Annotated in this window: 91 protein-coding genes and 2 pseudogenes (2 of these 93 cut by a window edge); 52 read left to right on the top strand and 41 right to left on the bottom strand. The window is 60.9% G+C overall.

Annotated elements, in window-relative coordinates:
- Positions 1–35, bottom strand: the beginning of a protein-coding gene (locus tag CAF79_RS14560; protein ID WP_085698337.1) for a carboxymuconolactone decarboxylase family protein. The gene continues 406 nt to the left of window position 1, outside the view; 35 of the gene's 441 nt are visible here — the first part of the coding sequence; the start codon lies at positions 33–35; the stop codon falls past the left edge of the window.
- A gap of 310 nt (positions 36–345) precedes the next feature.
- Between CAF79_RS14560 and CAF79_RS14555 the strand changes: the two genes are divergently transcribed.
- The 4 genes from CAF79_RS14555 to CAF79_RS14540 all read left to right on the top strand — a co-directional run bounded on the left by CAF79_RS14555 (position 346) and on the right by CAF79_RS14540 (position 3,809).
- The gene (locus tag CAF79_RS14555) at positions 346–1,782 is read left to right on the top strand and encodes a PLP-dependent aminotransferase family protein (protein ID WP_085698336.1); all 1,437 of its coding nucleotides are present in this window, start codon (positions 346–348) and stop codon (positions 1,780–1,782) included.
- A gap of 120 nt (positions 1,783–1,902) precedes the next feature.
- Positions 1,903–2,196, top strand: coding sequence for a putative quinol monooxygenase (locus CAF79_RS14550; RefSeq protein WP_085698335.1), 294 nt, complete (start codon positions 1,903–1,905; stop codon positions 2,194–2,196).
- A 238-nt stretch (positions 2,197–2,434) separates the two neighbouring features.
- Positions 2,435–2,854 (top strand): cupin domain-containing protein, encoded by a 420-nt coding sequence (locus tag CAF79_RS14545; protein WP_085698334.1) that lies wholly within the window; start codon positions 2,435–2,437, stop codon positions 2,852–2,854.
- Between the two features lie 241 nt (positions 2,855–3,095).
- Entirely contained in the window at positions 3,096–3,809 is a 714-nt protein-coding gene (locus CAF79_RS14540; RefSeq protein WP_085698333.1) for an ATPase, read from the top strand.
- Positions 3,810–3,925: 116 nt separating this feature from the next.
- Here the strand turns inward: CAF79_RS14540 and CAF79_RS14535 are convergent, their stop codons facing one another.
- Positions 3,926–8,812 carry an NAD-glutamate dehydrogenase gene (locus tag CAF79_RS14535; RefSeq protein ID WP_085698332.1) on the bottom strand — a complete coding sequence of 1,629 codons (4,887 nt, stop codon included), beginning with the start codon at positions 8,810–8,812 and terminating at the stop codon, positions 3,926–3,928.
- A 517-nt stretch (positions 8,813–9,329) separates the two neighbouring features.
- On the opposite strand from CAF79_RS14535, the gene CAF79_RS14530 reads away from it, so the two are divergent.
- From CAF79_RS14530 to CAF79_RS14500, 7 genes are all read left to right on the top strand, one after another.
- Positions 9,330–9,683: a hypothetical protein gene (locus tag CAF79_RS14530; protein WP_085698331.1), complete on the top strand. Its 354-nt coding sequence runs from the start codon at positions 9,330–9,332 to the stop codon at positions 9,681–9,683.
- Positions 9,684–9,962: 279 nt separating this feature from the next.
- Entirely contained in the window at positions 9,963–10,922 is a 960-nt protein-coding gene (locus CAF79_RS14525; RefSeq protein WP_007913915.1) for a MoxR family ATPase, read from the top strand.
- Positions 10,923–10,927: 5 nt separating this feature from the next.
- Positions 10,928–11,872, top strand: a complete 945-nt coding sequence (locus CAF79_RS14520) for a DUF58 domain-containing protein (RefSeq protein ID WP_085698330.1) — start codon at positions 10,928–10,930, stop codon at positions 11,870–11,872.
- Positions 11,869–12,366: a DUF4381 domain-containing protein gene (locus CAF79_RS14515; RefSeq protein ID WP_085698329.1), complete on the top strand. Its 498-nt coding sequence runs from the start codon at positions 11,869–11,871 to the stop codon at positions 12,364–12,366. Before CAF79_RS14520 ends, CAF79_RS14515 begins: the two co-directional genes overlap by 4 nt.
- Positions 12,359–13,438, top strand: coding sequence for a VWA domain-containing protein (locus CAF79_RS14510; RefSeq protein WP_085698328.1), 1,080 nt, complete (start codon positions 12,359–12,361; stop codon positions 13,436–13,438). The genes CAF79_RS14515 and CAF79_RS14510 overlap by 8 nt, the downstream gene beginning before the upstream one ends.
- Positions 13,435–15,168 carry a tetratricopeptide repeat protein gene (locus tag CAF79_RS14505; protein ID WP_085698327.1) on the top strand — a complete coding sequence of 578 codons (1,734 nt, stop codon included), beginning with the start codon at positions 13,435–13,437 and terminating at the stop codon, positions 15,166–15,168. The genes CAF79_RS14510 and CAF79_RS14505 overlap by 4 nt, the downstream gene beginning before the upstream one ends.
- Positions 15,165–16,805: a BatD family protein gene (locus CAF79_RS14500; protein ID WP_085698326.1), complete on the top strand. Its 1,641-nt coding sequence runs from the start codon at positions 15,165–15,167 to the stop codon at positions 16,803–16,805. The genes CAF79_RS14505 and CAF79_RS14500 overlap by 4 nt, the downstream gene beginning before the upstream one ends.
- Before the next feature lie 180 nt (positions 16,806–16,985).
- Here the strand turns inward: CAF79_RS14500 and CAF79_RS14495 are convergent, their stop codons facing one another.
- A complete protein-coding gene (locus CAF79_RS14495; protein ID WP_085698325.1) occupies positions 16,986–17,255 on the bottom strand; it encodes a hypothetical protein in 270 nt (89 codons plus the stop codon).
- Entirely contained in the window at positions 17,236–28,734 is an 11,499-nt protein-coding gene (locus CAF79_RS14490; RefSeq protein WP_085698324.1) for a filamentous hemagglutinin N-terminal domain-containing protein, read from the bottom strand. Before CAF79_RS14490 ends, CAF79_RS14495 begins: the two co-directional genes overlap by 20 nt.
- A gap of 419 nt (positions 28,735–29,153) precedes the next feature.
- On the opposite strand from CAF79_RS14490, the gene CAF79_RS14485 reads away from it, so the two are divergent.
- From CAF79_RS14485 to CAF79_RS14475, 3 genes are read left to right on the top strand one after another with little or no spacing between them, the layout of a single operon-like run.
- A complete protein-coding gene (locus tag CAF79_RS14485; protein ID WP_085698323.1) occupies positions 29,154–30,398 on the top strand; it encodes an exonuclease SbcCD subunit D C-terminal domain-containing protein in 1,245 nt (414 codons plus the stop codon).
- Positions 30,395–34,036 (top strand): AAA family ATPase, encoded by a 3,642-nt coding sequence (locus tag CAF79_RS14480; RefSeq protein WP_085698322.1) that lies wholly within the window; start codon positions 30,395–30,397, stop codon positions 34,034–34,036. The genes CAF79_RS14485 and CAF79_RS14480 overlap by 4 nt, the downstream gene beginning before the upstream one ends.
- Positions 34,033–34,617: a glutathione S-transferase gene (locus tag CAF79_RS14475; RefSeq protein WP_085698321.1), complete on the top strand. Its 585-nt coding sequence runs from the start codon at positions 34,033–34,035 to the stop codon at positions 34,615–34,617. Before CAF79_RS14480 ends, CAF79_RS14475 begins: the two co-directional genes overlap by 4 nt.
- A 5-nt stretch (positions 34,618–34,622) precedes the next feature.
- Here CAF79_RS14475 and CAF79_RS14470 read toward each other — a convergent pair whose 3' ends face one another.
- From CAF79_RS14470 to CAF79_RS14435, 8 genes are all read right to left on the bottom strand, one after another.
- Positions 34,623–34,880, bottom strand: coding sequence for a hypothetical protein (locus CAF79_RS14470; protein WP_085698320.1), 258 nt, complete (start codon positions 34,878–34,880; stop codon positions 34,623–34,625).
- Positions 34,877–35,089, bottom strand: a complete 213-nt coding sequence (locus CAF79_RS14465) for a hypothetical protein (protein ID WP_085690322.1) — start codon at positions 35,087–35,089, stop codon at positions 34,877–34,879. The genes CAF79_RS14470 and CAF79_RS14465 overlap by 4 nt, the downstream gene beginning before the upstream one ends.
- 254 nt (positions 35,090–35,343) lie before the next feature.
- Positions 35,344–35,523 (bottom strand): hypothetical protein, encoded by a 180-nt coding sequence (locus tag CAF79_RS14460; protein WP_085698319.1) that lies wholly within the window; start codon positions 35,521–35,523, stop codon positions 35,344–35,346.
- A gap of 156 nt (positions 35,524–35,679) precedes the next feature.
- Entirely contained in the window at positions 35,680–36,855 is a 1,176-nt protein-coding gene (locus CAF79_RS14455) for a lactonase family protein (protein ID WP_085698318.1), read from the bottom strand.
- The gene (locus tag CAF79_RS14450; RefSeq protein ID WP_085698353.1) at positions 36,852–37,160 is read right to left on the bottom strand and encodes a DUF5629 family protein; all 309 of its coding nucleotides are present in this window, start codon (positions 37,158–37,160) and stop codon (positions 36,852–36,854) included. Before CAF79_RS14450 ends, CAF79_RS14455 begins: the two co-directional genes overlap by 4 nt.
- Positions 37,161–37,326: 166 nt before the next feature.
- On the bottom strand, positions 37,327–38,907 hold the full coding sequence (locus CAF79_RS14445) for an aldehyde dehydrogenase (NADP(+)) (RefSeq protein ID WP_085698317.1): 1,581 nt from the start codon (positions 38,905–38,907) through the stop codon (positions 37,327–37,329).
- 9 nt (positions 38,908–38,916) lie between these two features.
- Positions 38,917–39,909 carry an AraD1 family protein gene (gene araD1 / locus CAF79_RS14440; RefSeq protein ID WP_085698316.1) on the bottom strand — a complete coding sequence of 331 codons (993 nt, stop codon included), beginning with the start codon at positions 39,907–39,909 and terminating at the stop codon, positions 38,917–38,919.
- A 159-nt stretch (positions 39,910–40,068) separates the two neighbouring features.
- Positions 40,069–41,391: an MFS transporter gene (locus tag CAF79_RS14435; protein WP_085698315.1), complete on the bottom strand. Its 1,323-nt coding sequence runs from the start codon at positions 41,389–41,391 to the stop codon at positions 40,069–40,071.
- A gap of 193 nt (positions 41,392–41,584) precedes the next feature.
- Here CAF79_RS14435 and CAF79_RS14430 point away from each other — a divergent pair, with 193 nt between their 5' ends.
- Both CAF79_RS14430 and CAF79_RS14420 read left to right on the top strand, forming a co-directional pair.
- Positions 41,585–43,321: an IlvD/Edd family dehydratase gene (locus CAF79_RS14430; RefSeq protein WP_039766867.1), complete on the top strand. Its 1,737-nt coding sequence runs from the start codon at positions 41,585–41,587 to the stop codon at positions 43,319–43,321.
- A 199-nt stretch (positions 43,322–43,520) separates the two neighbouring features.
- Complete coding sequence (locus CAF79_RS14420; protein ID WP_085698314.1) at positions 43,521–44,240, top strand: FadR/GntR family transcriptional regulator; 720 nt, start codon at positions 43,521–43,523, stop codon at positions 44,238–44,240.
- 117 nt (positions 44,241–44,357) lie between these two features.
- On the opposite strand, the gene CAF79_RS14415 is transcribed toward CAF79_RS14420, so the two are convergent.
- Positions 44,358–46,742 (bottom strand): RND family transporter, encoded by a 2,385-nt coding sequence (locus CAF79_RS14415; protein ID WP_085698313.1) that lies wholly within the window; start codon positions 46,740–46,742, stop codon positions 44,358–44,360.
- Positions 46,743–46,770: 28 nt separating this feature from the next.
- A complete protein-coding gene (locus CAF79_RS14410; RefSeq protein ID WP_085698312.1) occupies positions 46,771–47,799 on the bottom strand; it encodes a YCF48-related protein in 1,029 nt (342 codons plus the stop codon).
- Between the two features lie 325 nt (positions 47,800–48,124).
- On the opposite strand from CAF79_RS14410, the gene CAF79_RS14405 reads away from it, so the two are divergent.
- The 7 genes from CAF79_RS14405 to CAF79_RS14375 all read left to right on the top strand — a co-directional run bounded on the left by CAF79_RS14405 (position 48,125) and on the right by CAF79_RS14375 (position 53,456).
- Complete coding sequence (locus CAF79_RS14405) at positions 48,125–48,715, top strand: amino acid synthesis family protein (RefSeq protein WP_007957412.1); 591 nt, start codon at positions 48,125–48,127, stop codon at positions 48,713–48,715.
- Positions 48,716–48,747: 32 nt separating this feature from the next.
- On the top strand, positions 48,748–49,581 hold the full coding sequence (locus CAF79_RS14400) for an alpha/beta fold hydrolase (RefSeq protein WP_085698311.1): 834 nt from the start codon (positions 48,748–48,750) through the stop codon (positions 49,579–49,581).
- Positions 49,578–51,059 carry an aldehyde dehydrogenase gene (locus tag CAF79_RS14395; RefSeq protein WP_085698310.1) on the top strand — a complete coding sequence of 494 codons (1,482 nt, stop codon included), beginning with the start codon at positions 49,578–49,580 and terminating at the stop codon, positions 51,057–51,059. Before CAF79_RS14400 ends, CAF79_RS14395 begins: the two co-directional genes overlap by 4 nt.
- Positions 51,060–51,071: 12 nt before the next feature.
- Positions 51,072–51,557, top strand: a complete 486-nt coding sequence (locus CAF79_RS14390; RefSeq protein ID WP_064380424.1) for a flavin reductase family protein — start codon at positions 51,072–51,074, stop codon at positions 51,555–51,557.
- Positions 51,558–51,690: 133 nt separating this feature from the next.
- On the top strand, positions 51,691–52,080 hold the full coding sequence (locus CAF79_RS14385; RefSeq protein ID WP_085698352.1) for a carboxymuconolactone decarboxylase family protein: 390 nt from the start codon (positions 51,691–51,693) through the stop codon (positions 52,078–52,080).
- 58 nt (positions 52,081–52,138) lie between these two features.
- On the top strand, positions 52,139–52,891 hold the full coding sequence (locus CAF79_RS14380) for a GntR family transcriptional regulator (RefSeq protein ID WP_085690311.1): 753 nt from the start codon (positions 52,139–52,141) through the stop codon (positions 52,889–52,891).
- Between the two features lies 1 nt (position 52,892).
- Positions 52,893–53,456: an NUDIX hydrolase gene (locus CAF79_RS14375; protein ID WP_085698309.1), complete on the top strand. Its 564-nt coding sequence runs from the start codon at positions 52,893–52,895 to the stop codon at positions 53,454–53,456.
- A gap of 160 nt (positions 53,457–53,616) precedes the next feature.
- Here the strand turns inward: CAF79_RS14375 and CAF79_RS14370 are convergent, their stop codons facing one another.
- A complete protein-coding gene (locus CAF79_RS14370; protein ID WP_085698308.1) occupies positions 53,617–53,913 on the bottom strand; it encodes a DUF1330 domain-containing protein in 297 nt (98 codons plus the stop codon).
- 65 nt (positions 53,914–53,978) lie between these two features.
- Here CAF79_RS14370 and ribBA point away from each other — a divergent pair, with 65 nt between their 5' ends.
- From ribBA to CAF79_RS14345, 5 genes are all read left to right on the top strand, one after another.
- Entirely contained in the window at positions 53,979–55,088 is a 1,110-nt protein-coding gene (ribBA, locus tag CAF79_RS14365) for a bifunctional 3,4-dihydroxy-2-butanone-4-phosphate synthase/GTP cyclohydrolase II (RefSeq protein ID WP_064380429.1), read from the top strand.
- Between the two features lie 166 nt (positions 55,089–55,254).
- Complete coding sequence (locus CAF79_RS14360; RefSeq protein WP_085698307.1) at positions 55,255–56,280, top strand: ABC transporter substrate-binding protein; 1,026 nt, start codon at positions 55,255–55,257, stop codon at positions 56,278–56,280.
- Positions 56,277–57,224, top strand: coding sequence for an ABC transporter permease (locus tag CAF79_RS14355; RefSeq protein ID WP_085698306.1), 948 nt, complete (start codon positions 56,277–56,279; stop codon positions 57,222–57,224). Before CAF79_RS14360 ends, CAF79_RS14355 begins: the two co-directional genes overlap by 4 nt.
- A gap of 6 nt (positions 57,225–57,230) precedes the next feature.
- Entirely contained in the window at positions 57,231–58,040 is an 810-nt protein-coding gene (locus tag CAF79_RS14350; RefSeq protein WP_007957396.1) for an ABC transporter permease, read from the top strand.
- 16 nt (positions 58,041–58,056) lie between these two features.
- The gene (locus CAF79_RS14345; RefSeq protein WP_085698305.1) at positions 58,057–59,211 is read left to right on the top strand and encodes an ABC transporter ATP-binding protein; all 1,155 of its coding nucleotides are present in this window, start codon (positions 58,057–58,059) and stop codon (positions 59,209–59,211) included.
- Between the two features lie 142 nt (positions 59,212–59,353).
- On the opposite strand, the gene map is transcribed toward CAF79_RS14345, so the two are convergent.
- The gene (gene map / locus CAF79_RS14340; RefSeq protein ID WP_085698304.1) at positions 59,354–60,145 is read right to left on the bottom strand and encodes a type I methionyl aminopeptidase; all 792 of its coding nucleotides are present in this window, start codon (positions 60,143–60,145) and stop codon (positions 59,354–59,356) included.
- Entirely contained in the window at positions 60,142–60,402 is a 261-nt protein-coding gene (locus tag CAF79_RS14335) for a ParD-like family protein (protein WP_085698303.1), read from the bottom strand. The genes map and CAF79_RS14335 overlap by 4 nt, the downstream gene beginning before the upstream one ends.
- A 338-nt stretch (positions 60,403–60,740) precedes the next feature.
- Between CAF79_RS14335 and CAF79_RS14330 the strand changes: the two genes are divergently transcribed.
- The 5 genes from CAF79_RS14330 (at position 60,741) to yecR (ending at position 65,436) form a co-directional block, all read left to right on the top strand.
- Entirely contained in the window at positions 60,741–62,117 is a 1,377-nt protein-coding gene (locus CAF79_RS14330; protein WP_085698302.1) for a cystathionine beta-synthase, read from the top strand.
- A complete protein-coding gene (locus CAF79_RS14325) occupies positions 62,114–63,292 on the top strand; it encodes a cystathionine gamma-synthase (RefSeq protein WP_085698301.1) in 1,179 nt (392 codons plus the stop codon). Before CAF79_RS14330 ends, CAF79_RS14325 begins: the two co-directional genes overlap by 4 nt.
- Positions 63,293–63,982: 690 nt before the next feature.
- Positions 63,983–64,534, top strand: coding sequence for a hypothetical protein (locus CAF79_RS29155; protein WP_170929733.1), 552 nt, complete (start codon positions 63,983–63,985; stop codon positions 64,532–64,534).
- A 218-nt stretch (positions 64,535–64,752) separates the two neighbouring features.
- Positions 64,753–65,067 (top strand): hypothetical protein, encoded by a 315-nt coding sequence (locus CAF79_RS14315; RefSeq protein WP_085698300.1) that lies wholly within the window; start codon positions 64,753–64,755, stop codon positions 65,065–65,067.
- A gap of 60 nt (positions 65,068–65,127) precedes the next feature.
- Complete coding sequence (yecR, locus tag CAF79_RS14310; RefSeq protein WP_085698299.1) at positions 65,128–65,436, top strand: YecR family lipoprotein; 309 nt, start codon at positions 65,128–65,130, stop codon at positions 65,434–65,436.
- On the opposite strand, the gene CAF79_RS14305 is transcribed toward yecR, so the two are convergent.
- Positions 65,408–67,045 (bottom strand): hybrid sensor histidine kinase/response regulator, encoded by a 1,638-nt coding sequence (locus CAF79_RS14305; protein ID WP_085698298.1) that lies wholly within the window; start codon positions 67,043–67,045, stop codon positions 65,408–65,410. The genes yecR and CAF79_RS14305 overlap by 29 nt on opposite strands.
- A 114-nt stretch (positions 67,046–67,159) precedes the next feature.
- Between CAF79_RS14305 and CAF79_RS14300 the strand changes: the two genes are divergently transcribed.
- Positions 67,160–67,765: a response regulator transcription factor gene (locus tag CAF79_RS14300; protein WP_085698297.1), complete on the top strand. Its 606-nt coding sequence runs from the start codon at positions 67,160–67,162 to the stop codon at positions 67,763–67,765.
- 15 nt (positions 67,766–67,780) lie between these two features.
- On the opposite strand, the gene CAF79_RS14295 is transcribed toward CAF79_RS14300, so the two are convergent.
- On the bottom strand, positions 67,781–68,779 hold the full coding sequence (locus tag CAF79_RS14295; protein ID WP_085698296.1) for a bile acid:sodium symporter family protein: 999 nt from the start codon (positions 68,777–68,779) through the stop codon (positions 67,781–67,783).
- 84 nt (positions 68,780–68,863) lie between these two features.
- Between CAF79_RS14295 and CAF79_RS14290 the strand changes: the two genes are divergently transcribed.
- Positions 68,864–69,652 carry a helix-turn-helix domain-containing protein gene (locus CAF79_RS14290; protein WP_085698295.1) on the top strand — a complete coding sequence of 263 codons (789 nt, stop codon included), beginning with the start codon at positions 68,864–68,866 and terminating at the stop codon, positions 69,650–69,652.
- A gap of 138 nt (positions 69,653–69,790) precedes the next feature.
- Complete coding sequence (locus CAF79_RS14285) at positions 69,791–71,503, top strand: amidase (protein WP_085698294.1); 1,713 nt, start codon at positions 69,791–69,793, stop codon at positions 71,501–71,503.
- A 36-nt stretch (positions 71,504–71,539) separates the two neighbouring features.
- Here CAF79_RS14285 and CAF79_RS14280 read toward each other — a convergent pair whose 3' ends face one another.
- Complete coding sequence (locus tag CAF79_RS14280) at positions 71,540–72,571, bottom strand: Dyp-type peroxidase (protein WP_371917926.1); 1,032 nt, start codon at positions 72,569–72,571, stop codon at positions 71,540–71,542.
- Positions 72,572–72,680: 109 nt separating this feature from the next.
- Here CAF79_RS14280 and CAF79_RS14275 point away from each other — a divergent pair, with 109 nt between their 5' ends.
- Positions 72,681–73,658, top strand: coding sequence for a TerC family protein (locus tag CAF79_RS14275; protein WP_085698293.1), 978 nt, complete (start codon positions 72,681–72,683; stop codon positions 73,656–73,658).
- A gap of 37 nt (positions 73,659–73,695) precedes the next feature.
- Here the strand turns inward: CAF79_RS14275 and CAF79_RS14270 are convergent, their stop codons facing one another.
- The gene (locus tag CAF79_RS14270; protein WP_085698292.1) at positions 73,696–74,796 is read right to left on the bottom strand and encodes a polyamine ABC transporter substrate-binding protein; all 1,101 of its coding nucleotides are present in this window, start codon (positions 74,794–74,796) and stop codon (positions 73,696–73,698) included.
- Between the two features lie 252 nt (positions 74,797–75,048).
- A complete protein-coding gene (locus CAF79_RS14265; RefSeq protein WP_085698291.1) occupies positions 75,049–76,455 on the bottom strand; it encodes a cytosine permease in 1,407 nt (468 codons plus the stop codon).
- A 325-nt stretch (positions 76,456–76,780) separates the two neighbouring features.
- Here CAF79_RS14265 and CAF79_RS14260 point away from each other — a divergent pair, with 325 nt between their 5' ends.
- Positions 76,781–77,266 carry a flavin reductase family protein gene (locus tag CAF79_RS14260; RefSeq protein ID WP_007950450.1) on the top strand — a complete coding sequence of 162 codons (486 nt, stop codon included), beginning with the start codon at positions 76,781–76,783 and terminating at the stop codon, positions 77,264–77,266.
- Positions 77,267–77,333: 67 nt separating this feature from the next.
- Positions 77,334–78,377, top strand: a complete 1,044-nt coding sequence (locus tag CAF79_RS14255) for an LLM class flavin-dependent oxidoreductase (protein WP_085698290.1) — start codon at positions 77,334–77,336, stop codon at positions 78,375–78,377.
- A gap of 59 nt (positions 78,378–78,436) precedes the next feature.
- Here the strand turns inward: CAF79_RS14255 and CAF79_RS14250 are convergent, their stop codons facing one another.
- The 3 genes from CAF79_RS14250 to CAF79_RS14240 form a co-directional block, all read right to left on the bottom strand.
- Complete coding sequence (locus CAF79_RS14250) at positions 78,437–78,913, bottom strand: hypothetical protein (RefSeq protein WP_085698289.1); 477 nt, start codon at positions 78,911–78,913, stop codon at positions 78,437–78,439.
- A gap of 151 nt (positions 78,914–79,064) precedes the next feature.
- Positions 79,065–80,771, bottom strand: coding sequence for a ShlB/FhaC/HecB family hemolysin secretion/activation protein (locus CAF79_RS14245; protein WP_085698288.1), 1,707 nt, complete (start codon positions 80,769–80,771; stop codon positions 79,065–79,067).
- A 150-nt stretch (positions 80,772–80,921) separates the two neighbouring features.
- Positions 80,922–81,371, bottom strand: coding sequence for a helix-turn-helix domain-containing protein (locus CAF79_RS14240; protein ID WP_085698287.1), 450 nt, complete (start codon positions 81,369–81,371; stop codon positions 80,922–80,924).
- 180 nt (positions 81,372–81,551) lie between these two features.
- Between CAF79_RS14240 and CAF79_RS14235 the strand changes: the two genes are divergently transcribed.
- The 6 genes from CAF79_RS14235 (at position 81,552) to CAF79_RS14210 (ending at position 87,967) form a co-directional block, all read left to right on the top strand.
- Entirely contained in the window at positions 81,552–82,370 is an 819-nt protein-coding gene (locus CAF79_RS14235; protein WP_085698286.1) for an alpha/beta fold hydrolase, read from the top strand.
- Positions 82,371–82,629: 259 nt separating this feature from the next.
- Positions 82,630–83,937, top strand: a complete 1,308-nt coding sequence (locus tag CAF79_RS14230) for an NAD(P)/FAD-dependent oxidoreductase (RefSeq protein WP_085698285.1) — start codon at positions 82,630–82,632, stop codon at positions 83,935–83,937.
- 58 nt (positions 83,938–83,995) lie between these two features.
- Complete coding sequence (locus CAF79_RS14225) at positions 83,996–84,412, top strand: RidA family protein (protein WP_007950460.1); 417 nt, start codon at positions 83,996–83,998, stop codon at positions 84,410–84,412.
- A 27-nt stretch (positions 84,413–84,439) separates the two neighbouring features.
- Complete coding sequence (locus CAF79_RS14220; RefSeq protein ID WP_085698284.1) at positions 84,440–85,117, top strand: DUF1028 domain-containing protein; 678 nt, start codon at positions 84,440–84,442, stop codon at positions 85,115–85,117.
- Positions 85,114–86,262, top strand: a complete 1,149-nt coding sequence (gene argE / locus CAF79_RS14215) for an acetylornithine deacetylase (RefSeq protein ID WP_085698283.1) — start codon at positions 85,114–85,116, stop codon at positions 86,260–86,262. The genes CAF79_RS14220 and argE overlap by 4 nt, the downstream gene beginning before the upstream one ends.
- Positions 86,263–86,551: 289 nt before the next feature.
- The gene (locus CAF79_RS14210) at positions 86,552–87,967 is read left to right on the top strand and encodes a cytosine permease (protein WP_085698282.1); all 1,416 of its coding nucleotides are present in this window, start codon (positions 86,552–86,554) and stop codon (positions 87,965–87,967) included.
- Between the two features lie 70 nt (positions 87,968–88,037).
- Here CAF79_RS14210 and CAF79_RS14205 read toward each other — a convergent pair whose 3' ends face one another.
- Complete coding sequence (locus tag CAF79_RS14205; protein ID WP_085698281.1) at positions 88,038–88,535, bottom strand: helix-turn-helix domain-containing protein; 498 nt, start codon at positions 88,533–88,535, stop codon at positions 88,038–88,040.
- A 99-nt stretch (positions 88,536–88,634) separates the two neighbouring features.
- Here CAF79_RS14205 and CAF79_RS14200 point away from each other — a divergent pair, with 99 nt between their 5' ends.
- Both CAF79_RS14200 and CAF79_RS14195 read left to right on the top strand, forming a co-directional pair.
- Positions 88,635–89,273 carry an isochorismatase family cysteine hydrolase gene (locus CAF79_RS14200; RefSeq protein ID WP_085698280.1) on the top strand — a complete coding sequence of 213 codons (639 nt, stop codon included), beginning with the start codon at positions 88,635–88,637 and terminating at the stop codon, positions 89,271–89,273.
- Entirely contained in the window at positions 89,270–90,835 is a 1,566-nt protein-coding gene (locus tag CAF79_RS14195) for an aldehyde dehydrogenase (NADP(+)) (protein ID WP_085698279.1), read from the top strand. Before CAF79_RS14200 ends, CAF79_RS14195 begins: the two co-directional genes overlap by 4 nt.
- A 46-nt stretch (positions 90,836–90,881) precedes the next feature.
- Here CAF79_RS14195 and CAF79_RS14190 read toward each other — a convergent pair.
- Both CAF79_RS14190 and CAF79_RS14185 read right to left on the bottom strand, forming a co-directional pair.
- Positions 90,882–91,159, bottom strand: a pseudogene (locus CAF79_RS14190) ((Fe-S)-binding protein); the annotation flags it as partial.
- A gap of 10 nt (positions 91,160–91,169) precedes the next feature.
- Complete coding sequence (locus tag CAF79_RS14185) at positions 91,170–92,051, bottom strand: LysR family transcriptional regulator (RefSeq protein WP_039767672.1); 882 nt, start codon at positions 92,049–92,051, stop codon at positions 91,170–91,172.
- A 103-nt stretch (positions 92,052–92,154) separates the two neighbouring features.
- On the opposite strand from CAF79_RS14185, the gene CAF79_RS14180 reads away from it, so the two are divergent.
- Entirely contained in the window at positions 92,155–93,546 is a 1,392-nt protein-coding gene (locus CAF79_RS14180; RefSeq protein WP_085698278.1) for an aldehyde dehydrogenase family protein, read from the top strand.
- A gap of 118 nt (positions 93,547–93,664) precedes the next feature.
- On the opposite strand, the pseudogene CAF79_RS14175 reads toward CAF79_RS14180, so the two are convergent.
- The 3 genes and pseudogenes from CAF79_RS14175 to CAF79_RS14165 all read right to left on the bottom strand — a co-directional run.
- Positions 93,665–93,829: pseudogene (locus CAF79_RS14175) on the bottom strand (short-chain dehydrogenase/reductase); the annotation flags it as partial.
- A gap of 115 nt (positions 93,830–93,944) precedes the next feature.
- A complete protein-coding gene (locus CAF79_RS14170; RefSeq protein ID WP_085698277.1) occupies positions 93,945–95,114 on the bottom strand; it encodes a DUF1624 domain-containing protein in 1,170 nt (389 codons plus the stop codon).
- A 115-nt stretch (positions 95,115–95,229) separates the two neighbouring features.
- Positions 95,230–98,259: an FAD-binding and (Fe-S)-binding domain-containing protein gene (locus tag CAF79_RS14165; RefSeq protein WP_085698276.1), complete on the bottom strand. Its 3,030-nt coding sequence runs from the start codon at positions 98,257–98,259 to the stop codon at positions 95,230–95,232.
- A 159-nt stretch (positions 98,260–98,418) separates the two neighbouring features.
- Here CAF79_RS14165 and CAF79_RS14160 point away from each other — a divergent pair, with 159 nt between their 5' ends.
- On the top strand, positions 98,419–99,303 hold the full coding sequence (locus tag CAF79_RS14160) for a LysR substrate-binding domain-containing protein (RefSeq protein WP_085698275.1): 885 nt from the start codon (positions 98,419–98,421) through the stop codon (positions 99,301–99,303).
- Positions 99,304–99,345: 42 nt separating this feature from the next.
- Here the strand turns inward: CAF79_RS14160 and CAF79_RS14155 are convergent, their stop codons facing one another.
- Complete coding sequence (locus CAF79_RS14155) at positions 99,346–100,620, bottom strand: glucarate dehydratase family protein (RefSeq protein ID WP_085698274.1); 1,275 nt, start codon at positions 100,618–100,620, stop codon at positions 99,346–99,348.
- Positions 100,621–100,643: 23 nt separating this feature from the next.
- Complete coding sequence (locus tag CAF79_RS14150) at positions 100,644–102,011, bottom strand: MFS transporter (protein WP_085698273.1); 1,368 nt, start codon at positions 102,009–102,011, stop codon at positions 100,644–100,646.
- Between the two features lie 126 nt (positions 102,012–102,137).
- On the opposite strand from CAF79_RS14150, the gene CAF79_RS14145 reads away from it, so the two are divergent.
- On the top strand, positions 102,138–103,037 hold the full coding sequence (locus tag CAF79_RS14145) for a LysR substrate-binding domain-containing protein (protein ID WP_085698272.1): 900 nt from the start codon (positions 102,138–102,140) through the stop codon (positions 103,035–103,037).
- Positions 103,038–103,179: 142 nt separating this feature from the next.
- Here CAF79_RS14145 and CAF79_RS14140 read toward each other — a convergent pair whose 3' ends face one another.
- The 6 genes from CAF79_RS14140 to CAF79_RS14115 all read right to left on the bottom strand — a co-directional run bounded on the left by CAF79_RS14140 (position 103,180) and on the right by CAF79_RS14115 (position 110,782).
- Positions 103,180–103,785: a DUF6338 family protein gene (locus CAF79_RS14140; RefSeq protein ID WP_085698271.1), complete on the bottom strand. Its 606-nt coding sequence runs from the start codon at positions 103,783–103,785 to the stop codon at positions 103,180–103,182.
- A gap of 123 nt (positions 103,786–103,908) precedes the next feature.
- Entirely contained in the window at positions 103,909–105,522 is a 1,614-nt protein-coding gene (locus CAF79_RS14135) for a GMC family oxidoreductase (protein WP_085698270.1), read from the bottom strand.
- Positions 105,523–105,696: 174 nt separating this feature from the next.
- A complete protein-coding gene (locus tag CAF79_RS14130) occupies positions 105,697–106,914 on the bottom strand; it encodes a mandelate racemase/muconate lactonizing enzyme family protein (RefSeq protein ID WP_085698269.1) in 1,218 nt (405 codons plus the stop codon).
- 1 nt (position 106,915) lies between these two features.
- On the bottom strand, positions 106,916–108,235 hold the full coding sequence (locus CAF79_RS14125) for a nitrate/nitrite transporter (protein WP_085698268.1): 1,320 nt from the start codon (positions 108,233–108,235) through the stop codon (positions 106,916–106,918).
- 82 nt (positions 108,236–108,317) lie between these two features.
- Positions 108,318–109,742, bottom strand: a complete 1,425-nt coding sequence (gene aldA / locus CAF79_RS14120) for an aldehyde dehydrogenase (RefSeq protein WP_085698350.1) — start codon at positions 109,740–109,742, stop codon at positions 108,318–108,320.
- 107 nt (positions 109,743–109,849) lie between these two features.
- On the bottom strand, positions 109,850–110,782 hold the full coding sequence (locus tag CAF79_RS14115) for a LysR substrate-binding domain-containing protein (RefSeq protein ID WP_085698267.1): 933 nt from the start codon (positions 110,780–110,782) through the stop codon (positions 109,850–109,852).
- A 185-nt stretch (positions 110,783–110,967) separates the two neighbouring features.
- On the opposite strand from CAF79_RS14115, the gene CAF79_RS14110 reads away from it, so the two are divergent.
- Both CAF79_RS14110 and CAF79_RS14105 read left to right on the top strand, forming a co-directional pair.
- The gene (locus CAF79_RS14110; RefSeq protein ID WP_085698266.1) at positions 110,968–112,146 is read left to right on the top strand and encodes a hypothetical protein; all 1,179 of its coding nucleotides are present in this window, start codon (positions 110,968–110,970) and stop codon (positions 112,144–112,146) included.
- A 219-nt stretch (positions 112,147–112,365) separates the two neighbouring features.
- Positions 112,366–113,241 carry a LysR substrate-binding domain-containing protein gene (locus CAF79_RS14105; RefSeq protein WP_085698265.1) on the top strand — a complete coding sequence of 292 codons (876 nt, stop codon included), beginning with the start codon at positions 112,366–112,368 and terminating at the stop codon, positions 113,239–113,241.
- A 10-nt stretch (positions 113,242–113,251) separates the two neighbouring features.
- Here CAF79_RS14105 and CAF79_RS14100 read toward each other — a convergent pair whose 3' ends face one another.
- Together CAF79_RS14100 and CAF79_RS14095 are read right to left on the bottom strand one after the other, a co-directional pair.
- Positions 113,252–114,616 (bottom strand): MFS transporter, encoded by a 1,365-nt coding sequence (locus CAF79_RS14100; RefSeq protein ID WP_085698264.1) that lies wholly within the window; start codon positions 114,614–114,616, stop codon positions 113,252–113,254.
- Positions 114,617–114,774: 158 nt separating this feature from the next.
- Positions 114,775–115,343 carry the 3' end of an NAD-dependent succinate-semialdehyde dehydrogenase gene (locus CAF79_RS14095; RefSeq protein WP_085698263.1) on the bottom strand. 865 nt of this gene lie beyond the right edge of the window, so the window shows 569 of its 1,434 coding nt (coding positions 866–1,434); its start codon lies off the right edge, out of view; its stop codon occupies positions 114,775–114,777.

The following is a 115,343-nucleotide window of genomic DNA, read 5'->3' as shown; positions in this document are numbered from 1 at the left end:
GGTGAAGCGCTGTAGTAATCCAGACGCGGGGACATGGTCGGGCCTCGGGCAGCAGAAGAGTGATTTCACGGTAAGCGCTGATGCGCCAGCGTTACAGCCCCAATTGCACGGAAAACCGGCAGACCACTGATCCAGGCAAAACACGAAACCTGTGGGAGCGAGCTTGCTCGCGATGGGGGCATTACATTCAACATTGATGTCAACTGACACACTGCTTTCGCGAGCAAGCTCGCTCCCACAGGGTTCTGCGCCAATTTCGGAGATTTTCACTACTCAACTTCTGCCCCGCGTGCATTCGGGGGTAATCTGGCCGACACTTCAGTCGCCCCCGGGAGCCCCGTCGGTATGGAACTTCATGTCGTGATCAACGGCCGCAAGGATCTGGCCGGTCAGTTGTACCAGCAACTGCGCGGCGCCATTGAGTCCGGGCGTCTGGCTGCCGGCACGCAACTGCCGCCGAGCCGTTTGCTCGCCGAGCAATTGGGGATCTCGCGCAAGACCATTTCCGACACTTACGCGCAGCTGACTTACGAGAATTTCCTCACTGGCGTCATCGGCAAAGGCACTTACGTCAACGCCCGCTCGACGCCGGTGCAGCGCAAGCAAAGCCATTCCGAGCTGGCCAGTTCCGAGGTGATCGAGAGCTGGCGCAATCTGCCGGTGTTCCTGCGCCATCCGACGCTCGAGGGCTCGCTGCGTTACGACTTTATCGGCGGCGCCACCAGCAAGGGCCAGTTTCCCCAGGATGACTGGCGCCGCTGCGTCTCTCATGCCCTGCGGCAGATGGCCAATTCCAAGGGTTTCTACAGCGTGCCGGAAGGCCTGCCGGCGCTGCGCAATGCGATTGCCCGGCACATCGCGTTTTCCCGTGGCGTGAACTGTCAGGACGAAGACATCGTGGTGTGCAACGGCGCACAACAGGCGCTGGATCTGATCACCCGCGTGTTGATTCGCCCCGGCAGTCTGGTGGCGATGGAAGATCCCGGCTATCCGCCGGCGCGGCTGCTGTTCGGCACTCACGGGGCGACGGTGGTCGGCGTGCCGGTGGATGCCGAAGGCATTCAGGTTGAACGGATTCCCGAGGGCACGCGGTTGATCTACGTGACGCCATCGCACCAGTTCCCGCTGGGCATGCCGATGAGCCAGGCGCGGCGCGAAGCCCTGCTCGAACGGGCCTATGAACTCGGCGCGATCATCATCGAGGACGACTATGACAGCGAGTTCCGCTACGAGGGCCGGCCGACCGACTCGCTACACAACCTCGATCAGCGCGGTATCGTTGCCTACGTCGGCACCTTCTCGAAAACCCTGTTGCCGGAGCTGCGCCTCGGCTACGCCATCCTGCCGCCGGCGATTCTCGAAGCGGTGATCCGCGCCAAGCAACTCACCGATTTGCATGCCTCCACCCTGCCCCAATGGGCGCTGGCCAAGTTCATCGCCGAAGGCTGTCTGCTCAAGCACATCCGCCGCTGCCACACGATTTATGCCCAGCGCCGTGAACGGATTCTCGCGCGCATGGCCACTGACCTGTCGCCGTGGCTGGAGGCCGTGCCGCCCAGTGCAGGATTTCACATGGCGGTGTTCTGCAAGGTGCCGATCGACTTGCCGCTGGTGATCGAACTGGCGAAAAAAGTCGAAGTCGGGCTGTACGCCATCAATGGCTTCTATCACCAGCAACCGGCAAAAAACGGGATGTATTTCGGCTTCGGTGCTATCGAAACGCTGGACATCGACATCGCGCTCGACCGCCTGCGCGACATTCTGCAACAGGTCGTTGGTTAGATTGGACTAAATGATTAACCGCCGATTGGTTATTGGTGATCCGGGGGCGCAGGCCTATTCTGCACAAGCGTTATCCCTCAATGAGCAGGATTCGTCCGGCCTGATTCAGGAGTGTGAGCAATGTCCAACGAAGTGATCAACACCGTACAGGTGCAGGCTGCCGCCGGCCGATCGGAGGAGCTGGGCAAGCAGTTGCAGAAGATCGTCGAAACCCTGCGCGAAACTCCGGGCTGCGATTCCTACCTGGTCGACCGCTGCCCCGAGGACAGCCACCGCTGGACGGTCAGCGCCCGCTGGCAGTCGGAAGCGGCAATGCAGGCGCATTTCAATCGCCCGGAAGCCCAGGGCTTCATCGACCTGATCGACAGTCGTCTGGCCAATAGCGTGGATTTCAACAGTTTCCCTATCGTCTGATCCGACGCCTTCGTCGGAACGCCGCCCGGAGCAAGCCCGCTCCCACAGGGTTTCGTGCAGTTCACTAATAATATGAACGACACAGAACACTGTGGGAGCGAGCTTGCTCGCGATGGCGTATTCGAAAGCGCTGACATCCCCCAGATTGGTCACCCGAACTTCCCGAATATTGGCCGTTTGAATACCCCGGCACGCGGACTACTGTGATGACCGACTCCCCCACTTATCAGGTGATCACATGAAAGTCCTGCACTTGCTTGCCGCCCCGCTCGCCGCTCTGGCCCTCACCATCAGCGCTTCGGCACTGGCCCACGGCACCGATTCCCCTTCCGAGAAAATCTCGGTCCTCCAGGACCAGATGCTGAAAAACGTCCCCGGCAAAAAAGCCATGATGATCGAAGTCGATTACAAACCCGGCCAGTCCTCCATCGCCCACAAACACGACGGCACGGCGATGGCCTATGTGCTCGAAGGCGAAGTGACTTCTCAGGTCAAGGGCGAACAACCGATCACCTACAAGAAGGGCCAGTACTGGTACGAGCCGGCCGGTTCCGAACATCTGGTGTCGAAAAACGCCAGCAAAACCAAACCTGCCAAGTTGCTGGTGTTCATGGTGTTGTCACCAGACGAGCAAGTGCTGATCCCATTGAAAAACTGATGGTTGTTCAAGCAGCCATAAATAAAAGGCGCAAATGATTGATTTGCGCCTTTTTTATTACCCGCGGCAATTAATCAAGAACGCTTACAGCCAATAAAACTATTGCATGACAGTCATTCAGCAAATTGTCAGGTTGTTTTCAGTTTGGCGGGAGTAGTCTGAGGCAACTGTCGCCGGTTGCATTTAATCAACCCCGACATCTCTGACTTTCCGACTGAAGTTGCTTCACGGGAGACTCACCATGAAACTTGCCTTTGCCAGTACCTTGGCGATATCGGTTTTAGCGTTGTCAGCCTGTTCTGTTCCTACCGCCCCGAAAGCGGTTTCCTCCCTCGACACCCTGTTCACCCAACCGGTGGGTCGCAGCAGCGCCAACCAGGTCAAAAGCGGTCCCGGTGTCTCGCTGGGCGTCGTCTACAGCCCGAGCACCCAGACCAACCGCGAATACCTGCGCGACTACCAGGCCAACGCCGGCACCGGTTTTGGTCAGAGTCTGCTGGTGCAGCCGATTCATGACGCCTACGTCGCCACTTCAAAACCGGACATGGCGGTGGATTGGGTGAAAGCCTCGCTGCAACGCCAGTTCGGCTCAGTCACGGTGTACCCGGACATGCAGAGCCTGCGTGCGGCGAATCCGGATGTGGTGGCGATCGTCGATACTCACAGCCAGTTGATTACTTCACGCAGTTCGGACATCAAGGCCGATGTGAGTGCGGATTTCTATGACGGCAAGTTCAACTATATCGGGACGGCGAAAGGCTCCGAGGCGAAAGAGTTAACGCCGATTTGGGCGGACTTCAAGCGTTCGGAGGAGATTGTTGCGGATATTAATCAGCAGCAGGAAGTTCAGGTTCGGGCGTTGCAGAAGTTTGACCAGTCGCTCAGTAATTTACTGACCAGGCCGGCAGATAAAGTATCGATGCTTGATAACAAACAAACACATAACTTGCAGTGAAAAACAGGGCCTAATCGACTTGCCAGCGATGAGGCCGGATCAAACAATACAAATCCAGCCGCCATGAAAAAGCCCCGGCATCTCTCGATGCCGGGGCTTTTTCATTCAACGGCTACTCAAGCAAGCTCAAGCTCCGCAGTCGCCGCAGCAGGCACAACCGCCTGACCGCTCAGCGCCACGTCGTTCAGCTCACGGTTGGCCACCGCGTACATGGCGTAATCGGTGCCGCTGGCGGCACGGATTTCCACCAGCATGGCGCGCCAGCGTTCGATCATGGCGTCGTTCTGCTTCATCCACAGTGCCAGACGGGTTTCCACGTCCGAATCACCGCCGCCGGCTTGCAGAACGGCGATGGTGATCGCGCGTTGCTGCCAGTCGACGTCGTCGCGGAACGCTTCGCGGGCCAGGGCTTGCCAGTTGTTTTCAACCGGCAAGGCGCTGATCTGCGAAATGTACCAGGTGATGTCCAGCGCGCTGCCCACGGCGAAGTACGCCTTGGCCACTTCGGCTGGATCCTGACCGGTCACGTCGGCCGCTTCGATGATCGGCAGCAGCGTGTAGAGGTGGGTCGTACCCGCCACCATACGCGCCAGCAGTTCCGGTACACCGGCAGCCACGTAAGCCTGATAACGCTCTTGCCAGTTCTCGCGGATTTCGCCGCTCAGCAGCTCGTCCAGCTTCAGGCCCAGCTCTTTCAGGTGCGGACCGAAATGCGCGACGTCACGGGCAGCGTTCTGCTCGTTGCGGCGGGCACGCAGGAACCAGCGCGTAGCGCGGCGGCCCAGACGCATCAGCTCGTCCATCAGCTCCAGTTGCACGTCAGCGGAGACCTGATAGTCCAGCGCTTCGATCTGACGGAACCAGTGCGGGAGGTGGAAGATGTCGCGCACGATCACGTAAGCGCCCGCCACGTTCGCCGGGGTCATGCCGGTGGACTCTTTGAGTCGCTGAACGAAGGTGATGCCCATGTGGTTGACCAGATCGTTGGCGATCTGGGTGCTGACGATCTCGCGCTTCAGGCGGTGACGACGCATGGCTTCGGAGAACTTGCTGACCAGGGTCGGCGGGAACGCCGTTTCCATGTCGCGGGTCAAGTAGTCGTCGTCCGGCACCAGGGAGCCCAGCAGCTGCTCCTTGAGGTCGATTTTGCTGTACGAGATCAGTACCGACAGTTCAGGACGGGTCAGACCGTGGCCTTCGGCAACGCGTTCGGCCAGTTGCTCTTCGGTCGGCAGGAACTCGATGGCGCGATCCAGCTTGCCACGGGCTTCCAGGTCGCCCATCAGACGTTTGTACTCGGCGATGCGTGCGTAGGCACGACGGGCCGCCAGGGACAGGGCCTGAGTCTGCTTGTAGTTGTTGCCCAGCACCAGACCACCGACTTCGTCGGTCATGCTCGCCAGCAACTGGTTGCGTTGCTTGTCGGTCATGTCGCCGGCCTGAACCACTTCGTTCAGCAGGATCTTGATGTTGACTTCGTGGTCGGAGCAGTCCACGCCACCGGCGTTGTCGATGAAGTCGGTGTTGGAACCGCCGCCATTGAGACCGAACTCCACACGACCCAGTTGGGTCATGCCGAGGTTACCGCCCTCGCCCACCACTTTGCAGCGCAGTTCGTTGCCGTTCACGCGCAGCGCATCGTTGGCCTTGTCGCCGACATCGGCGTGGCTTTCGGTGCTGGCTTTCACGTAAGTACCGATACCGCCGTTCCACAGCAGATCCACCGGCGCCTTGAGCAAGGCGTTCAGCAGCTCGGTCGGGGTCAGCTTGTCGGCCTGGATGTCGAAGCGCTCTTTCATCTGTGGCGAGATGGCGATGCTCTTCGCGCTGCGCGAGAAGATGCCGCCGCCTTCGGACATGATGCTGGTGTCGTAGTCGGACCAGGCCGAACGCGGCAGGTCGAACATGCGCTTGCGCTCGACGAAGCTGGTGGCCGGGTTCGGGTTCGGGTCGATGAAGATGTGCATGTGGTTGAACGCAGCAACCAGTTGCAACTTGTCGGACATCAACAGGCCGTTACCGAATACGTCACCGGCCATGTCACCCACGCCGACCACAGTGATGCTGTCTTCCTGGACATTGATGCCGCGCTCGCGGAAGTGGCGCTGTACGCCAACCCACGCACCCTTGGCGGTGATGCCCATTTTCTTGTGGTCGTAACCGGCCGAACCACCGGACGCGAACGCGTCACCCAGCCAGAAGCCGTAGTCGATGGCGATGCCGTTGGCGATGTCGGAGAAAGTTGCAGTGCCCTTGTCCGCCGCGACCACCAGGTACGGGTCATCGTCGTCATGACGCACGACGTTGACTGGCGGTACCAGTTTGCCGTCCTTCAGGTTGTCGGTGATGTCCAACAGGCCCGAGATGAAGATGCGGTAGCAGGCGATGCCCTCGGCCGCGATCTCGTCACGGCTGCCGCCCAGTGGCAGGCGACGCGGCAGGAAACCGCCCTTCGCGCCCACCGGCACGATGACCGAGTTCTTCACTTGCTGGGCTTTTACCAGGCCGAGGACTTCGGTACGGAAGTCTTCTTCACGGTCGGACCAGCGTAGGCCGCCGCGAGCAACGTTGCCGAAGCGCAGGTGCACGCCTTCGACGCGTGGCGAGTAAACGAAGATTTCGAACTTCGGAACCGGTTTCGGCAGTTCAGGGATCAAGTGCGGGTTGAACTTGAAGCTGAAGTACGACTTGTTCTGGCCGTTGGCGTCGGTCTGGTAGAAGTTGGTGCGCAGGGTCGCTTTGATCAGGTCAAGGTAACGACGCAGGATGCGGTCTTCGTTGAGGACTTGAACGTCGTCCAGCGCGGTCAGGATGGCCTGTTCCAGACGCTGTTGCTTGTCGTCCAGATCATCGCTGCCCAGCTTGCGGGCCAGATAGAAACGGGTCTTGAACAACCGGGTCAGTTCGCGAGCAATGTCGGTGTGGTTGTTCAGGGTGCTGGCGATGTAGCCGAGGTCGAAGCCCAGGCGGATCTGCTTCAGGTAGCGGGCGTAGGCACGCAGCAGCGCAACGTCGCGCCATGGCAGGCCGGCGGTCAGCACCAGACGGTTGAACGCATCGTTCTCGGCATCGCCACGGACGATGTGGACGAAAGCATCCTGCAGGGTGTCGTTGAGTTGCTGGATGTCCAGGTCCAGACCTTCGGCAGCGGTGAACGCGAAGTCGTGGATCCAGAACTCGCGGCCGTTGTTGTGGCGCAGGCGATACGGGAATTCACCGAGCACGCGCAGGCCGAGGTTTTCCAGAATCGGCAGCACGTCGGACAGTGCCAGCGGAGTATCGGCGTGATACAGCTTGCAGTGCAGCTCACGCGGGCCGGAGGCCAGCGGCTGGTAGAAGCTCATCGCCAGTGGTTTCTTCTCGCTCAGGTTCAGCAGGTGCTGCATGTCGACCACGGCCGAATGCGCAGCGAAACGCTCGCGGTAGCCGGCCGGGAAGCCTTTCGGGAAATCGGCCAGCACGTTGGTGCCGTTGGCTTCGCCGAAGGTTTCGACGGTCAGGGCGGCGTAGTCGTCCTGCCAGCTGCGGCAGGCCTGGATCACTTCGTTTTCCAGTTGCAGCGGGTCGATGTCGATGCGGTTTCTCGGGTCGACGCGCAGGATCAGTTGCACGCGGGCCAGCACGGACTCGGAGAAGAACGTCCAGAATTCGCAGTCGGAGGCTTTCAGACGCTCCATCAGCACTTGCTGGATCTTCTGGCGGACTTCGGTGGAGTAGATGTCGCGCGGCACGTAGGCCAGGCAGTAGCAGAAACGACCGTACGGGTCTTTGCGCAGGAACACACGAATCTTGTTGCGTTCCTGGATCTGCACGATCGACATCACGGTGCTGAACAGTTCGTCGACCGGGGTTTGGAACAGGTCGTCACGCGGCAGCACTTCCAGAACCTGAGCCAGTTCCTTGCCCAGGTGAGCCTTGGCCTGGAAGCCCGAGCGACGTTCGATTTCCTCGACCTTGCGGCGGATGAACGGGATGACACGCACGCTTTCGCCATACACCGACGAGGTGTACAGGCCCATGAAGCGGTGTTCCTTGATCACTTTGCCGTCGGCAACGATTTCGCGAATCGACACGTAGTCCGGGTAGGCCGGACGGTGGACGCGGCTCGGATGCGCGGCCTTGGCGAACGACAGCAGTGTCGGTTCGCGCAGGTATTTCACGGCATAGTCTTCGATGTGGCGGTCTTCGTTGGTCAGACCGGTTCGCAGCAGCTTGGTCAGGCCGAGGAACGAATTCTGGTCGTATTCGATGTGGCCGCCATCGGCCTGATCAACAACGGTGAATTCTTCGTAACCCAGGAAGGTGAAGTGGTTACCCACCAGCCATTCCAGGAAGCTCTTGATTTCGTTCTTTTCGTCGGCATCGACGGCGAATGCGCTGTTATCGAGCTTGGTGAGGATTTCCTGCACCTTGGCCTTCATCGGCTCGAAATCGGCGACCGCGACGCGGACTTCACCCAGGACCTGCTCCAGTTCCTTGGACAGCACATTCAATTCGGCCGCGTTGGCGCAGCGGTCGATTTCCAGGTACATCAGCGACTCGTGCAGCACGCCTTCGCCGGTGGTGCCTTTTGGCAGGATTTCCAGCAATTCGCCCTTGTCGTTGCGACGCACGCTCAGCACGGTGGTCTGCAGGGTGTGGATGCTGTAGCCGCGACGGTTCAGCTCGGTACGCACCGAGTCCACCAGGAACGGCAAGTCATGGTGCAGCACTTCGACCGCGGTGTGGGTCGACTGCCAGCCGTGACGTTCGTAATCGGGGTTGTAGACGCGCACTTGCGGTTGCGCGTGATCGAAGCGCTCAAGCAGGCGCCACGCAGAAAGAGTACAGCCAGCGAGGTCGGAGAGGCGACGTTGGGTCAGCTCGTCCAGGGAAATGATGCCGAAGAATTGTTCAGCGAACAGCGCCACTTGTGGCAGTGCCTGTTCACTGATGTGCTGCGCCAGTGCCGCTTGCAGTTGGTGCTGGAAGTCGGCTTTGCTGGCTGCGGTGAAGAACGCCATCTGTGGTACTCCGCTTGGGCTTGTTATTGATGGAAAGCGTCGCGTACAAAACCCCTTTCGGGGCGTTCCGTCGCCCTGTTCCTGAATCTCGGGCAGAGGAAACAGGGTGACAGGTGGGTGAAGCTGGACGAGACACTCAGGTCACATTCACCTTCCATGAATGAGCATCTGCAAAAACGACTGCCTGGCGCCGCTCGCGGGGCCATGGCAATGCCTTTACGGGTGCTCATCCGTTGCGCAGCTTAATGGGTGCGACAATGTGTCTGCTTGCGGTGCTGCGACATATTCGGTCATTGGCACGTAAACCAAGGCCTGCGCATCGGTAAACACTAGCATTCATGGGGCAGAACGCCGGTCTGAATGCCCGTTTTTACGGTACAGGCGTGCCCGAAATGACCATTGACCTGTGTCGCGTTCACGACACATCCTCTGACACTCTCACATGCAGAAATTCCCGAGGGCTGGCAGAATCGCGCCCAATTGCGACCGACAAGCCCGCCGAGGCAGGAATTCCCCCATGCAAATGACCACCGCCCTTTTGATCGTCAACCCGTGCGACGACGAAGAAGACAACATGGCCATGCTCTGCTGCCACAGCGATAAGGGCGAAATGTTCCTGATGAGCCGCTACCCGGACGAGGACGAACTGGAGATCACGCTGGATGGCGAGCCGTCGACCCTCGACGGGGTCAAGGCCACCCTGAGCAAGACCCAGTTGAAGATCGAAATCGCGGCCGCGGATGCCGATGCGTTGAATGGCGATGATGTGCTTGAAATCACCTTCAACCCGGACATGGTGGACTTGGCTGAAGTCGAGGAAACCCTGAAGAACATTCTTGAGGGTACTGGCACCTTTATCAGCCAGATTTGAGGGTGTCTGCACTGGCCCCTTCGCGAGCAAGCTCGCTCCCACAGTGACCGCGCTCTGCCAGGAGAATATGGTCCATTGTGGGAGCGGGCTTGCCCGCGAAAGGGCCCGAAAGAACACCGCACTTCCCCCGCCCTACAAAATTCCAACAAATCCCCCGATCATTTCCCGCACTTTGCGCAAAATGCCGTTAGTCGCCACCCCTGCGATGGATTAAAGTAACGCCCCCAGCCCCGGCGTTATCCGAACGCCTGTGGCCACCCTTTCCAGGAACAGTCATCGATGGAACATCGTGAAGCGCTGCTGGCGCTGCGAACCTTTCTTTCAACGCAGATTCTCGGCCAGGAAAAACTCATCGAGCGCTTGCTCATCGCCCTGCTCGCCGACGGCCACATGCTGGTCGAGGGCGCTCCGGGTCTGGCCAAGACCAAAGCGATCAAAGAGCTTGCCGAGGGCATCGAAGCCCAGTTCCATCGGATTCAGTTCACCCCCGACCTGCTGCCCGCCGACATCACCGGCACCGAAATCTACCGCCCGGAAACCGGCAGCTTTGTGTTCCAGCAAGGCCCGATCTTCCACAACCTGGTGCTGGCGGACGAAATCAACCGAGCCCCGGCCAAGGTGCAATCGGCGCTGCTCGAAGCCATGGCCGAACGCCAGGTCAGCGTCGGGCGCAGCACTTACGAGCTGTCGCCCCTGTTTCTGGTGATGGCCACGCAGAACCCGATCGAGCAGGAAGGCACCTATCCGCTGCCCGAAGCCCAACTCGACCGGTTCCTGATGCACGTGAAAATCGGTTTCCCGGACGCTGCCGTCGAACGCCGGATTCTGCAACAGGCCCGGGGCGAAGCCCTGAACGGTGAAACCAAGCCCGAGCGCCGGGTCAGCCAGCAGGCGATCTTCGCCGCGCGCAAGGAAATCCTCGGTCTGTACATGGCGGACGCCGTGGAGGAATACCTCGTGCAACTGGTCATGGCCACGCGCAACCCGGCCAAATTCGATCCGGAAATGGCCGAGTGGATCGCCTACGGCGCCAGCCCGCGCGGCTCCATCGCCCTCGACCGCTGCGCTCGCGCCCATGCCTGGCTGGCCGGACGCGACTTCGTCAGCCCGGAAGACATCCAGGCCGTGCTGTTCGACGTGTTGCGTCACCGCATCATTCTGTCGTTCGAGGCGGAAGCCGCCGGCATCGACCAGGATCGGGTGGTGCAACGGATTCTCGACGTCGTAGCCGTCGCTTGACCCCGATGAACGCCACCCTGCCTTCCGAACCGGGCATCCGCATCAGCCTCGCCGAGCTGATCGAGATGCGTCACCGCGTGCGCGAAGTGCAGCTGTTTTCCACGCCGAGCCAGCGCAGCCCGCTGATCGGCCTGCATCACTCGAAATTTCGTGGTCGCGGCGTGGACTTCGATCAGGTGCGGGTCTATCAGGCCGGTGACGACGTGCGCACCATCGACTGGCGCGTGACCGCACGGACTCAGGAGCCACACACCAAGCTGTTTCATGAAGAACGCGAACGGCCGATTTTCATCATGGTCGAGCAAAGCACGCGGCTGTTCTTTGGCTCCGGTCTGATGTTCAAGTCGGTGCTCGCGGCGCAGGCGGCGGCGCTGATCGGCTGGGCGGCGCTGGGTCACAACGATCGGGTTGGCGGGCTGGTGTTCGGCGACAACGAGCATTACGAAATCAAACCGCGCCGCAGCAAGCAGAGCCTGTTGCAGCTGCTCAACCGGCTGGTGAAGGTCAATCAATCGCTGCACAGCGAGCGGGAGCCGGATCGCGATGCGTTCGGCGTGGCGTTGCGCCGGGCCCGCGAAGTGCTGCGACCGGGCAGTCTGGTGATCGTGATCTGCGACGAGCGCGCACTGTCCGACAGCGCCGAGCAGCAATTGAGCCTCTTGTCGCGCCATTGCGACCTGCTGATGCTGCCGCTGTCCGATCCGCTGGATCACGCCCTGCCCGCTGCCGGGCTGCTGAGATTCGCCGAACGCGGCGCGCAGCTGGAACTCGACACCCTGAATTTCGACCTGCGCCAGACCTACCGCGCCCAGGCCGAAGCACGCATCGCCCGTTGGGAATTGCTCGCGCAGAAGCTGCGCGTGCTGTTGATGCCATTGAGCACCCAGAGCGAAATGGTCGAACAGATGCGCGAATTCCTTAACCCGCAACGTCCGGGGAAAGGTCGATGAACGGCCTCGAACAACTGCAACCGCTGATCTCCCCGCCACCGATTGCCTTCTGGCCGCCGGCGCCGGGCTGGTGGCTGCTGCTTTTGCTGGTGCCGGTGATCGGGTTTGCGGTCTGGCGTCTGCGGCGTTTCATTCCGATCAAGAAAAAACCGATCGTGCGCGCCGAGCTGCCGCTCGATCCGGTGCGCATCGCCGCACTCGCCGAACTGGCGCAGATGCCCAAACCCTACGACGGCGCCCCGGCCGGGGCCTGGCTGCAGCAACTCAACGGCCTGCTCAAGCGCCTGTGCCGCAACCACTATCCCTATAGCCAGAGCCACACCCTCAACGGCCGTAAATGGCTGGCGTTTCTCGACAACCGTTGCCCCGCCGCCGGCCTGACCCGCTGGATGGTGCTCGTCGAAGGCGCCTACAAACCCGAGTGCAAACTCGATGACAAAGCCATCGCCGGCCTGACCCAGGCGGTCGAGACCTGGATTCGCAAACATGTTTGAGTTCGCCTGGCCGTGGATATTTTTGCTGTTGCCGCTGCCGTGGCTGATGCGCCTTGTGCTGCCGGTGGCCGACAGCGGCGAGCCGGCGCTCAAAGTGAGTTTCCTGGGCGACCTGGAAGGCCTCGCTCGCCGTCGCGCCCGGGCCAATCTGCCAGCGTGGCGCCAGCAGGCACCGTTCATGTTGCTGTGGTTGTTTCTGCTGATCGCCGCCGCCCGTCCGCAATGGCTCGGCGAACCGCTGCCGATTGCCGCCAGCGGTCGTGATCTGCTGGTGGCAGTGGACGTGTCCGGCTCGATGGATTTCCCGGACATGCAATGGAACGACGAAGACGTCAGTCGCCTGTCGCTGGTTCAACATTTGCTCGGTGATTTTCTGGAAAGCCGCGACGGCGACCGGGTCGGTCTGATCCTGTTCGGCAGCCAGGCCTACCTGCAAGCGCCGCTGACATTTGACCGGCGCACCGTTCGGGTCTGGCTTGATGAAGCGCGGATCGGCATTGCCGGCAAGAACACCGCGATTGGCGACGCCATCGGCCTGGCCCTCAAGCGCCTGCGCATGCGTCCGGCCCAGAGCCGGGTGCTGATTCTGGTCACCGACGGCGCGAACAATGGCGGCGAAATCGACCCGCTGACCGCCGCCAAACTGGCCGCCAGCGAAGGCGTGAAAATCTACCCGATCGGCATCGGCGCCGACCCTGAAGAAAGCGGCGCCACGGCACTGCTCGGCACCAATCCGACCCTTGATCTCGACGAACCGGCGCTCAAGGCCATCGCCGACGTTACTGGCGGCCGCTATTTCCGCGCCCGCGATGGCAAGGAACTGCAAGCGATCAAAGACACTCTCGACCAGCTCGAGCCCGTGACCCAACAGCCGACCCAGGCCCGTCCCACACAGGCGTTGTATCAGTGGCCACTGGCGTTCGCGCTGCTGTTGAGCATTCTGCTGGTTGCCCGCGTACTGTGGCCCGACAACCTGCTGCAGCGTTTTTTCACCAAGGAGTTGTATCTGCAAAGCCCCTTGCCTGACTGGCGCGACCGCCTCAAACGCCTGCGTTTGCGGAGGCGCCGATGATCGCCCTGTGGCCGCACTGGTTCCGTCCCTGGTGGCTGTTGCTGCTGCCGGTGCTCGGCTGGCTGATCTGGCAGCTCTGGCACCGGCAGAAACGCGCCGGTCGCTGGCAAATGATTCTGCCACCGGCCTTCCACGCCACGCTGCTCAGTGGCGGCAGCGGTCGCGACAGCAAGTTGCCGTGGGTCGCCCTGAGCGTGGCCTGGCTGCTGACGATTCTGGCGTTGCTCGGGCCAAGCTGGGAACGGGTCGAACAGACCAGCCAGAAACCCGCCGACCCGTTGGTGGTGGTGCTGGAACTGACCCCGGAAATGCTCGCCACCGACTCGCCGCCAACGCGACTGGAACAGGCCCGGCGCAAGCTGTTCGACCTGTTGCAGGTGCGCAGCGATGCGCAGACTGCCATCGTCGTTTACGCCGGCAGCGCCCATACGCTGGTGCCGCTGTCGGATGACCTGGCGACCAGTCGCAATCTGCTCGACGCGCTCAAGCCTTCGCTGATGCCGGAAAGCGGCCACCGCGCCGATCTGGCGGTGGGCAAGGCATTGGCGCTGCTCAAGCAGGGTGCGTTGGGTCAGGGGCGGATTCTGCTGATTGGTTCTTCGCTTTCCGAAGAAGAACGCCAGGGCATTCGTCATGCGCTGAGCGGCCAATCGGCGCAATTGTTGATGCTCGGTGTCGGCACCGCCGAGGGCGCGCCGATTGCTCAGGAGGACGGCAGTTTCCTCAAGGACGCTCAGGGCGCGATCCGCGTGCCGCAACTCGACAGCCCTGGCCTTGGCGCGTTCCTCAACGCGGTCGGCGGCGAGTACCGCAGCGCACGCCTGGATGAATCGGATCTGGGCGACCTCGGCCTGCTCGACGGCCCGCGCAGCCTGCGCAGCGATGGCCAGACCGTGCGTCTCGACACCTGGGCCGATCAGGGTTACTGGTTGCTGTTGCCGCTGTTGTTGCTCGCCGCGTGCGCCGGACGACGTGGCTGGCTGTTCTGTCTGCCGTTGCTGCTGGCATTGCCGCAACCGAGCTACGCCTTCGACTTCGAAGACCTGTGGCTGCGCCCCGATCAGCAAGGCCTGCATCTGCTCAAACAGAAGCGTCCGGCAGAAGCGGCGAAGCATTTCGAGGATCCGCAATGGCAAGGGGTGGCGTTGTACGAAGCCGGCGACTACAGTGGCGCCGCTCAGCGTTTCGCCGAGGGCAATGACGCCCACGCCCACTACAATCGTGGCAACGCACTGGCCAAAAGCGGCGAGCTAGAAGCGGCGCTGGACGCCTATGAACAGGCTCTGGAACGTCAGCCGGATCTGCGTCCGGCGCTGACCAACAAGGCGCTGGTGGAAAACCTGCTGAAACAGAAAAACGCCCCGCCGCCGGCCGAACCGCAAGACAAACCGGCGCAGCCAAACCTACCGGGCGACGAACCACCACCGACTGCTCCGGCGCCAGCGGTCAAGAGCGAAACCCACAGCGAGCCGCAAACCGGCGAGTCCGCCAACGAGCCTCCGCCGACTACCCCGCCGCTACCGGGCGCCAACGAGTTGCCGGACAGCGAACCGGGCGAGGAACAGAACACACCGCCGCTGCTGCGCCCCAGTGAGGACAACCTCGAAGGCGAACAACAGCAGGCGCTGGAACAATGGCTGGGCAAGATCCCGGATGATCCGGGCGAACTGCTGCGACGCAAATTCTGGTACGAACAGCAACAACATCAGGATCAGGAAAACATTCGATGACCCGTTTCACCGCTCTCTTGCTGCCCCTGCTGATCTGCACGGCCACCGCCCAGGCGGCCGAGCTGACGGCCAGTGTGGATCGCAGTCGCCTGAACTCCGGCGAGACGGTGGAACTCACCCTCGAATCCAACGATGTCACGCAGTTCGGCAAACCGGACCTGAGCCCGCTGGAGCCGCTGTTCGAAGTGCGCGGCACGCGTCAGGTCAACCAATTGAACACGCTCAACGGTGACAACCGCGCCACCACGCGCTGGATCATCACGTTGCTGCCCAAGGAGAACGGCAGCGTTGAAATCCCGCCGCTGAAACTGGGCGACGTCGAGAGCCAGCCGATCACCGTGCAGGTGATCGAGAGTGACAACCGCGAAGAGAACAATGTCCGCGAACCGGTGTTCATCGAGGCCAGTCTCGACCAGACCAGCGTCTACGTGCAGGCTCAGGCCATCCTGACGTTGCGCATCTACCATTCGGTGTCGCTGTACGACGACAGCAGCCTGACACCGTTGCAGATCGCCGACGCGCGCATCGAGCAACTGGGCGACATGCGCACCTACGAAAAAGACATCAACGGTGTGCGCCACGGCGTGATCGAGATGCGCTATGCGATCTATCCGCAGCACAGCGGTTTGCTGAGCATCGCCCCGCAAACGTTCAGCGCCACACTGGTCGATAACCAGCCCTCGCAGGACGCCACGACGCAGGGGCCGAAGCCGGGCAAACTGATGCACATCAGCTCCGCCGCGACTTCGCTGACGGTCAAACCCAAACCGATGACCTACCCCAGCGATGCGCCGTGGCTGCCGGCCCGCAGCCTGAGCCTGAGCGAAAGCTGGAACCCGGAGCCGGAGCACACCCAGGTCGGCGACTCCCTGACCCGCAGCCTGACCCTCAAGGTCGAAGGCCTGGCCAGCTCGCAACTGCCCGCCCTGCCCGCCACCGAAGCCAACGGCCTGCGCCGCTACCCGGATCAACCGGTGCTGAACAACCAGAGCAGCGACCGCGGGCTGATCGGCACCCGCGAAGAACGCGAAGCGCTGGTGCCGAGCCGCAGCGGCTCGATCGAGTTGCCAACGGTGGACGTGGTCTGGTGGAACACCTTCGAAGATCACCTGGAACACACCAGCCTGCCGGCGCGCACCCTGCAGGTGGCGAACAACCCGAGCCTGCAAGTCGACACCCCGGCGGGCAACACACTACCGCTCAGCGCCGCCGACAGCGAAGCCTTGTGGTGGTGGAAACTCAGCACGTTCGTTTTCGCCTGCACCACCCTGCTCGGCTTCGGCCTCTGGTGGCGTGCCCGCTGGCAACCGGCAATCCTGCGCGCCGCACAAACCGGCCCGAGCCCCCGCACCCTGCTCGACGACATCAAACGCGCCAGCCAGGCCAACGACCCCCACGCCACCCGCCAGGCCCTCGACGCCTGGGCCCGTCAGCAGCCGGAAACACTGGCGGACATGGCGGCGCGGTTTGTGCCGCTGTCGGATGCGCTCGATGGTTTGAACGGCGCGTTGTACAGCGAGACCGGGCAGCATTGGCAGGGTGAGGATTTGTGGCGGGCGATTAGGACGATTCCGACGGCGGAACGGATGCAGGATCCGGTTGGGGATATTGGGTTGCCGCCGCTTTATCCGAAGTAGTTCAAGTAATCGTCAGCGTCTGATTACTCACGACAACTGACGATCACCTCTCATGGGTTTGGCCATCAATAGTTGAACTTCGTCCGCACTTGCTCGCCTTAATCCCAAAAGGGGACAATCCCAAAAGGGGACAGATCTATTTAATCAAATAAATCTGTCCCCTTTTTTTCTTTCAATTTTTCACACCTTATAACCTGCCTCTCTCATCTTCCTTAAAAGCGTCTCATCAAGTTGCTGATCAGAAGTACCTCTCATCGACTTGACACTTTTCCAATGCCAAATCACAGAAATAACCTTATCATCCAAACGATCATACTCCTCCAAAAAAGCTTCTGCCAAAACATACTTATCCAGATCATGAACAGTTTCCAGCATCATATTAAACACTGTGCTCGGCAACTCTCCATCCAATATTTTTGCAAATAGACGCCTATTTTCCGAAAGTGACATAAGTGGTGTATCCGTCATCTTCAATTTTCTCGACCTTCGTGAAGCCGTACTTTTGGGATATTTTTCCGGTCCACGTGTTCAAAGCAGCATTTTCTGGTGACATCCCATTGGCGATATTCTGACGATATTGAGCAGTATTCACACTGCCAGCATCCTTCTCCCAAGAGCCACGGATTTTATTGACCTGGACACCTTCACTGCCGATTCGCCGCATCGCGCTAGCGAACATATCCGTACCCGAAGCCTCGAAATAAGGATGGTCCTTCGCCGCGCGAATTTCAAACGCCAGAACTCCTTCGTCATTCACTCGGACAATCAATCCCGCTATTCCATCAGGATTGCCGTATTTCCACGTAGTAATCCCATTGACGGTAGGCAATCTATCAAACGCATTGGTAACATCGATTTTCGGGATGGGTGGCTCAATTTTTTCCACCCCAATGACGCTTTTCGCAAACCCCGAGCTTACCCGACCTATTACGGCAGCCAGCCCTAAAAAGGAGAGCTCGCCAGCCATGAACTGGCCCCACGCTTTGACGAACTCGGTGGCAGGCTGCACACCCTCAAAACCTTGCCCTTCACCGAGTGCTCGTTGTACTTGGGCAATGTCCTCTGCTGATGCCCCTATGCTTTGCATGTACTCCGTCAAGGTCGTTGATGCGTTGGCATACTCCGTCAACCCCGGAGGCATGTGAAAATCATGATTGTAGGTCGTAGCATTCCCGGCAATGCCTGCACCCAGTTGCAGGTCACCACCTACCGCTGCTGCCCCTATCATCCCGGTAAGTTGAGAAAGCATTTGATGCATATCTTTGTTAGTGCCGACGAAGTCAGCCAGAACGTTCATCGCCGCTTCGTTCAGGCCGGCAGCCGCCGCTCCGGTGGCAAAATCTCCGCCCATGGCCTGTGACAGTAAGCCTCCCATCAGCGCATGCGCGACAGTCTTTTCTAGACTGCCCTCTGGAAACTTGATGGTGTCACCAACCCAATTGAACCCGGTTGCCATGGCGACGCTACCCGCCTGCCCCACCAGTGCCGCGCCAAAGTTGTCACCAAAGCTGCCGCCGCCAATGGCGGTCGAAATCCCACTGGTGATGATCGCCCGGCCAGTCGTCCGGATAGCGACGTCGGTAAAGTTGCTGCTCGTCAGGACGTTTGCAGTTTTGCTGGTTCCACCCGCAAACCAGTTTGAGTCCGCATAGTTCAGCACGCCTGCGGTAAACCCGGCGATGGCCGCGCTCTTGAGGCTGTCGGCGCTGAAGGTGTCCTTTAAAGCAGCTCCCAGGTTGCCCTTGTTGCTGATGGTGCTGGTCACAGCAGTGGTGGCCAAAGAGGTGGCAATTGCGCCGCCGAAGCCACCACTGGTCAATGCCAATCCTCCAGGCCCCATGACAAACGACATCATGATCGCGATGGCTATTTGTGCTGCCGGGCCCACACCAGAGTTGTCATATTTGAACGACTCGTGGATTTCCTTGACGCGTCGCCAATCGACGTCTCCACGAGACTCGGCATCTTTCAGCCAGGCCAACTGCGGATCTGCCTTGACCATCGCGTCGATGGTCTGGCTGACGGACTCCTGGTTGACGTCCTTGATATCGATCTTCAGCCCATCAACGGCTTTGATCACCACGTTGCCCTTGGCAATCATCTGGGTCTGACGCAGGGTCTCGTCGGTATTGCCTCGACCTTTGGAAGATACCCACGCTGCGCTGTTGTTGGTCTTGGTATGGCTTTCGTCATGAAAGTCCTTGACCCCTTCAAACGTGATCGCACCACCACTGTCCAGCGTGATGTTGTTTCCGCTTTCCAGTTTGGCAACCTGATAAAGCTGATCGCCCTTGCTGGACAGCGTCAAATCACCGCCCGCCTTGATTTCGGAGCCGACGTGCTTGATGTCGGTCACCTCATCCCGCTTCATCTTCAGGCTGCCGAAACTGCCCTTTTTCTTCTTGTCATAAAGCGAATAATCAGAATCCTGCGCAGCGAGAATGTCGAGGTTGTCACCCGCCACCAGATACGCCTCATCGCCCGCCGTCACACGGCTGGAAACCACACTGAGGTCTTTGCCCGCATCCAGCCTGACGTCGCCGCCAGCCGAAATGCCAGACATTACCTGGCTGACATGATCCTCCTGGACCGTGAGCTTCTTGCTCTTCGACAGTGAGTGTGTTTCGTCCGCCGCCGAAGTGATCAGCAAGTCTCCGGTGGCCTTGATCGATGCATCGCGCTTGGCATCGATCTGGCTCGCAACAACGGCGATATCACGTTTGGCATCGGCCTTGAAGTCGCGCCCCGCGTCGATCTCGGCACCCAGTTGGGTGACGTCGCTGCTGTTGTGGCGGTCGTCCTGGAAAACGCTGTTGTTGACCTGAACGGATGTGACGTTGATGTCGCGCCCGGCATTTAGGACCGTGTCCTGGCCGCTTTTCATCACGCCGCCGGCGATGTTGATGTCTTTGGCCGCTTTGACGGTCAGGTCATTGGCCGCTTCGATCCTTGCCGCGTTGTCGGCGTACTCATGGAGCTGGGTGCCATACCGGGTGCTGTTGTCAGAGGAAGTGATGGTGCGTTCATTGATCACGTCCCCGGTGCGAGTGGTCAGGTTCACATCGCGCCCGGTGATGATGCCGCCGGACTTGTTGACGATATTGTTGGTCGCCAGCAGATCCAGACGGTTACCCGCCTCGATCAGGCCACTGTTGACGATGTCCTTGCTGGCTGTTGCCGACAGGTTGTTCGTCGCCTTCAACGTCCCGACGTTGTCCAGGTTGCCGCCGGCAATCAGCGTCACATCGTTACCGGCAATCAGCGCGCCGGTCGGGCCGAGGCGGCCGTTGGCCTGGGCCAGGTACAGCACCGGCACCAGCACTTTTTCGCCGTTCACTTCGTGCTCTTCGAGCCAGACGATGTCGTGGGTCAGCGCCGCCACTTGTTCGGCCGTGAGGCCCACGCCCACCGACAGGTGGAGCGAGTCCTTGCTGGCGATGGCGTTGTCCATCAGGTAACGGAACATGTCCTCGTTGTTGCTGCGGCCGTCAATGAAGGCCTGGCCGGTGCGGGCAGTCACAGCTTGCTGGACCAGACGCTGTTCGAACAGACCGTCACCGAGGCGTTTGGCGCTCTGATCGGGGTCGTAACCCAGTTTGCCGAGCAGGTAGTCCGAGCTCATGAAAGACTTGAGGTTGGTAAGCGCCGGGTTGGTTTCGATCAGGTATTTGTGGCCGTTGGCCGGGGCCTTGGTGTCCGGCAGGCCAGTCACTCGGGTGACCGGACGGGTGTCGATCGACTCCCGGGCGTCATTGCCGCGGTTGGGCCGGCCTGGACCGGCGGGCGTTACCGGTACGTTCACGTCGAGCGCACTTGCGACTGCCTTGACCAGGGTCGGGTCGCGTCTGAAGGTATCGACGGCACGGGTGCTGTCAGAGACCGGCGCAGGGGTGTCGACCAGCAAGCTGCGCGGGCCACCGCTGCTGCCCGCGACCAGATGCTGCTCGGCGGCCAGCTTCTCGCCGGCCACGGTCCAGCTCGGCGACGGACCTGTTGCGACGACCGGGGCAAGATCACTGGCGCCTTGAGTACTCAGACGGAACAGGCCCTTGTCGCCAGTTGGCAGAGAGAAGCCGGGCAAGGTCAACGGGTTCACTTGCTGTTGCGCCAGCTCCGGAGGCAGTTGGCTGTTGATCCTGATAACCGCTATGCCGTTGTTGCCTACCCGGGTGTCTGCGACTTTGTTGGTACCGCCACTGGAGCCGTAATCCTGGTGGATGACGCTGTTCTCTACATCCTTGGTAGCGGTGATCGATACGTTGCCGCCGGCCTGAATGACAGCATTGCGACTTGTGCCCGTGCTGGCAGCACCCGTGCTGTCTACTGCGACTTCAGTAACGGACTCAGGTTTGTACTGAGTCAACTGAGTGGGCAGTTCGACCAGATTATTCTTGTCATAAAGAGATGGCGTTGTGGATTCAAAGCCATAGTTCAAACCAGGCAGCGCGATGTTATAGCCACGTAACGCACTGACCGTTGCGCCTGTCTCACTGTCCTTGAGACCCACTACGTTGTACCACTCGCCGTCCCGGTTCCCTTCTCTGACACGACCGGATGTCGGAATGGCTTTACGGATAGCACCTGCCGGATCGATGTAATACACATACGGGAAATCAGGATTGTTGCGCTGGTTGTAAGGCATTACGACGCTTTCGAAAAACCGAGGCGTATCGCCCCCTCCCATAGTCAGGACGTAAGTGCTTGTACGTTCGATGGTGCCGCTTTTGGCACCAATGTTCTTGAGGCTGTCAGCCGTGATACTGATATTGCCGCCGGCAGCCACAGTGCTCTTGCTGTTAAGAAAAGTCCCACCCTGGAAAACGAAGTCCTTGCCTACGTTCAATACGGCAGAGGCGCTGGTATCAGTGTCAGTACTTTGATAAAGCTCATGAGCCGACAGCGTGAAAACGAATGTCCCGCCGCGGCAGTCGTTGCAGATATTGGCAATGTAGCCAGAGACCAGTTTGCGGTCACCCGACATCACTGGGCCTTCGGTGCGGTTTTCGAAGACATCGGCATTCATCGTGAATGCGCCGCCGCTCTCCATGGAACCGGAGATGTTGTAGACGCCTGCAGCCCTCGCCGCACCGCCGTAACCACCGACAACCACGTTACCCAGACCGTAGAAATCACCGTGCTGGTTGGTCAGATTGCCGACATTCAGCGTCATGTCGTTGCCGCTGAAAATCAGCCCGCGATCATTGAGTAAACTGCCGGTACTGATGTTCAGGTTCTGCGCCGCACCCAATGTGCCGTAGTTGGCGACACTGGCGGCGTTGACCGTCAGATCTTCACTGGAAGTGATGCGTCCCGAGTTGATGAGTGCCCCGCCGGTACTGATCGTCGACGATGCGCCGCTGGCAATGCTGCCGACGCCGCCGATGTTCAGTTGCGCGGCGGAAAGGTACATACCCCGCTGACTCGACATCCGCCCGTTGCCGCCATAGGCCCCGGTCAGTTGCATGTCGATGTTGCCATCGCTGGCGATCAGACCATCGTTGCTCCAGTTGCCGCCGCGTATCTGCAACAGGTCGGAGGCCAGCAGTTTGCCGCTGGCGCTCTGGCTGAATTGCCGGACATTCACGTTCAGGCGTCCGGCCTGGATCACGCTGGAGTTGTTCCAGGTGTCGGCCGTCAGATCAAGCAGCCCGCCCGTGGTGATGCTGCCACCCGCACCGAGCACATTGGCCGTGGAAATATCGAATCTGCCGCGTCCGACATGGTTGAGCTGGCCACCCTCGTTGAGGAAGCTACCGACAGCCAGCGTCATATCGGTGTTGGCGGTTTCCAGCACGCCATTGCGGTTGTCGAGCAGACCGCCAATCTGGAATTCGGTCTTGCCGTCAGTCCCCAGCGAGCGCAGGCGACCATTCTGGTTATTGACGCTGGCGGCTTTGACGGTCAATTGGCTGTTGCTTTCAATGACACCCGCGCCGTTGCTCAATGCACCGCTCAGACCGAAGTCGATGCGTTGACCGGCGATCTGCCCGGCACCGTTGTCCAGGCTCGAGCCCGTTACGCCGACCAGTCCCTTGGCATAGATCACGCCATTGCGGTTATCGAATGCGGCGGTAGTAATGTTCGCGTCAGTGCCTTGCGCAGAGAGACGCCCGCCGTTGTTGTCGAGGCCGGCCAGTGCCGACAGCTTCAGACTCTGCGCCTGGATCACGCCACCCTGGCGGTTGTTGTTCAGGTCGAAACCGTTGCGCAGTACGCCGACAGTTCGCGCTTCAAGTGCCCCCTTGATGCTGGACAGAATCCCGCCACGGTTGTCGATGTTGGCCGCGCTGACAACCACATTGCCCTCTTGGGCGATGACTTTGCCGCTCTGGTTATCGAGGTCGCCCGCGATATCGAGGGTCAGGCCAGTCTGGCTCTGGATCGAGCCTTTGCCATTGGCGAGGCTTGCGGCCTTGAGCTGCAAGTCGGCGTTCTGACTGTAGATCAGACCGTCACCATCGTTGCGCACTGCTGCGCTGGCGGTGATCTGCAATTGATCCTTTGCAGCAATGGTGCCGGCGCCGCCGTTGTCGAGCGAGCCGGTCAGCAGTTGCAGTGTGCCCTGGCTGGCGAGCTGACCGTTGCGGTTGCTTAAGTCCGTGACGCCTTTGATCACCACCGAGCCTGTGCCGGCCAGTTTGCCGGCGTTGTTGTTCAACTGCCCCGCCAGGTTCAGGGTGATCGCACCGTTGGCAGCGAATTTGCCGGCGCTGTTGTCCAGGCTCGAAGTGCTGGCGTTGATCGCCCCGAGTGCGTTGATGGAGCCACCGGCGTTGGTCAGCGCAGTGCTGGTGATGTCCAGTGCTGCACCGCTGTCGATCAAGCCGCCCTGATGGTTGTCGAGTGCGCCGTTGAGCGTGAGGGTCTGCCCCGCCACACTGCTGAGAATGCCTTTGTTGCTGTTGTCCAGACTGCCGGCCTTCACGCTCAGGCCGCCTTGCGCGACCAGTGCGCCGGCGCCGCTGTTGAGCAGCGCGTCCTTTAGCTCGACGGCCACATCACCGTTGCGACTGGACAGGGTGCCGTTGTCGCGGTTGTCCAGACTGTCACCGTTAACGCTCAGTGCCTGCCAACCCGACATCAGGCCATTCCGGTTGGTCAGCGTGGTGCCGCTGATCCTCAGTTTTTCGCCGCTGATCAACTTGCCGGCACTGTTGTTCAAGACCCGCCCGATGACATCAAAACCCAGGTTGCTGGAGATTTCGCCATCCTGGTTGTTCAGGTCGCGCAGGCCTTTGAGGGTCAGCGGTCCCTTGGCGGTCAGCAAGCCGTTGCGGTTGTCGAGATCGCCATTGGTCAGATCCACGGTTACGGCTTTGTCGCCCAGCAGACGCCCGCCGTTCTGGGTCAGCGAGGTCAGGGTCAGATCGATATCACCGCTGGCGGAGACTTCGCCACCGTTGCTGGAGTCGAGGGTTTTCGCCGTCAGCGACAGGTTGCCCTGACTGCTGATCAGCCCCTTGTCGCGGTTGTTCAGCGCCATGGCATCGAGCGTCAGGGCGCCGCCCTGCAACACACCGCCCTGGTTGTTCAGGTCGGCACTGCGAACGCGCAGCGCCTGCGCCGCACTCGTCAGGCCATCGCTGTCATTGCGCAACAGGCCGTCTACGGTGAGGTCGAGGTCACCCCGACTGATCAGGCTACCGCCACTGTTGTTCAGGCTGGCACTGTGCGCGTCGATGGTGGCGGCGCCGATCAGGCCTTTGACGTTGTCCAGTGCCTGGGCTATGCGCAGGGTAAGACCCTGAGTGCTCAGAACTTTGCCGTTGCTGTTGTCGAGGTTCTGCGCGGTGAGGGTGAAGGCTTCACCGCTGGAAATTTGCCCGCCCTGGTTGTTCACGCCATTGAGTTGCTTGAGCAGCAGACTGCCCGGGCTTTTGATCAGGCCGTTCTGGTTGTTCAACTGTCCGTTGTTCATGTCCAGGATCAGACTGGAATTGCTGAACAGCCTGCCGCCCTGCTGATCGAGCCCGGTGACCGATGCCTTCAACGCACCTTCACTGGCGATCTGGCCGCCATCACGATTGATAACCTGGCCGGCAACAAGATTGAGCGTATCGGCACTGCTGAGTCGACCGGTGCTGTTATCAAATGCCCCCGTGGTAACGGTGACGGCCTTGCTGGCACTCAGGGTGCCGCTCTGGCGGTTGTCGAGGCTGTTGCTGGCGAGGTTCAGCGCCCCATCGGTAACGATCGCACCGCTCTGGTTATCAACCTTGCCGCTGCTGTCGAGCGCCAGGTCCGAGGCACTGGACAGGCTGCCCCTGACGTTGGTCAGTTGCGAGGTTTTGACGGTCAACAGGTTTTCGCTGCTGACTTTGCCCTGGCTGTTGTCGAATGCACCGGTCAACGTCAGGCCCATGGCCTGTTGGCTCACCAGCTCCCCGCCACTGTTGTCCAGCGAACCACCCTGTACACCGAAGGTTGTGCCGGCACTGATCAGACCCTTGTTGCGGTTGATCAACTGTTCGACGGTCAACGTCAACGCCTGGCCGGTAAAGATTTTGCCCGCGTCGCTGTTATCGAGTTTTTTGCCGGTGACCTGCAGATCGCTGTTGGTGCTGATTTCACCGCCACGGTTATCCAGGTCAGCGACATTCAAGGTCAGGGACTTCGTCGAGCCCACCAGTCCGCTCTGGCGGTTGTCGAGCGCTTCGGCATCGATTTTGAGCACGCCTGTAGCGATCAACTGGCCGTGCTGGTTGTCGAGTTTTTTCGCCTGCACCGTCGCATCGGACTTGCCGACGATGTTGCCGGCACGGTTATCCAGAGTCTGATCCGTGGTGAGCGTCAGTTGGCCGTCGCTGCTGATCAAGCCCTCGCGGTTGTCCAGGCTGTCGCTGTGGCTATCCAGCGATGCCGCGGAAATGACACCTTTGGTGTTGTTCAGCGCTTGTGCGATACGCACGACCAGACCTTGCTGGCTCAGCAATTTGCCGTTGCTGTTATCGAGGTCATGGGCAGCGAACGTGAAGGCTTGCTGGCTGGAGATCTCACCACCCTCGTTGTTCACGCCATTGAGTTGCTTGAGCAGCAGTTCGCCGGGGGCGTTGATCAAACCGTTCTGGTTGTTCAACTGACCATTGTTCAGGTCGAGACTCAGACTGGTTTTGCTGAACAGCTCACCACCCTGCTGATCGAGCCCTCGCACCGACGCATTCATCGCCAGTTGACTGGCGATTCGACCTTTCTGGTTGTTGACCTGCGCCGCAGTGAAGTCCAGCGAACCGCCGCTGATAATCCGGCCACCCTGGCTGTTGTCGACGTCACCGGTGACGATCCGGCTGGTGTCCTTGCCGGAGATCAGGCCCTTCTGACTGTTATCGAGGCTGGCACTGTCGAGTGTCAGGGTGCTGTCGGTGCTGATGGCGCCGTTGCTGTTGATGAGCGCGCCGCCACTGGTCAGCGCCAGGGCGCCGGCGCTGCTCAGGCTGCCGGTGCTGTTATCGATCCGCCCGGCATTGATGGTCAGTTTGCCTTCGCTGCTGATCAGGCCTTGCGTGTTGATCAGTGCATCATCGAGTGTAATCAGCAGCCCTTTGAGGCTGTCGAAGGTGCCTCCGCTGTTATCGAGCGATCGGCCACTCAGGGAAGTTGCACCCTTTGCAGCGATCAGGCCTTTGTTCTGGTTGATCAGCCTGGCGACCACGAGCCCCAGATCTGTATCGGTCAGAATCTTGCCGCCATCGCTGTTGTCCAGTCGCTGGCCCTTGATGTTCAACAGCAGGCTGCTGGAGATTTCGCCCGCCCGGTTGTCGACGTCGTCCACCGTAACGGTCAACGCTTTCTTGCTGCCGACAAGCCCGCCATTGCGGTTGTCGAGTGTGCTGCCGGTCAGGCTCAGATTGCCCTGCGCGACCAATGCCCCACCCTGCTGTTGCAGGAGACCGATCGTGGCGATCAAATCGCCTTGGCTGGAAATCCGTCCTGCGGCGTTCTGCACTTCGCCGGCCTTGATTCTGACCCCACCCACCGCGCTGACCAGACCCTTGGTGTTGTCCAGCCGCGTACCTTCATAGGCAATGCCGGCCTTGCCGATGATCAGCCCGTTGTCGCGGTTGTCCAGACGGTCGACCGTCAGCGTCGATGCCCCATCGGCCTGGATCAGCCCGCCACGGTTGTCCGCCGTATCGCTGCGCAACTGCAGCGTACCCTTGCCGGTAACCTTGCCATCACGGTTGTCGAGATGCCCTGCCCGCACATCGATAGCGCCCTTGGCGGTGATTTCACCCTTGTTGCGGTTGTCGAGCAGACCGCCGACACGCACCACAAGCCGCCCGTCACTGACCACCACCCCGGCATCGCGGTTATCGAGACTGCCGGCCTTGAGGTCGAGTGCCAGCGCAGAACCGAGCACACCGTCGCGATTGTCCAATGCGGCGCTCAGATCGATGTTCAGCCCAAGATCGCCCAGAACCTGACCGCCGACGTTATTCAACGCCGTACCGTTGAGTCGCGTGACCCCGGCGCTGGAAAGCTCGCCACTGCTGTTGTTCAACTGACCGATGGTGGCTGTCACGCCACCCTTGCCGTTGATCAAGCCGCGTGTATTGAGCGCCTGATTGGCGGTGACGTTCAGTGCACCACTGCTCAGGACCTGACCGTCATTCTGGTTGTCCAGTGTCCCGGCAACCACATTGAGGTTCTGAGCCGCACTCAGAGTGCCACCCAGGTTGCTCAAGACCTGCGTGGCATTCACCGCAAGATTGCGACTGGCCACGATGCTCTTGCCGTTGTTCACGACAGTTTGCGCACTCAGGCTCACATCACCATTGGCATTGCGACTGCCATCGGCATTTACGCCGGCCTCGATGGCGCCGCCGTTAGTCAGTTGCCCACCGGCGCTGAGGTTGATGCTGTCCCGGGCCGCCAGGGTTTGCTGGTTGTTCAGATTGCCTTGGGTTTGCACGTTCAGTGCCGTACCCGCATAGACCGGACCACGCGTATCGAGGCTGGCCGCCTTGACGTTAACCGCGCCTGCGGCCGCCGACACGTCAACCATGCTCAATTGACCGTTGGCATCGAGCTGGATGTCGCCGCCGCTAGCAATCAGTTTGCCGTCGAGTTTCACCCCGACCCCGGCCTCGGTGCCGACCAGTTTGATCGCCCCGGCGTACATGCCGCCCAGCGCCGAGGAGTCGATGGCCAGTTGCGGTTTGGCGCTGCCGTCGTCGGCGCGGGCCGTAGCGTTCAGGGTTTCAGCGTTGACGTCGTTACGCCCGGCAACGATGGTCAGGTTTTTCGCCTGGATCTCGGCGTTGATCTTCGCCGAGCGAGTGATGATTTCGAAGCGGTCGACATTGGTTGCGTTAAGCCCGGCGCCTTCGATGGCGACGCTGCCCTGATCGACCTGGAAACGGTCGAGGCGACCGCTGCCATCCAGCACCGGTTTGCCGGTGGTGAGGGTGACGCGGGGCGTGTTGATGAAACCGCAACCGTTGCAACTGATGCCGTAAGGGTTGGCGACGATCACCCGCGCCGACTGCCCCGCCACTTCGGTGTAACCGCGCAACTGGCTCGGGCTGCCACCGATGACTTCGTTGAGGATCGCCTGTGCCGAACCACTGTTTTTCAGGTGCGGGTTGTCAATGATGTAGCCGCCCAGCTGGGTGGACGAAGCCTGGTTGGAGCCGTTGTTGAGGATGACGCCCTGCGCCCCGACGTTGTAGTCATGGAACTGGTTGTGCGACAGACCGCTGCCGTTGGGCGTGGCGATGTTGATGATCTGCACGCCGTTGCCGGCGCGATCAAGGGTGGTGCCGGGGTTGGCCACCACAATGCCGTCGGCCTGGGCCCACATCGGTTGCCAGAACATGACGTTGGCCAGCAGAAAAGCGATCCCGCGCTTGGGCATGCCCAGAAAGGTATCGCGGCGTTTTACGGCCGCAGATGGCAGGCGAGCGAGGAAGGCGTACTGGCGAACGTCCATGTTGAAGTCTCTATGCAACAAACATAAATGAGCAGGCAGACCGCAGGCGCAGCACTTCCCGACGGGCATTCACACGACGCCGGTCGACCGAGAAGTGGGTAAGAGGAAAATTGCCGGGGCAACCTGGATATAGCGGGATCGGTCACGGAGCAGGCCGCAACACATCTGCCAGCTCCCTCATAGCAGCACACCGATGTCACAATAGTGGCGCGATATTAGATGGCCACTATTTTGGCGTCAATAAATGTATGAACGGGTGCAGCGTTGCCGACGAACGGTAGCAATACAGTCATACCTTTCTGACGATGGTTTCTAAATTCCCCTTCCGGCCCGCCTCTCGCAATAATCTGTAAACTCTCCCCTCTTTCGCCGCCCTCTCATCCCGGCGGCCATCACCTCTTTATATTGCGGAGTCAGCCTTGCGTCTGTTTCACACCTCCGACTGGCACCTTGGGCAGAACCTGCACGGCCAGGAGCGCGATTTCGAGCACGCCTGTTTTCTCGAGTGGCTGCTGCGCCAATTGAAGCTGGCGCAGCCGGACGTGCTGCTGATTGCCGGCGACATCTTCGACACGGTCAACCCGCCGGTCAAAGCCCAGGAACGCCTCTACGATTTCATCGTCAGCGCCCACGAACAGCAGCCGTCGCTGACCATCGTGATGATCGCTGGCAACCACGATTCCGGTTCGCGGATCGAACTGCCCGCGCCGTTGATGCGGCGTTTGCGCACCCATGCACTGGGCCGCGTGTTGTGGCTGGATGACGGGCAACTGGATGCGGAACGTCTGCTGTTGCCGCTGCCGAATGCGTCCGGCGAGATCGCCGCGTGGTGCCTGGCGTTGCCGTTCCTGCGGCCTGCCGAAGTGACCGGCGCGCATCTGGGCGATAACTATTTGCGCGGCATCGGCCACGTGCATGAATGGCTGATCGAAGCGGCGAACGCCAAGCGCCAGCCGGGCCAGGCGCTGGTCGCCATCAGCCACGCGCACATGGCCGGCGGCTCCGTGTCGGAAGACTCCGAGCGCAGCCTGATTATCGGCAACGCCGAAGCCCTGCCTGCCAGTCTGTTCGGCCCGAGCATCAGCTACGTCGCCCTCGGCCATTTGCACAAGCCGCAGAAGGTCAATGGTGAAGAACGGATTCGCTACAGCGGCTCGCCGATCCCGTTGTCATTTTCGGAAATCAGCTATCAGCACCAGGTGCTCGACGTCGTTCTGGACGGCGAAACCCTGGTCAGCGTCGAGCCAATGCTGATCCCCCGCTCCGTCAATCTGCAACGCCTCGGCCCTGCGCCGTTGGCGGAAATCCTGCTGCAACTGGCGGACCTGCCGAACATCGACCTGCTGGCCGAAACCCAGCGTCAGCCTTGGCTGGAAGTGCGGGTGCGCCTCGACGAGCCACAACCAGACTTGCGCCATCAAGTCGAAAGCGCCCTGCAAGGCAAGGCTGTGCGACTGGTGCGGATCGCCGCCGAATACGCCGGTAACCGTGGCGCTGACGGCGCCGAGGACGGCAGCGCGCTGATCGAACTGGACCAGCTCACACCACAGGAATTGTTCAGTCGCGCCTGGCTCGACAACTACGGCAGCGAGGTCGACGAGCAAACCCTCAAGGACTTCGCCGAGCTGCTGCAAGACGTACAGATGGAGGGCGAGCAGCCATGAAGATTCTCGCCATTCGCTTGAAGAACCTCGCCTCGCTGGCCGGCCCGTTCGAGATCGACTTCACCGCCGAACCGCTAGCCAGCGCCGGTCTGTTCGCAATCACCGGCCCGACCGGCGCCGGCAAAAGCACCCTGCTCGATGCACTGTGCCTGGCACTGTTCGGCGCCGTGCCGCGTCTGAACAACACCGGGCGTGACGCCAAGGTGCCGGACGCCGACGGCGAAATCCTCACTGGCGACCCGCGCACCCTGCTGCGTCGCGGCACCGGTGAAGGCTTTGCCGAAGTGGATTTTGTCGGCGTCGATGGCCGTCGCTATCGCGCGCGCTGGGAAGCCAATCGCGCCCGGGAAAAGGCCGGCGGCAAGTTGCAGGCCAGCCGTCAGAGCCTGCGCGACATCGATCAGGATCAACTGCTCGCCAGCCAGAAAGGTGAGTACAAGACTCAGCTCGAAGCCGCGCTGGGCCTGAACTTCGAACAGTTCACCCGCGCCGTGCTGCTGGCCCAGAGCGAGTTCAGTGCTTTCCTCAAGGCCGACGACAACGACCGCAGCGAACTGCTGGAAAAGCTCACCGACACTGCGCTCTACACCCGCCTCGGCCGGCGCGCGTTCGACAAGACCAAAGAGGCCCGCGAAGCCCACAAGCAATTGCAGGATCAGGCCACCGGCGTGACCCCGCTGGCCCCGGAGGCACGCGCGGAACTCGACGAACGCTTCAACGCCGCCCAACAACAACTCAAGTTGCAGCAGGCGCAGCTCAAGCAGATCGAGCAACAGCACGACTGGCTCAAGGAGCTGCTGCGACTGCAAGACTCGCAACAAGCCGCCGCCGAACAACTGCGCAGCGCCGAGCACGAGCGAGAGTCGCTGGCCGGTGAGCGTCTGAAGCTCACCCGCCTGGAACAACTTGCCCCGCAACGGCACCAGTTCGCCCGCAAAACCGAACTGGATGCACTGCTGACGCCACTGGCGGAACAGATCAGCGCGCACACCCGGCAACATGGCGAGCTGACCGAGCGCCAGGCGCGACTGGAACAGGAGCTCGCCGCCGCGGAGATCGCCCTGACCCAGGCGCAAACGCAGCAAAGCGAAAGCGCACCGCTGTTGCGTCAGGCGTTCGATGAGCAAAGCACCCTCGCCCGCCTCGCCAGGGATGTAGCGTCGGGCAGCGAAGCGAAGCAAGCCGCAGAACAGGCCTGCACTCAGGGCCAAAGCGCGATCCAGACCCTGCTCGATCAGCAAAAACAGGTCGCCGATCGCTTGCAGCGCATTGCCGCCGATCTTGAGCAAAGCGCTCACTTGGCACCGTTGAGCGAAGCGTGGAATGCCTATCGCGACCGCTTGCAGCAACTGATGCTGATCGGCAACCGGTTGAACAAAGGCCAAAGCGAACTGGCGTCTCTCGAGGAAAACGCCACCCGCGCCGCCGAAGCGCTCACCACGCAGAAGCAGCAGCTGGAAGTGCTGTTCAAGGAGGCTGGCGCCGAGCCGGACGCAGTCGCCGAGCAGATCGGCATTCTCGGTACTCTGCTGCAGGACAACCGCAAACAACTGCGCGCCATCGAAGACCTGACGCGGCTGTGGGCCAGCCAGCAGGATCTGGACAAGCGCAGTGCCGAGCTGCAACAGCGTCAGCTCGATGCGCAACAGGAGCGCGAGCGCCTGACCCAGGACGGGGTGAAAACCAAGTCCGAGCTGACTGTCGCCGAACAGACCCTTAACGTCACCCGTGAACTGCTTGAGCGTCAGCGTCTGGCCCGCAGTGCCAGTGTCGAAGAGCTGCGTGCGCAATTGCAGGACGACCAGCCGTGCCCGGTCTGCGGCAGCAACGAACATCCGTATCACCAGCCGGAAGCCCTGTTGCAAAGCCTCGGCCGTCACGATGAAAGCGAGCAGGCCAGCGCGCAGCAAGCCGTCGATCAACTGAAGGAAAAACTCACCGAGCTGCGCGCCGATGTCGGTGGAGTGATTGCCCGGCAAAAGGAACTGCTGCAACAGCAGGAGCAACTGGCCGCTCAGCAACAATCGCTGACGCCGAGCATCGAAGCGCATCCGCTCGCGGCATCGTTGCTGAATCAGGACAGTGACAAGCGCACGGCGTGGCTGACCCGCCAGAACGAACAACTGAATCAAAGCATCACCCAGGACGAACAGCGCCAGTCCGCCCTGCTCACGCTGCAACAGGACGCGGCGCGGCTGACCCAGCAATTGCGGCAGGCCGAGACGGCACACCAGCAAGCGGCGCAACAACTGAGCAATCAGCAACGCGAACTGAGCGCTGACCGCCAGCGGCTGGACGAAGAGCTGGCAGCCTTCGCCACGCTGTTGCCGAGCGACACCCTTGATGCCTTGCGCGCTGAACCGGCCGCGACCTTCATGCAACTTGACCGGCAGATCGCCGAACGTCTGGCGCAAGTCGAACAGCAAAAAGAAGAACTGGCCGAACAGCAACAACGCCAGCAAACGCTCGAGAAGGAACAGGATCGCCAACAGGGCCGTGTCGAGCATTTGCAAAACGCTGAGCAGCAGCTCAACGCGCTGACCGAACAGCAACTCGCCAGCCAGCAGAAGCTGGCGCAATTACTTGGCGATCACACCTGCGCCGAGCATTGGCAGCAGCAACTGGAACAGGCGGTGGAACTGGCGCGCAACGCCGAATCCACCACGACTCAGGCGCTCCAGGAAACGCGTACGCAAAGGGTGCAAATCTCCGCCGAACTCAAAGCGCAGCAAGAGCGTCTGCAAGCGCTGGAAACCGAAGACCGCGATCTGGCCGGCAAAATTGCCGACTGGCGCGCCCGTCATCCGGAGCTGGATGACGGCGGCCTTGAAGACCTGCTGCGGATTGATGACGCCCAGGTCGACGAACTGCGCCAGCGCTTGCAGCGCAACGAAAAAGCCGTTGAACAGGCCACCGTGTTGTTGCAGGAACGTGATCAGCGCCTGCTCGATCATCAGGCCCAACACAATGGCAACCTCGATGCGGAACAACTCGCCAGTGCCCTCGCCGACCTGCAAAACCAGTGCGCGGCCAGCGAACAGCAATGTGCCGAACTGCGCGCCGAGCAGGCCGAAGACCAGCGCCGCCAGAACGCCAATCAGGCTCTGGCGCAGCAGATCGCCGACGCCTACGCCGAGTATCAGCGCTGGGCGCGGCTCAATGCGCTGATCGGCTCGGCCACCGGCGACACGTTCCGCAAGATCGCCCAGGCCTACAACCTCGATCTGCTGGTGCATCACGCCAACGTGCAGCTGCGGCAACTGGTCAAGCGCTATCGCCTCAAGCGCGGCGGCAGCATGCTCGGCCTGCTGGTGATGGACACCGAAATGGGCGACGAACTGCGCTCGGTGCATTCGTTGTCCGGCGGCGAAACCTTCCTGGTTTCGCTGGCGCTTGCACTGGGCCTGGCCTCGATGGCGTCGAGCACGTTGAAGATCGAATCGCTGTTCATCGACGAAGGCTTCGGCAGCCTCGATCCGGAATCCCTGCAACTGGCCATGGACGCTCTCGACGGCTTGCAGGCTCAGGGGCGCAAGGTGGCGGTGATTTCCCACGTGCAGGAAATGCACGAACGGATTCCGGTGCAGATTCAGGTACAGCGCCAGGGCAACGGTCTGAGCACACTGGAGGTGAAATGAACACGCTGTATTCCTTCCGCCGCTGCCCGTACGCGATGCGGGCGCGGATGGCCCTGCGTTATTCGGGTGTGCCGGTGGAGATCGTCGAAATCAGCCTCAAGGCCAAACCGGCGGAGATGCTGGCGATCTCGCCCAAAGGCACGGTGCCGGTGCTGAATGCGGGCGGTCAGGTGATCGATGAAAGCCTGGAGATCATGCGCTGGGCGCTGGCGCAGCATGATCCGGATGACTGGTTGCTGAATGGCGATTCAACGATTGCCGAGTTGATCGAAGCCAACGACCAAGTGTTCAAGGTTCACTTGAATCGCTACAAGTACGCCGAGCGTTATCCGGAACAACCGATGGAGGTTTATCGCGCGGAAGGTGCGTTGTTCTTGCAGCGGCTCGATGAGCTTCTCGAGGATCGCGATTATTTGCTGGCCGGGCATCCGAGCCTGGCCGATATCGCGTTGCTGCCGTTCGTTCGCCAGTTCGCTCACGTTGATCGTGACTGGTTTGCGCAGACGCCTTACGTGCGGTTGCAGGCCTGGTTGCAGCGGTTTCTGGAATCGGAGCTGTTCACCGACATCATGAAAAAGTAAGCGCCTTACGCCAGCACTTCACACATGCCGATCGCCGAGCAATCCACTTCGAACGGGCCGAGAAAACCGCTGGAAGTTTTCACCGGCGGATTGCCGGCCAGCAGCCCCAGCGCATTGGCCCGTTCGATGTTGTGCGCGATGTTGTGGTTGGCCTCTATGGCCCGGGCCAGCCCTCCGACCGAGCCCTGGCCGAATCCCAGAAGCGAGGCGCCGTTGGTCATGAACGCCAGTCCGGCAATGACCCAGAGTCTGTAGCCTTTCATGCTCCGCCGACTCCCGCGAGTTCAGTCGAATCCACCGCCGCGTTTTGCGAGCGGAGTTCGAACTGGATGCCGGGATGTGCAACGTCGATCGGTGCTTCGAAGCTGTGTTGCGACTGCGACGCCAGACTGACAAACAGCACCATGACCAGGTACAGACCGATGGCCACGTAGGCGCCGCGCTTGGCGGAAGTGATGATTGAACTGGCCATGATGTGTACTCCGTGGACAATGTTTTGAGGTCCACAGAATCGATCAAAAAAGCCGGGGTAACCACTCAGCGTTTGCCATAGTAACCATCAGCTTCGTTGATTATTTAGCCGGTCTATTTCTCCGTTTGAAAATAGCTATCGCGGTCGAACCGCAGACAAAAAACTGCCCAAGGCTGCGATCTTTTGATTTTGCTTTTTTAGAAACAAGATCAAAGGATCGCAGCCTTGGGCAGTTCCAGGGCGTGACGGAAATTTCAGTGTTGGGCTTTGTGATCCAGCGCGGCGTAGAAGTTGGCGCTTTGTTGCAGGTATTTCTGGGTGTAGCTCTGGGTGTGGGATCTTTTGCTGCTGATTTCAACGTTGGCACTGGCTGGCAGGGCCACGGTGGCGGAGATGGCGGAAGCGGCAATCACGGAGAAGAGATTGAAGTTCATGGCGGTAACCCTCGTGTTCAGTTGGCTTGCTTGCCCGGTTGGGCCGTGAAGCAAACTTAACGCTCGAGGGTTGATCGCTTGAAATGCTTTGCAACATTACCTGTTATCAGCAGGATTAATACAAAGCGTCAGGCCCCGCAGACCGGGGCCTGCGGCTTATTGACGCACGAGAAACTTGAGGTCGCTCGGGGCGTCCATCGGCAGTTTTTGCACGGTTTTGCCCAGCAGACCGGTCTTGCCGTCGCGCTCGACCACGACAATCTGGTTGCTCTTCTGGTTGGCGATCAGCAGGAATTTACCGCTTGGATCGAGGCTGAACTCACGCGGGTGGTCGCCTTCCACTGAACGTCGTTGCAATTCCTTTAGCTGGCCGCTGGCCGGGTCAATCGCGAATACCAGCAGCTGATTGGCAGTGCCACGGTTACTGACGTAAAGGAATTTGCCGTCGGCGGACGCATGCAGCGCCGCAGCGGCTTTGTCCGACGTCGGCTGGCCGGCCGCCAGATCAACCATTTGCGTCTGGGTCAGCACGCCGTCCTTGTAGTCGAATACCGCGACCTGAGCGCTCATTTCCATGGTCAGCCAGGCATGCTTGCCGTCCGCACTGAACAACAGATGACGCGGCCCACTGCCCGGTGGCAGTTGCACCGAAGCGGTTTTCGCCGGGGTCAGCGGCAGGTCCGGATTGGCTTTCGGGTCGAATTGGTAGATGAAGACCTTGTCCGCACCGAGATCATTGGAGAACACATAACGACCGTCCGGCGAAGAGACCGTCGAGTGCACGTGGTTCGAGGCCTGACGCTCCGGATTGACCCGGCTCGCCGGGTGCGCGCTCATCTGCACCACCGGTTTGAGCTGGCCGTCGCTGCCCACCGGCAATACCGCGAGGGTGCCGCCCGGATCTTCAACCACCGAATAGTTGCTGACAAACAGATGGCTGGCGTCGCCGCTGAGGCTCGAATGGGTCGGCTCGTTGCCCAGGCTCTGGACCTGATTGATCAGGGTCAGGGCGTGGGTCTTGGGATCGATCGAATAACTGCTGACGCGACCGACCGGATCTTTCTGGCCCGGACCGTTTTCGTTGACCACGAACAACCGGTTCTGATCCTTGGACAGGGTCAGCCACGACGGGTTTTCGCTCTTGATCACTTGCAGCGGCTTGGCGGCGATCTGGCCGGTGGCACTGTCGAAGCTCATCCGGTAGATGCCTTCGCTGGGGCCGGCAGTGTAGGAGCCCACCAAAAACTGGAAGCTTTCGGCCGAGGCACTGGAAAGGCCCATCGCGCCGACGCTGCCGGCCATCAGCAATGGCCAGAATTTACGCATGTTCATTCGGTTTCATCCTCGTCATCGGCGCTGCTCAGTACATCGCCGAGGCAGACCAGACGGTGTTCGCCAACGGTTTTGGTGTCGCTGGAAAAACCGACGATCAGCCAGCTCTGCAGATCTTCATCAAACGTCGCCGCTGCAACTTGAGCCGGGGTGAATTCCCAATGCTTGGCGACCCGGCCATCGATGCATTCGATGTGCAGGTTGTCGTCTTCGTCGAGGGCGAATTCGAAAGCGTGCAGGCCGTCGATTTCGACCATACCGCAGTGTTCGAGGGCGTTGAGAAGGGTGTCGGTTACGGCAGTCATGGCAATCATGTCTTTCAGGGGGGAAAGGGCCAATGATAGCTCAAAGCTGTCGCTGGGCTCCTGTGGGAGCGAGCTTGCTCGCGAATACGGAGTGTCAGGCAATCAACAAGTGACTGGACGACCGCCTTCGCGAGCAAGCTCGCTCCCACAGGGATCTCGGGGTGGCTTAGAGGGCTTCGCGCGATGGCTTGCCATCGACCAGCCGCTGAATGCGCAGCGGGTTGGCGTTTTTCAGCGGTTCCGGCAGCAGGCTGTCGGGGTAGTTCTGGAAGCACACCGGACGCAGGAAACGATCGATCGCCAAAGTGCCCACCGAGGTGCCACGGGCATCGGAGGTCGCCGGATACGGCCCGCCGTGGACCATCGAATCACAGACTTCGACACCGGTCGGATAACCGTTGAGCAGGATCCGCCCGACCTTCTGTTCCAACAACGGCGTCAGCTCCGGGAAGCGCTCGAAATCCGCCTGTTCGCCGATGATTGTCGCCGTGAGCTGTCCGTGCAGGCCTTGCAATGCCGCGCTCAACTGCGCCTTGTCGGCCACTTCGACAATTACCGTGGTCGGCCCGAACACTTCTTCCTGCAGCACTTCGTCGCCATCGATCAGCAGGCTGACGTCCGCCTTGAACAACTGCGGCTGCGCCTGATTGCCTTGCTGCGGATTGCCCGCCAGATGCTCGATGCCGGTGTGCGCCAAGAGTTTTTCCAGGCCCTGGCCGTAGCTGCCAAGGGTGCCGGTATTGAGCATGGTTTGCGCCGGTTGATCACCGATCAGCGCCGCCACCTGCTCAACAAACGCACTGAACTGCGGCGAGCGAATACCGATCACCAGACCCGGGTTGGTACAGAACTGACCGCAGCCCTGCACCACCGACGCGGTCAGATCGCGGGCGACGGTTTCCGAACGCACGGCCAGCGCCTGGGGCAGCACGATCACCGGGTTGATGCTCGACATCTCGGCGAACACCGGGATCGGCTGAGGCCGTGCGGCGGCCATGTCACACAGCGCCCTTCCGCCTCGCAGCGAACCGGTGAAACCCACAGCCTGAATGGCCGGATGCTTGACCAACCATTCACCGACGCCCCCACCGTAGATCATGTTGAACACGCCAGCCGGCATCGCGGTTTTTTCTGCTGCACGGATCAGCGCGTCGGCCACAAGTTCAGCGGTGGCCATGTGGCCGCTGTGGGCCTTGAACACCACCGGGCAACCGGCCGCCAACGCCGACGCGGTGTCGCCGCCGGCAGTGGAGAATGCCAGTGGAAAGTTGCTCGCGCCGAACACCGCCACCGGCCCCAGGCCGATGCGGTACTGGCGCAGATCCGGACGCGGTAGCGGCTGACGATCCGGCAACGGCAAGTCGATGCGCGCACCATAGAAATCACCGCGTCGCAGGACTTTGGCGAACAGTCGCATCTGGCCGCTGGTGCGCCCTCTTTCACCCTGAATGCGCCCGGCAGGCAATGCAGTTTCGCGGCAGACCACGGCGACGAAATCATCGCCCAGCGCATCCAGCTCATCGGCAATCGCATCGAGAAACTGCGCGCGGCGTTCAGCGCTGAGGCTGCGATACGCCGGATAGGCCGCCGCAGCGGCCTTGGCGGCGGCGTCCACTTCGGCTTCCGTGGCCTGAATGAAGTCGTGAGGCAGTGCCTCGCCTGTGGTGGCGTCGACGCTTTGCAGCTTGACGTTGCCTGCCGCACTGCGACGGCCGCCGATGTAGTTGTGACCGAGAATCTGAGTCATGGGATCTCCTTAAAGGGTGCCGATGCTGTCCGGTTCGAATACCGCTGCGACCGGAGCGATGCCGTTGACCAGCGGTGCGCCGAATTCAGCCTGGCTGATCTCGAACACATCGCCCGGCTGGGTGCGGATGCCGTCGGCAAACGACAGGGTCGCCGTGCCGAAGAAGTGAATGTGCACATCACCGGGACGCAGGAACTGGCTGTACTTGAAGTGGTGATATTCGAGGTTCGCCAGGCTGTGGCACATGTTGGCCTCGCCGCTGAGGAATTCGTTCTGCCACAGCACTTGGCCGTCACGCAGGATGCGGCTGGTGCCGGCCAGGTGTTGCGGCAACTCACCCACGCGCAGCTCCGGACCATAGCTGCAACTGCGCAGCTTCGAATGGGCCAGGTACAGGTAATTCTTGCGCTCCATGACGTGATCGGAGAATTCGTTGCCCACCGCAAAACCGAGGCGATACGGCTTGCCGTCGTGGCCGATGATGTAGAGACCGGCCATTTCCGGTTCCTCGCCGGCGTCTTCGGCAAACGGCGGCAGCGGGAATGGCTGACCGGGACGCACGACAATGCTGCCGTCGCCCTTGTAGAACCACTCAGGCTGCACGCCTGCCTGCCCCGCCGCCGGTTTGCCGCCCTCCACGCCCCACTTGAAGATGCGCATGGTGTCGGTCATCGCCGCTTCGTCGCCGACCTGCTGGTGCATCTTGTCCCGGGCCGACGCGCTGCCGAGGTGCGTGAGGCCGGTGCCACTGACCAGCAGGTGCGCCGGGTCCGGGTGGTCCAGCGGCGGCAGGATGCGCAGCTCTTTCAGTAACTGCGCGTAATCGTGGCGGGTGCCCAGCCCCAGGGTTTGCACTTGCTGCGCGAGGGTGCTGCCGGCCTCGATCGCGGCCAGGGCCAGATCACGAACGGTGCGCGCATCCTGCACTTCACGCACCAGACCGTTTTCGACCACCCCGACACGGCGCTCGCCGCTACTCAATTCGAATTGAACCAGATGCATAAATCCTCTCCTATTCCCTCAAAAACACCGCCGATCCCCGTGGGAGCGAGCTTGCTCGCGAAGGCGGTGCATCAGTCACCACAAATGTTGAATGAGCCGAACACTTCGTCGGATCGCCGCCCGGAGCAAGCTCGCTCCCACGGGGTCGGTGATAGTCATTCAGGTTCGGGTGGCGCCTCGGGCACTCGCTGCAAACTGCTCGACCGGCAGCACATGTTTGCGCTCCAGCAAGCGATAGACGATGCCCGTCAGAACCAGCCCGCACACCATCACCCCGGACAGGAAGTACAGGCCCGAAGCGAGGTTGCCGGTGTATTCCTTCAGCGCGCCGATCACGAACGGACCGATATAGCCGCCGAGGTTGCCCACCGAGTTGATCAACGCAATCCCGGCCGCCGCACTGGCACCGGCGAAGAAGCGACCCGGCAAAGTCCAGAACACCGCCGTGCAGGAAAACAGCGAGAACGCCACCAGACACAACGCCGCCAGTTGCGCCACCGGCAATGACAGCCAGGCGCTGAGGAACAGACCGATCGCGCCCAGTACATAGAGCACCGCCAGATGGCCGTAACGGTCATTCAAACGGTCGGAACTGCGCGGAATGATCAGCAGGCCGATGATCCCGAAGATGTACGGCACCGATGACACGAAACCGGTCACCAGATCGCTGCCGCCAAACTGTTTGATCAGGGTCGGCAGCCACAGGCCCAGGCCGTAAATGCTCAGGGTCACCGGCAGGTAGAACAGCGCCAGCAGCAACACGCGTTTGTCCTTGAGCGCGTGCAACGGATTGCCGTGACGGGTCTGGCCGTATTCCTGCAGGTCTCTTTTCAGCTCGCCGACCAGCCAGTCTTTCTCGGCCTGATCCATCCATTTCACTTGCTGCGGGCCGTCCGGCAGCCAGCGCAATACCGGCCAGGTCAGCAGGATCGCCGGGGTGCCGATGACGATGAACAGCCACTGCCAGCCGTGCAGGCCGAGGATGCCGTCCATGCCCAGCAGACCGCCGGACACGGGGCCGGTGATCATCATCGCGATGGGTTGGGAAAGGATGAACAGCCCGAGGATCTTGCCGCGATGACGTACCGGGAACCATTGGGTGATGTAGTACAGAACGCCGGGAAAGAACCCCGCCTCCGCCGCGCCGAGCAGAAAGCGCATGACGTAGAAACTGTGCGGGCCCTGGACGAATGCCATGCCGATGGTGATTGCGCCCCAGGTGATCATGATCCGCGCGAACCAGCGCCGCGCACCAAAGCGTTCGAGCATCAGGTTGCTGGGAATCTCTAACAGGAAGTAGCCGATGAAGAACAGCCCGGCACCGAGGCCGTAAGCGGCATCGCCGATACCCACGTCGGCGCCCATGTGCAGCTTGGCGAAGCCGACAGCGGAGCGATCCACATAGGCGATCAGGTACAGCAGGATCAGGAAGGGAATCAGTTTCAGTGTGATGCGCCGGACAAGCCGCAGTTCCTGGCTCATGAGATCGGTCTCCGATTGTTGTTTTTATGGAACCTCGGGGGACGCCTCTCACGCAAAGCCGCCAGGGCCATCCCTCCGTCGAAAACGACTATATAGTAATACTAATTACGCAACAACACTTCCAAACCGTCGATTTTGAGCTTATGTTTAGCCAAAGCTCGCAAACAATAGTCTTACAATAAGAGAATCGATCATGTCTGATAAGAAACCCACCCTGCGCTCCGCCCAATGGTTTGGCACGGCCGACAAAAACGGCTTCATGTACCGCAGCTGGATGAAGAATCAGGGCATCGCCGACCATCAGTTCCACGGCAAGCCGATCATCGGCATCTGTAACACCTGGTCGGAGCTGACCCCGTGCAACGCGCACTTCCGCCAGATCGCGGAGCACGTCAAACGCGGTGTGATCGAGGCCGGCGGCTTCCCGGTGGAATTCCCGGTGTTCTCCAACGGCGAATCGAACCTGCGCCCGACCGCCATGCTGACCCGCAACCTGGCGAGCATGGACGTCGAGGAAGCGATTCGCGGCAACCCGATTGACGGCGTGGTGCTGCTGACCGGTTGCGACAAGACCACCCCGGCGCTGCTGATGGGCGCGGCCAGTTGCGACGTGCCGGCGATCGTCGTCACCGGCGGGCCGATGCTCAACGGCAAGCACAAGGGCAAGGACATCGGCTCCGGCACCGTGGTCTGGCAGCTCAGCGAGCAGGTCAAGGCCGGCACCATCACAATTGACGATTTCCTCGCGGCCGAAGGCGGCATGTCCCGTTCGGCTGGCACCTGCAACACCATGGGCACCGCGTCGACCATGGCCTGCATGGCCGAAGCACTGGGCACGTCGCTGCCGCACAACGCGGCGATTCCGGCGGTGGATGCGCGGCGTTATGTGTTGGCGCACATGTCCGGCATGCGTGCGGTGGAGATGGTTCGTGAAGACCTGAAACTGTCGAAGATCCTGACCAAGGAAGCCTTCGAAAACGCGATCCGGGTCAACGCGGCGATTGGCGGTTCGACCAACGCGGTAATCCACCTCAAAGCCATCGCCGGACGCATCGGCGTCGAGCTGGATCTGGACGACTGGACCCGTATTGGTCGCGGCATGCCGACCATCGTCGACCTGCAACCGTCCGGGCGTTTCCTGATGGAAGAGTTCTACTATGCGGGCGGCTTGCCAGCCGTACTGCGCCGCCTCGGCGAGGCCAATCTGATTCCCAATCCGAACGCGCTGACCGTCAACGGCAAATCCATCGGCGAGAACACCAAGGACGCGCCGATCTACGGCGAAGACGAAGTGATCCGCCCGCTGGACAACCCGATCCGAGCCGACGGCGGGATCTGTGTATTGCGCGGCAACCTGGCGCCACTGGGCGCGGTGCTCAAGCCGTCAGCCGCCACGCCGGAACTGATGCAGCACCGTGGTCGCGCCGTCGTGTTCGAGAACTTCGACATGTACAAGGCGCGAATCAACGACCCGGAACTGGACGTCGATGCGAATTCGATTCTGGTGATGAAAAACTGCGGGCCGAAGGGTTATCCGGGCATGGCCGAAGTCGGCAACATGGGCTTGCCGGCCAAACTGCTGGCGCAGGGCGTGACCGACATGGTGCGCATCTCCGACGCGCGGATGAGCGGCACCGCTTACGGCACGGTTGTGTTGCACGTCGCCCCGGAAGCGGCGGCAGGCGGGCCTCTGGCGGCGGTGAAGGAAGGCGACTGGATCGAGCTGGACTGCGCCAGCGGGCGTTTGCACTTGGATATTCCGGACGCCGAACTGGCGGCGCGCATGGCGGATCTGCAACCGCCGCAACAGCTGTTGGTGGGTGGGTATCGTCAGTTGTATATCGACCATGTGCTGCAGGCGGATCAAGGTTGCGATTTCGACTTCCTGGTAGGTTGCCGAGGTGCCGAGGTTCCGCGTCACTCCCACTGACCTTCCCCACTGATCGTTCCCATGCTCCGCGTGGGAATGCAGCCCGGGACGCTCTGCGTCCAATTCGAGAGCTGGAACGCGGAGCGTCCCTTGAGGCATTCCCACGCAGAGCGTGGGAACGATCATTGCGTAGGTCCAGATTACGCCGTGCCTGCTATGATGCGCGGCATCTCCATCGCTCAGGATCGCGCCGCTCCCCATGGATTACCGCAAACCTTCCGACCGTAAAAGCATGCACTCGCGCATCGTCCAGGAACTGGGCATGCAGATTGTTTCCGGACGCTTTCTGCCCTGCGACAAGCTGCCCGCCGAAGCCTTGCTCTGCGAGGAATACGCGGTCAGCCGGCCGGTGTTGCGCGAAGCCACGCGAGTGCTGGTCGCCAAGGGCCTGGTGTATTCGAAACCACGCGTCGGCACGGTGGTCAAGCCACGCCGCGAATGGCACATGCTCGACCCGGACGTGCTGCACTGGCTGATGCAAAGCAGCCCGCAGAACGAGTTTTTCAATGTCCTGACCAGCGTGCGCAGCATCATCGAACCGGCCGCCGCCGCCCTCGCCGCCCAGCACGCCACCGATGCCGATATCGCATCGATTGCCGAGGCTTACCAGCGCATGGAAGCCGCGCCGAGCCCGGAAGCCTTGCTGCAACCGGATCTGGATTTTCACAGCCGGATTGCCGACGCGACTCACAACGATTTGTTGGCAAACCTGTGCAACATGCTGTCGGTGGCGATTGCCGAGGCGTTGAAGCATTCGAACCAGCGACCGAATCTGCATGAACTGGCGTTGCCTCGGCACAAGGCGATTCTGACGGCGATCGAGAACCGGGATGCGTTAGGCGCGCGGCATGCGACGCTGGTGCAGCTGGATGATGCACGAAGTGCCTTGAGTGTTGTGCTCGGCACCGAACTCTCCTGAACACAACTAAACCCTGTGGGAGCTGGCAAACCAGCTCCCACAGGGTTAATCGTGAACTTCGCGACATAAAAAAGCCGCAACCCCAGGGTTGCGGCTTTTTCGTTTCAGGCTCGCCGATCAGTGAGCAAACAGGGAATTACCCTTCTGCCCCGCCAGCTTCTCCGGCTTGATCAGGAACTTCGCCAGTGCCGGCAGCAGCCACAGCGCACCGAACATGTTCCACAGCAGCATGAAGGTCAGCATCAGGCCCATGTCAGCCTGGAACTTGATCGCCGAGAAGATCCAGGTGCACACGCCGATGGCCAGGCACAGACCGGTGAACAGCACCGCTTTACCGGTGGATTTCAAGGTCTGGTAATAGGCTTCCTGCAAAGGCAGGCCGGCACGCAGGAAGCTTTCCAGACGGCTGTAGATGTAAATGCCATAGTCCACGCCGATTCCCACGCCCAGCGCCACCACCGGCAGTGTCGCTACCTTGACGCCGATGCCCATGAACGCCATCAGCGCGTTGCCCAGCACCGAGGTCAGCACCAGCGGCAGCACAATGCACAAGGTCGCCGCCCAGGAGCGGAAGGTGATCATGCACATGACCGCCACGCAGATGTACACCAGGATCAGGATGGTCAGCTCGGACTTCTTGATCACCTCGTTGGTGGCCGCTTCGATCCCGGCGTTACCGGCAGCGAGGATGAACTCCAGGCCTTCCTTGTTGTTTTCCTTGGCGAACTCCTGCACCGCATGCACCGCGCGATCCAGGGTTTCAGCCTTGTGATCGTTGAGGAACACCAGCACCGGCGCCAGCGAGCAACTGTTGTTGTACAGGCCGTCGGCCCGGGCGATGGAGTTGTTCAGCACGTCCGGGTTGCGCGACAGGGTTTCCCATTTCAGGTTGCCCTCGTTCATGCCCTTGATCATCTGCTTGGACACCGTCACCAGTGAGATCGCCGACTGCACGCCCTCGGTGTTCTGCATCTTCCACATCAGCTCGTCGATCGGCGCCATGGCTTCATAGCGCGAGCAGCCTTCGGACTTGGTCTTGACCATCACTACCAGCACGTCGGAACTGGTGGAGTAGTTGCTGATGATGAAGTTGTTGTCCTTGTTGTAGCGCGAATCCGGACGAAGCTCCGGCGCGCCCTGGTCGAGGTCGCCGATCTTCAGGTTCTGGCTGTACCAGAGACCGCCACCGAAGGCGACCAGCGCCAGGGCGATGGAAATCGGGGCGACTTTAGGGTTGGCGAAGTTCGACAGCAGGCGCCAGAACGGATGTTCGCGGTGCGCATTCTTCTTGCTCTTGGCAATGGCGCGCTTGCTGATGCCGACATAGGAAATCGCCACCGGCAGCAGGATCAGGTTGGTGAACACGATCACCGCCACACCGATGGACGCACCGATGGCCAGTTCGCGAATCACGCCGATGTCGATGATCAGCAGCGTAATGAAGCCGACCGCGTCCGCCAGAATCGCGATCATCCCCGGCAGGAACAGCTGACGGAAGGTCCGCCGTGCCGCCGTCAACGCGTTATCGGCCTCACCGGATTGCAGGGCGATACCGTTGATTTTCTGCACGCCGTGGGAAATGCCGATGGCGAAGATCAGGAACGGTACCAGCATCGAATAAGGGTCGAGGCCGAACCCGAAGAAGTGCATCAGCCCCAGTTGCCAGATCACCGCCACCAGCGTGGTGCTCAATACTGCCACGGTGCTGCGCAGGCAGTTGGTGAACCACAGCAGCAGGATCAGGGTGATGACGAAGGCGATGCCGAAGAACATCACCACCATCACCAGACCATCGATCAGGTCACCGACCTTCTTGGCGAAGCCGACGATGTGAATCTTGACGTTGGGGTTCTGCGCTTCGAACTTGTTGCGGATCTTGTCTTCGAGCTCATGGGAGAACTGGCGATAGTCCAGCGCCAGCAGCTTGCCCTGGTCCTGCGGGTCCGGGTAGGACTCCAGCAGCGGGATGTCGACGATGCTCGACTTGAAGTCGTTGGCCACCAGACGCCCGACCTGGCCGGACTTGAGCACGTTGTTGCGCAGCAGATCGAGGCTGTCCTGGGAGCCGTTGTAGCTTTGCGGGATCACTTCGCCGCCGGCAAAACCTTCCTCGGTCACTTCGGTCCAGCGCACGCTCGGGCTCCACAGCGACTTCAGACCTGAACGGTCGACGCCGGAGATGTAGAACACCTCGTCGTTGATCTGACGCAGGGTCTCCATGTACTCCTTGGAGAAGATGTCGCCATCCTTCGCTTCCACCGAAATGCGCACGGTGTTGCCCAGGTTCGCCAGATCGTTGCGATGCTCCATCATCTTTTCAATGAACGGATGCTTGAGCGGGATCATCTTTTCGAAACTGGTGGACGGGCGGATCAGCGTGGCCTGCCAGAACAGGAAAATGCTGACCAGCAGGCAGATCACGATCACTGCCGGGCGGTTGTTGAAGATCATGCGCTCGAGAAACGTCGCCTTGTCCTGATGATGAGTGCTCAAGGAAGTCATAGCCCCGCCTTCTTATTATTGATTCGGCTCATTTGCCCAGCTCGGCGCCGTTCGCGGTTGTCACCCGAACGCCACCCTGCCCGCTCAAGATCAGATTGCCGTTGCCGGCGGCGGTGACCGACGACAGCGAGATGCGATCCGGACGGTTGAACACGCTGAAGGTTTCGCCGTTGTCACTGCTGCTGACCACCGAGCCGCCGTTGCCGACGATGATGATGGAGCCGTCGTCGAGCAATGTGGCGCCGGACAGGCCGAACTCCAGCGAACCGCGCGCGGCTTTCAGTTCAACCTGCTCCCAAGTGCTGCCGAAATCGGTGGACCGGTAAAGATTGCCGCGCAGACCGTAGGCCAGCAGGGTTTGCGGTTGCGCCGTGCCGATCACGCCGAACAGCGAACCTTCGTACGGGCCTTCGAGTTTTTCCCAGGTCTGGCCCCAGTCGGCGGAGCGGAACATGCTGCCCGACTCGCCGACGATGAACAGGCCGGCGTCTTTTACGGCGCCGATGGCGTTGAGGTGGAACTGGTCTTCGTTGTCGAGGCGATCGCTGACGTCTTCCCAGTGCTTGCCGCCGTCGGTGGTTTCCAGCAGCGCGCCGTAGGCACCCACGGCCAGGCCACTGTTGACGTCCTTGAACCAGACGTCGAGCAGCGGTGATTCGCGTTTGAGGTCTTCGAACTGTTTGGTCCAGGTCAGGCCGCCGTCTTCGCTGGCGAGAATCTGTGCGTCGTGGCCGACGGCCCAGCCATGCTTGTCATCGACGAAATACACGGCGGTCAGCAACTGGCGGCTCGGCACTTTGGCCTGGGTCCAGGTCTTGCCCTGATCGTCGGAATAGAGAATGTGCCCGCGATCCCCGACCGCCACCAGCCGGGTTCCGGCGTGAACGACATCGAGCATCAGGCTTTTCGAGGCCTTGGCCGATTCGGTGGAATAGACCACGTCGGCTGGCGCTTCGGCCGCCAGGACAGGCGCCGACAAGGTGGCAAAGCCCAGCAGAGAGAGTGCTGTGGCCAGCAACGCGGTGTTGCGTAACGCCGGCGGGCGGCAACGACTCATAGACCTTCCCCTGTTTATTATTGTTGGTCATGGACCTTAAAGGGCGCCGCAAGGGTGCTCACGGTGACTGCCTGGTCACAAGCATAGTCCTGAAACCCGCCATCCAGAGCCCCTTCGGAAGCTGGCTCATCCTATCGGGCATTCGAAACGTCTGACAATCGGCGCAACGTTATCTTTTGTTAACCGAAAGGGACTACAGCAGCAGCTGAATGCGCGGGCATTCGTCCGACTGATGGCAGGGATTCTTGCGAGAGGGACTTGCACGATCGGTATTATGGTATACCATCAGACGCACAGACACTCTTTATCCCCTACGGAGCAGCTCATGAGTTTCGAAATTCGCAAGATCGTCAGCTATGTCGAAGAGACCTTCATCGAAGGCGGCAAGGCGTCCGACACCCCGGTGACCATGGTCGGCCTGGCCGTCGTCATGAAGAACCCGTGGGTCGGCAATGGCTTTGTCGAAGACCTCAAGCCGCAGATCCGCGCCAATTGCTCCGACCTCGGCGCGATGATGGTCGAGCGTCTGGTGGGCATCATCGGCGGTGCCGAGAAGATCGAGGCTTACGGCAAAGCGGCTGTGGTCGGCGCCGATGGTGAAATCGAGCACGCGTCGGCGGTGATCCACACCCTGCGCTTCGGCAATCACTACCGCGAAGCGGTCAAGGCCAAGAGTTATCTGAGCTTCACCAACAAGCGTGGCGGTCCGGGCACTTCGATCCAGATCCCGATGATGCACAAGGACGACGAAGGCCTGCGCTCGCACTACATCACTCTGGAAATGCAGATCGAAGACGCCCCGCGCGCCGACGAAATCGTCGTGGTGCTCGGTTGCGCCGACGGTGGTCGCCTGCACCCGCGCATCGGCAACCGTTACATCGATCTGGAAGAACTGGCCGCCGAAAAAGCCCAGTAATCACAATAAAAAAGGCATTGCAGGAGCGCTCCATGATTCGGCTCACCGCTGAACTCACCCCGGCCGGCACCAGTTATCTGGCGACCGGCCAAGGCCAACCCGTGGTGTTGATCCACGGCGTGGGTCTGAATAAAGAAATGTGGGGCGGCCAGATCGTTGGCCTGGCCACGCAATACCGGGTGATCGCCTACGACATGCTCGGCCATGGTGCCAGCCCGCGACCGGCCAGCGGCACTGCCCTGCTCGGCTATGCCGATCAGTTGCTGGAGTTGCTTGACCACCTGCAATTGCCCGAGGCGTCGGTGATCGGCTTTTCCATGGGCGGTCTGGTGGCGCGGGCGTTTGCCCTGCATTACCCCGAACGCCTGAAAAGCCTGGTGGTGCTCAATAGCGTATTCAACCGCAGCGAAGAGCAACGCGCCGGCGTCATCGCCCGTACCGCGCAAGCCGCCAAGCACGGGCCGGACGCGAATGCCGAAGCGGCGCTGTCGCGCTGGTTCAGCCGCGAATATCAGGCGGCCAACCCGGCGCAGATCGCCGCGATTCGCCAGACCCTTGCCGGCAATGATCCGCAAGGCTATCTGACGACCTACGAACTGTTCGCCACCCAGGACATGTACCGCGCCGACGACCTGGGCAGCATTCAGGCGCCGACGCTGATCGCCACCGGCGAACTGGATCCCGGATCGACCCCGGAAATGGCCGAGCAACTGGCCGCGCGCATTCCCGGCGCGAAGGTTGCCGTGCTGCCGGAGCAACGGCATATGATGCCGGTAGAGTCGCCACGGCTGGTGAACCAGACGCTGCTGGAATTTCTCGACACCGCACACGCCCGACAAAACCATATAAAGGGGATCGTTGCATGACGCTCGCACGCTTCCAGATGTGCATCGGCGGAGAATGGGTCGACGCCCTCTCCGGCAAGACTTTCGAAAGCCTCAACCCGGCGCTCGCCGAGCCCTGGGCCGAACTGCCCGACGCCGATGAGGCCGATGTCGAACGCGCCGTGCAAGCAGCACAGACCGCCTTCGACAGCCCGGCATGGCGTGATTTGACCGCCACCGCGCGCGGCAAACTGTTGCGCCGTCTCGGTGATCTGATCGCCGAGAACAAGGAACAACTGGCGCAGCTGGAAAGCCGCGACAACGGCAAGCTGATCCGCGAAACCCGGGGGCAGGTCGGTTATCTGCCGGAGTTCTTCCACTACACCGCCGGCCTTGCGGACAAGCTCGAGGGCGGCACCCTGCCGCTGGATAAGCCCGATCTGTTCGCCTACACCGTGCACGAAGCCATGGGCGTGGTTGCCGCGATCATTCCGTGGAACAGCCCGCTTTATCTGACCGCGATCAAACTGGCGCCAGCGCTGGCAGCGGGTAACACGATTGTGATCAAACCGTCCGAACATGCCTCGGCGACCATTCTGGAGCTGGCGCGCCTGGCCCTCGAAGCCGGTATTCCGCCGGGTGTGGTCAACGTCATCACCGGCTACGGCCCGAGCACCGGCGCCGCCCTCACCCGTCATCCGTTGATCCGCAAAATCGCCTTCACCGGCGGCGCGGCCACGGCCCGGCATGTGGTGCGCAGCAGCGCCGAGAACTTCGCCAAGCTGTCGCTGGAGCTGGGCGGCAAGTCGCCGAATATCATCTTCGCCGACGCCGATCTCGACAGCGCGATCAACGGCGCCATCGCCGGGATCTACGCGGCGTCCGGGCAGAGCTGCGTCTCCGGTTCGCGACTGCTGGTGCAGGATGAAATCTACGACGAATTCGTCAGCCGGCTGGCGGAGCGCGCCCAGCGCATCCGCATCGGCAACCCGCAGGACGACAGCAGCGAAATGGGCCCGATGGCCACCGCGCAGCAACTGGCCGTGGTGGAAGGTCTGGTGGCCGACGCCATCGCTGAAGGCGCGCGTCTGCGTCTGGGCGGCAAGCGTCCGAGTGGCGTGGGCGATGGCTGGTTCTACGAGCCGACGCTGTTCGAGTGCGACCGCAACTCGATGAAGATCATGCAGGAAGAAGTCTTCGGCCCGGTGGCCTCGGTGATCCGCTTCAAGGACGAAGCCGAAGCGCTGGCGATTGCCAACGACTCGCAGTTCGGCCTCGCCGCCGGCATCTGGACTCGCGATCTGGGCCGCGCCCACCGTCTGGCCCGGGACGTGCGCTCGGGGATCATCTGGGTCAATACCTACCGCGCGGTGTCGGCAATGGCGCCGATCGGCGGCTTCAAGAACAGTGGCTATGGACGCGAAAGCGGCATCGATTCGGTGCTGGCCTACACCGAACTGAAAACGGTGTGGATCAACCTCTCCCAGGCGCCGATGCCTGATCCGTTTGTGATGCGTTAGGAGTCCTGCGACATGATCGAACCCGGCATTTACAAAGACGTCATGAGCTCGTTTCCGTCCGGGGTCACGGTGGTCACCACCCTCGACCCGGACGGCGGCATCGTCGGCATCACCGCCAGCGCCTTCAGTGCGCTGTCGATTGATCCGGCGCTGGTGCTGTTCTGCCCCAACTACGCCTCCGACACCTACCCGGTGCTGCGCGACAGCAAGCGTTTCGCGATCCATTTGCTGTCCGCTGACCAGACGGCCGAGGCCTACGCTTTCGCCGGCAAAGGCAAGGACAAGGCCAACGGCATCGAGTGGCATTTGAGCGAGCTGGGTAACCCGATCCTCGCCAAGGCCACGGCGATCATTGAGTGCGAACTGTGGCGCGAATACGATGGTGGCGACCACGCGATCATCGTCGGCGCGGTGAAGAACCTGATCCTGCCGGAGCAACCGGTGACGCCGATGATTTATCACAAGGGCAAGCTCGGCGCGTTGCCGACCTTGGCTTGAGAAAATAACGCGAAACCCTGTGGGAGCGAGCTTGCTCGCGAAGGCGTAGTGTCAGTCGAAATCAATGTTGCAGGTGCTGACGCTATCGCGAGCAAGCTCGCTCCCACAGGGAATGGTGGTGTGAGAGGTAATGATGAACAACGAGAAGTATGAAAAGGGTCTGAAGATCCGCACACAGGTGCTGGGCGAAGCCTATGTGCAGCGCTCGATCGAGAACGCCGACGACTTCACCCGTCCGTTGCAGGAAATGGTCACCGAATACTGCTGGGGCCACGTCTGGGGACGCGACGGCCTGTCGCTCAAGGACCGCAGCATGATCAACTTGGCGATGATCTCGGCGCTCAACCGCCCGCACGAACTGAAACTGCATGTGCGCGGCGCCTTGCGTAACGGCCTGAGTCGTGAGCAAATACGCGAAATTCTGCTTCAGGTCGGTATTTATTGCGGCGTCCCGGCAGCCGTGGACAGTTTCCGGCTCGCCCGTGAAGCCTTCGCCGAAGCCGACGCCGAGGCCTCCAGTTAACCCCTCGGCTGTTTGAATGCCCGTCTGGCATGGACAGCCAACTTAAAGAGCGGACCCCATGAAACGCCTGCCACTCGACGACAGCTTCAAGGTCAATCGCAACCCCGTCACCCTGCGCGAAATCGTGCTGGATAAACTGCGAAGCGCCATCATGAACTTCCAGCTGCTGCCGGGCGATCGCCTGGTGGAGCGCGATCTGTGCGATCGCCTGGGCGTGAGCCGTACGTCGGTGCGTGAAGCCTTGCGTCACCTGGAATCCGAAGGCCTGGTGGAATTCGCCGACGCCAAGGGCCCGCGCGTGGCGATCATCACCCTCGCCGATGCCGTCGACATTTATGAACTGCGTTGCGTGCTTGAAGGCCTGATCGTCCAGCTGTTCACCCTGCGTGCCAAGGCCAAGGACATCAAGGCCCTGGAAAAAGCCCTCGACGAGAACCGCAAGGCGCTCAAGGACGGCGAACTGCAACAGGTGATCGACTCGGTGCAGGGTTTCTACGACGTGCTGCTGGAAGGTTCGGGCAACCATGTGGCGGCCACCCAGTTGCGCCAGTTGCAGGCGCGCATCAGTTACCTGCGGGCGACGTCGGTATCCCAGGAAAACCGTCGCGGCGCCAGTAATCACGAAATGGAAAAAATGGTCGAGGCGATCAAGAGCGGTGACGCACTCGCAGCGCATCAGGCCTGCGTCGATCACGTTCGTGCGGCGGCGGCAGTGGCCCTCGATTACCTGAAGCGCAAACAGGAAGAAACCGGCGCCACACCGGCGATCACCCTGCCCATCGCGCTGAAAGAACCGCGCATAGGTCACTGACATGTTCAGCCCGAGCTTTTGCCCGAAATGCGGTGGCACTGACCTCGGTCAGCAAGTACCGCCGGGCGATACGCACGAGCGCCTGATGTGCCGCGGCTGCGGCTACATCCACTATGTGAACCCGAAAATCATCGCCGGCTGCATCATCGAGCAGGACGGCAAATACCTCCTGTGCCAACGGGCGATTCCCCCGCGCCCCGGCACCTGGACCCTGCCCGCCGGTTTCATGGAAAGCGGCGAAACCACCGAACAGGCCGCCCTGCGCGAGGTCTGGGAAGAAAGCGGCGTACGTGCGGAAATCGTCTCGCCGTATTCGATCTTCAGCGTGCCGAAGATCAGCGAGGTCTACATCATCTTCCGCGCCCTCGCGCTGGAAATCACCGGCCAGTACGGCCCGGAAACCCTCGCCTGCAAATTCTTCGCCCCCGAAGACATTCCGTGGGACCAGATCTACTACCCGGCGATCCGGCAGATCCTCGAACGCTACATTGAGGAACGCCAGGCCGGGGTGTATGGCATGTACATGGGCAATGACGACAGCGGCAAGATTCATTTCATGCGTTGACAGTCACCTTCCTCCTTTTTCTGCTCGTTCCCACGTCGAGGCGTCGAACCGTCCGCGTGGGAATGCCTGTTCGGACGCTCCGCGTTCGGCGGTTCAGGGACGCGGAGCGTCCAGGGCTGCATTCCCACGCAGAGCGTGGGAACGATCAATACCGTGGAGTTCAGAGGTGGCCGATGCCTTCAACGATGACAATCTCCGCCCTAGCCCATTCCTCCCTGTAACTTTTCGCTTCCTGATACGCCGCCGAGCGATAACACGCCACGGCCTGTTCGTAGCTGTCGAATTCGATCACCACGCTGCGCTGCGGTGTCGTCCGCCCTTCCATCGCTTCGCTGCGCCCGCCTCTGGCTAAGAACTTCGCGCCGAACTCCGCAAACGCCTTCGGCGCGCGCTGGGTGTATTGGCTGTAGTGATCGGGATCGGTGATGTCCACGTGAGCAATCCAGTACGCCTTCATAGTGACCTCTTGGTTGATTTTGTATTATGGTATACCACGAATTTCATCCACATCGAGAGTTCAGCATGGCCTTCAACAGCATCGAAGAAATCATCGAAGATTATCGCCTCGGCAAAATGGTGCTGCTGGTCGATGACGAAGACCGGGAAAACGAAGGCGACCTGCTGCTGGCTGCTGATCGTTGCACGCCCGAGGCGATCAGTTTCATGGCCCGCGAAGCTCGAGGGCTGATTTGCCTGACCCTGACCGACGATCATTGTCAGCGCCTGGGACTTGAGCAAATGGTGCCGAGCAATGGCAGCGTGTTCAGTACCGCATTCACGGTTTCCATCGAAGCGGCGGTCGGCGTGACTACCGGGATTTCCGCAGCCGACCGCGCTTGCACGGTGGCTGCTGCGGTGGCGCCGAACGCTCGCGCTGAAGACCTGGTGCAGCCCGGTCATATCTTCCCGCTGCGGGCCAAGGAAGGTGGCGTGCTGACCCGTGCCGGCCACACCGAAGCCGGTTGCGATCTGGCGCGGCTGGCGGGTTTTACGCCGGCCTCGGTGATCGTCGAAGTGATGAACGACGACGGCACCATGGCCCGCCGTCCGGATCTGGAAGTCTTCGCGCGCAAGCACGGGATCAAGATCGGCACCATCGCCGACCTGATCCACTATCGCCTGAGCACCGAACACACCATCGAGCGCATCGGCGAGCGGGAACTGCCGACGGTGCATGGCACGTTCCGTTTGATCACTTTCGAAGATCGTATCGAGGGCGGCGTGCACATGGCGATGGTCATGGGTGAGCTGCGCCGCGAAGAGCCGACGCTGGTGCGGGTGCATGTCATTGATCCGCTGCGGGATCTGGTCGGCGCCGAGTACAGCGGGCCGACGAACTGGACATTGTGGGCGGCGCTGCAACGGGTCGCGGCCGAAGGGCATGGCGTGGTGGTGGTGCTGGCCAATCATGAGTCTTCGCAGGCTTTGCTGGAGCGCATTCCGCAACTGACTCAACCGCCACGGCAGTTCAGTCGTTCGCAATCGCGAATCTATTCCGAGGTGGGCACCGGGGCGCAGATTCTGCAGAACCTGGGCGTCGGCAAGCTGCGCCATCTGGGCCCGCCGCTCAAATATGCCGGTTTGACCGGCTACGATCTGGAAGTGGTCGAGAGCATTCCGTTCACCGAATAATCCCGTTTGCCAGATAGCCGGTAAGGCAAAGTGCTTGCACAAAGTTTGGAATACCATAATATGATATTCCATAGACCGGACGACCTGAAAAACCGTCCAGCTACTGCTCCCGACAGGCGGGCAACAACGCAAGCCCGCTCAAAAACACAACAATGAGGGCGTAAAAATGGTGTTGAACAAAGCTGCAACCGCGATCTTTCTTGCGGGACTGCTGAGCGTGACCGGCCAGGCCGCGATGGCCACCGAGAGTGTGAACTTTGTCAGCTGGGGCGGTAGCACCCAGGATGCGCAGAAACAGGCCTGGGCCGATCCGTTCAGCAAGGCCAGCGGCATCACCGTCGTGCAGGACGGCCCGACCGACTACGGCAAACTCAAGGCCATGGTCGAAAGCGGCAACGTGCAATGGGATGTGGTCGACGTCGAAGCCGATTTTGCCCTGCGTGCTGCGTCCGAAGGCCTGCTCGAGCCCCTCGATTTCAAACAGATCCAGCGCGACAAGATCGACCCGCGTTTCGTCAGCGACTACGGCGTCGGCTCGTTCTTCTTCTCCTTCGTCCTCGGCTATAACGAGGGCAAACTCGGCGCCAACAAGCCACAGGACTGGAGCGCGCTGTTCGACACCAAGACTTTCCCCGGCAAACGCGCCCTGTACAAATGGCCGAGCCCAGGCGTGCTTGAACTGGCTCTGCTCGCCGACGGCGTGCCGGCCGACAAGCTCTACCCGCTGGACCTGGATCGCGCCTTCAAGAAACTCGACACCATCAAGAAAGACATCGTCTGGTGGGGCGGCGGCGCGCAGTCGCAGCAACTGCTGGCTTCCGGTGAAGCGAGCATGGGCCAGTTCTGGAACGGCCGGATTCACGCTCTGCAAGAAGACGGCGCTCCGGTCGGCGTGAGCTGGAAACAGAACCTGGTCATGGCCGACATTCTGGTCGTGCCAAAGGGTTCGAAAAACAAAGACGCGGCGATGAAGTTCCTGGCCAGCGCCAGCAGTGCCAAAGGCCAGGCGGACTTCTCCAACCTGACCGCCTACGCCCCGGTCAACGTCGACAGTGTGCAGCGTCTGGACTCGACGCTGGCCCCGAACCTGCCGACTGCCTACGCTAAGGATCAGATCACTCTTGATTTCGCGTACTGGGCCAAGAACGGTCCGGCCATCGCGACACGGTGGAACGAATGGCTGGTCAAATGAAAATGGCGGCCACCGCGTCCCGTCCCTCCACTGCCACCGGGAGCGCCACGAGCGCTGCCGGCCAGACTGAAGGCAAAAAGGCGAGTGCCATGGCGCAAGCCCTGTCCCTCAAGCAACGCTGGCGCGGCGCCGGTAACCTCGCGCCGGCGCTGTTGTTCCTCGGTCTGTTCTTTCTCGCCCCGCTGATTGGCTTGTTGCTGCGCGGCGTGCTGGAACCGGTGCCGGGCCTTGGCAACTATGAGCAACTGTTTGCCAACTCGGCTTACGCACGAGTGCTGTTCAACACCTTTTCGGTGGCCGGACTGGTGACGGTGTTCAGCCTGCTACTTGGATTCCCGCTGGCCTGGGCAATCACTCTGGTGCCGCGCGGCTGGGGCCGCTGGATTCTCAACATCGTGCTGCTGTCGATGTGGACCAGCCTCCTCGCCCGCACTTATTCGTGGCTTGTGTTGCTGCAGGCTTCTGGCGTGATCAACAAGGCGCTGATGGCGCTGGGCATCATCGATCAGCCGCTGGAAATGGTGCACAACCTGACCGGCGTGGTGATCGGCATGAGCTACATCATGATCCCGTTCATCGTGCTGCCGTTGCAGGCGACCATGCAGGCCATCGACCCGATGATCCTGCAGGCCGGCTCGATCTGCGGCGCCAGTCCATGGACCAACTTCTTCCGGGTGTTCCTGCCGCTGTGCCGGCCGGGCCTGGCGTCCGGCGGGTTGATGGTGTTCGTGATGTCGCTCGGTTACTACGTCACCCCGGCGTTGCTGGGCGGGGCGCAGAACATGATGTTGCCGGAGTTCATCATTCAGCAGGTGCAGTCGTTCCTCAACTGGGGCCTGGCCAGCGCCGGCGCCGCGTTGCTGATCGTCATCACGCTGGTGCTGTTTTACGTCTACCTGAAGCTGCAGCCGGAATCCCCGGTTGGCGCCAGTCACGCGAGGTAAACCGACATGCTCCTGACGCCCAATGCCATGAGTCGCCGGATGCGCTTCGGCCTGTATTTCACCACCGGGCTGATCGGCCTGTTCCTGCTGTTGCCGATAGTGTTCATCGTCCTGCTGTCGTTCGGTTCGTCGCAGTGGCTGGTGTTCCCGCCGCCGGGCTGGACGCTGAAATGGTACGTGCAGTTCTTCTCCAATGCCGACTGGATGAGCGCAGCGCTGGCCAGCCTCAAGGTCGCCGTGCTGACCACGATCTGCGCCGTCGCCCTCGGTTTGCCGACTGCCTTTGCGCTGGTCCGTGGACGCTTCCCCGGCCGGGAAATGCTCTACGGCCTGTTCACCCTGCCGATGATCGTGCCGCTGGTGATCATCGCCGTGGCGGTGTACGCGCTGTTCCTCAAGCTCGGCTACACCGGGACGATGTTCGCCTTCGTCGTCAGCCATGTGATCGTCGCGCTGCCGTTCACCATCATCTCGATCATCAACTCGCTGAAGCTGTTCGATCAGTCGATTGAAGACGCGGCGGTAATCTGCGGCGCGTCACGCCTGCAAGCGGTGTTCAAGGTGACTTTCCCGGCGATTCGTCCGGGCATGGTCGCCGGCGCCCTCTTTGCCTTCCTGGTTTCGTGGGACGAGGTGGTGCTCAGCGTGATGATGGCCAGCCCGACCCTGCAAACCCTTCCCGTGAAAATGTGGACCACCCTGCGCCAGGACCTGACGCCCGTGATCGCCGTCGCCTCGACGCTGCTGATCGGCCTGTCGGTATTGGTCATGGTGATCGCCGCCGCTTTGCGCCGGCGCAACGAAATCAGCGCCTGAGCGCCAGGAGTACGACATGAGTGCCGTGATCAAAGACGCATCCCAGCAGAACGACAAACCCCTGGTCAGCCTGCGCAACCTGAACAAGCACTACGGCGATTTTGCGGCCGTGGACAACATCTCGCTGGACATCAGGGACGGCGAGTTCCTGACCTTCCTCGGCTCCAGCGGCTCGGGCAAAAGCACCACGCTGTCGATGCTCGCCGGCTTCGAAACCCCGAGCAGCGGCGAGATCCTGGTCAACGGCCAGTCGCTGGTGAACGTGCCGCCGCACAAGCGCGACATCGGCATGGTGTTCCAGCGCTATTCGCTGTTCCCGCATCTGTCGGTACGCGACAACATCGCGTTTCCTCTCACGATCCGCAAACTCGCGGCTGCCGAGCGTGACAAGCGCGTCGATGCGATGTTGAAACTGGTACAACTGGAACAATTCGCCCGTCGCCGCCCTTCGCAACTGTCCGGCGGCCAGCAGCAGCGGGTCGCCATTGCACGGGCGCTGGTTTACGAGCCACGTATTCTGTTGATGGACGAACCGCTCGGTGCGCTGGACAAGAAGCTGCGTGAGGACTTGCAGGATGAACTGCGTCAGTTGCACCGTCGCCTCGGCATCACCATCGTTTACGTGACCCACGACCAGGAAGAAGCCATGCGCCTGTCCCAGCGCATCGCAATTTTCAGTCACGGCAAGATTGTCGGGCTCGGCAGCGGTTATGACCTTTATCAGAACCCGCCGAATGCGTTTGTGGCGTCGTTTCTGGGCAACTCGAACTTTCTCAAGCTCAAGGCGCAGGGTAATGCGGCGGCGAGTTTCGAGGGGCAGTCGCTTTCGATTCGCCTGACGGCCGGATTGCAGACCGGGCAGGATGTTTTGCTGATGGTGCGCCCGGAAAAGGCGTTGGCGTTGAGTGTGCAGCAAGCGAATGACGAGCCGCTGGCGGCGGGTTGGAATGAGGTTTCGGCGAAGGTGGTCGAGCTGTTGTTTCTGGGTGAAAGTCAGACTTGCAGCGTGGTCACATCGGGTGGCACGTCCATGACGGTCAAGGCGCTATCGGCAGCCGGGATGCCGTTGAAGGCTGGCGATCCGGTGCGGGTTCGCTGGGCGACGGCGGATGCATGTGTCTACACCGACTGGGCCGAAAGCGACCTCAACAAGGCCGCCGGATCCCACTAAGGTCTTCAGAAAACAACGCAATCCTGTGGGAGCGGCGGTGCGACGATTCGACTTGCCCGCGAATAGGCCGGCACATTCAACATCAATACTGAATATGCTGACGCCTTCGCGAGCAAGCTCGCTCCCACAAGCCTTGCACCAGTCAGTTAATTGGCGGATACCCTTCGATCTGATCGGGCCAGGCTGTCAACACCTCAAACCCGTCTTCCGTCACCGCCACCATGTGCTCCCACTGCGCCGACAACGACTGATCCTTCGTCACCACTGTCCAGCCATCCGCCAGGCTCTTCACATGCCGCTTGCCGGCATTGAGCATCGGCTCGATGGTGAAAATCATCCCCGCCTTCAATTTCAGCCCCTGCTCCGGGTAACCGTAATGCAGCACCTGCGGTTCATCGTGATAAACCTTGCCGATCCCGTGCCCGCAATATTCGCGCACCACGCTGAACCCTTCTTTCTCCGCCAGCGTCTGGATCGCATGACCGATGTCACCCAACGTGGCGCCCGGCCGCACGACGCGGATGCCCGCGCACATGGCGTCGTAAGTGGTCTTGATCAGATGCCGCGCCTCGGGCGTCGGCTCACCGACCACGTACATGCGGCTGGTGTCGCCAAACCAACCGTCCTTGATCACCGCGATGTCGAGGTTGACGATGTCGCCGTCCTTCAACACGCGCTTCGACGGAATGCCGTGGCAGACCACTTCGTTGACTGACGCGCAGACGGTTTTCGGAAAGCCGTGATAACCGACGTTGGCCGGAATCGCCTTCTGCACATTGACGATGTAGTCGTTGCACAACTGGTCGAGCTGATCGGTGGTGACGCCAGCCTTGACGTGCGGCACCAGCATCGCCAGTACTTCAGCAGCCAACTGCGCAGCCACCCGGGATTGGGCGATTTCGGCCTGGGTGTTGATCTTGATCGGGTTTCTCATACCTTGGCCGCCTCTTTGACCGAGGCGTTCTGCGCGGCATCGGCCAATGCACAGACTTGCTGCAGATCCAGACCGCCCGACTGTTCGGCGCGAATCAGCAACCGGCAAATGGCATGGTGATCCAGGTCGGGATACAGCTCGGCGAGCATGCCGATGCGCATCCAGTGTTCAGCCTGCGCGTTGATCGAACGGCTGAGTGCGTTGCTGGAGATGCGCAGATTCTCGTGCATGTCCTCTGAAATCTTTACGATGCCCATGGCAATATCCGATACGAATTGTATATGGATCGTATATTAATCGTGTATCGACCGGGATTGCAAATGTTGGTGTCCGGTCGCGCGCGGTGGTCACCGGCCTGTTGCGCTTGTCTCTGCGTTTGTTGAACGCTGAAGACGCCCTTTCAATACTCGATGACGCCTGCGTATAAACCCTGCAAGTCACTTCCTTCCCCTCGCTGATTTCGTTCTATCGTTAGATCGAAATGGCAGCATTTACGGCCGTTTAAAGGTTGCGACAGCTCAAGTCTGGGCCTATGTTGCACGCGAGCTTTTTCCCCGCGAATGGAACGCGATCAACACCACAAAGAGGTGAAGAGATGTCAAAGGATTCACGCCCTGCCGTACTTGGGCTGATCGGCAATACGCCGCTGGTAAAAGTCACCCGCTTCGATACCGGTCCCTGCACCCTGTTTCTCAAACTCGAATCACAGAACCCCGGCGGCTCGATCAAGGACCGCATCGGCCTGGCCATGATCGACGCCGCTGAACGCGACGGTCGCCTGCAACCCGGCGGCACGATTGTCGAGGCCACCGCCGGTAACACCGGTCTGGGCCTGGCCCTGGTCGGACGCGCCAAAGGCTACCGCGTCGTGCTGGTGGTGCCGGACAAAATGTCCACCGAAAAAGTCCTGCACCTCAAGGCCATGGGCGCCGAAGTGCACATCACCCGCTCCGATGTCGGCAAAGGCCATCCCGAGTATTACCAGGATGTCGCCGCGCGTCTGGCCAAAGACATTCCCGGCGCCTTCTTCGCCGACCAGTTCAACAACCCCGCCAACCCGCTGGCCCACGAGTGCAGCACCGGGCCGGAAATCTGGGCCCAGACCGAGCATGACCTGGACGCCGTCGTGGTCGGTGTCGGTTCGGCCGGCACGCTGACCGGCCTGACCCGTTTCTTCAAACGCGTACAACCTGATCTGGAAATGGTCCTGGCCGACCCGGTCGGTTCGGTGATGGCCGAATACAGCCGCAGCAAGCACTTGGGCACCGCCGGATCCTGGGCGGTGGAAGGCATCGGCGAGGACTTCATTCCGTCGATCACCGATCTGTCGAGCGTGCGCAGCGCCTACTCGATCAGCGACGAAGAAAGCTTCGATCACGCGCGCCAGCTGTTGAAAGCCGAAGGCATTCTCGGCGGCTCGTCCACCGGCACCCTGCTCGCCGCCGCGCTGCGCTACTGCCGCGAACAGACCGAGCCGAAACGCGTGGTCAGCTTCGTTTGCGACACCGGCACCCGCTACCTGTCGAAGGTCTACAACGATCAGTGGATGACCGATCAGGGCCTGTTGCAGCGCAAACGCTACGGCGACCTGCGCGACCTGATTGCCCGTCGCTTCGAAGACGGCAAGGTCGTCAGCGTCGGACCGGACGATACGCTGATGACCGCGTTCCAGCGCATGCGCCTGGCAGACGTTTCGCAACTGCCGGTGTTGGTAGATGGCAAGCAACTGGTCGGCGTGATCGATGAATCGGACATTCTGGTGCGCGTGCACGAAGACGCCTCGCTCTTCAGCAAACCCGTTTCCAGCGCGATGACGGACAAGTTGCAAACCCTCGCCCCCGGCGCCACGCTGGCTGAACTGGAAACCGTGCTCAGCAGTGGTCTGGTGGCCATCATCGCCGACGCTTCAGGCTTCCACGGCCTGATTACCCGCGTCGACATGCTCAATCAATTACGGAGATCCCTGGCATGAGCCAGCACGACAAGAACGCCCGTCAACAAGGCTTCGCCACCCGCGTGATCCACGCTGGGCAAACGCCGGACCCGACCACTGGCGCGCTGATGCCGCCGATCTACGCCAACTCCACCTACCTGCAAGACAGCCCCGGCGTGCACAAGGGTTTCGACTACGGCCGCTCGCACAACCCGACGCGTTTTGCTCTGGAGCGTTGCGTGGCGGACCTGGAGGGTGGCACCCAGGCGTTTGCCTTCGCTTCCGGGCTGGCGACGATTTCCACCGTGCTCGAACTGATCGACGCCGGCTCGCACATCGTCTCCGGCAATGACCTGTATGGCGGCACGTTCCGCCTGTTCGACAAGGTGCGCCAGCGCAGTGCGGGGCATCGTTTCAGCTACGTCGATCTGGCCGATCTGTCGGCGTTCGAAGCCTCGCTGCAGGACGACACGCGCATGGTCATGGTCGAGACCCCGACCAACCCGCTGCTGAGCCTGTCCGACCTCGCCGCCATCGCGCGCATCTGCAAGGCGCGCGGGATCATCTGCGTGGCCGACAACACCTTCGCCAGTCCATGGATCCAGCGTCCGCTGGAACTGGGTTTCGACATCGTGCTGCACTCGACCACCAAATACCTGAACGGTCACTCCGATGTGATCGGCGGAATCGCGGTGGTCGGTGACAATCCTGCGCTGGCCGAACGCCTGGGCTTCCTGCAGAACGCCGTTGGCGCCATCTCCGGCCCGTTCGACGCGTTCCTGACTCTGCGCGGCGTGAAGACCCTGGCACTGCGTATGGAGCGTCATTGCAGCAACGCTCTCGAACTGGCGCGCTGGCTGGAGCAACAGCCGCAGGTCAAACGCGTCTACTACCCGGGCCTGGAATCTCACCCGCAGCATGAACTGGCCAAGCGTCAGATGCGTGGTTTCGGCGGAATGATTTCCCTGGATCTGAACAGTGATCTGGCGGGCGCCCGGCGCTTCCTGGAGAACGTGCAGATCTTTGCGTTGGCCGAAAGCCTTGGCGGCGTGGAAAGCCTGATTGAGCACCCGGCGATCATGACTCACGCGACCATTCCGGCCGAAACCCGTGCCAAGCTTGGCATCGGTGACAGCCTGGTGCGTCTGTCGGTGGGCGTCGAGGATATCGAGGACCTGCGTGCGGATCTGGCGCAGGCGCTGACCAGCATCTAAAGCCCGAAAACGTCAAAGCCCGCACGAGGCGGGCTTTGGTGTTCGAGTAGGCGGCCAGTGCTGGTCTCTGGCTTACGAGGTTTCTCAGGACTCCCACAGTACAGGCAATGTGCTCTGCTGCTTCACACGGCATAAGGGCTGGAACCCAGCGCGGGGTTCTTTCTAACCGTGTACCCTTCGGAACGCGCCCAACGCTTCCTCGCTATCCGCTTGCGCATCAGTCTGCGTCTTCGCCTACATGCTTGAGCCTAGCAAACACGCTGCATTGCGCTACGCGGTTTTTAGACTGATTGTTTTCTAGCGCTGCCCTGCAAGGAAGTTAACCGACTATCGCTTTCACGGCCCGTAAGCCTGCCTCCCGCCAAGGGCGAACTATACTTTTCAGCTGGCTGTCCAGATTTCCTGTAAACCGTCGACACCCGTGCACCCTCCGGTGCCCTGTGCCACTCACCAATCTGGTTGACCCCGGGCCGACGAGCCTTCCGTCAATGATCAAAGATCGAATGACGGATAAAGCTCGGTTGCTGTGTGGCTGATGGGGCGTGGAGAAAATCATGAAGCACACGCTTTGGCCGGGCCTCGTCCTGGCAGTTGCGGCAACGGTGGCAATGCCCAATGGCTGGGCTGCGAAGGCGCAGGCATTGGCGTCGGACGGGGCGGATCATGTGGGTGCGGGAGCGGTGGCTTCCGATGGATCGGATCATGTTGGCGCTGGCGCCGTTGCTTCTGACGGCGCGGATCATGTCGGCGCGGGCGCCGTTGCTTCTGACGGCGCGGATCACGTCGGCGCAGGTGCCGTTGCCTCTGACGGAGCGGATCATGTTGGCGCAGGTGCCGTTGCTTCTGACGGCGCGGATCATGTCGGCGCGGGTGCCGTTGCTTCTGATGGCGCGGATCATGTCGGTGCAGGTGCCGTTGCTTCTGATGGCGCGGATCATGTCGGTGCAGGTGCCGTTGCCTCTGACGGCGCGGACCATGTCGGCGCAGGTGCCGTTGCCTCTGACGGCGCGGACCACGTCGGCGCAGGTGCCGTTGCTTCTGACGGCGCGGATCATGTCGGTGCAGGTGCCGTTGCTTCTGACGGCGCGGATCACGTTGGCGCAGGCGCCGTTGCCTCTGACGGCGCGGATCATGTCGGTGCAGGCGCGCTCGCCGCCGATGGCGCAGACAAGGTCGGTGCCAGCCGACTCGCCTACTCCCGCGCAGGCGTCGGTTCGGACCAGGTGGCTTCCGCCCTCATGAGCGGCAGCTATTCCGACCAGTTCAACAGCCCTCAATAACCGCTATCGGCGCAACCAGCCTGCCGCTGGTTGCGCCGCACTAGCACATTTGTGCTAATCGACCACCCCGTTCCCTGGCGTTATATTCCCTCGCAACCCCCGACACTCCCCAACATTGCCGCTGCGCAGTGCGCGGGATCGTTGTGCCTGGAAAAACAACAACACCAAGGAAGAAACACCATGAAACTACACGCCAGCCTCGCCAGGATCACAGTCCTCGGTGCCCTGCTTCTCGGCGCCAGCGGTTGCCAGACCGCCAAACCCACTGAAGACAGCATGCGCGAACGCGCCCAGACCGTCATCGGCCAACCGGTCACCAGGATCGGCAACATCCGCAACGACAGCACGCTGACCTACTACACCGCCTACACCGCCGCCGGCGAATACAACTGCGAGTTGCCCAGTGGCGCGATCATCGCGGTGGCCAGCATGGGCATCATGACACCTCCGCTGTCCTGCCTGCCCAAAGGTGCGTCGCCGATTCCGTACCAGTAATCCGGCGCAGAAAAACCGTCTTAGTGCCTCCTCTCACCCGGTAAAGGATTCCGCTCGATCATGAAAACACTCATCGCCAGCCTCACCCTCGCGGCCTTAGCGCTCACCGGCTGCGCCACCCCCAAACAATGGGAAGCCACCGGCGGCAGCAAGACCGACGGCGTTGTCCAGGTTTCCTATGAACTGGGCCAGTTCGAAAGCGGGCAAACCTCCGCCGCTCAAGGGTTGGCCGCAGCTGAAGGCCGTTGCAAGGTCTGGGGCTACAAGAGCGCCGAAGTATCAGGCTCGGAGAAAAACATCTGCCGCACCATGGGCCAGTACAACTGCCTGCAAACCACCATCACGCAGGACTATCTGTGTAAGCGCTGACAGCTTCGGTCTGCCGGTCGCGCAGCGCACGCAAGGTCGCGCGCAGCTCGGCCGGGCGTACCGGCTTGGACAGAATGGCGATCTGCCGATCATGCAGGGCCGCCTGGATTTTTTCGATGTCATGCCCGGTGATGATCATGGCCGGTACCGCATGACCCCGCTGACGACGAACCTCATCAATGCACTCGATGCCGGTGCTGTGGGAGCCGAGGTCATAGTCGGCAACGATGATGTCGCAGTCCGTGACCAGCCCATGCCCGCTCAGCTCGGCCTGCACGACGCAGCCCCAACGCTCGAGCAACGCTGAAGTCGCCAGCAGAACGTTGCGATCATCCTCCACCAGACACACCTTCAACCCCGTCAGCAACCCGATTTGCCGAGGCTCCTCTCGATTGACCGGCATCTGCGGCGGCGCCAGCGGCAGCCCATGCAAGGTCACCGCCGTGCCATGCCCCAGCCGTGAGCGGATCGCGACATCGACACCGATCAACTGCCCCAGACGCCGGACAATCGACAGCCCCAGGCCCACGCCTTCAACGTCTTTGTCACGCAGCTGGCGAACCCGATAAAACTCTTCGAACACCTTGGGCAAATGCTCTTCGGCGATCCCGTTGCCGCGGTCATAGATCGAGATGGCCAGTCCCGCGCCGCGCTTGCGCACACCGATCAGCACCGGCCGGTGTGCACCGTATTTGAAGCAGTTGGAGAGCACATTCTGGACCATGGTCGCGAGCAACGCCGGATCGGTACGCACCCAATGTTCACAGCGCCGCAAGCGTAACTCCACACCCGCCCAACGTGCGGCTTCGGCGTTCTGGCGGATCAGATCCGCCAGCCACTCGCCCAGTTCAAGCGTCTGCAGGCGGGGCAGAATCCGCCCGTTATCGAGGGTATAGAGATCGAGAATCGAGCGAAACAGCTGCGACACGTTGAGCAGCGAACGGTCGATGCTGTCCACCAGCCGCCGCTCCTCTTCGCCCAGCCGCGACTCACGCAGACACGCGGTAAACAACCCAATGGAGTGGATCGGCTGACGCAGGTCATGACTGGCCTGGGCCAGGAAACGCGATTTTTCCAGATTGGCAGCCACCGCCTCTTCAGATGCCTTGCGCGTGCGCTCCAGCAGCAGGTGCGCATACACCGGAATCACCGTGCTGGTGATCATCAGCATCAACACCATGAACGGTTGCGCTTGCCAGTACGGCGTCAATCGATAGACCGCCAACAGCGCCACCAACGCCAGCACCGTGGCGATCGCCAGGTAGCGCGAGCCGTAACGCATGCCGTTGCCGAGATTGACCCAGACCATGACGGCGTAGATGGGCAGCGCCGCCTCGCCGCCGACCACCAGCCCGAAACTGGTGCCGGTGTAATCGTGGAGCATGCCGAAAATACGCCGCGCCGGATAATGCCCCGGCCAGCGCACGATGGCCTGGCGCAGCACAACGGATGCCAGCAAAAACAGGGCAATGTAGGTGACCACCGGCAGGTAAGTATCGAAGCGCTGGCCCGGCAGGAAACCGAGCACGGCCATGTAAACCAGCGCGATGCTGGCGATGATGATGCGCAGATTGGCCTGGTCGAGCTCGGTGTTCTTTTCGAACTTCATGGCGGAACGTCCTTGTGCGGCAGTCGTCATAAACAACACGAATCAACAGGCAATACCTTCGCCCGGTGCTAAGGTGCATGCCGTGAGAAATGCTGACCCAGGGAGGGTTTTGCCATGGCGTGCCGAATCATCATAGCCGACGATCACCCGTTGTTTCGCGAAGCGCTGCTGCGCACTGTCCAGCGTTTGCTGCCCGACGCCCTGATCGAAGAAGCCGGCGACCTCGACACCGTGCTCGCCCTGCTGCCGGCCGGCGATGAGCCCGACACCTTGATCCTCGACCTGCGTTTTCCCGGACTGACCTGTGTCAGCCAGCTCGCGGAACTGCGTCGGCGCCTGCCGAGAACCACGCTGATCGTGGTGTCGATGGTCGATGACGAAGTGCTGATCGGCGAAGTCATGGCCGCCGGTATCGATGGTTTTATCGGCAAGAACATCGCCCCGGACGAGATCGGTCAGGCAATCCGGGCGATTCGTGAAGGTGAGGTTCTGGTGAAATTCGCCCCGTCCGGCCTGCTGCCGCTGGACACCGGCACCGCCCTCACCCCGCGTCAGCAAGAGGTATTAAGGCTGATCGCTCAGGGCAAGACCAACAAGGAAATCGCCCGTGAACTGGATATTTCGCCGTTCACGGTGCGGATTCATGTGTCGTCGTTGTTGCGGGTGCTCAACGTGCCGTCGCGGGCAGCGGCGGCAGTCAAGTATTCCGGAACGGGTTAGCGTCAGAAGCCTGGATCAAGGATCGACCTGGGCCATCAGTTCAGGCACCGATTCCTGGCGTTTCGCATAGCGCTGCGCCAGCACCGCACAAACCATCAATTGAATCTGATGGAACAGCATCAGCGGCAGAATCAGCACACCGATCGCACTCCCGGCAAACAACACCTGCGCCATCGGCACACCGGTGGCCAGGCTTTTCTTCGAGCCGCAGAACAGGATGGTGATGCGGTCTTCCAGGTTGAAGCCGAACAGCTTGCCGAGCACCGTCGATGCCAGCAGCACCAGCCCCAGCAGGATGCAGCAGGCCACCACGAGGCCGAGCAGGTCGATGACCGGGATCTGATGCCAGATGCCTTCGTTGACGGCTTCACTGAACGCGCCATAGACCACCAGCAGAATCGAGCCTTGATCGACGAATTTCAGCCAGTTCTTGTTGCGACCGACCCAGGCGCCGATCCAGCGCCGAGCGATCTGACCGGCGATGAACGGCAGCAGCAATTGCACGCTGATTTTCACGATCGCGTCGAGGGTCGAGCCGCCGTCGCCGTGGACGTTGAGCAGCAGCGTCACCAGCAGCGGCGTGAGGAAAATCCCGAACAGACTGGACGCCGCCGCACTGCAGATCGCCGCCGGAATATTACCCCGCGCCAGCGAAGTGAAGGCAATCGCCGACTGCACCGTGGCCGGCAGCGCACACAGGTAAAGCATGCCCATGTACAGCTGATCACCGATCAGCGGTGACAACAGCGGCTTGAGCGCCAGACCCAGTAGCGGGAACAGGACAAAAGTCAGACCGAACACCAGCAAATGCAGGCGCCAGTGGCCGGCGCCGGCGATGATCGATTCCCGCGACAGCTTGGCGCCGTGCAGGAAAAACAGCAGCGCAATCGCAATGTTGGTCAGCCAGCCGAAACCGGTCGCGACCTGGCCGCTGGCGGGCAGGAAGCTGGCCAGCAGCACCACGCCGATCAGGGTCAGGGTGAAGTTGTCGGGCAAAAAGCGTGGGCGCGTCATGGTTTGTTCATCCGGGGGTTGCCAGTACGTGGAAGCGACTCTAACGTGACTGGAAATTACCGACTAACGCCGAAGAACCCACAGATGCCGCCGAAAGGACACGACAAGAGCGTCAGACGCAGCATTCCCGGGTTGCCCAGCCTGCCGCGTCCGCTGTACGGGCGCACTGAATCACTGCCCAATCGCGCGCTGACCCGCCGTCACAGTCATCCGTGGGTGCAGTTGTCCTACGCGATCCAGGGCGTGCTCGAAGTGCAAACCGCCGTCGGTCGTTTCGTCGCACCACCGGAACGGGCGGTGTGGATTCCGGCGGGCGTGCCGCATCGAGTATTCAGTTCGCCGCACACTGAAATGCGCAGCCTTTACATTGATTGCAGTGTCGCCAACTGGGCGCCCGAGCGTTGTCATGTACTCGGCGTCAGTGATCTTTTGCGGGAGCTGATTCGGGCCTTCAGTCAGATACCTGTCGAGTATGACCAGAGCGGCCCGCACGGGCGTTTGGCCCAGGTAATCCTCGATCAACTGGCCGATGCCCCGCCTATCGATCTGATGCTGCCATTGCCGCAGGACAGTCGCTTGCGCCAGATCTATCAAAGTCTGGAGCAACATCCGGAACAGCAGACCACCTTGGCGCACTGGAGCGAAAAATTCGGCGTAACCGAGAAAACTCTGACTCGGCTGTTCCTGCGCGACACCGGTTTGACCTTCCGCACCTGGCGTCAGCGCCTGCGTCTGTTGAGGGCGCTGACGCCGCTGGAACGTGGCGAACGCGTCACCGACGTGGCTTTGGCCTGCGGTTACGACTCGACGTCAGCGTTTATTGCGGCGTTTCGCCAACAGTTCGGTGAAACGCCGGGTGAGTTTTTCCGATGAAATTAACCGATATTTATCGACTTTGTGCATGCCATTGGGCAAATTTCAGAGTAGAGTTTCGCCCATCAAGAATCTTTGACATCTTTCGACGATAACAATGATCAACCACCCTTTAGCGAACCTGTCGGCGGTAACAGCATGATCGAAGTCACTGAAGTTTCCATTGCCCAATTGCGCGCCGCGCTCGAATCCGGCCAGACCACAGCGGTTGAACTGGTGCAGGCCTACCTGGCGCGCATCGACGCCTTTGACGGCCCGGATACCGCCACTGCCCTGAACGCAGTAATCGTGCGTAACCCTGACGCACTGAAAGAAGCGCAGGCCTCGGACGACCGTCGTGCCAAGGGGGAAACCCTCGGTCCGCTGGACGGCATCCCTTATACCGCCAAGGACAGTTATCTGGTCAAAGGCCTGACCGCCGCGTCCGGCAGCCCGGCCTTCGCCGATCTGGTGGCCCAGCGCGACGCGTTCACCATCGAACGCCTGCGTGCGGGTGGCGCGATCTGCCTGGGCAAGACCAACATGCCGCCGATGGCCAATGGCGGGATGCAGCGCGGGGTCTATGGCCGTGCCGAAAGCCCTTACAACGCCGACTACCTGACGGCTCCCTTCGCTTCCGGCTCGTCGAACGGTGCCGGTACCGCCACCGCTGCAAGCTTCTCGGCATTCGGTCTGGCGGAAGAAACCTGGTCGAGCGGTCGCGGCCCGGCATCCAACAATGGCCTGTGCGCCTACACGCCATCGCGCGGGGTGATTTCGGTACGCGGCAACTGGCCGCTGACGCCGACCATGGACGTGGTGGTGCCATACGCCCGCACCATGGCTGACCTGCTGGAAGTGCTCGATGTGGTGGTCGCCGAAGACACCGACACCCGAGGCGATCTGTGGCGCCTGCAACCCTGGGTGCCGATCCCGAGCGTCGCCTCGGTTCGCCCTGCTTCCTATCTCGAACTCGCGGTGAAAAGTAATGCACTGGCCGGCAAACGTCTTGGCGTACCGCGCATGTACATCAACGCCGACCCCGAGGCCGGCACCAGCGAAGCACCGGGCATCGGCGGCCCGACCGGGCAGCGCATCAACACCCGCGCCTCGGTAATCGATCTGTGGAAACAGGCCCGTCAGGCCCTTGAGGCCGCCGGTGCTGAAGTGATCGAAGTGGATTTTCCGCTGGTCTCCAACTGCGAAGGCGATCGTCCGGGCGCACCGACCGTATTCAATCGCGGCATCGTTTCGAAAGAGTTCATGCACCACGAACTGTGGGACCTGTCGGCCTGGGCGTTCGATGATTTCCTGCGCGCCAACGGTGATCCGAAACTCAATCGACTGGCGGACGTCGACGGCCCGAAAATCTTCCCGCACGACCCCGGCACACTGCCCAACCGCGAAGGCGACCTCGCCGCCGGCATGGACGAATACGTGCGCATGGCCGAGCGTGGCATCACGCCGTGGGATCAGATCCCGACCCTGCCGGACGGCCTGCGCGGCCTGGAAAAGACCCGCAAGCTCGACCTCGAAGACTGGATGGATCGCTTGGGCCTCGACGCCGTGCTGTTCCCGACCAACGCCGACGTTGCCCCGGCTGACGCCGACGTCAACCCGGCTTCGGCGGACATCGCCTGGAGCAACGGCATCTGGGTCGCCAACGGCAACCTCGCGATCCGCCACCTCGGCGTACCGACCGTCACGGTACCGATGGGCGTGATGGCAGACATCGGCATGCCGGTCGGCCTGACCTTCGCTGGTCGCGCCTATGATGATTCGACGTTGCTGCGCCTTGCTGCGGCGTTCGAGGCGACCGGTTCGAAACGACGGATACCGCCACGTACGCCAGCACTGGCGACAGGCAAGTAAATGCAAAACGGCGGGATCAATTGATCCCGCCGTTTTTTATCGCTCTGCCAGCTCTTCCAGCAAATCCGCCGAAGGCACGAAGAACAGACTGCCCGTGACGGCCGTGCTGAAGTCCAGCAAGCGGTCGTAATTGCCGGGCGGCTTGCCAACGAACATGCTCTCCAGCATCTGCTCCAGCGGCTCCGGGGAGCGCGCGTACCCGATGAAGTAAGTGCCGAATTCGCCTGCCCCTGGCCGGCCGAACGGCATGTTGTCGCGCAGGATCTTCACCTCTTCGCCATCCTTGGTGATGGTCGTCAACGCACTGTGGGAATTGCTCGGTTTGACTGAGTCGTCCAGTTCGATATCGGACAGTTTGGTACGCCCGATCACCCTCTCCTGCGCCTCCACCGACAATTCGTTCCAGGCCTTCATGTTGTGCAGATACTTCTGCACCAGCACGTAACTGCCGCCACTGAACGGCTGATCTTCATCGCCGACCAGAGTGAAATGCTCGGCTTTGCGGCCGACCGGATTTTCCGTGCCGTCGACGAAACCGATGATGCTGCGCATGTCGAAATAGCGGAAACCCTGCACCTCGTCGGTCACCGTCACGGCGCCGTCCAGCGCCGACATCAACTGCGTCGCCAGTTCGAAACACAGGTCCATCTGATCGGCTCGAACGTGCAACAGCAAGTCGCCAGGCGTGGAAACAGCCCGCCGCCCTTCTACACCGAACTCGCGAAAATCATGCAGGGACGCGGGGCGTGGACTGCCGAACAGTCGATCCCATGCGCTGGAAGAAAATCCGCACACGCAGGACAGATTTCCCGATGGAACGCGCTTGCCGACCGAGCGCGTCAGGCCCGCTATATCGGCGCACCAGCCACGGACTTTTTCAGCGGCCTCGGCCTCGGCGTTGAGAGTGGCCACGATGAATATGGCAGCGCTGGTGATCGGGCTGCAGACGGCTTGAGGATCTGGCGTGTCGATGATCGTGACTCCCGAAGTGGTGAACTGGCTCGACAGCGAGGTTAGCAAAGAAGCGTTGAACGAAGTATTACCCGCGCCTGCCCTGTCGTCCGACATTTCGTTTTTAACGAACAATACCCACGAAATAAACGATTTTTCTTTGTCGGAAGGCTCCTACTAGGATGGCCGCGTCTACCCCGAAAAACATAACGACAGGGAGAACGGCATGCACCCCATCAACATCGGCGAACCCTGGATGTGGGTCGCCTTCATCGTTTTTGTCCTCGCCATGCTGGCCGTCGACCTGTTCGTCTTCGGTGGGCGCAAGGCGCATCGGGTCTCTGTGCGGGAAGCCTCATCCTGGGTGATCGCCTGGTGCATGCTGGCGATGGCCTTCGCCGGGTTGCTCTGGTGGTATCTGAACGGCGAATTCGGTCCCGACATCGCCAAGGTCAAGACCCTGGAATTCCTCACCGGCTATTTGATCGAACAGTCGCTGTCGATCGACAACATGTTCGTGTTCGTGATGATCTTCAGCTACTTCGCCGTGCCGCCGGAGTTGCAGCGCAGGGTGTTACTGTACGGCGTACTGGGAGCGATCGTGATGCGCGCGGCGATGATTTTTGCCGGGGTGTGGCTGGTGTCGCAGTTTACGTGGCTGCTGTACGTGTTCGGTGTGTTCCTGATCATTACCGGGATCAAGATGTTGATGTTCGCCGATCAGCAGCCAGATCTTGAAAAAAATCCGATCGTGCGTTGGGCCCGTGGACATTTACGCATCACCAATAGCTTCCACGGCGAGCGCTTTTTCGTGTTGCAAAACGGCGTGCGCTGGGCCACGCCGATGTTTCTGGTGCTGGTGCTGATCGAGGCCAGTGACCTGATGTTCGCGGTCGACAGCATCCCGGCGATCTTCGCGGTGACCACCGACCCGTTCATCATTTTTACCTCGAATATCTTCGCGATCATGGGCTTGCGGGCGCTGTACTTTCTTTTGGCAGACATGGCCGACCGCTTTCATCTACTCAAATACGGACTGGCGCTGGTGCTCGTGTTTATCGGTGGGAAGATGACGGTTATGCCGTGGTTTCACATGCCGGTGGAGTGGTCGCTGGCGATTGTCGGCGGGGTGATTCTGACATCGGTGTTGCTGAGTCTGATCCTGACGAAGGACAAGTCGCCCGAGGAAAGTCAGGCGAAATAATGGCCGAGGGAGCGAATTCGCTCCCTCGGCTTTTAACCTATTTATCGGATTTGATGCTGGTCCACACCCGGGTCCGCACCCGCTCCAGCTTCTGAGGCAACGGCTGCACCACGTACAGTTTCTTCAGCGCTTCGCTGGTCGGCGTCAGGTTGGGGTTGCCAGTGATTTCCTTGTTGATCAGCGGCAGCGAATCCTTGTTGGCGTTCGGGTAGCCAAGAAAATCACTGATCGAGGCGATGACCTTCGGATCGAGCAAGGTGTTGAGGAATTCGTGGGCTTCTTCAACGTTCTTCGCGCTCTTCGGAATGGCGAAGGTGTCGAACCAGATCGGTGCACCTTCCTTCGGCAAGCGCCAGTCGACCACCACGCCGTTTTTCGCTTCTTTGGCGCGGTTGCCGAACTGGTAGAAGCTGCCGGAATAACCGATGGCCACGCAGATGTCGCCGTTGGCGATGTCGGTCATGTACTTGGCCGAGTTGAAGTAAGTGACGTAAGGGCGAACCTTGAGCATCAGGTCCTTGGCTTTCTCATAGTCGGCCGGGTTCTGGCTGTTCGGATCGAGGCCCAGATAATGCAAGGCCAACGGCAGAATTTCCGATGGGGAATCGAGCATCGCCACGCCACAGGATTTCAGCTTCTCCATGTTCTCCGGTTTGAACACCAGATCCCAACTGTCCACCGGTGCATTCTCGCCGAGCGCAGCCTTGACCTTGGCCGGGTTAAAACCGATCAGCACCGTACCGACCATGTAGGGCACGCCGTACTGGTTACCGGGGTCGTTGGCGTCGAGCAACTTGAGCAACGCCGGATCCTGGTGACTCCAGTTCGGCAGCTTGGACTTGTCGAGTTTCTGGAACACGCCGGCCTTGATCTGGGTCTCGAGGAACTGGTTCGACGGCACCACCAGGTCGTAGCCGGAGTTGCCGGTCAGCAGCTTGGCTTCGAGGGATTCGTTGGTGTCGAAGGTGTCCCAGGTCACTTTGATGTTGCTTTTGGCGGCGAAGTTCTTGGGCACCGACGGCAGAATGTAATCCGCCCAGTTGTACACCCGCAGTTCGCGCTGTTCGGCCTGCACGGCGCCGGCCAGCAGCGTCAGCCCGCAAACAGTGGCGCCCAGAATGCGTTTCATCGTGACCATATTGTGTTTCCCCGAATGCAGCGTGAGTCGATGGTTTTTATGTTCTGTACACGGCAGCGGCTGTCAGATCAGCCAAGGGCAAGGAAGGTGCAGCATTTTGTTGTGGCTTCGATTCTTCCTGACAGCGTAGACGCAGCACAGTAGCCCATTGGCCAAAAGGGGATCGAAATGGCCAATTTGCGTGACCGCCGGGATGCGGAAACAACAATGCCCGACAAAGTGCCGGGCATTGTTTGAGAAGACTGCAGAAGATCAATCAGTAAAACCCAACCGCGCCGCCCTGCTCTGCTGGGTCTGGCCACGGGTCGCCAGGCAGTAATACAGCGGGCAGGTGACGATCAGGCCGACCAGCCACGACAGGTCCGCGCCTTCCACCAGATTGGCGTACGGCCCGACATACAACGATGCATTGGCGAACGGCAGCTGCACGATGATGCCGATGAAGTAGGCAATGATCGCGTGCAGGTTGAAGCGCCCATAAATGCCGCCGTCGGCGCGGAAGATCGAGGCGATGTCGTAACTGCCGCGCTTGATCAGATAGAAGTCGATCAGGTTGATCGACGCCCACGGCACCAACACCAGCAGCAGCGCCAGAATCAGCCCGATGAACTCGGAAATGAAATCCGCCGATGCCCCCAGCGCCACCACACAACAGCCCGCCAGCACCACGCTCGACAAGATCACCCGCACCTTGATGCTTGGCGTCCACTGGCTGGCGAAGGTCTGAATCGAGGTGATGATCGACAGCACCGCGCCATACAGATTCAGCGCGTTGTGGCTGATGATGTTGAGCAGGAACAGCACCATCAGAATCGGCCCCAGCCAACCGGTGGACTGCTTGACCGCCGCCATCGCTTCGGTGCCTTCCGGCGTCGCCAAAACCGCCACTGCGCCGAAGGTGAACGACAGAATCGTGCCCAGGGTGGCGCCCAGATAAGTCGCGATAAAGGGTTTGCCGATCCCGATGTCCGCCGGCAGGTAACGGGAATAGTCGGAGACATAGGGCGAGAAACTGATCTGCCAGATGATCCCCAGCGACACCGTCGCCAGCCAACCGGACAGATTGAAGCTGCCTCGGGTGAAGAAGTCCGCCGGTAACTCATGGGCAAAGATGTAGATGAAACCGGCCAGCAGCGCACTGCCCATCACCCAGGTGCCGATGCGGTTGAGCGTGTGGATGAAGTTGTAGCCGATCACGCCGATGGCGGTAGCACTGAGGGCGCCGATCAGGATGCTCATCGGCGCCGGTACCGACGGCGCAATGCCGACGATGGACTTGCCGGCCAGCACAATGTTGGAAATGAAGAAGCCGATATAGATGATCGCCGCGAAGAACACGATCAACAGCGCACCGTAACGCCCGAACTGGCCCCGACTCTGGACCATCTGCGGAATGCCCATGCGCGGGCCTTGCGCCGACGCCAGGGCGATCACCACGCCGCCGATCATGTGCCCCAGCGCAATCGCCAGCAGCCCCCAGAACAGGTCGAGATGAAACACCTGGACCACCATGGCGCCGGTGACAATGGGCAGTGGCGCAATGTTGGTGCTGAACCAAAGTGTGAAAAGGTCGCGGGCCTTCCCGTGGCGTTCCGCGAGTGGGACGTAGTCGACCGTGTGATTCTCGATCAACGGATCTTGCCGGGACATCTGGGACATAAAAATGAACTCGATTGGGTCTGTTCTTATCGTTGTATGAAGCCAAACCGGGGGTGCTTCTTGGCCGCCCCTCAGATGCAGACCATATTATGGTATTCCAAACTTTTCACAAGACTGATCCGCTGTTTGCGACGGCATCTGATCCGGCATCCTCCCTGATAGCCAGCGTTCACGGCTAGAGCAAAGCCCCGTAAACGCTGAGTTTCCGACGGATGAACCACGTTTATCGTTTCACCAAAAAAGCGCTTGCAATCGATGTGTTACGGTATACCATCAGACCCACAAACGAATAAAAACACGCTTCACCGCACTCGAGGATTGACCAATGATCGATGCTGCCGTCTACAAACAAGTCATGGGCTCGTTCCCGTCCGGCGTTACTGTCATCACCACGCTGGATGACGACGGCCAGATCGTCGGCCTGACCGCCAGCGCCTTCAGTTCGCTGTCGATGGACCCCGCCCTGGTGCTGTTTTGCCCCAACTACAGCTCAGACTCCTATCCCGTCCTGATCAAGAACAAACGCTTTGCCATTCACGTGTTGTCCGGCGGCCAGCAGAGCGAAGCCTATGCCTTCGCCCGCAAAGGCAAGGACAAGGCGCAGGGCATCGAGTGGACGCTGAGTGAACTGGGCAACCCGATCCTGGCCAACGCGACAGCTATCATCGAATGTGAGCTGTGGCGCGAATACGAAGGCGGCGACCACGCGATCATGGTCGGCGCGGTGAAAAACCTCATCGTTCCTCAGCAGGACGCCGGCCCGCTGGTGTATTGCCACGGCAAGATGGGCGCCCTGCCCGCCTTCGCCTGATCCGCACGATTGCACTTAAACAGGCCGGCAAGCGACCGGCCGACCACAAGAGATTCGAGGTAGCGTCATGAAATTTTCCCTGTTCGTACACATGGAACGCTGGGACGAAAGCGTCAGCCACCGTCAACTGTTCGAAGACCTGACCGAACTGACGTTGATGGCCGAGGCCGGCGGTTTCAGCACCGTGTGGATCGGCGAACACCACGCGATGGAATACACCATCTCGCCGAGCCCGATGCCGCTGTTGGCCTACCTCGCGGCCAAGACCACTACCATTCACCTGGGCGCTGGCACCATCATCGCGCCGTTCTGGCATCCGCTGCGGGTCGCCGGTGAATGCGCGTTGCTCGATGTGATCAGCAACGGGCGGATGGAAGTCGGCCTGGCGCGTGGCGCCTATCAGGTGGAATTCGACCGCATGGCTGGCGGCATGCCTGCTTCCAGCGGCGGCCAGGCGTTGCGGGAAATGGTCCCGGTGGTGCGCGCCCTGTGGCGAGGCGATTACGCCCACAACGGCGAGATCTGGAAATTCCCTACTTCCACCAGCGTGCCGAAACCGGTCCAGAAGCCCAACCCGCCAATGTGGATCGCCGCCCGCGACCCGGACTCGCACAACTTCGCCGTGGCCAACGGCTGCAATGTGATGGTCACTCCGCTGATGAAAGGCGATGAAGAAGTCCTCGACCTGAAGAACAAGTTCCAGACGGCGCTGGACAACAACCCGGATGTGCCGCGTCCACAATTGATGGTGCTGCGTCATACCCACGTGCACTCGGTGGATGACCCGGAAGGCTGGAAGGTTGGCGCGAAAGCCATTTCACGTTTCTACCGCACGTTCGATGCGTGGTTTGGCAACAAGGAAACTCCGGTTAATGGCTTCCTCGCCCCGAGCCCGGAAGAGAAATTTGCCGGCCGGCCGGAGTTTGAACTGGAGAGCCTGCACAAGACCGCGATGATCGGCACGCCGGAAGAGATCATTCCGCGTATCAAGTACTACCAGGAACTGGGGGTGGATGAGTTCAGTTTCTGGTGCGACAACAGCCTGCCGCATGCGGAGAAGAAGAAGTCGCTGGAGCTGTTTATCAAGCATGTGGTGCCGGCGTTTAGATAGACCTGCCACCCGACATATGAAAACGCCCCGAGATGTTCGGGGCGTTTTCATTTGGGTTTTCAAGGCAACGATGGCTCTGTTGGATCAGGCAGAAAGAAGCGCGCTGTCAGCCAGCATGTCGCCATCGACGTGAGGAACAGCACGACCATTCCGAACATTTCATCGGAAAAGGTCGCTCCCTTTACATCCGATACAACGGCTAGGACAAACGGTGTCACCCATAAAGTCGCCAACGCGGCGCCCGTCAGTGCAATTACTGAGCAGGCTCGGTTCGTCCGTTTGACCTTCATCAGTGCAATCACCATTGCGAACACCAAAAACGGTACAAGAAATATCACCTCAGCGAGCAAGGGACCGAGGAACGGCATCAACATCAGCTCACCTCCCACAACCTCGCCCATCAGCCGAGGATTCATGGCCAGATGGAAGATCGTTGCAAGGGTCTTGATGATGCTTGCGATAAACCCTGGAACCAATGGACAGAGAAGAAAGGCAAGGAACACTTTCAGACGTGGGTATTTTTTTACTTCGCTCAATTCCTGGATCCTTTGCGCGCAAACCGGGACACACCATGTATCGAATTATCTCTGGGACACCCATAAACCTCGACTTGAGACCGGCTAATGGGTGTCCCCTTTTTTGGCAAGTTGGCGGAGGCTCATATCAGAATCTCGGAAAAGGCAAAAACTAGAGGAAGAAATCCATGCGGAAATAGATCGGGGCTTCGCGCTCGGTCAGCGCAGCTGGTCGTTCCAGGGAATGGGCAAAGGTCACGGTCGCGGCGACGTGTTCACCACGCGCAAACAACTCCAGCGAGTTGCTCGACATGCGTCCGTGCTGGTCGCCGTTGTAGCGGTCATTGCGAATGACGCCCTGATCGTAACCAAGGCTGGTGCCATATTCGGCGAATACCGGACGCAGCCATTCGGCGTTGATCGGGCGCGCCCAGCGCAGGTCGTTGCGCCAGTAACCGCCGCTGTCGCCTGAGAGCGACTGATCCTTGTAGCCACGGACCGATGACAGCCCGCCAAGGCTGGTGCGTTGCGGGCTGAACAGCACGTCTTCGGTGCGCTGGCCGGTCATCAGGCTGCTGAAAGTGAAAGATTCGCCCCACAGCTTGAACGGCTGCAGATAACTCAGGGTCGCGGTGTATTTGCGATAACGTGCGTCCGGTTCGCCGGGGCCAGGATCGTGGCTGCCCTGGGCATCGAACGCGCCGATGCCCTGCTGCATGCCGGCATCGAAGTTGACGAAGGCGCTGCCAATCCGCCGCCCATGGTTGAAGCCGAACTGCGCTTCGCTGATGCGGTTGCTGCTCAGCTTGAGCTTGCTGTCTTCGATGAAGTTGTTGGTGCGCAGATACGACAGGCCGGTGCTGAGGGAGCTCTTGCTCACCGCATCGCGGTGAATCACGCGTTCGGCCCGCAACTGATGGTTTTCGCTGTCGCCGGTCTGCTTGAAGTTGTAGCCGTTGGCGGCGATCTGTGAACGGTATTCACTCTGGCTGTAGGTGTAGCTGAAGTTCCACCAGCCCCACGGCAGGTTGTAGTTGAGCATGGCGTTGTTGGAGGTGTGCTGATGGTCGGTCATCGCATCGTGACCGCCGCGCAGGCTCAACTGATCGGCCAGGCCCAGCGGACTATCCCAGTCGAACGTCGTGCCCCACTGCTGCTCACCGGTGCTGCGCTGGCCGTCGTTGCTGCGCGACAACCCGGCACGCCATGGTTTTTGCGGGGTGTTGGTGACCAGCACCTGACTGCCGCCAACGTTCTGGCCCGGCGAGAGCTCCATCTTGGCCTGATTGGACGGCAGGCGATTGAGCTGATCGACCATCTGCTCGATCTCGCGCAGGTTGACCAGTTCACCGGTCTTGCCGGGAAACGCCATCGACAACTCACGCTCGGAAAGTTTGCTGTTGTCGGCGCCTTTCAAGCCTTCCAGTTTGCCTTCGACCACCAGCACTTTCAGGTGCCCACCAGACAGATCCTGCTGTGGCAGATAAGCCCGGCTGGTCACCCAACCCTTCTCGATGTAGTGATCGGTGATGACCTTCAGCACTTCATTCAGCTGAGGCACACCAAGGCACTGGCCGATGTAGGGCTTGAGCAGACGGCTCTTGTCGCTCTCCGACAGGCTGTCGGCGCCTTTGAGCTCGATGTCGTTGATCTGAAAGCAACGCGTGTCGACGGGGGCTTCCGGCTGCGCCGGCCTGGCCTCTTTGCCGGGCAGATCCTTGAGCTCTTCGAGCCGCCGCTGCTGCTCTTCGAGCAGACGGTTCTGGCGTTCGCGGATCAGATCAGTTTCACCGGGGGTGGGTGCTGCAAATGCGGTTTGGAGCGGAGAAAGGCATAGCAAAGCCAGGCACAACCTCGCCACGAGGGCGGGTGAAGACATGTTCGATCCCTCGAGACGGAAACTGATATCAAAATAATGGCGCGATAGTAATGAGCCACTATTCTGACGTCAATTTTTGATATTACTGATTACGTATTGCCGACCAGCGGCAGCAGTAAAGGTCGTCCCGAATCGGAGAATCACATCACCTCAATGCTCAACTGCCAGTTTTGTCGCCACATCCTCCGGCGCCAGCACCCGACCATCCGCCGACAGCAACTCAAGCTTCCTGATCGGCTGACGCTTCTGCGCATCGACCATCACCGACCCCGACTCGCCAGGCTCGAACAGGAATTCCCCGCCCCATTGCGACAACGCAACGATCACGGTTTGCAATGCGCGGCCCTTTTCAGTCAGCACGTATTCCTTGTAAGCGCTGCCATCGGACGCCGGCACCAGGCGCAGGATGTCGCGCTCCACCAGCCCTTTGAGCCGGGTGCTCAACATGTTCTTGGCGATTTCCAGGCTCTTCTCGAAATCGCTGAAGCGACTGATGCCTTCCAGTGCATCGCGGATGATCAGCAACGACCACCAGTCACCGATCAGATCGAGTGTCCTGGCGATCGGGCAGGCATTGCCCGCAAGGCTTTTGCGCTTCATTTCGGGTTTCTCCGGTAAAACGGCAGGTTCGATGCGGTTGCATCTTACAACTCATGCCGCCAAACCGTTAACGCGTGCGCCACGAAACTTAGCACCTGCGTACAAGTGGCCAATGCCCTTTGTCGCGATAGTGAACGCTGCCATCACGGCAACCACGCAGCCCAAATCCAAGGAGTTTTCATGAGCACCTTCACGACCCGAGACGGCACCGAGATCTATTTCAAGGACTGGGGCAGCGGCAAGCCCGTGCTGTTCAGCCATGGCTGGCCGCTGGACGCCGACATGTGGGAATACCAGATGGAGTACCTGAGCAGCCGCGGCTACCGCACCATCGCCTTCGACCGTCGTGGTTTCGGGCGCTCCGAGCAGCCATGGACCGGCTACGACTACGACACCTTCGCCGATGACATCGCACAACTGATCGAGCACCTGGATCTACGTGACGTGACCCTCGTCGGTTTCTCCATGGGCGGCGGCGATGTCAGCCGCTACATTGCGCGTCACGGCAGCGAACGTGTTGCCGGGCTGGTGCTGCTGGGCGCGGTGACGCCGTTGTTCGGGCAGAAACCGGACTTTGCCGAAGGCGTCGACAAGTCGGTGTTCGACGGGATCAAGGCCGGGCTGCTGAAGGATCGCGCGCAGTTCATCGCTGACTTCAACGCCCCGTTCTACGGCACCAACCAAGGCCAGAAAGTCTCCAATGGCGTGCTGACGCAAACCCTGAATATGGCGCTGCTGGCCTCGCTCAAAGGCACCCTGGACTGCGTCACTGCATTCTCGGAAACCGACTTCCGCCCGGACATGGCGAAAATCGATGTACCGACGTTGGTGATTCATGGCGATGGCGATCAGATCGTCCCGTTTGAAACCACCGGCAAACGCGCGGCTGAGCAGATCAAGGGCGCCGAGCTGAAAGTCTACGCAGGCGCGCCGCACGGTTTTGCGGTCACCCATGCGCAGCAATTGAATGAAGACCTGCTGGCATTCCTCGATCGCTGAGTCCGTGTGATCTGAACGCGCCTTGAAAAGGGCCGCCGACAACCCTGTCGGCGGCCCTTTTTTTCCTTGTCCCGGATTTCGGTGGCAAGCCAAAGCCCCGTATTTACGGGGCTTTCAGGCCTCTGCATCACGTTTTTATCTTCACATGCCAGCTTAATAATATTTTACCGATAACCACCCCCTCCCTAGTCTGATCCCAAGCACAGAGAACAGGTCGACAGCGACCTGAATCCAACGGCCTCGTGAGAAGGGATCAGAGATGACCACTGAAATAATAAAAACAGACACGCTTGTTGTCGGCGCCGGTCAAGCGGGTGTGGCCATGAGTGAACACCTGAGCAAACTCGGTGTGCCGCACCTGGTGCTGGAGCGCAGCCGCATTGCCGAACGCTGGCGCACCGGGCGCTGGGATTCGTTGGTGGCCAACGGTCCGGCGTGGCACGACCGCTTCCCGGGGATGGAATTCGATGATGTCGATCCGGACGGTTTCGCCCACAAGGAACGTGTCGCCGACTACTTCGAAGCCTACGCCAGGAAATTCAACGCGCCGATCCGCACCGGCGTCGATGTGAAAAGCGTGGTGCGCAATGTCGGGCGTCCGGGCTTCACCGTCGAGACCTCCGAGGGTGTGATCGAAGCGGCCCGCGTCGTCGCCGCCACCGGCCCGTTCCAGCGTCCGGTGATCCCGGCGATTGCGCCGAAGGATGAACGTCTGCTGCAGATCCACTCGGCCGACTATCGCAACCCGCAACAACTGCCGGCCGGCGCGGTGCTGGTGGTCGGTGCCGGTTCGTCGGGCGTGCAGATCGCCGATGAGTTGCAGCGCTCGGGCAAGCAGGTTTACCTCTCGGTCGGCGCCCACGACCGCCCTCCTCGCGCCTACCGCAACCGCGATTTCTGCTGGTGGCTCGGCGTGCTCGGCGAGTGGGATCAGGCCGCGATGAAACCCGGCCGTGAACACGTGACCATCGCCGTCAGCGGCGCCCACGGTGGCCGTACCATCGACTTCCGTGGTCTGGCCCATCGCGGCATGACCCTGGTCGGCGTCACCGAATCGTTCAGCGACGGCGTGGTGACCTTCAAACAGGACCTGCGCGACAACCTCAAGCGTGGCGATGAAAACTACCTCGCGCTGCTGGATGCCGCCGATGCCTACATCGAGCGCAACGGTCTCGACCTGCCGCTGGAACCGGAAGCCCGCGAGACTTATCCGGATCCTGAATGCGTGAAAAACCCGCTGGCCGATCTCGATCTGGCCGCCGCCGGCATCACCTCGATCATCTGGGCCACCGGGTTTGCCGTGGACTATTCCTGGCTGAAAGTCGCGGCATTCGACGACAACGGCAAGCCGCAGCACCAGCGCGGCGTGTCCAGTGAGCCGGGCGTGTATTTCCTCGGCTTGCCGTGGCAGTCGCGACGCGGTTCGTCGTTCATCTGGGGCGTGTGGCACGACGCCAAGCACGTGGCCGATCACATCGCCACCCAACGCAAATACCTGGCTTATCGCGATGCCGAACAACGCGAAGCCGCGCTGCACAACAACGCTGTCGACACCGTCGACGCTTGATTCCCCTCTTCAATCCCGGCGCCTGTCGCGCCGGGTCCGATTTCGTCAGGAGCCTCACATGAGTCAGCCAACCCACACCCGCATTCGTATGTTCAACACCAAGGACACCTACCCGAACCAGACGCTGGACAACGACCTGTGTCAGGCCGTGCGTGCCGGCAACACCGTGTATGTCCGCGGTCAGGTCGGCACCAATTTCGACGGCGAACTGGTCGGCCTCGGCGACCCGCGCGCCCAGACCGAACAAGCGATGCGCAACGTCAAGCAACTGCTCGAAGAGGCCGGCAGCGACCTGAGCCATATCGTCAAGACCACCACTTACCTGATCGACCCGCGCTACCGCGAGCCGGTGTATCAGGAAGTCGGCAAATGGCTCAAAGGCGTGTTCCCGATCTCCACCGGGCTGGTGGTGTCGGCTTTGGGTCAGCCGCAGTGGTTGATGGAAATTGATGTGGTTGCGGTGATTCCCGAGTAATTCGACCTTAGCGAAAGGAGGCCACACATGACATTTTCCATCGCCGCCCGTTGCCCCGAAACCGGTCAGTTCGGCATCGCCATCAGCTCCTCCAGCATCGCCGTCGGCGCCCGTTGTCCGTGGCTGTTGCCGGGGGTCGGCGCGGTGTCGAGCCAGAACATCACCTTGCCGTCGCTCGGCCCGGAAGTCCTCGCCCTGATGGAGCAGGGCCTGGCGCCCGAGGCCGCGCTGGACAAGGTGTTGACCCGCAATGGTTACAGCCAGTATCGACAGATCACGGCGATCAACCACCTCGGCCAGACCGCGCATTTCAGCGGCGCGCAAACCCTTGGCGTGCACAACGCCGTGTCGGGCGAGCAATGCGTGGCGGCGGGCAACATGCTCGCCGGGCGCTCGGTGATCGAAGCCATGGTCAGCGCGTTCGAAGAAGGCGAAGGCCAATTGGCCGATCGCCTGATCAAGGCCCTGCACGCCGCCCAGGCCTTGGGCGGCGAAGCGGGCCCGGTGCATTCGGCAGCCGTGGTTGTGGTCGGCGAGTTGACCTGGCCCATCGTCAACCTGCGGGTGGACTGGGCCGATGAAGACCCGATCAGGCAATTGCAAAAACTCTGGGACGCCTATCGCCCGCAGCTTCAGGACTACATCGACCGCGCCCTCGACCCGGCGAAGGCGCCGGGTTATGGAGTCGCGGGAGACGACCGATGAGCAACAGCGTCGCGTTGCTCAAGACGCTGGTGGGGTTCGACACCACCAGCCGCGAGTCCAACCTGCAACTGATCGACTTCGTGCGCAGCTACCTCGAAAGTTTCGATGTGCCGTGCGAACTGATCTACAACGATGAGCGCAGCAAGGCCAATCTGTTCGCCACGATCGGCCCGGCCGATCAGCCGGGCATCGTGCTGTCGGGGCACACCGATGTGGTGCCTGCCGATGGTCAGCCGTGGACCGTGCCACCGTTCGAACTGAGCGAACGCGACGGCAAGCTTTACGGTCGCGGCACGGCGGACATGAAGGGCTATATCGCCTGCGTGCTCGCGCTGGTGCCGTCGTTGATCGAAGCACCTTTGCGTATGCCGGTGCATATTGCTCTGTCTTACGACGAAGAGGTCGGCTGCCTTGGTGTGCGCTCGCTGCTCAAGGTGCTGGAGCAGCGTCCGGTCAAACCGCTGCTGTGCATCATCGGCGAGCCGACCGAACTCAAACCGGTGCTCGGACACAAGGGCAAACTGGCGATGCGCTGTGATGTCCAGGGTCATGCCTGCCACTCGGCCTATGCGCCACTCGGGGTCAATGCCATCGAGTGCGCCGCCGAGTTGATCGGCGAGCTGGGGCGCATCGGTCGACAGCTCAAGGAGGAACACCTCGACCCGCGTTTCGACCCGCCGTACTCAACGGTGCAAACCGGTGTGATCAGCGGGGGCAAAGCATTGAACATCGTCCCCGCCGATTGCCGTTTCGACTTCGAAATCCGCGCCCTGCCCTCGCAGGATCCGGCGGTCGTCGCGCAGCAACTCAAGGCCTACGCCGAACAGCAAATGCTGCCGCGCATGCGGGCGGTCAGCGAGCAGAGCGATATCCGTTTCAGCGAGTTGTCGGCGTATCCGGGGCTGGCCACAGATGCCCGGAGCCAGGCTGCGCAATTGATCGCCACGTTCTGTGGCTCGGACGATTTCGGCACCGTAGCGTTTGGCACTGAAGGCGGATTGTTCGACGCGGTGGGGATTGCCACGGTGGTGTGCGGCCCCGGCAGCATGGATCAAGGCCACAAGCCGGACGAATTCGTCAGCCGCGATCAGCTCAAGGCCTGCGATGAGATGCTGCAACGGATGCTGGCGTCGATTCGAATGTGAAAAAAGCGGTCTGGCTGCGGGATTCGAGTCTGCAGCCGCGCCGTAGCATCACCGACAGACAGCTGCTCCGATGGAGGTCAGCTGCGCTGTCGTTCATGGCGCTGAAATGCCCGAGACAGAGCGTTTCCAGCCGTCCGGAGAGCCTCGTTTTTTTAGCGCCTGAAGCAACAAAACTACTAATTTATCTCTCCCCTTTCCTTGCCCATGATCACCCCAACAAGAAATGCGCCGTCCGTGCCGGCGCTCACTGAAGTACGTCCACGTACTCGTCCTTGCCTTGGAGTTCGTCATGGCCACCTCTGCAACAACGTCCGCACCGCTCATTGAAAAACACACGATCGGCTATGTGCCACCCGAAGATCGCCACGGAAAGGTTCGGGATCTGTTCACCCTCTGGTTCGGCGGCAATATCGCGCCGTTGCCCATCGTCACCGGCGCCCTCGGCGTACAACTGTTTCACCTGAATCTGGTGTGGGGCATCGTCGCCATTCTGGTCGGCCATCTGGTCGGCGGTGTGCTGATGGCGCTGCACTCGGCGCAAGGCCCGCAGATGGGTATTCCGCAGATGATCCAGAGCCGTGCGCAGTTCGGCTCTCTCGGCGCGCTGCTGGTGGTGTTGATTGCCGGCGTCATGTACATCGGTTTCTTCGCCTCCAACATCGTGCTCGCCGGCAAGTCCCTGCATGGCGTGGTCGACAGCGTTCCGGTGCCGGTCGGCATCGTCATCGGTGCGCTGGGCTCGGGGATCATCGGCATCATCGGTTACCGCTTCATCCACGTGCTCAACCGCATCGGCACCTGGGTGCTGGGGATCGGCATCGTGGTCGGCTTCGGCTACATCCTCACCCACATCCAGACCGATGATTTCCTCACTCGTGGCAGCTTCAACATTTCCGGCTGGCTCGCCACCGTGTCGCTGGCGGCGCTGTGGCAGATCGCGTTTGCGCCTTATGTGTCGGACTACTCGCGCTACCTGCCGGCCAACGTGCCGGTGGCGGCAACCTTCTGGACGACCTATCTGGGATCGGCGCTGGGTTCGAGCCTGTCGTTCGTGTTCGGCGCCGTCGCCGTGCTGGCAACCCCGGTGGGCATGGACACCATGGACGCGGTAAAACTTGCCACCGGCGCCATCGGCCCGTTGATGCTGGTGCTGTTCCTGCTCAGCGTCATCAGCCACAACGCCCTCAACCTGTACGGCGCGGTGCTGTCGCTGATCACGCTGGTGCAGACCTTCGCTTACCGCTGGATCCCGACCGCCAAGAGCCGCGCAGTGATTTCGATCATCGTCCTGCTGGCCTGCTGCTTCGCTGCGGTTGGCGCCTCGGCGGACTTCATCGGCCACTTCGTCGACATGGTGCTGGTGTTGCTGGTGGTGTTGGTGCCATGGACCGCGATCAACCTGATCGACTTCTACGCCATCCACAAAGGCCAGTACGACATTGGCTCGATCTTCCAGGTCGACGGCGGCATCTACGGCCGTTACAACCCGCAAGCCTTGCTGGCGTATGCGATCGGCATCGTAGTGCAGATTCCGTTCATGAACACGCCACTGTACGTCGGGCCGGTGTCGGCCCACATCAACGGCGCAGACCTTTCCTGGCTGGTGGGGTTGCTGGTGACGTCGCCGCTGTATTTCTGGCTGGCGAATCGCGACAGTGCTTATCGCCGGCGGCTGACCTCCGGGAAACTGGTGAACAGCCTGTAAGCCATCCGTTCCGCGCTGACACATGAAGGCCCTCTGATGTGAGGGCCTTTTTTGCTTTGTGGGGGAGCGTCTATTTCGTCTTGAACGCCTCGCGCCGAGCCTGTCGTTCGGCGGCGTACGACTCTTGCGGCTGACTGATCAAATCCTCACGGCGCAATACTTCACCGCAGTGATCGCACAGCGGCCCGAGGCCTGCGCTGTGGTTGCAGTTTTTGTGAATCATGTTCACCGCCAGCCCTTCCTCGGGGGACTTGCACCAGGTCTCGCCCCAGGCGCGTAACGCAATCACCACCGGATAAAACGCCTCGCCTTTCGCGGTGAGGTGGTACTCGTAGCGTTTCGGCCGTTCGTTATACAGACGACGTTCAACGAGCCCGTCTGCCTCAAGGCATTTCAATCGAGCGGCGACCATCTGCGGCGTAGCGCCGGTCTGGGCCAGGATCTCGTCGTAGCGATGGCTGCCCATGAACAATTCGCGCAAAACCAGCACCGTCCAGCGGTCGCCGACGATCGCCTCGGCCCGGGAAATCGGGCACAGCGTATCGGGAAGACTATCGTTTACAGCCATCAGGGCTTGCCTCTTTCACAGTTACTATGATTATCATATCAACACGATGCGGGAACAAGCCCTGAGCATCGATCACTCTCATTGCCGGAGTACACCGTCATGTCGAAACCTCTCTATCCGCTCGACAGAACCGCCTACCTGCTAGTCGATCCGTACAACGATTTTCTCTCCGACGGCGGCAAGATCTTTCCGCTGATCAAACCGATGGCCGAGCAGAACGGCCTGCTCGACAACCTGCGCAAACTCGATCGCGCCGTGCGCGCCCTGCCGATTCCGGTCGTCATCGTACCGCATCACCGCTGGGTCAAAGGCGACTACGAGAACTGGGATCACCCAAGCCCGACCCAATGCAAGATCATGCACATGCACCACTTTGCGCGCGGCGAATGGGGCGGTGAATGGCACCCGGATTTTGCACCGAAGGACGGCGACATCGTGGTTCAGGAACACTGGGGGTCCAGTGGATTTGCCAATACCGACCTGGATTTTCGCCTCAAACAAATAGGCATCACCCACGTCATCATTGTCGGCCTGCTGGCCAATACCTGCATCGAAGCCACCGCACGCTACGCGTCCGAGCTCGGCTACCACGTCACGCTGGTGCGCGACGCGACCGCCGCGTTCAAAGAGGAAATGATGCACGCCGCCCACGAACTCAACGGGCCGACGTTCGCCCATGTCATCACCACCACAGACGAACTGATCGCCAACCTTCAGTCGCAAGGTGGCGCGAAATGAGTCTGACCGGTCACCTGCTGATCGGCGCCGCTGAGGTGCCCGCTACCGAAGGCACGATGAAGGCGCTGAATCCGGCAACCAATTCGCTGATCGAACCGGAATTCGCCTTCGGCGGTGCAGAGCAAGTCGATCAGGCGGCAACCCTCGCCGACGCGGCATTCGATAGCTACAGCCACACTTCGCTGGCCGAACGTGCGGCGTTTCTCGAAAGCATCGCCGACAACCTCGACGCCGTCCGTGAGGAACTGGCCGCCCGTGCTGCGCTGGAAACCGGTCTGCCCCAGGCACAACTGGAAGGCGAAACCGTCAAGGCCGCCACCCAGTTCCGCCAGTTCGCCGACGTGGTGCGCAAGGGACGCTTCCTTCAACTGGCCATCGACCCGGCGCAACCTGATCGCCAGCCGCGACCACGGATGGATCATCGCCTGCAGAAAGTCGCCATCGGCCCCGTGGCGATCTTCGGTGCGAGCAATTTTCCGATCTCCTATTCGGTCGCCGGCGGCGATACCGCATCGGCGCTGGCGGCCGGTACGACGGTGATACTCAAGGCCCACAACGCCCATCCCGGCGCTTCGGAAATCCAGGCCCGCGCCATCCGCAAGGCGGTGCAGATGCATGGCCTGCACGAAGGGGTTTTCTCCATGGTGCGCGGTGGTGGCAATGCCATCGGTGAGGCGCTGGTCGATCATCCTTTGATTAAAGCGGTGACCTTCACCGGTTCGGAGCTTGGCGGCATGGCGCTTTATCGCCGCGCTCAATTACGCCCCGATCCGATCCCGGTGTTCACCGAAATGACCAGCGTCAATCCGACGTTCATCTTGCCCGTAGCGCTGGCGACACGAGGCGGTGAGATCGGCGATGGTTTTATCGAGCGGATGCTGGTGAATGTCGGGCAGGCCTGCCTGTGTCCGTCGATTCTGATTGCGGTCGAAGGCGAAGGTCTGCAAGCGCTACGTAGCGCCATGATCAAGCGGGTCAGCGAAGCGCCGGCGCGCACGATGCTGACGCCGGGGATTCACGCTTCATACGCCAAAGGATTGATGGCGATGGAAGGCCTGGGGGCAAATCGGGTGGCGGTCGGCGCGCCGGCGGATGGCCAGTTTGAAGGCCGCTCGGCGCTGCTGGAAGTTGACGGCCATCGCCTGCTCAGTGAACCGGCGCTGGCCCATGAAGTGTTCGGCCCGGCGGCATTGTTGGTAACGGTCAGAGATGAGGAAGAGTTGCTGGCCGTCGCCCGTTCGTTCAAGGGTCAGTTGAGCGCAGCCGTTCACCTTGAAGACCGCGACCTCGATCTGGCACGACGCCTGCTGCCGATTCTCGAACGCCGCACCGGACGCATCGTGGTCAACGCTTTCGCCCATCCGCAGGAAGTGACCTTCGCCACCGTACACGGTGGGCCGTTCCCGGCCACTTCGGACAGCCGCTTCACCTCGGTCGGCATGACCTCGATAGAGCGCTTTTTGCGGCCGGTGGCGTATCAGGGCTTTCCCGATGCGTTGTTACCGGCAGTGTTGCGCGATGCCAATCCACTCGATCTGCCGCGCATTATCGACGGCCAATAATAAATGCCCGGTTCGGCAAATCACCGAACCGGGCACTCTCATTCAATCAAATGAGCAAGTCTTCAAAGAAGGCACCGTACGGAAGCTCAGGGTGCTCGATCTGGATTTCCAGAATCCACACACCGGCATTCGGCGCCTGATCGAAGTCCCCCAGATTGCCGCCCCGATAAATTGCATGCGGAAAATCACTGACCCGGTGGCCCTCTTGATGTCCAGGTTCAACTTCCAGCCCATCGCCTCGGCCTGATCCGTGGCGTAGCGGTACAGCTCGACACCGGTTACGCCCTGACGCCAGAAGGCCTCGACCTTGTCGAAGAGCTCTTTGAACAACGTGTCAATTCTCTTCTGCGCGCACCACACCACGCTCTTCCAGCAAGCGCACAAACATGCTCAGACTGCGCGAAACCGTACCCCGCCGCCATACCAGCCACGTCGTCAGATAGCGGAAATCCGCCGCCAGCGGCCAGACGCTCACCGTCGCGCAACCGGGCATGCTCTGCAGCATGCTGCGCGGCATCAGAGCCAGACCGGCGCCCGCACTGACGCAGGCGAGCATGCCGTGATAAGACTCCATTTCAAAAATCTTGCCCGGTACCGCAGCGTCGGTGCTGAACCATTTTTCGAAGTGATGGCGATAGGAGCAGTTCGAACGGAATGCATAGATGTTCTCGCCATTCACGTCCGCAGCGCGCTGGATCGGCCCGTGATGCAGCGGCGAGATGATGACCATTTCCTCTTCGAACGCCGGAATGCCTTCCAGCGCCGGGTGCAAGACCGGGCCGTCGACGAACGCTGCCGCCAGGCGCCCGGAAAGCACACCGTCGATCATTGTCCCGGACGGGCCGGTCGACAGGTCCAGATCGACCTTCGGATGTTGCTGGTTGTAGGTCGCCAGCAAACCGGGAATACGTACCGCCGCCGTGCTCTCCAGCGAGCCCAGCGGGAATGCGCCTTGCGGTTCCTCACCGGCCACCGTGGCCCGCGCTTCCTGGACCAGATCAAGAATGCGCCGCGCGTATTCGAGAAAACTCCAACCGGCCGGCGACAGCCGCAAGCGGCTTTTCTCGCGGATGAACAGGTCGACGCCCAGGTCTTCCTCCAACTGCTTGATGCGGGTCGTGAGGTTCGACGGCACGCGATGGATCTGCGCCGCCGCCGCGCTGATGCTGCCGTGCTCGGCAACGGCCTTGAAAATTTCCAGTTGCACCAGATCCACAGTCATTCTCCAATCGTGAAAGAAACGCTCTTTATTATTCAGTTTCCAGAAACTTAACGCCACCCTACTCTGAGCACATCCACTGACCTCGCAGGACGATGCCATGAGCCCGATTTCCAGCCAGACCCACGCCATTTCGATCAACCCCGCCACCGGCGAGCAGATCGGTCACTACGCCTTCGAATCCGCCGAGGCTCTCGACGCTGCGCTGACCCGCGCCGCATTCGGCTTCAACAAGTGGAAACGCAAGCCATTGCAAGACCGCTCCCGCGCTCTGACCGCGCTGGCCGGCGCTCTGCGTGACAGCAGCGAAGCCATGGCGACCATGATCACCCGGGAAATGGGCAAGCCGATCGCCCAGGCCCGTGGCGAAATCGAGAAGTGCGCCAAGCTCTGCGAGTGGTACGCCGAACACGGCCCGGCCATGCTCAACGCCGAAGCGACTCTGGTCGAAGGCGGCAAGGCGCGCATCGAATACCGTCCGCTCGGCCCGATCCTCGCCGTGATGCCGTGGAATTTCCCGATCTGGCAAGTGCTGCGCGGCGCCGTTCCAGCGCTGATCGCCGGCAATACTTACGTGCTCAAGCATGCGCCGAATGTGATGGGCAGCGCCTATCTGTTGCGCGACGCGTTCACCCGCGCCGGTTTTGCCGATGGCGTGTTTGAAGTGCTCAACGTCACTCCGCAAGGCGTGTCCACCGCCATTGCTGACCCGCGCATTGCCGCCGTAACCCTGACCGGCAGCGTTCGCGCCGGCATGGCCATCGGCGCACAGGCCGGTGCCGCGCTGAAGAAGTGCGTGCTGGAACTGGGCGGTTCCGATCCGTTTATCGTGCTCAACGACGCCGATATTGATGAAGCCGTGCAAGCGGCAGTCATCGGTCGTTACCAGAACTCCGGGCAAGTCTGCGCCGCCGCCAAACGTCTGATCATCGAAGAAGGCGTGGTTGAAGAGTTCACCCGCAAGTTCGTCGAAGCCACCCGCCAGTTGAAGATGGGCGACCCGTTGTCCGCCGACAACTACATCGGCCCGATGGCCCGTTTCGATCTGCGTGACGAACTCGATCAACAAGTACGCGCCACCCTGGAAGAAGGCGCCACCCTGCTGCTCGGCGGCGGCAAGGCCCAAGGCCCGGGCAACTATTACGAACCGACCGTGCTGGCCGACGTCACCGACCGCATGACTTCGTTCAAGCAGGAACTGTTCGGCCCGGTGGCCTCGATCATCACCGCTCGTGACTGCGCCCACGCCGTGGCCCTGGCAAACGACAGCGAGTTCGGTCTGACTGCAACGATCTACACCGCCAACGTTGCCCTGGCCCAGCAACTCACCAGCGAACTGGAAACCGGTGGTGTGTTCATCAACGGCTACTCCGCCAGCGACCCGCGCGTGACCTTCGGCGGCGTGAAGAAGAGCGGTTTCGGCCGCGAGCTGTCGCACTTCGGCGTGCGCGAGTTCTGCAATGCGCAGACGGTGTGGCTGGATCGCAAATAATCCAATAGCCCAAAAACCATGTGGGAGCGAGCTTGCTCGCGATGACACCTTCACGATCAACATTGATGTTGAATGTCAGGCAGCCATCGCGAGCAAGCTCGCTCTCACAGGTTTTGTGTCAGTCCTTGAAATCCGTGGACAGCGCCAGCTCACTCCACTCGGCCAACTCCTGCGCCACCAAACGGTTCTTCGCCTCGATCCGCGCAATCGTGTCGCTGCCCAGCGCCAGCCGCTGCGGCGGGTTCGGCGTGTTCACCAGCACCAGCATCGCTTCGGCAAACTCGCGCCCTCCCGGCCTCCACCTTTACTACCCGAGCCGACGCCACGTACCGGCGCCGCTCAAGGCGTTTATCGATTTCGCCCGCAATGCCCGCGAGGGCTAAACGGGCTGAACTGTTCTACAGATACTTCAGCCACGCGATGTCACGTCGCCGGGCCTTCAACGCCGAAAACCAGCGCACCGCCGGGAACAACGCGACCGCCAGCACCACCGCCGCCAGCCACACCGCTGCCACAGAGGAGAAACCAAAATACGTGCCCTGATTAAGCCCGAACAGCGCCACGCCGATCAGGTACAACAGCTTCAGGGCATACAGGTGCAGCAGGTAGAAAAACATCGGCGCCGAACCGAACACGGTCAGCCAGCGAATCCAGCGTCGATCCTGCGCGCGCTCGAACACCAGCAACAGCAGCAGCCCGACGCTCACCGTCAAGGTGATGAACAACAGCGACGGCGGGTATTTGGTGATGTTGAAAAAACTCATCAGGGTTTGCAGGCTGTTGTCATTGATCGACCACGGTTTCTCGCCATAACCGTTGACCAACCGCAGAGCCACGAACCCCAGCAACCCGGCCATGCCACCGATCAGCAAACGGCGCTGGCGCAACCCTGCATCGGCTGCGCGGGCGAACCACGGCCCCAGCGCATAACCCAGACCGATCACGCCGATCCACGGTAGCAACGGATACGACGTGCGCAGACGCAAGGTCTCGCCCACCTCGATCCAGCCCCGGTCATGCAGGATCGCCCATGGCACGTGCAGTGCCGACTCGGTTGCGAAGTGCAGTCCGTCGAGCAGGTTGTGTCCGGCGATGATCGCCAGGCTCAGCGTCAACAGCAGCCAGCGTGGCAGCCAGACCAGCAGCGACAGCGCGATCATGCTCAGGCCGATTGCCCAGATCACTTGCAGGTAGATCACGGTGGGTGGCAACTGGAACGTCCAGGCGAAATTCACCAGGGTGAATTCGAGCGCGACCAGAAACAGTCCGCGCTTGAACAGGAAGGCACTGACGTCAGCCTTGCCGTCGTACTTTTCTCCGAACAGCCATGCTGACAACCCGGTCAGCAGCACGAACACCGGCGCACACAGATGCGCCAGGGTACGGCTGAAGAACAGCGCCGGCTCGGTGCTGGCGATGTCCATCGGGTCGGTGACCTGACGATGCAACAGAAAGGTTTCGCGCACGTGGTCCAGCAACATGAACAGAATCACCAGGCCACGCAGTGCATCAATGGACAGCAACCGGCCAGTCGCCGAGGGGGCAGAACGGGGAACCGCAATCGTCATGGAGGTATCGCAATCGAATGGTTGATCGATGCGACCGCCCGTAAGCGGCCGCGCAATTTGCGTTACTTTATAACATGAAAAACCGATCCAATCGCTAGCGGTTCTCAAACAGCGATCACGCTTTACGCAAGACTTCCAGCACGACCTGCAACGGATGGCGCAGTTGTCGATCGGCCTGGCGCTTGACCTGACTGCGGCAGGAATAGCCGGTGGCCAGTGCCTCGCCCTTCTCCGCCGGGGCCTCGATCTGCTTGGCCCAGGATTGCTCGTAGATCACCGCCGACGTCTCGCGATTGCGCGCTTCATGTCCGTAAGTGCCGGACATGCCGCAGCAGCCGGTGGCCTGGGTCGCCAGCTTCAGGCCAACACGTTCGAACACCTGCTCCCATTGCCGGGTGGCAGCCGGGGCGTTGGTTTTCTCGGTGCAGTGCGCCAGCAGGCGGAAGGTGCCGGCGCGGCGCTGGTCGGTCTGCTCCGGCATGACCTTGAGCAACCACTCCTGCACCAGCGCCACCTCCGGGCATTTCTCCATCTCCGGCACTTTCAGATACTCCTGGCGATAGACCAGGGTCATGGCCGGGTCGAGTCCCACCAGCGGCACACCAACCTCGGCCAGTGCGCGCAGCTGTCCGGCATTGCGCAACGCCGCACGATTGAACGCCGAGAGGAAACCCTGCACATGCAGCGGCTTGCCGTTGGCGCTGAACGGCGCCAAGTAAACCTGATAACCCAGTCGCGAAATCAGCTCGATCAGATCCGCCAGCAATGGCGCCTCGAAGTATCGGGTGAACGCATCCTGCACCAGCACCACACTGCGCTCACGTTGCGCCTGGGTCAGCGCCGAAAGCACCTTGACCGACGCCGACTGAACCTGCCAGCGACGCATCGCCGCGTGGAAATCGAAACGGCTGAGCAACGGCACATCGACCATGCCGCCAAGACGCTCGATCAAGCGACGGCTGAACGAGGCGCCCATCAAACCGTTATAGAGAAACGGAATCCGCGCCATGTACGGAATCGTGTATTCCAGCGAAGCGATCAGATAATCCCGCGCCGGCCGCAGGTAACGGGTGTGGTACAACTCCAGAAACCGCGAGCGGAAGTCCGGCACGTTGACTTTCACCGGGCACTGTCCCGCGCAGGACTTGCACGCCAGGCACCCGGCCATGGCGTCATACACCTCATGTGAGAAGTCCTTTTCCTGCGCACGGCTGTTGCGCCAACGCTGCAGCAACGTGCTGAAAAACGGCGGACGACGGCTGGCATCGGCCAATACATCAACACCCGCCTCCCCCTGCAAACGCAGCCATTCACGAATCAGCGAGGCGCGACCCTTGGGCGATTGCGCACGCTGGCGAGTGGCTTTCCACGACGGGCACATCGCATCGTCGGGATCGAAGTTGTAGCAGGCGCCGTTGCCGTTGCAGTGCATGGCCGCGCCGTAGTCCTGCCAGACTTTCTCGTCGATCTGCCGATCGAGTTCGCCGCGCAGGGTCACTTCGTCGATTTTCAGCAATGCAGCGCCGGGGATATCCGGCGTGGCGATCTTGCCGGGGTTGAACTGGTTGAACGGATCGAACGCCGCCTTCAAGGCTTGCAGCGCCGGGTACAACTCGCCGAAGAAGGCCGGTGCGTACTCCGAGCGCAGGCCCTTGCCGTGCTCGCCCCACAACAGGCCGCCATAACGCTGGGTCAGCGCAGCGACACCGTCCGAAACAGGGCGTACCAGCGCGGCTTGTTGCGGGTCCTTCATGTCGAGAATCGGCCGCACGTGCAGCACGCCGGCATCGACGTGGCCGAACATGCCGTATTGCAGCTTATGGCTGTCGAGCAGCTCGCGCAGTTCGGCGATGTACTCGGCCAGATGCTGCGGCGGCACGGCGGTGTCTTCGACAAACGGCTGCGGCCGCGCTTCACCGGCAACGTTGCCGAGCAACCCCACCGCGCGTTTGCGCATGCCATAAACGCGGTTCACCGCCGCATGCCCGACGGCCAGCGTATGGCCCAGGCGCTCGACCGTGGCGTCGGTGCCCAAATGCTGGACGAAGGCTTCGACCCGGCCTTGCAATTCCTCGGGATCGTCGCCGCAGAACTCCACCAGATTGATCCCGAGCGTCGGCCGCTCGGCGCTTTCCGGGAAGTACTCGGCGACGCCATGCCAGACGATGTCCTGCATCGCCAGCAACAGCACTTTGGAGTCGACGGTTTCGATCGACAACGGCTTGAGCGCCATCAACGCCCGGGCATCACGCAAGGCATCCATGAAGCCGGCGTAGCGAATGTTCACCAGCATCGTGTGCCTGGGAATCGGCAACACGTTGAGCTTGGCCTCGACCACAAACCCCAGCGAACCTTCAGCGCCGCACAGCACGCTGTTGAGGTTGAAACGGTTCTCAGCCTCGCGCAGGTGCGCCAGGTCGTAGCCGGTCAGGCAGCGGTTGAGATCGGGGAAGGTTTCCCGGATCAGCTCGCCCTGCTCATCGATGATCTGCCGCGCGCAGCGATACACCTCACCGGCCCGGCCCTCACGCGCGCATTCCGCTGCCAGTTCGCTTTCTTCCAACGGGCGGCCGTGCAAACGCTCGCCACCACGCAGGACCATGTGCAGTTCCAGCACGTGGTCGCGGGTCTTGCCGTAGGTGCAGCTGCCCTGGCCGCTGGCATCGGTGTTGATCATGCCGCCGACGGTGGCGCGGTTCGACGTGGACAGTTCCGGAGCGAAAAACAGTCCGGCGGATTTCAGTGCCGCGTTGAGCTGGTCTTTCACCACGCCGGCCTCCACCCGTACCCAACGCTGTTCAACGTTGATTTCAAGAATGCGGTTCATGTGCCGCGACAGGTCGACGACGATGCCGTCGGTCAACGACTGGCCGTTGGTGCCGGTGCCGCCACCACGAGGCGTGATCACGACTTTCTGGTAAGCCGGCTCGGCGATCAGGCGCGCGAGCAGCGCCACGTCGTCGGCGTCACGCGGGAATACCGCCGCTTGCGGCAAGCGCTGGTAGATCGAGTTGTCCGTGGCCAGCACCACGCGGCTGGCGTAATCGGCGCTGATCTCGCCACGAAAACCGCCGGTTTCAAGGGCTTTGAGAAACTGCTGGTAGTCGGTGTTCAACGCAGTGGAAGGCGACAGCTGGACAATCATCGGGCGTGCAATCTCGGTCAAAAACGGGCCGTGTGGCGGTGAACAGTTGTGCGCAATGAATGATTGCGTCACGCTCCCGCCATCTCATAGGCCTTATGTTCATTGCAGAGCGATGCCGGGACAACCGTAAAATCGACCCGCAATCCATGACTAAAACGAATGAATCCGCGAACTCTCACTCCCTCGATGTCGTTGCTGCTGGCGTTTGAAGCCGCCGCGCGCCATGAAAGCTATACCCGCGCCGCTCACGAACTGTCGTTGACCCAAAGCGCGGTCAGCCGTCAGGTGCAGATTCTGGAAAAGATGCTCGGCATGCGCCTGTTCAGCCGCGAAGGCCGGCGGGTGATTCTCACCGACGTCGGGCGCATGTACCAACGCGAACTGTCCGAAGCCCTCGGCCAGATTCGCAGCGCGACGTTGCAGGCGATGGCGTTTGGCTCGGGCATTCACAGTTTGCGCCTGGCGACGCTGCCGACCTTCGGCTCAAAATGGCTGCTGCCACGCTTGAAGGATTTCTACACCGCGCACCCCGGCATGACGGTGCACCTGCATTCACGCATCGAAACCATCGACTTCGACACCAGCGAAATCGACGCGGCGATCTGCGTCGGCGGCGGCGACTGGCCAGGGCTGACCGCCCACCGTCTGCACACCGAAGAACTGGTGGTGATTGCCAGTGCGCAGCTGTCCGATGCCGAGCGTCGTGCGGCAGACGAAGATATTGCCGGGCAACTGCTGCTCAACGTCAGCAGCAATGCTCAGGCCTGGTCCGAGTGGTTCAGCCATCACGCCCTGCCCCATCGCAGTATGCGCATCGGTCCGAGCTTCGAGATGACCTCGCACTTGATCCAGGCTGTGCGCGCCAATATCGGGATCGGGCTGGTGCCGAGAATTCTAGTGGAGGATGAGCTGCACAACGGCGAGTTACTGCAGCTGGGCGAACCGATCAGCAGTCGCCGCAGCTATTACCTGGTATACCCGGCGCGCAATGAGTCGCTGGCATCGCTGAAGGCGTTTCGCGACTGGTTGATGCGCACGCTCTGAAACAACAGAGGGCGCCGTTCGACACCCTCTGGTTTTGCTCAATCAGAATCGCGGCTTCAGCGCTTTCCAGTCAGGTTTGTAGCGCTGCATTTGCCGTACATCATCGCGCTGGCGGATGCCGCAGGTCAGGTACTGATCATGCAGCTTGCCGAGCTGATCGTGATCCAGTTCCAGCCCGAGGCCCGGTGCACGAGTGATCTTCACGCAGCCATCGACGATCGGCAGCTTGCCGCCCTTGATCACTTCTTCATCCGGCTCCTGCCACGGGTAATGGGTGTCGCAGGCGTAGTCCAGATTCGGCACCGCGGCCGCCACATGCGCCATCGCCATCAGGCTGATGCCCAGGTGTGAGTTGGAATGCATCGACACGCCGAGGCCAAAGGTGTCGCACATTTTCGCCAGGGTCTGGGTGTCGCGCAGGCCGCCCCAGTAATGGTGATCGGCGAGGACAATCTGCACGCTGTTCAACGCAACGCTGCGGCGGAATTCGTCGAAATCGGTGACCACCATGTTGGTCGCCAGCGGCAGCCCGGTGCGCTTGTGCAGCTCGGCCATGCCGTCGAGGCCCGGGGTCGGGTCTTCGTAATACTGCAAATCGTCGCCCAGCAACTGCGCCATGCGGATCGAGGTTTCCAGCGACCAGTTGCCGTTGGGATCGATGCGCAACGGATAACCGGGGAAGGCCTTTTTCAACGCCTTGATGCACGCCACTTCGCGCTCCGGCGGCAGCGTGCCAGCCTTGAGCTTGATGCTCTTGAAACCGTAGGCCTCGATCATCCGCGCAGCCTGGGCGACGATCTGCTGCTCATTCAGCGCCTCACCCCAGTTGTCCGGTTTGTACGGCGAATCGACGTGCTGCGCATACTTGAAAAACAGGTACGCACTGAACGGCACTTCATCGCGCACCGCTCCGCCCAACAGGTCCACCAGCGGCACGTTCAAGTAGCGGGCCTGCAAGTCGAGGAACGCTACTTCAAACGCCGAATATGCGTTGCTCACCGCTTTACTGGCGTGGGAACCCGGCGCGAGTTCGGCACCGGCCAGACTGGCAGGCTTGTTGGCAGCAACCGTCGCCTGAACGATCCGACGCAGCTGATTGAGATTAAAGGGATCGAGGCCGATCAACTGCGACTGCAGCTGTTGCTGGATCGCCAGCGCCGGAGCATCGCCATAGCTTTCGCCGAGGCCGATGTAGCCGTTGTCGCTCTCGATTTCGATGATCGAGCGCAGAGCGAACGGTTCGTGGATGCCACTGGCGTTGAGCAGCGGCGGATCACGGAAGGCAATGGGAGTGACGGTGACGCGAGTGATTTTCAAAATGACGCTCCTTTGAGACGGAATCAGTGGCTCGCCGCCGGGTTGGCCGTCGGCGCGACGGCGTTTTCGGGTTCAGGCTTTACCGGGTTTTTACCCTTGGCGCCGGGCGCCATCCGAGCGAAGAAGATCACCACTGCCGCTACCAGCGAGGTCGCCGCCAGGCCATACAGGCCGCCCTCAATGGAGCCGGTGGTCTGCTCCAGAAAACCGAACGCGGTCGGCGCAACGAAGCCGCCGAGATTGCCGATGGAGTTGATCAACGCAATGACCGCCGCCGCGATGCGCGCATCCAGATAGCTTTGCGGAATCGGCCAGAACAGCGCCGAGGCTGCCTTGAAGCCGATGGCCGCGAAACAGATGGCGACGAAGGCGAAAATCGGCCCGCCCGTGGTGGACATGAACATGCCGAACGCGGCGATCACCAGGGTCAGCGCGACCCACGCCTGCTGGAATTTCCACTTGCCCGCCATTGACGCGAAGCCGTACATCGCGACGATGGAAATGATCCACGGCACCGAGTTGAGCAGCCCGACCTGGAAGTCGCCGAGGTTGCCCATTTTCTTGATCATGCTCGGCAGCCAGAACGTGGCGCCATAGATGGTCAGGGCGATGGAGAAGTAGATGAAGCAGAACAGCGCGATCTGCCGGTCCGCCAACAGTTTGAACATCGAAGGTTTGGCGACGTGGGTTGCTTCGCGTGCACGTTGTTCTTCGGTGATCGCGGCCACCAGTGCCTCGCGCTCCTCCTCGCTCAGCCACTTGGCCTGGCGCGGATGAGATTGCAGCCAGAACCAGACAAACCCGCAGAGCACCACCGACGCAGCGCCTTCGATCAGGAACATCCACTGCCAGCCGTGCAGGCCCAGACCGCTGATGTGCAAAAGAGCACCGGACACCGGGCCGGAAATCACCGAGGCAATCGCCGATCCGCTGAGAAACACCGCCATGGTCTTGCCGCGCTCCGAGGCCGGTAGCCATTGGGTGAAGTAATAAATGATCCCAGGGAAGAACCCGGCCTCGGCAGCGCCCAATATGAAGCGCAACACATAGAAACTGGTTTCACCCTTGACGAACGCCATGGCCATCGCCGCCGCGCCCCAGGTGAACATGATCCGCGTCAGCCAGGCGCGGGCGCCGTAGCGTTGCAGAAGCATATTGGACGGCACTTCAAACAAGGCGTAACCGATAAAAAACAGACCGGCGCCGAGGCCGTATGCAGCAGCGCCGATCCCCAGATCGGTTTCCAGATGACTGCGCACGAAACCGATGTTGACCCGGTCGATGTAGTTGACGATGAACATCACCACGAACAGCGGCAGCACATGACGCTTGACCTTGGCGGCGGCGCGGGCGAGTACCGTGATGTCCGGTGAACTCTGGAGGGTATTCAAGGGGCGACTCCCGATCTTTGTTTTTGTTGGGATAGCGGCGGCCTTTGAGGCGTAGAGCGATCATGGACGGAGCCATTGATCCCGTCTAATCTAACTTGGCATTCGATTGATACCCGGATTAGATCAATGTTCGAACTGACCCAACTGCGCTGCTTCACTACCGTCGCCACCGAACTGAATTTCCGCCGTGCCGCCGAACGGCTGAACATGACCCAACCGCCATTGAGCCGGCAGATCCAGTTGCTGGAGCATCACCTGGGAGTCGAACTGTTTACCCGCAGTACACGCAGCGTGGCGCTCACCGCTGCCGGCCGCGCATTTTTCATCGAGGCGCAGAATCTGCTGGAGCGCGCGCAACAGGCCGCTGTCACTGCCCGGCGTTTTGCCGAGGGTGATATCGGTTCGGTGAACATCAGTTTTGTCGGCAGCGCGGTGTATGAGTTCTTGCCCAAGGTTATCGCCGAGGCGCGCCTCAAGCAGCCGCAGGTGAAGATCGACCTGACCGAAATGAACACCTACCAGCAACACGAAGCCCTGCGCGCCCGACGCATCGATCTGGGCATCGTCCGCGCGCCGTTGCTGGAGCCCGGTTACGCCACTGAGTGCCTGGTGCGAGAGCCGTTTGTGCTGGCGGTGCCGAGTGGTCATCGACTGGCGAACGCCGACGATGTGTCAGTGAAGGACCTGGATGGGCAGCCGTTCCTGATGTATTCCCACGCAGCCTATCCGCCGTTCAACGAATTGCTGACCGGCATGCTGCGCTCGGCCCGGGTTGCTCCGGATTACGTGCAGTGGCTGGGTTCTTCCTTGACGATTCTGGCGCTGGTCAATGCGGGCATGGGGCTGGCACTGGTGCCGCGTTGCGCGACCAGTGTGGTGTTCAGGAATGTGGTGTTTCGCGAGATCGATCTGGGCGAAGGGGTACAGAGCGAACTGCATCTGATCTGGCGGGAGAACAACGACAACCCGGCGTTTGCGATGTTGCTGGAGGGCATTCGCCGGGCGGTGAAGGATGGATGGGGTTAGGAATGGGTATGCAGATATGGAGGGTACTTCGGCGGAGGAGGTGCCTTTGATGCCTCGATCAATGGTTTCTCCAGCCGTTTCCCGTCCGGCCCTACAAAAAGACGCTTTATATGTGGCGGTATTGGTTGTGATGCTCTGGCGGTCATGATGAACCCTCTGAGACAGGGCTGAATTCAACCCATTTAACCCTTGTGGAATCTATCAGCAAAAATTCCGCGCTAATAGGCACCTCCGTTCCATCCTCGTTGATCCAGCAGGGATACTGCATCACAAACTGGCCGCTGGTTGACTCGGGCGGCCACTCCACCGGCCAGCCTAGAACGCGCCTTTCATCATCCAAATGCAGGGTGATAACGCGATCATATTTCGCAAATGCGCTGAACCATTGACTGGGGTAGGAAGATTGTTTCGTGACGTTTCTGCTGCTCAACCAACGATGCAACTTGCCATTGGCTGACAGGCAACAGGCCAACAACCCGAGTACCAGCGAAGCAAAAAATGCCCACGACGCTTCAGCTTTTGCATCCCATTTTCCTACGGAAAATCCCCTCTCCCCCACCCACACACAAACCGCTCCAACTCCCAGCACCATTGCGTGAATTACAAACGTGAAAATCAGCGCCTGCACAATCTGCCCGAACGTATCCGGCCGCTTGAACGCCGTCAGGGTGTAGAAAATCCAGGCCGAGACGAACCCCGGGATCAGGTACTGCAACAGCAGAATCACTTCTTTCACCAGATCATCCATGATCGGTCGCTCCTTGAATCAGAAAAACAATCTTCCAGAAACAGCGATGCCGGCCCGTAACGGGCCGGCATTCAAAGCCTAGTGCACGCTGGAAAGACGCTTGCGATCAAGTGTCACTGCGCATTACGCATCCTGCAGAATCAGATCCGCGCCCTTCTCCGCCACCATCAGCACCGCCGCATGGGTGTTGCCCGACGTCACGTTCGGGAAGATCGACGCATCGACAATCCGCAATCCGTCGAGGCCATGCACCTTGAGGCGCTTGTCGACTACCGAAGTCTGCTCGTCCGCCCCCATCGCGCAGGAGCCGCACAGGTGATAGATCGAGCCGCAATTGTCGCGGAAGTACTGGAGCATCTGCTCGTCGCTTTCCACTGCCGGTCCCGGCAGAACTTCATCGACCGTGATGCCCTTCAATGAAGGCGCGCCCATGATCTTGCGCATCAGGCGACTGCCCTGGATCACCTCGTCGATGTCCTTTTGCGTGCTCAGATAGTTCGGGTCGATCAACGCCGCATCGCGCGGATTTTTCGAGGCAATCGTGATGTGACCGCGACTGGTCGGGCGGCACGGGTTGAAGCACAGCAGGAAACCTGAATACGGCTCGGGCTTGAGGCTGGCCTTGTTGTTCTTCGGAATCTGGTACGACAGCGGGTTGAAATACAGCTGCAGGTTCGGATGGCTCTGTTCCGAATTGCCACGGAAGAATCCACCGGCCTGATTGACGCTCATCGCCAGCGCGCCCTTGCGGGTCAGCAGGTATTTCACGCCGAGTTTGAACTGGCCGAACAGCGAGCTGAGTTCATCGTTCAGAGTCGGGACGTTGGCCTTGTAGTAGTAGCTGACGCACAGGTGATCCTGCAGGTTATGCCCCACTGCCGGCAGGTGTTTGACCAGCGGAATCTGATGTTTGGCCAGTAGGGTGCGATCGGCCACGCCGGACAGTTGCAGGATCTTCGGTGTGTCGACCGCACCGGCACACAGGATCACTTCCTTGCGCGCCGTGAACGTTCGCGTCACACCATGCTGAGTGATGGAAATACCGGTGGCGCGCTGTTGGCTCTCATCAAACAGCACTCGATCAACCAGCGCGTAATGCTCGACCGTCAGGTTCTGCCGGCTCAGTGCCGGGTGCAAATGGGCGAAGCTGCTGGAGCTGCGCTGACCATTGCGGGTGTTGACGTCGTAGATGCCCGCGCCTTCGAATTTCGGCCCATTGAAATCGTCGCTGCGCGGGTAGCCTAGTTCATCGCAGCCCTTGAGAAACACGTCGCAGATCGGGTGGGTCTGGCCGGTCATCGGGGTGATGCTGATCAGGCCGCTGCCGCCGTGGTATTCGCTGTCGCCCAGCGGATGGTTTTCCAGTTTGCGGAAGTACGGCAGCACATCCTTGAAGGCCCAGCCGTCGTTGCCGTTGGCCGCCCAGTCGTTGAAGTCATGGGCCTGGCCACGCACGTAGATCATTGCGTTGATCGAGCCCGAACCGCCCTGGACCTTGCCACGCGGGGCGTAGATTTCGCGATTGCCCAACTGTTTTTGCGGCTGGCTGTAATACATCCAGTTGAAGGTCGGGTTGTAATACATTTTGGCGAAGCCGACCGGGATCCTGAACCACAGGGAACTGTCCTTGCCGCCCGCCTCCAGCAGCAGCACCGTGTATTGGCCCGAGGCCGAAAGCCGGTTGGCCAGCACGCAGCCAGCGGCGCCTGCGCCAGCGATGATGTAGTCGTATGTCATGCACGGTTACCGCGTAAGTCGTTGTACAAAGAATGCCTGTCAGCCAGGCACTATCCTTGTGGGAGCGAGCTTGCTCGCGATTGCGGTGCCGCATTCAACATTGATGCTGACTGAACTGACGCTATCGCGAGCAAGCTCGCTCCCACAGGTCTTGCGGTTGGGTTAGAAACCTCGTCAGCCCTTGGCCGGCGATGTGTCTTTGACGTCGGCCGGGATCGAGGCCATTTGCAGGTGCAGGCGCTCACCGGTGTACGGCGAATGCTTGCGCACCACGTCCATGTTCAGCTCCACGCCCAGGCCCGGCTCGGTGGACGGGATGATGTAACCGTCCTCCCACTGCAACGGCTTTTTCAGGACCTCGGCGTGGAAGCCGCCCCAGGTCTCGATGCTTTCCTGGATCAGGAAGTTCGGCGTGCAGGCCGCGAGCTGGAAACTCGCTGCAGCACCAATCGGCCCGTTGTAAAGATGCGGGGCGATTTGCGCGTAATAGGCCTCGGCCATGCTGGCAATCTTCTTGCCTTCGAGCAGGCCGCCGCAGCGCGCCACGTTCATCTGCAGAATCGACGCACCGCCGGCCTGCAACAGCTTGAAAAATTCGTACTTGGTGGTCAGGCGCTCGCCAGTGGCGATTGGAATGCTGGTCTTGGCCGCGACCTGCGCCATGGCTTCTTCCTGTCCTGGCGGCACCGGTTCTTCGAACCACAGCGGATCGTATTTCTCCAGGCGCCTGGCCAGGCGAATTGCCGAGGACGGCACCATTTGCCCGTGGGTACCGAACAGCAGATCGCACTTGTTGCCCACCGCTTCGCGGATCTTGCGGCAGAAGGTTTCACAGCGCTCCAGCACTTCCAGCGAAATCTGATGCCCGGAGTACGCGGTGTACGGCCCGGCCGGATCGAACTTCACAGCGGTGAAGCCTTTGTTCATGTTGTCGATGGCGCATTCGGCGGCCAGGTCCGGGTCGTCGTAGTCGTACTCGCCACGGCTATTGACCGGGTACAAGTAGGTGTAGGAACGCAGGCGCTCGTGAACCTTGCCGCCGAGCAGCTCGTAGACCGGTTTGCTCGCAGCCTTGCCGATGATGTCCCAGCAGGCCATTTCCAGACCGCTGACCACGCCCATCATGGTCAGGTCGGGACGCTGGGTGAAACCGCTCGAATAGGCCTGACGAAAGAAGCGCTCGATGTGGTGCGGATCCTGATTCAGCAAGTAGCGCTCGAACACATCTTCGATGATCGGCAGCATGGCTTTGGGGCCGAAGGTCGCGGCGTAGATTTCGCCGACACCTTCGATGCCGCAGTCTGTCTTGAGCTTGACGAACAGCCAGTACATGCCGCCAATGTGCGGTGGCGGTACGGCGACGATATGGGTTTCAAGGGCGACGATTTTCATCTCAGGCACCTGTCTTTTTCAGAGATTTGCGATTGATTCGGGCACGCAGGGTCACGGCAGCCAGGGTGCCGATAAGACCGATAGCGGCGATGTAGCCGAAATAGAGCTTGTAGCCGAGGGCGCCGGGGAAATGCTCAGTGAGGTAGCCGTTGATCAACGGGATGAACGCATCCGGCATGTAACCGACCACCGAGACGATGCCAATGGCCAGTCCGGTGATGCGCAGCGGAATGTTGCAGCTGTCGAGGATCGCCCAGTACAGACCGCGAATCGCGTAGGTCATCAGGCCGATGAAAATCACTGTCGCGATCAGCAGTCCGATGCTGTTGAGCGCCGGGAACACGATCAGCCCGACGATTGCCAGACTCGCCAGCAACAGCGCGGCGATCAGCACCGAGATGTTCGAAAACTTGTCCCCCAGCCAGCCGCCGCCGATGCCGCCGATCGGACGCATCCACAGTTTGATGGTGGTGATGGTGCCGGCCATGACGGCGGTCAGGCCGCTGCCTTGCAGGTAGTCCGAGAAGCTGTAGGTGGCCCAGAAGATGTGATAACCGCAAAACACGATCGCGGTAACCAGCCACAGTTCAGGAATCTTCACCAACGTCGCCAGATCCGTGAACAGGTTGAACTTGCCCTTCTCCACCGGCGGCGTGTCCTCCATCGATTTCGGATCCTTGATCAGCACCAGCACACAGCCGATGGCGATGCAGGTGAAGGCGTAGAGATAAACCACGTGTTTGAAACCTTCGGCAGTGGACTCGCCACGGGTTTCGGTGGCGTAGGCGAACAGCCCGAGCGCAACCGTTGCCAGCAGCGCTTCGACCAGTCCGCGCCCCCCATCGAGGATGCCGAAAAAACGACCCTGTTCGGTGTGATGGGCAATCATCTTCACGCGCTTGAGCACCGAGGCCCAGAACGTCAGGCCGGTGGTCAGTCCCCAGCAGCCGAAGATGATCATCAGCCCGGTCATCGACGGCGCCGTCGAATACCACAGACCCAGCGCGCCAGTGGCCACCAGCGAAAAGAAAATCAGGAAACGCGGCGCGATACGGTCGGCCAGCCAGCCGCTCGGCAAGTAGCTGAGCAGGAAAATCGTCCCAAGCATCGAGTACAGATAGCCCAGCTCGCTGTGGCTGATCTGGAACACCTCGAGCATGGTCGTCTGATAGACCTGACGCAGGTACAGAATCGGGTAGATCGCACCGGCGGCGAGCACCAGCAACATCAGCTGGAAATAGCGACTTCCCTTGTCGCTGCGGCTTTTCGAAGCCGAGTTGGAACCCTGAACAGCGGCAGCAGTGGATGCATGCTTGGACATTGAAGTGACCTCGGGCGACCCGTGCTCCGGGCGCCCCTGATAATTGTTTTTATAGGTGTCGCGTGAGGCGTGCTGCGGTGGATCAGTACTTCATGACCACAAGGCGGGTCTGGGTGAATTCGAGCATGCCGTGCTTGCCGTCATCACCGCCCAGGCCCGAGCGTTTCCAGCCGGCGTGGTAGCCCTGATACGGATCGGCCGGGGTACGGTTGACGTACAACTCGCCGGCTTCGATGGCGTTGGCGACTTTCTGCGCGGTGCGGTAGTTCTCGGTGTAGAGCACCGACGACAGGCCGAACTGGTGATCGTTGGCCATGGCCAGCGCTTCGTCGATGTCGCGGTACTTGAGTACCGGCAGCACCGGGCCGAAGATTTCTTCCTGGACGATTTCCATGTCCTGACGGCAACCACTAAGCAACGTTGGCGGGTAGAAATGCCCCGGACCTTCGGGCAACACACCGCCGCTTTCGAGGACGGCGCCGTCGGCAATCGCGCGCTCGACCATGGCGTGAATGTTCTTCTGTGAACTGGCGTTGACCAGCGGGCCCATCAGGCTCGCATCTGTGGCGCGGTCACCGAACTTCACCGCGGCGATCTTCGCTTTGAGCAATGCGAGGAAACGCTCGTAGACGCTTTCCTGCACGTAGACCCGCTCCACTGCCGTGCACAACTGGCCGCAGTGAGTGGTCTTGGAGGCGATGATTGCGCTCGCGGCGGCTTCGAGATCAGCGTCGGCTTCGATGATTGCCGGGGTCTTGCCGCCCAGTTCCAGCGACGGCTTGGCGATGTTGGCCTTGCAATAGTCGAGAACGATGCGCCCGGCGTTGACGCTGCCGGTCAGGGTAATCAGGCCCACGGCTTTATGCGCGCAAACGGCTGCAGCGGTGGCGTGATCCATGGTCAGGATATTGATTACGCCGTCTGGCATGCCCGATTGCTCCACGGCTTTGGCGATTTCGAACGCCGACGTCGGGGTATTGTTGCTCGGACGCACCACCACGGTATTGCCGGCAATCAGCGCCGGAGCGACTTTGCGCAACAGGGTGTAGACCGGGTAGTTGAACGGAATCAGGCACGCGACGACGCCAATCGGCTCGCGGTGCAGGAACAGGTTTTCTTCAGGGCTGTCGCTGGGAATGATCTCGCCTTCGATGCGGCGCGCCCACTCGGCGTGGTAGCGGGTGATCTGCGCGGCATAACGGGCTTCGTTGCTGGCGTCGCTCAGGCTCTTGCCGGACTCGGCGGCGAGTGCGGTGCCGATGGCTTCGGCGCGGTCCTCAAGGGCAGCCGCGAACGCTCGCAGGTGCTCGGCGCGCTCGATGCTGGTGAGTTTGCCCCAGGTCTTTTGCGCCTTGGCGGCAGCATCGACTGCCGCCAAGGCTTCTTCGGTAGTGGCGGCTGACACCTGGCCGATCAACGCTTCGGTGGCCGGGTTGTAGACCGCAATCAGCGCCGCGCTGGCCGGCTCGATGAAGTGGCCGTTAACAAAATTTCGCTCGACTCGCATGTGCATCGCCCATCGTTTGTTTTTATCGATGCCACCAGTCTTGTCATCGACAGCGGGTTCAACAAACGATTTATCCGGCGATCAAACATTCGAAAAAGGCACGTTACTCAGGAAATCGCCTTCGAAGGCTCAAGTTGGCGCTGCGCCAGCCAGATCTCTTCCTGCAACCACTGACTGAACGCCTGCAATTGCGGCATCTGCGTCTGTTCCGGACGGGTCACCAGCCAGTAGGACTGGTGACCCTCGACATGGACGTTATGCACTTGGGTCAACTGTCCACTGGCCAGCTCCGAGGCGACCATGTGCCAGTCGGCTATGGTGATCCCCAAGCCATCGACTGCCGCTTGAATCGCCAGATCCAGCAGGTCGAATTCATAACCGCCCTGGGTATCGACGCCGCTGATGCGCGCCGCGTCGAGCCAATGCTTCCAGGTCAGGTAGCGCTGATCCTCCCGGGCCAGCACATGCAGCAGGGTCAGGCGATTGAGGTCGATGCCCTGCTCGCCGCCCTCCCGCGCATACAGGGTCGGCGCGCACACGGCGATGTGCCGTTCCTGAATCAGCAGTGAACTGTCGAGCCCATCCCACTCGCCATCGCCAAAACGGATCGCGCAATCGAGGGTGCTGGTTTCCGCCAGACTGTCCTGTAAACGGGTGGTGATGCTCAGTTCCAGTTCCGGATGCTGCTCGCGCAGGCGCCCGAGGCGCGGCATCAGCCAGCGGCTGGTGAACGTTGGTGGCGCGTTGATGTGCAGGCGGTTGGCATGGGTTTTCTGCTGGATGCTGCGCACGGTCAGCTCGATCTTGTCGAACGACTGATGCAGCGCCCGCAGCAGAATCTTGCCGGCGCCGGTCAGTTCGAGATGGTGATGACGGCGTTCAAGCAGACTCTCGCCGAGCTGTTCTTCCAGCTGCCGCACCTGACGGCTGACCGCGCTCTGGGTGACATTGAGCAACTCGGCAGCGCGGGTAAAGCTGCCGGTGCTGCCGGCCACTTCGAATGCTTTGAGCGCATTCAGGCCGGGCATTTTGCGTTTCATACAAGGCACTCGAAAACCACTGACAAGGTGCAAAGCATCCCACGATGATGGCGAATTGTCCTACAGGATTTTCCGAGTAACATGCATTCGACGCAGGTTTCCCTGACGTTTTTATCGTTTGTTCTGCAACGGGCGGATGGCAAAACTGCGCGGCATCTCTAATAAAAACAATCGAGAGCCGCTCCATGCCCTTCCCTGCATCTTTGCGCCTGCGCACCACCTCCATCGCTCTGTTCTGCAGCATTGCCGCCCCGGCCATGGCGGTCCAGGTCACCGACAATCTCGACCTTGGCGGAGCCATTCGTGCCCGTTGGGACGTGGACCCGGATCGCGATATTCAGAAGTTCGGTCTCGACACGGTGTTCCTCAGCGCCAAGTACAACTCCGACACCTGGATCGGCGAAGCGCAATACCGCTTCTACGGTCGCTCCTACCCGTATCAGTACACCAGGAACTACGGCGACATCCGTTTCGCCAAGTTCGCGTGGGTCGGCTACAAGTTCAATCCCGACCAGCAAGTGCAGGTCGGCCTGAACACCGTGCCGTTCGGTTTGCAGCCGTACTTCGGCAGCACGTTTTACGAGACCCTGGGCAACGTCATCGGCCTGGAAGACGTGCAACAGGTCGGCGCCAAGTACATCCAGCAAAGTGGCGACTGGAACCTTCAGGGCGGTTATTACCTGCGTCCGGCCTGGCAAGGCAAAGGCACCAGCAAAGGCGTGACCTATTCCAGCGTCGTATCGGGTGCCGACAGTTACGTGGCCGACGGCAGTGACAACCAGGAACGCAACACCGTTGTGCTGCGGGTGGCCAGGTCGCTGGATCTGGGGCCTTGGAAATCCGAAGTCGGGATCTCCGGCCTGACCTCGACCCTCGAAAACAAGGACACCGACAACGACGGCCGACGCAACGCCGTGGCCGTGCATTACCTCGGCAAGAACGGCCCGTGGGGCGTGCAGTTGCAGGCGGCGCGGCAGCAGATGTCGCCACGCAACGCTGGCACTGATGAACTGGTGACCCTCGGTGGTTACGACGGCACCTACAACGTGGCCAGTCGCGGCAATCTGTACGTGGCCGACCTGAGTTACGACGTCAGCGGCAAATATCTGTTCGATCAGATCAGCGGGATCAAGCTGTACGCCAACTACAGCGCGTTCGACAAGTCAGCCAGCGGCTTCAAGACGTCCGAGCGGATGATCCTCGGCACCTCGTTTTCCGTGAGTAAATTGTGGGTTGCGACCGAATGGCTGTTCGGCAAAAACGACCCGTACATCGGCGGCGGCAGCTACACCCAGAGCCTTGGCGCAGGCGGGCTGGATCAGTGGGAGAACCAGTTATATGTGAACGTCGGGTATTACTTCTGACGCTCGATATTTCAGCGCCTGACAGTCAGCTATCGCTGGCAAGCCAGCTCTCACAGGATTGATGTTGGCCGCACTCTTTGTGGTCACCTTGATACTTGTGGGAGCTCGCTTGCCAGCGATGGCATCTGCCCAAACAACACTTGCATCCGCCCACCACCAATAGTCAGATAGGCCCATTCCAAAACAACAATAAACCGCCCGATCCGGAGTTCCGCCTCCATGCGTCAACTGCCCTCGCTCAACACCTTGCGCGTGTTCGAAGAAGTCGCCCGTCATCGCAGTTTCAGCCAGGCCGCCATCGGGTTGAACGTCACCCAGGGCGCGGTCAGTCGCCAGATCAAACAGCTTGAAGACTACCTCGGCGTGGCACTGTTCGTGCGCACGCCTCAAGGGCTGTCACTGACCGAAGCCGGCAGCAATCTTTCCCCGCATCTGGCCGAAGCCTTCGACCATATCGAGCGCGCCTTGCAAGCCGTGCGCGTGCCCAACTTGCGTCAACGCTTGAAAGTGCTCGCACCGCCGACCTGGGCCACGCGCTGGCTGTCGCCACACCTGCGCGCGTTCTGCCAGCGCTACCCGGACATCAACCTCAGCGTGACCAACCAGATCGGCCACGACAGCCTTACGGAAGTCGATTGCCACATCCGCTTCGGCCTCGCGGCAGCGCCCCACTGCATCAGTCAGCTGCTGGTGATGGAACGGCACATCGCGGTGGCCAGCCCGGAACTGTTCAACGGCGATCAGCCACCGGACCTGCGGCAGTTTCCGCTGCTGCACATCCTGCACGACGGCAAGCGTTTGAAGGTCTGGGAGAACTGGCTGGCGGCGATGGGCCGGGATGACATCGATGCCGGGCAAGGGCTGGAATTCAGCACCCTGGATCAGGTGATCCACACTGCGCTGGCCGGCGGCGGTCTGGCGGTGATCGACCGGCAGATGATCGAAAAGGAACTGGCCAACGGCAGCCTGCTGCCGATCACCCCGATTGAGGTGATCGGCCCTTATGGCTATTGGCTGGATGTGGCGAATGACAAGCAAGGCCTGTCGAAAGTGAAGCTGTTTACCGAGTGGCTAGGGGTTGTCAGCAACCCCTGACCTGCACTCATCAGACGGGCGTGGCGACTTTCCCGACCGGCGTAACGCCGACCTCCACCGGACTCTGCGCCTTGCACGCCTGACTCAACGTCAACGACTTGGTCTCCGGCGCCCATGCCCAGGACAGCAAAGCACCAATCGCCAGAATCGCCGCGAGAATCCCCATCGTCGGGCTCAAGCCGATCCCTGCCACACTCACCGGCAACAGGAACGTGCTGACCGCCGAGCCCAGACGACTCACCGCCGTCGCCAGACCAATCCCGCTGGCCCGCACTTCCGTCGGGAAACTTTCCGCCGGGAACACGCCCACCAGATTGCTCACCGCCGACAACACCAGCGTGAACACACCGAACACCAGCACCATAAGCCACGCCGCACTGCCCGGCAGCACCGCCAGCAGAAACAACGCCACCGCCAGAAGGATGAACGAGTTGATCAGGAACCCGCGTCGGGTGAATTTGATGGTGCACCAGATGCCGATCAACGCGCCGAGGATCAGCAGCATGTTGAGCATCAGCTCGGTGCCGAAGCCTTCGGCCAGGCCCATCTTCTGCAGGATCGACGGCAGAAAGGTGTAGATGGCGAAGTACGGCATGACGATGCAGACGAAGAACAGGCAGTTGAACGCCGTGCGCTTGCGGTATTCGCGGCTGAACAGCACCGCGTAGCCCGAGCGGGTTTCCGTGGAGCGGGTTTCGTCCAGCTCGACGTTGTCGCCCAGATGCTTTTTGACGATGGCACGGGCTTCGGCCACCCGGCCCTGATTGACCAGCCAGCGCGGCGATTCGGGAGTGCCGATTCGGGCGATCAGAATCAACCCGGCGGGAATCGCCGACGACGCCAGCATCCAGCGCCAGGCATCGTCACCGAGACTGAGCATGGCGGTGCCGACAAAGGTCGCTGCCACGTAACCGAAGGTCCAGATCACACTGAACGAACCCAATAACACGCCGCGATGTTTCTTCGGCGCGAACTCGGCGAGCATTGCGTGACCGACACTGAAATCGCCACCCAGGCCAATGCCGATCAGCACCCGGCAGAGAAACAGGCTCATGGCCGTTTCGACGTAGAACTGCATCACCGAAGCGATAGTTATCAGCACGAAACTGACCAGGAAGATTTTCTGCCGGCCGACCTTGTCCGAGATCCAACCGAAAAACAGACTGCCGAGAAACAGGCCAATCAGCGCCGATGCGCCGATCAGGCCCTGCCAGAACGCATCCAGGTGCATCTGCGGGCTGAGCAAGGTGAATGCGATGCCGATCAGGCCAAGGATGTAGCCGTCGGTAAAGTGCGCGCCGAAGGTCAGGCCGGCGATCTTGAGGTGGAAGCGCCCGATGGGCAGGTCATCGATCTTTACGGGTTGAGCGGACATGTTCGTCTCCAATTGTTGTTATTGACGGAGAAACCGATTGCTCTTGCTGTTCAATTGTGGGAGCGAACTTGCTCGCGAAGCGGAGTGTCAGCTGACAGAACTGCCAACTGACCTGACGCCATCGCGAGCAAGCTCGCTCCCACAGGGTTCGGGCAGGCTTACAACCCCCCCATCAACAGGTATTTGATCTCCAGATAGTCATCCAGACCGTACTTCGAACCCTCACGCCCAAGGCCCGATTCCTTGATGCCACCGAATGGCGCCACCTCCGTGGAGATGATCCCTTCGTTGATGCCGACCATCCCGGCTTCCAGCCCTTCGGCCATACGCCAGACCCGGCCGATGTCGCGGCTGTAGCAGTACGCGGAAAGACCGAACGGCGTGTCGTTGGCCCGCGCCAGCACTTCGGCCTCGTCCTTGAAGCGGAAGCACGCGGCCACCGGGCCGAAGGTTTCGTCCTGGGCAATCAGCATGTCGCCACTGGCTTCGGTGAGGATGGTTGGCTCGTAGAACGTGCCGCCCAGTGAATGCCGACGACCGCCGCACAACAGTGTGGCGCCCTTCTCCAGCGCATCGCTCACATGGGCTTCGACCTTGGCCAGCGCAGCGGCGTTGATCAGCGGACCTTGCTCGGTGTCGCCGTCTAGCGCACTGCCCACGCGCATCGCCGCCACGGCTTCGGCAAGTTTGCCGGTGAAGGCTTCGTAAACGCCGTCCTGAATGAAGA

The organism is Pseudomonas sp. B26(2017), from assembly GCF_002113045.1.
In the GTDB taxonomy this organism is placed as follows: Bacteria; Pseudomonadota; Gammaproteobacteria; order Pseudomonadales; family Pseudomonadaceae; genus Aquipseudomonas.
The sequence above is the reverse complement of the archived record's forward strand: the minus strand, read 5'-3'. Positions and strand labels throughout refer to the sequence as shown.

What these genes read in the sequence shown, in the direction of transcription:
- CAF79_RS14405 (WP_007957412.1), top strand. Translation starts at nt 48,125, where the DNA reads ATGAGTTTCGAAATTCGCAAGATCGTCAGCTATGTCGAAGAGACCTTC.
- CAF79_RS14530 (WP_085698331.1), top strand. Translation starts at nt 9,330, where the DNA reads ATGCAAATGACCACCGCCCTTTTGATCGTCAACCCGTGCGACGACGAA.
- CAF79_RS14160 (WP_085698275.1), top strand. Translation starts at nt 98,419, where the DNA reads ATGAATCCGCGAACTCTCACTCCCTCGATGTCGTTGCTGCTGGCGTTT.
- CAF79_RS14280 (WP_371917926.1), bottom strand. Translation starts at nt 72,571, where the DNA reads ATGTCGGACGACAGGGCAGGCGCGGGTAATACTTCGTTCAACGCTTCT.
- CAF79_RS14195 (WP_085698279.1), top strand. Translation starts at nt 89,270, where the DNA reads ATGAGTCTGACCGGTCACCTGCTGATCGGCGCCGCTGAGGTGCCCGCT.
- yecR (WP_085698299.1), top strand. Translation starts at nt 65,128, where the DNA reads ATGAAAACACTCATCGCCAGCCTCACCCTCGCGGCCTTAGCGCTCACC.
- CAF79_RS14390 (WP_064380424.1), top strand. Translation starts at nt 51,072, where the DNA reads ATGATCGAACCCGGCATTTACAAAGACGTCATGAGCTCGTTTCCGTCC.
- CAF79_RS14335 (WP_085698303.1), bottom strand. Translation starts at nt 60,402, where the DNA reads ATGGGCATCGTAAAGATTTCAGAGGACATGCACGAGAATCTGCGCATC.
- CAF79_RS14110 (WP_085698266.1), top strand. Translation starts at nt 110,968, where the DNA reads ATGCCCTTCCCTGCATCTTTGCGCCTGCGCACCACCTCCATCGCTCTG.
- map (WP_085698304.1), bottom strand. Translation starts at nt 60,145, where the DNA reads ATGAGAAACCCGATCAAGATCAACACCCAGGCCGAAATCGCCCAATCC.
- CAF79_RS14145 (WP_085698272.1), top strand. Translation starts at nt 102,138, where the DNA reads ATGTTCGAACTGACCCAACTGCGCTGCTTCACTACCGTCGCCACCGAA.
- CAF79_RS14540 (WP_085698333.1), top strand. Translation starts at nt 3,096, where the DNA reads ATGAAACTTGCCTTTGCCAGTACCTTGGCGATATCGGTTTTAGCGTTG.
- CAF79_RS14430 (WP_039766867.1), top strand. Translation starts at nt 41,585, where the DNA reads ATGTCTGATAAGAAACCCACCCTGCGCTCCGCCCAATGGTTTGGCACG.
- CAF79_RS14520 (WP_085698330.1), top strand. Translation starts at nt 10,928, where the DNA reads ATGAACGCCACCCTGCCTTCCGAACCGGGCATCCGCATCAGCCTCGCC.
- CAF79_RS14510 (WP_085698328.1), top strand. Translation starts at nt 12,359, where the DNA reads ATGTTTGAGTTCGCCTGGCCGTGGATATTTTTGCTGTTGCCGCTGCCG.
- CAF79_RS14200 (WP_085698280.1), top strand. Translation starts at nt 88,635, where the DNA reads ATGTCGAAACCTCTCTATCCGCTCGACAGAACCGCCTACCTGCTAGTC.
- CAF79_RS14410 (WP_085698312.1), bottom strand. Translation starts at nt 47,799, where the DNA reads ATGAGTCGTTGCCGCCCGCCGGCGTTACGCAACACCGCGTTGCTGGCC.
- CAF79_RS14445 (WP_085698317.1), bottom strand. Translation starts at nt 38,907, where the DNA reads ATGACTCAGATTCTCGGTCACAACTACATCGGCGGCCGTCGCAGTGCG.
- CAF79_RS14500 (WP_085698326.1), top strand. Translation starts at nt 15,165, where the DNA reads ATGACCCGTTTCACCGCTCTCTTGCTGCCCCTGCTGATCTGCACGGCC.
- CAF79_RS14360 (WP_085698307.1), top strand. Translation starts at nt 55,255, where the DNA reads ATGGTGTTGAACAAAGCTGCAACCGCGATCTTTCTTGCGGGACTGCTG.
- CAF79_RS14220 (WP_085698284.1), top strand. Translation starts at nt 84,440, where the DNA reads ATGACATTTTCCATCGCCGCCCGTTGCCCCGAAACCGGTCAGTTCGGC.
- CAF79_RS14235 (WP_085698286.1), top strand. Translation starts at nt 81,552, where the DNA reads ATGAGCACCTTCACGACCCGAGACGGCACCGAGATCTATTTCAAGGAC.
- CAF79_RS14295 (WP_085698296.1), bottom strand. Translation starts at nt 68,779, where the DNA reads ATGACGCGCCCACGCTTTTTGCCCGACAACTTCACCCTGACCCTGATC.
- CAF79_RS14245 (WP_085698288.1), bottom strand. Translation starts at nt 80,771, where the DNA reads ATGTCTTCACCCGCCCTCGTGGCGAGGTTGTGCCTGGCTTTGCTATGC.
- CAF79_RS14505 (WP_085698327.1), top strand. Translation starts at nt 13,435, where the DNA reads ATGATCGCCCTGTGGCCGCACTGGTTCCGTCCCTGGTGGCTGTTGCTG.
- CAF79_RS14465 (WP_085690322.1), bottom strand. Translation starts at nt 35,089, where the DNA reads ATGGCCAGTTCAATCATCACTTCCGCCAAGCGCGGCGCCTACGTGGCC.
- CAF79_RS14525 (WP_007913915.1), top strand. Translation starts at nt 9,963, where the DNA reads ATGGAACATCGTGAAGCGCTGCTGGCGCTGCGAACCTTTCTTTCAACG.
- CAF79_RS14325 (WP_085698301.1), top strand. Translation starts at nt 62,114, where the DNA reads ATGAGCCAGCACGACAAGAACGCCCGTCAACAAGGCTTCGCCACCCGC.
- CAF79_RS14350 (WP_007957396.1), top strand. Translation starts at nt 57,231, where the DNA reads ATGCTCCTGACGCCCAATGCCATGAGTCGCCGGATGCGCTTCGGCCTG.
- CAF79_RS14470 (WP_085698320.1), bottom strand. Translation starts at nt 34,880, where the DNA reads ATGAAAGGCTACAGACTCTGGGTCATTGCCGGACTGGCGTTCATGACC.
- araD1 (WP_085698316.1), bottom strand. Translation starts at nt 39,909, where the DNA reads ATGCATCTGGTTCAATTCGAATTGAGTAGCGGCGAGCGCCGTGTCGGG.
- CAF79_RS29155 (WP_170929733.1), top strand. Translation starts at nt 63,983, where the DNA reads ATGGATCGGATCATGTTGGCGCTGGCGCCGTTGCTTCTGACGGCGCGG.
- CAF79_RS14345 (WP_085698305.1), top strand. Translation starts at nt 58,057, where the DNA reads ATGAGTGCCGTGATCAAAGACGCATCCCAGCAGAACGACAAACCCCTG.
- CAF79_RS14400 (WP_085698311.1), top strand. Translation starts at nt 48,748, where the DNA reads ATGATTCGGCTCACCGCTGAACTCACCCCGGCCGGCACCAGTTATCTG.
- CAF79_RS14205 (WP_085698281.1), bottom strand. Translation starts at nt 88,535, where the DNA reads ATGGCTGTAAACGATAGTCTTCCCGATACGCTGTGCCCGATTTCCCGG.
- CAF79_RS14170 (WP_085698277.1), bottom strand. Translation starts at nt 95,114, where the DNA reads ATGACGATTGCGGTTCCCCGTTCTGCCCCCTCGGCGACTGGCCGGTTG.
- CAF79_RS14260 (WP_007950450.1), top strand. Translation starts at nt 76,781, where the DNA reads ATGATCGATGCTGCCGTCTACAAACAAGTCATGGGCTCGTTCCCGTCC.
- CAF79_RS14480 (WP_085698322.1), top strand. Translation starts at nt 30,395, where the DNA reads ATGAAGATTCTCGCCATTCGCTTGAAGAACCTCGCCTCGCTGGCCGGC.
- CAF79_RS14490 (WP_085698324.1), bottom strand. Translation starts at nt 28,734, where the DNA reads ATGGACGTTCGCCAGTACGCCTTCCTCGCTCGCCTGCCATCTGCGGCC.
- CAF79_RS14100 (WP_085698264.1), bottom strand. Translation starts at nt 114,616, where the DNA reads ATGTCCGCTCAACCCGTAAAGATCGATGACCTGCCCATCGGGCGCTTC.
- aldA (WP_085698350.1), bottom strand. Translation starts at nt 109,742, where the DNA reads ATGCGAGTCGAGCGAAATTTTGTTAACGGCCACTTCATCGAGCCGGCC.
- CAF79_RS14315 (WP_085698300.1), top strand. Translation starts at nt 64,753, where the DNA reads ATGAAACTACACGCCAGCCTCGCCAGGATCACAGTCCTCGGTGCCCTG.
- CAF79_RS14130 (WP_085698269.1), bottom strand. Translation starts at nt 106,914, where the DNA reads ATGAAAATCGTCGCCCTTGAAACCCATATCGTCGCCGTACCGCCACCG.
- CAF79_RS14285 (WP_085698294.1), top strand. Translation starts at nt 69,791, where the DNA reads ATGATCGAAGTCACTGAAGTTTCCATTGCCCAATTGCGCGCCGCGCTC.
- CAF79_RS14385 (WP_085698352.1), top strand. Translation starts at nt 51,691, where the DNA reads ATGAACAACGAGAAGTATGAAAAGGGTCTGAAGATCCGCACACAGGTG.
- CAF79_RS14180 (WP_085698278.1), top strand. Translation starts at nt 92,155, where the DNA reads ATGAGCCCGATTTCCAGCCAGACCCACGCCATTTCGATCAACCCCGCC.
- CAF79_RS14230 (WP_085698285.1), top strand. Translation starts at nt 82,630, where the DNA reads ATGACCACTGAAATAATAAAAACAGACACGCTTGTTGTCGGCGCCGGT.
- CAF79_RS14240 (WP_085698287.1), bottom strand. Translation starts at nt 81,371, where the DNA reads ATGAAGCGCAAAAGCCTTGCGGGCAATGCCTGCCCGATCGCCAGGACA.
- CAF79_RS14420 (WP_085698314.1), top strand. Translation starts at nt 43,521, where the DNA reads ATGGATTACCGCAAACCTTCCGACCGTAAAAGCATGCACTCGCGCATC.
- CAF79_RS14275 (WP_085698293.1), top strand. Translation starts at nt 72,681, where the DNA reads ATGCACCCCATCAACATCGGCGAACCCTGGATGTGGGTCGCCTTCATC.
- CAF79_RS14550 (WP_085698335.1), top strand. Translation starts at nt 1,903, where the DNA reads ATGTCCAACGAAGTGATCAACACCGTACAGGTGCAGGCTGCCGCCGGC.
- CAF79_RS14370 (WP_085698308.1), bottom strand. Translation starts at nt 53,913, where the DNA reads ATGAAGGCGTACTGGATTGCTCACGTGGACATCACCGATCCCGATCAC.
- CAF79_RS14300 (WP_085698297.1), top strand. Translation starts at nt 67,160, where the DNA reads ATGGCGTGCCGAATCATCATAGCCGACGATCACCCGTTGTTTCGCGAA.
- CAF79_RS14265 (WP_085698291.1), bottom strand. Translation starts at nt 76,455, where the DNA reads ATGTCCCAGATGTCCCGGCAAGATCCGTTGATCGAGAATCACACGGTC.
- CAF79_RS14125 (WP_085698268.1), bottom strand. Translation starts at nt 108,235, where the DNA reads ATGTCCAAGCATGCATCCACTGCTGCCGCTGTTCAGGGTTCCAACTCG.
- CAF79_RS14380 (WP_085690311.1), top strand. Translation starts at nt 52,139, where the DNA reads ATGAAACGCCTGCCACTCGACGACAGCTTCAAGGTCAATCGCAACCCC.
- CAF79_RS14140 (WP_085698271.1), bottom strand. Translation starts at nt 103,785, where the DNA reads ATGGATGATCTGGTGAAAGAAGTGATTCTGCTGTTGCAGTACCTGATC.
- CAF79_RS14330 (WP_085698302.1), top strand. Translation starts at nt 60,741, where the DNA reads ATGTCAAAGGATTCACGCCCTGCCGTACTTGGGCTGATCGGCAATACG.
- CAF79_RS14305 (WP_085698298.1), bottom strand. Translation starts at nt 67,045, where the DNA reads ATGAAGTTCGAAAAGAACACCGAGCTCGACCAGGCCAATCTGCGCATC.
- CAF79_RS14475 (WP_085698321.1), top strand. Translation starts at nt 34,033, where the DNA reads ATGAACACGCTGTATTCCTTCCGCCGCTGCCCGTACGCGATGCGGGCG.
- CAF79_RS14535 (WP_085698332.1), bottom strand. Translation starts at nt 8,812, where the DNA reads ATGGCGTTCTTCACCGCAGCCAGCAAAGCCGACTTCCAGCACCAACTG.
- ribBA (WP_064380429.1), top strand. Translation starts at nt 53,979, where the DNA reads ATGGCCTTCAACAGCATCGAAGAAATCATCGAAGATTATCGCCTCGGC.
- CAF79_RS14450 (WP_085698353.1), bottom strand. Translation starts at nt 37,160, where the DNA reads ATGACTGCCGTAACCGACACCCTTCTCAACGCCCTCGAACACTGCGGT.
- CAF79_RS14415 (WP_085698313.1), bottom strand. Translation starts at nt 46,742, where the DNA reads ATGACTTCCTTGAGCACTCATCATCAGGACAAGGCGACGTTTCTCGAG.
- CAF79_RS14165 (WP_085698276.1), bottom strand. Translation starts at nt 98,259, where the DNA reads ATGATTGTCCAGCTGTCGCCTTCCACTGCGTTGAACACCGACTACCAG.
- CAF79_RS14460 (WP_085698319.1), bottom strand. Translation starts at nt 35,523, where the DNA reads ATGAACTTCAATCTCTTCTCCGTGATTGCCGCTTCCGCCATCTCCGCC.
- CAF79_RS14210 (WP_085698282.1), top strand. Translation starts at nt 86,552, where the DNA reads ATGGCCACCTCTGCAACAACGTCCGCACCGCTCATTGAAAAACACACG.
- CAF79_RS14395 (WP_085698310.1), top strand. Translation starts at nt 49,578, where the DNA reads ATGACGCTCGCACGCTTCCAGATGTGCATCGGCGGAGAATGGGTCGAC.
- CAF79_RS14290 (WP_085698295.1), top strand. Translation starts at nt 68,864, where the DNA reads ATGCCGCCGAAAGGACACGACAAGAGCGTCAGACGCAGCATTCCCGGG.
- CAF79_RS14115 (WP_085698267.1), bottom strand. Translation starts at nt 110,782, where the DNA reads ATGAAACGCAAAATGCCCGGCCTGAATGCGCTCAAAGCATTCGAAGTG.
- CAF79_RS14375 (WP_085698309.1), top strand. Translation starts at nt 52,893, where the DNA reads ATGTTCAGCCCGAGCTTTTGCCCGAAATGCGGTGGCACTGACCTCGGT.
- argE (WP_085698283.1), top strand. Translation starts at nt 85,114, where the DNA reads ATGAGCAACAGCGTCGCGTTGCTCAAGACGCTGGTGGGGTTCGACACC.
- CAF79_RS14515 (WP_085698329.1), top strand. Translation starts at nt 11,869, where the DNA reads ATGAACGGCCTCGAACAACTGCAACCGCTGATCTCCCCGCCACCGATT.
- CAF79_RS14455 (WP_085698318.1), bottom strand. Translation starts at nt 36,855, where the DNA reads ATGAACATGCGTAAATTCTGGCCATTGCTGATGGCCGGCAGCGTCGGC.
- CAF79_RS14105 (WP_085698265.1), top strand. Translation starts at nt 112,366, where the DNA reads ATGCGTCAACTGCCCTCGCTCAACACCTTGCGCGTGTTCGAAGAAGTC.
- CAF79_RS14555 (WP_085698336.1), top strand. Translation starts at nt 346, where the DNA reads ATGGAACTTCATGTCGTGATCAACGGCCGCAAGGATCTGGCCGGTCAG.
- CAF79_RS14270 (WP_085698292.1), bottom strand. Translation starts at nt 74,796, where the DNA reads ATGGTCACGATGAAACGCATTCTGGGCGCCACTGTTTGCGGGCTGACG.
- CAF79_RS14135 (WP_085698270.1), bottom strand. Translation starts at nt 105,522, where the DNA reads ATGACATACGACTACATCATCGCTGGCGCAGGCGCCGCTGGCTGCGTG.
- CAF79_RS14355 (WP_085698306.1), top strand. Translation starts at nt 56,277, where the DNA reads ATGAAAATGGCGGCCACCGCGTCCCGTCCCTCCACTGCCACCGGGAGC.
- CAF79_RS14495 (WP_085698325.1), bottom strand. Translation starts at nt 17,255, where the DNA reads ATGTCACTTTCGGAAAATAGGCGTCTATTTGCAAAAATATTGGATGGA.
- CAF79_RS14545 (WP_085698334.1), top strand. Translation starts at nt 2,435, where the DNA reads ATGAAAGTCCTGCACTTGCTTGCCGCCCCGCTCGCCGCTCTGGCCCTC.
- CAF79_RS14435 (WP_085698315.1), bottom strand. Translation starts at nt 41,391, where the DNA reads ATGAGCCAGGAACTGCGGCTTGTCCGGCGCATCACACTGAAACTGATT.
- CAF79_RS14255 (WP_085698290.1), top strand. Translation starts at nt 77,334, where the DNA reads ATGAAATTTTCCCTGTTCGTACACATGGAACGCTGGGACGAAAGCGTC.
- CAF79_RS14225 (WP_007950460.1), top strand. Translation starts at nt 83,996, where the DNA reads ATGAGTCAGCCAACCCACACCCGCATTCGTATGTTCAACACCAAGGAC.